Here is a 115,343-nt window from a genome sequence, read left to right on the forward strand (position 1 = left end):
TAGGGCAAATCGTCGCTAGTGGATATCCACTAGCGACGATTTGCCCTAGATCGACGAAAAGGGGGCGGGTGGCGGAGGGTCAGCTGGTGACGTCCTTGCGGGTGAAGCGCCAGAACGCCAGCGCCCAGAAGAACGTGGCGTACGAGATGGCCGAGATGCAGCCCTTCACCACGTCGTCGGTCTGGATCGGGGTCGAGAGCAGCCCCAGCCACGCCGAGCTGTAGTGCGTCGGCAGGAAGTCGCGGAGCACCCCGAGCGCGGTGATCTGGTCCAGGATGCTGGAGAGGATCCAGAGCAGCACGGCACCGCCGACCGCGCCCAGTGCCGCGTCCGTCGTCACCGACAGCAGGAACGCCAGGCCGGCCACGACCAGCAGGACGACCGCGAGGTAGCCGAGCACGCCGAGCAGCCGCAGCAGGCCGGTACCGGGGTCGAGCTGGGCGGCGACCGTGCTCTGCAACGGGTGCCAGCCGTACCGGAGCGTGCCGGCGAGCAGCGCGGTCCCGGCGAGCAGCAGCAGGGCCAGCCCCGAGTACGCCAGCGCGACGACCAGCTTCACGGCCAGCAGCCGCGCCCGGGGCACCGGTACGGCCAGCAGGTAGCGCAGGCTCCCCCAGCTCGCCTCGCTCGCCACCGTGTCCCCGCAGAACAGCGCCACCACCACGACCAGCAGGAACGAGGCGGAGACGAAGATGCTGAAGAGCATGAAGTTGAGCCCGCCGGCGGTGGCGAGGTCGATCAGGCTGGAGAACTGCCCGCCGCCGTCGCCGTCGTCGCCGCCCCGGTCGAACTGGAACGCGATCAGGATGATCACCGGCAGCAGCACCATGAAACCCAGCGCGAGCTGGGTACGCCGCCGCGACGCCTGCCGGCGCCACTCCGAGCCGATGGAGAGGGTGGCCCGGGGCCGGTAGCCGGGCGCCGCGCCCGCCCGCTCCAGCGCACTGGCCGCGCTCGACACCCGCGTGCTCGCCATCACCGGTCCCCGCTTCCCCGAGAGTTCTCGCCGACCAGGGCGAGGAACGCGTCCTCCAGGCGGCGCCGGGGCACCACCCGGTCCACCCCGATGCCGGCCCGGACCAGCTCCGCCACCACCTCGCTGCGGGCGGTGCCGTCGACGTCCACGACCAGCCCGCCGTTCTCGCCGGACGGCAGGACCCGTACGCCGGCCAGCCGGCCGAGCACCTCGCGCGCGGCGGTCGGGTCGGAGACGTCGAACTGCACGCTCGGGGACTCGCCCACGATCTCGCCCACCTCGCCGGCGGCGACGATCCGGCCCTTGTTCACCACCACCGCGTGGGTGCAGGTCTGTTCCACCTCGGCCAGCAGGTGGCTGGAGACCAGCACGGCCCGCCCGTCTGTGGCGTACCGCTTGAGCACCCGGCGCATCTCGGCGATCTGGGGCGGGTCGAGCCCGTCCGTCGGCTCGTCGAGCACCAGCAGCTCGGGCAGGCCGAGCATGGCCTGCGCGATCGCCAGCCGCTGCCGCATGCCGTGCGAGTACTTGCGCGTCCTCCGGTGCACCGAGTCGCCCAGACCGGCGATCTCCAGCGCCTCCTCGAAGTGCGCGTCCTCCTCGGGGCGGCCGGTCGCCCGCCAGTACGCGCGCAGGTTCTCCAGCCCGGAGAGGTGCGGCAGGAACCCGGGCCCCTCGACCAGCGCACCGATCCGGGAGAGCACCGGCGAGCCCGGTACCAGCCGGTGCCCGAAGACGTAGATCTCGCCCGCGCTGGGCTGGGTCAGCCCCATCAGCACCCGCAGCGTCGTGGTCTTGCCGGCGCCGTTCGGCCCGAGCAGGCCCACCACCTGGCCGCGGTGCACCTCGAAGTCCACGTTGGAGACCGCGACGAAGCCGTCCGCGTACTCCTTGCGCAGCTGGCGCACGACCAGCGGCGTCTGGGCGTACGCCTCGGTCACCGAGGTGTCGTGCCGGCGCTGCCGGCGGCGCACCACCGCGACGACGACCACCAGCCCGAGCACGATGGCGGCGAGCAGCCCGGCGAGCACCCAGCGCCAGATCGCGGCGGCGGTGGGGATCGGGGCGCCCGCCACCAGCGGCAGCGTCACCGCGTCCGAGCCGAGCGCCACGGCGTAGACGGTCGGCTCGACCGGCGTGCTGAACGCCTGGTCGGAGCTGGCCACCACGATCCGCACCCGGTGCCCCGGCTCGATCCGGCGCACGATCGCCGGCAGGGTGACCCGTACCGGGGTGGCGGCGGCGAGGTCGGCCGGCAGGCCGGTGAGGCGTACCGGGGCGACCAGGCCGTTGGTGAGCGTGGCCGCACCCTGCGGGTCGACGTCGTAGAGCTTGACGAAGAGCACGGCCTCGCCGGTCGGGGAGGCGGCCCGGATCTCCACGGCCGGCGCGCCGACCACGTCCACCGCGCCGGTCAGCGGCGCGGAGTCGAAGCGGGCGGCCTGACCGGGTACGTCGCCGGCGACGCCGAGCGCGCCGCTCGCGCCCGCGACCGCGCCGAGCGCCCCGGCCAGCGGTACCGACGAGATGGCCGCGGGGTTGCCGGCCGGCGGGTTGGCGATCCGCTGCGGCGGCCCGGCGACCGGCACCGTACGGGTCGTCGTGCCGCCCAGCCCGGGGTAGTCGGCGCGCTGGTAGCCGGTGGCGACGAGGCCCCGTTCGAGCGCGTCGATGCCGGCGATCCGGGACCAGGTGAAGCTGCGCTCCGGCGCGTTGCCGTTGCCCTTGACGTAGTGGTCGAGCCACTGGGCGGTGAGGAACCGCGTCCGATCCTGGTCGCTGGCCGGTCCGCTGCCGCCGTCGTGCCCGCCGGTGAACCAGGCGACCCGCACCGGCGTGCCGGTCGCCGCGATCCCCCGGGCGTTGGCGTCGGCCTCGGAGAGCGGGAAGAGGGTGTCCGCCTCGCCCTGGATCAGCAGCGTCGGCGCCATGATCTTGTCGAGCACCCCGGCCGGGCTGGACCGGCGCAACAGCGCCACCGCCTCCTCGGTGCCCCGCCCGCCGGTGGCCAGCCGCAGGTACGCGTCGCAGAGGTCGGCGGCGAAGCGCCCGCAGGCCGGGTCGGGCGGCGCGCCCGGGGCGGCGGCGATCGGCGGGACGGCACCGGGAGCGGCGGAGCCGCCGCTGCCGAAGAAAAGGCCGGCCCAGCCCTTCTTGAAGACCCCGTCCAGCGGCGGCCGGCCGGTCGACTCGGGCAGGAACGACCGGGAGAGGTCGTTCCAGGTGATCATCGGCACGATGGCGTCGACCCGGTGGTCCTGCGCCGCCAGCAGCAACGCCAGGCCACCGCCGTACGAGCCGCCGACGACGCCGACCCGCGGGTCACCGGCGGCGTCGGTACGGATCTCCGGCCGGGCCGCGAGCCAGTCGAGCAGCCGGGACGCGTCACGTACCTCGTAGTCCGGGTTGTCCAGGTGGATCTCCCCGCCGCTGCGCCCGAAGCCGCGGGCCGTGTACGCCAGCACCGCGTACCCGAGCCCGGCCAGCTCCTCGGCGTCGGAGCGGACCGAGTCCTTGGTGCCGCCGAAGCCGTGCGCGAGCAGCACCGCCGGCACCGGTCGGGACGCCGACGCGCCGTCGGGCCGGTAGTACGCGGTGTCCAGGTCGACCGGCTGGTCCCCGGCCGGCCCCGAGCGGACCGTGACGACCTGCTGCTGCACGCGGAAGCCGCGCCGCTCGGGCCAGACCACCCAGACCACGGCCCCGGCGAGCAGGGTGGTCACCACCGCGGCGGTGACGATCCGGCGTCGGGTCATCCGGGGCAGGGCACGGCGAAGCCGCGCCGGCGGCGACGAAGGCATGGACTCACCGTACGGGCCGCATCCTGTGCGATGGCTGAGATCCGCTCACGACGGATCGTCCGTACGGTCGCCCGGCCGGCCCGATCGGCGCGACGGTGGCGGTCGTCCCGTCGATCTTGTCGGAGCTCGGGCCGGATGCGTTCGCATCCTGAGTAAACCGATCTTCCGTCCCATACCGCCTAATAGACATATCTCCCTCCCCACTCAAATACCCACAGTGGCTACTCAATCGACGCCACGTCGTGATCGCGTAACTGACGTGAAACTGACCGCTCGTAATGGATTGCCCAGCGCAGCGGTCCGATAGTTTTCCGGTCCGGTGCACGGGAGCGCCGCCGCCCGGGGGCGGACGTGCTCCCCCGCCCCGACCCGAGGAGATGATCGATGACGATCCCCGCGCAGCGGGCCCGCCGCTGGCCGGACACGCTGGGCCTCGCCCTGCCCCTACTGCTCGCGGTGGCCCTGCTGGTGCCGGTGGCGGTCCTCTTCCTCCAGGCCAGACAGACGACGGACGCGGACCGCGCCTTCGCGCAGCGGGAACGGCACGGCGTGGAGTACCTGCGCGCGCTCGGTCCGGTCACCGTCGCCCTGGTGGACGCCGAGTCGGCCACCGTGGCCGGCCGCACCGTGCCGGGCGAGGAGCTGAGCCGCGCGGTGGCGGAGATGACCACGGTGGACACCCGCCTCGGTGGCGAGCTGCGGGCCCGGGACCGCTGGGCCGGGCTCCGGGCGAAGATCGAGGCGCTGCCCCAGCGCGGGCCCGGCACGCCGGATGCCGCGCTGACCGCGTACAGCGAGGTCACCGACCTGCTGCTGGAGCTCTACGGCAAGGTACGGGAATTCTCCGGACTGGCCCGCGACCCGGTCGCCGACTCGTACTACCTCCAGGACAGCGCGGGCGAGGAGCTGCCCGAGTCGCTGGTCGCCATCGGCCGCCTCGCCGACCTCGCCGTACTCGCGTCGCACCGGCGCGACGCCGAGCGCGACCGCACCATAGCCGACCTCGGCGCGGCCCGCTCCGCCGCGCTCTCGCCCGCCGACGACCTGGTCGACGACCTGCTCGCGGCGGTGGAGCAGACGGAGGCCGGCAACCTGGGCAGCAACCTGCTCAGCCAGGTCGACGCCTTCCAGCGGGCCATGGAGACGCTCGGCGCGGCCACCGTCGTCACCGCGCCGGCCGGCGGCGGGCCCACCGGCGGCGGCAGCGGAAAGCCGGCCGGCTCCGACGACGATCCGGCCGGTTCGGGGAACGGGACCGACGACGCCGGGCCGGTGGTGGACGTCGCCAAGATCGGCGAGGCCCGCACCAGCGCGCAGACCGCGGCCGTCGCGCTCTCCTCGCTGGTCTTCGCCGAGCTGGACGTGCGGCTCACCGCCCGCGTCGCGGACCTGGACGGCAAGCAGCGGCTCGCGCTCGGCATCACGGCGCTGGCGGTACTGCTCGCGCTCGCCGCGGTCTCCGTCGCGCTGCTGGGTACCCGGCGCCGCGCGCCGCGCGCGGGTCACGGCGGCACGGGCCCGGGCACCGGGATCACGGGCCTGAGCGACGGCGGCGTGGGCCCGGCCGGCGGCGGCACGGCGACGGTGGCCGAGGATCCGGTGGGAGGCGCGAACCGGCCGTTCGTCGAACCGGCCGGCCGGGGTAGCCGCCCCGAGCCGTCGACGGCCGGTGCCGGCACGCCGGGCGGCTCCGGGCACTGGGGACGGTCAGATGCTGCTCGGTAGGCTGCGCATCCGCGGCAAGCTCGCCGTCCTCATCATCATCCCGCTGCTCAGCACGGCCGCGCTCGCCGTGCCCGTGGTGGCCGAGCGGATCGACGCCGCCAGCCGGGCGGACCGCACCGCCGCCGCCGTACGCACGGCGGGGTTGGTCGGCACCGTGGTGCAGGAGATGCAGGAGGAACGCCTCCTCTCGGTCGGCTACCTGCTCGGCGTCGCCGACCGCCCGGCCCTGGTACGCCAGACCGCGACCGTGACGGACCGGATCGGCGACCTGCGCGCGGAGCTGGGCGCCGCCCTGCCCACCCCGGTCGCGGAGGCGCTCGACGGCGTACAGGCCCTCACCGACGTACGGGCCGGGGTGCTCGCCCGCAAGGCCACCCCCGACCAGGTCATGGCCGCCTTCGAGCCGGTCGTCGGCGCGCTCCTCGACTCACCCCGGCTGCTGGACTCCGCGGACACGGCCACCCGGGCCGGGCGGCAGCTCGTCGCGCTCGACGCGGTGCTGCACACCGACGAGCAGATCAGCGTCAGCGGTACGTTGATCGTGCTGGTGGTCGCCACCCGCAGCCAGCCGGCCAGCATGCGCTTCATCGCCAGCATGGCGCAGCTGCGGGTGGTGCTCGACCGGTTCAGCGCCTTCGCCACCGACGAGCAGAACGCCCTCTACACGCTGGTCAACGAGGCGGTCATCGCCCGGACCAACAAGAACTTCCTGGAGGTCGGCGAGGTCAACCCGGCCGCCGCCGTCGCCGGGCTCTCGGTCGCCTCGCTCTTCCCGGCCGTCTCCTCCCTCGGCACGCTCGGCCAGTTCGTGGAGAAGAAGGTCATCTCCGACATCCTCCGGGACGTCACCGAGCAGCAGCGGCGGGCGCTCGGCACCGCCTACACGGTCGGGGCGCTGGTGCTGCTGGTGCTGCTCGTGGTCGTCGCGCTCAGCGTCGCGGTGGCCCGTACGGTGGCCCGCCCGCTGACCCGGCTGACCGGCTCCGCCGACCGGGTGGCCCGGCTCACCGAGGCGGAGCTGGTACGCGTCGCCGACGACGAGACCGAGTCGCCGAACCCGATCCGCCTGGACCCGGTCGACGTGGCGGCCCGGGACGAAATCGGCGATCTCGCCCGCGCCTTCGACCGGGTGCAGAGCACGGCGGGACGGCTGGTCGAGCGGCAGGCCGCCAGCCGGCGCAACGTGGCGCAGATGTTCGGCCACGTCGGCCGGCGTACCCAGAACCTGGTCGGCCGGCAGATCGCGCTGATCGACCGGCTGGAGCAGCGGGAGACCGATCCGAGCCGGTTGCAGCACCTGTACCGGTTGGACCACGTCTCCAGCCGGCTGCGCCGCAACGCCAGCAGCCTGGTCGTCCTCTCCGGCTCGGCCGGCTCCGACGGGCACGTGGCCCCGCTGCCGCTCGGCGACGTGGTCCGGCTCGCGCTCGGCGAGATCGAGGACTACACCCGGGTGGACGTCCAGGTCCAGACCGACGTCTCGGTGGTACCCGCCGTCATCGGCGACCTCGTGCTCGCCCTCGCCGAGCTGATGGAGAACGGGACCAGCTTCTCGCCCCCGCACACCCGCGTCACGGTCTCCTCGCGCAGCGTCCCGGAGGGGGTACGCGTGCTGCTGGTGGATCACGGCATCGGCATGTCGCCCGAGCGGCTGGCCGAGGAGAACGCCCGACTGACCCGGCGCGAGCGGCTCGATCTCGCCCCGACGGAACTGCTCGGACTCTTCGTCGTGGGCCGGCTGGCCCGGCGGCACGGCTGGCGGGTCGCCCTCTCGGCGACCCCGGGCGGCGGCGTCACCGCGCACCTGGAACTCGACTCGCGGCTGCTGGTCAGCACGCCGGCCGGGCCGCCGGCGGCGGCGCGGACCGCGCCCGCCCCGCTGCCCGTCGAACCGGTCGGGCCGGGCGAACCGAAGGGCGGCGGGCGCGCCCCGACCGGGCTGACCCCGGACGAGGTGGCGGTCGACCCGAAGCTGCTCAACCGCGCGAAGCGCTCGGTGGCCTCCGGTCCGCAGTGGAACGCCTTCGCACCGCAGCCCGGCCCGGCCGGTCCCAGCGGGCCGGGTGGCGGCTCGGCCGCTCCCGCCGGCCCGGCCGGTCCCAGCGGGCCGGGTGGCGGCTCGGCCGCTCTCTCCGGCACCGCCGGGAACGTCCGGCCGATCCGGCAGCGGGTACCGGGCGCGCAACTGCCGCTGACCGCCCAGCCCGGCCCCGGCGCTCCCGGCGCGGATCCGGGTACCGGCCCGGGCGCCGACGTCGCCCCCGGGCCCGGTGATCCGGACGCGGTACGCGCCCTGGTCGAGGCGTTCGAGTCCGGCGTGCGGCGGGCCGCGGGCGGGCCGGTCGCGCCGACCTCGCCCGCCGCGCCGACGCCTGACGCCCCGGTGCCGGCGCCGCCCGCGCCGCCGCCGGCCCCTGCCCCGTCCGTCCTCGCCCCGCCGGTGCCCACCGCACCGGCCCCTACCGGAACGACGTCGGCCCCGGCCGGCACACTGGCGACGTCCACCGGAGCGCCGTCGAACCCCACCGGGAGAGCGGCGGTGCGGACCGGAACACCGCCGGCGTCCCTCGGGATCGCGGTGGCACCCGCCGGGTCGGCCAGACCCCCGCTGACCCGGCGAGTACCGGGCGCCAACCTCAGCGTCCCCGCCGCAGCCCCGCCGCCCGACCGCACGGGGCAGCGACCCGAGGACCCGGACGAGGTCCGTCGCCAGATCACGCAGTTCGAGGCGGGCATCGAGCGCGCCCTGCGTGAGGCAAGTCCGAATCACGGCCACGAAGAGGGATCACCACGATGAGCAGCCCCTTCCTCCACGACAACACCGAGCAGAACCCGAACGGGGGTGGCGCCGACGGTCTCAGCCCGGAGGCCAGGACCTTCAACTGGCTGCTCGACGCGTTCACGACGAACACCGCCGGGGTGCTGGAGGCGATCGCGGTCTCGTCGGACGGCCTGCTGATGGCCATGTCGGCGATCAAGGACCGGTCGAACGCGGAACGGCTGGCCGCCGTCGTCTCCGGCATGACCAGCCTGGCCGGCGGTGCCGCCAACTGGTACTCGCTGGGGGCGCTGAACCGGGTGGTCATCGACATGACCGACGGCTACCTCCTGATCACCTCGATCAGCAGTGGCTCCGTGCTCGGCGTGGTCGCCGACCGGTCGGCCAACCTCGGCACGGTCGCGTACGAGATGACGCTCTTCGCCACCCGCGCCGGCGCCGCCCTCACCCCTCGCCTCATCGTCGAGTTGAAGAACTCCGTCCAGGCCTGACCGAGCCGACCGAGGAGACGCCATGCGCTGGGAGGAGAAGGACGAGGACGAGCCGGAGCCGACCATCCGGATCCGTCCCTACCTGCAGGCGTCGTCCCCGGTCGAGCCCGTCGCCCGGCCGGTGGCGGGCGAGACCGGCCAGCCACCGGCCGCGACTCCCGCCCAGGGGCCGCGCCCGTTCGTACTGACCTCGGGCCGGGTCGCGGGCGTCGATCCGGCGATCACCCTGGAGACGCAGGTGACGGCCCGCCTGATCGGCCTGGACTGGGACTCGCCGGAGCTGGCCCGGCTCTCGCCCGAGTCGCGGAGCATCGTGCTGCTCTGCGCCGAGCCGCTCTCCGTGGCGGAGCTCTCCGCCCGGCTGCGGTTGCACCTCGGGGTGACGAAGGTCCTGGTCGGCGACCTGCGGGCCGCCGGCCACCTGGACGTACACACCCGCGACATCGACGAAACCCCCGACCCCGACCTCATTCTGCGAGTGATCGATGGACTCCGCGCGATCTCCTGAGCGGCCGGTCGGCCCGCTGACCGGCTCGTCCCCCAACAGCGTCCCGGGCCGGTACGGCCAGCCCGGCGGACCCGGTGCCGCCGCCGGCCGGGCCGCGGCTGCCGCCCGCGGCGTGGCCAGCCCCGTCGCGGGGTCCGGCGGCGCGGTGCCGGCCGGGATCGGGCCGATACCCCGGCACGCCGCTCCCGCGCCCGCCGGCACCGGCGGCGCCCCCGGCGGACGCGGCGCCCCCGTCCCCGTGAAGATCCTCGTCGCGGGTGGCTTCGGGGTGGGCAAGACCACCACCGTCGGCTCCATCTCCGACATCGCGCCGCTGACCACGGAGGCGGAGATGACGGACGCCGCCATCGGCATCGACGATCCCGGTGCCGGGTCGACGAAGACCACCACGACCGTGGCGATGGACTTCGGCAGCGTCACCATCGACCAGACCCTCAAGCTCTACCTGTTCGGTACGCCGGGGCAGTCCCGGTTCGGCTTCATGTGGGACGACCTGGCCCGGGGCGCCCTCGGCGCGCTCGTCGTCGTCGACAGCGCCCGGCTCGACGACTGCTACCCGGCGATCGACTACTTCGAGCGCGCCGAGCTGCCCTTCGTCGTCGGCGTCAACGCCTTCCACGGCCAGCTGGCGCACGACCTGCCCTCGATCCGCTGGGCGCTGGCGATCGGCGACCACATCCCGCTGGTGAGGTTCGACGCCCGGGACCGACTCTCCGTACGCGACGCGCTGCTGGCCGTACTGGACAAAGCCCTGAACCGGGCGATCCGGCAACGATCCGGCTAAACCGTTGTGTCGATCATGCCCCGTTCCGTGCAATGGTCAACAATGATCGCTGGAATGGTTCGGCGGGCCCCTGTTATACAGAACGCGACATAGAGGGGTGCCACCGGACGAGCTACACGGTGGCCCCGCGCACGGGTGCGCCGGCGGCCACCGGTCCCCACCGGCACCCGTCTGCCCGACGGGTCGGGCGGAGACTCCGCCCGCGCCCGGCCAGTCCACCGGGAAGGAGGTTCTGTAGTGCGGGAACTCGACGACGCGCTGGCCAAGATGGCCCGGCGCGAGGAGCTGGAGCGACGCCTGTCGGAGCAGGCCGCCGAGGGGCAGAACGGCACCGAGGAAGTGATCGAGGCCATCCGCCGAGTAGTCGCGCAGCATCCCGCGCTGGCTGTCCGGGTCTGGGTACAGGAGGGACCGGCCGCCACCGAGGGCCGGATCATCTGGTCCGGCGGCACGGTCAGTAGCAGTGTGCAGGCCCTGGACACCAGCGGTCCGGGCGAACCCGTCCCGGCCCCCGCCCCGGCCCCCGGCTGGCCCGCCCCGGCGCCCGCGTACCCGTCGGGCGCGGTCCCCGGCACCGGCGACGCGGCGTCGCGCCTGGCCGAGATGATCCGGCGCGACCCGTCGCTGCTCGACACCGACCGGCGCGCCTGACCGGCGGGTCCGACCCTGACGTAGAGAAGGGGCCCTGTCGTCCGAGGCGGCGACGACGGGGCCCCTTCCGCACCCGCCGGGCGGACGGTGGCCGGACGGCTACGCTCGGGCCGTGGCGGATCCGGATCTCACTCTCACCGCGAGCCTGCGACCGGCGGCGCTGGACGCCCGCCGGGGCATCGTCCGGCTGCACCCGGAGGTACTCACCGCGCTGGGGCTGCGCCCCGGTGACCCGGTCCGGCTGACCGGCCGCCGGGTCACCGCCGGCATCGCGGCCCGCGCCGAACCGGCCGCCGGGCGGGGACTGCTCCACGCCGACGACCTCATGCTCGGCAACCTCGGCGTACGCGCCGGCGGGCAGGTGGCGGTGGCGCCCCTGCCCGTGGTCGCCGCGCGGCTGGTGACGCTCGCCGGCCCGCCCGAGGTGGCCGCCGCGGTCACGCCGGAGATGCTCCGCCTCGCGCTGCTCGGCAAGATGGTCACCGCCGGGGACGACGTCTCCCTGCTCCCGCAGGACGTGGTTCCCGACGCGTCGGTACGCAGCCTGGTGGAGGCGGCCCGGCGCAGCCTCTCCAACGCGCTCGGGTACGCCTGGACCAGCGCGCTGCTCACCGTCGCGGACGCCGAACCCGCCGGCTCGGCCCTGGTGACCATGGACACGGTGGTCGGCTGGGAACACGGCCCGGTCACGCACGGCTCCACCGGGGCCGACGTACGCCCGGCCGGCGCCGCCGCCGCGCCGGCCGAACCCGCGCCCAGCCTGGAGGAGCTGCCCGGCCTGCGGGCACAGGCCCAGCAGCTGGCCGAGCTGCTCGACCTCGGCTTCCACCACCGCGAGGTGCTGGACCGGATCGGCACCGACATCTCGCTCGGCGTGCTGGTCAGCGGTCCGCCCGGATCGGGCAAGTCCGCCCTGGTACGCGCCGTGGCGCACGCCGTCGGCGCGCGGGTGGAGTCGCTCTGGGCGCCCGAGATCGCGGCCCTGGCGAACGATCCCGCGGCGCGGCGGCTGCGCGAGGTCGCGGCGTCGGTACGGGCCAGCCCGCCGGCGGTGCTGCTGGTCGGAGACGTCGAGGCGCTGGCGCCGCGCGACCAGCCCGGTCCCCTGGCGACCGTGTTCCGCCAGGTGATCGCCGAGACGGTCCGGGCCGGCGCCGCCGTGGTCTGCACCACCGGCCGGCCCGAGGCGGTCGACCCGGCGCTGCGCGCCCCCGACCTGCTCTCGCTGGAGATCGCGGTACCGCTGCCGGACGCGGCGCTGCGCCGGGAGCAGCTGACCGTACTGACCCGGGAGATGCCGGTCGCCGAGGACGTACGCCTCGACGAGGTGGCCGCCCGTACCCCCGGTTTCGTCGCCGCCGACCTGGCCGCGCTGGTCCGCGAGGCCGGGGTGCGCGCCGCGCTGCGGCAGAAGTCGGCGACCGCGCCGACGGTCGCCATGGCCGATTTCGCGGCGGCGCTGGAGGTGGTCCGGCCGACGTCGATGTCCTCCTCGACGCTGGAGCTGGCGGCGGTGACCCTGGACGACGTCGGCGACCTGGTCGAGGTCAAGCAGGTGCTGACCGAGTCGGTGCTCTGGCCGCTCAGCTACCCGGACACCTTCGCCCGCCTCGGGGTGCAGCCGCCGCGCGGGGTGCTCCTCTACGGACCGCCCGGCTGCGGCAAGACGTACCTGGTCACCGCGCTGGCCGGCACCGGGCGGGCGAACGTGCTCTCGGTAAAGGGCGCCGAGCTGCTGTCGAAGTGGGTGGGCGAGAGCGAACGGGCGGTACGCGAGCTGTTCCGCCGCGCCCGCGAGGCCGCCCCGACGCTGATCTTCCTGGACGAGGTGGACGCGCTCGCCCCGGTACGCGGACAGGCCAGCGACGGGGGCACCACCGACCGGGTGGTGGCCGCGCTGCTGACCGAGCTGGACGGGGTGGAGGCGCTGCGCAACGTCGTGGTCGTCGGCGCGACCAACCGGCCGGACCTGGTGGACCCGGCGCTGCTGCGCCCCGGCCGGCTGGAGCGGCTGGTCTACGTACCGCCGCCGGACGCCGCGGCCCGGGGCGAGATCCTCAAGGCCGCCGCGCGGTCGGTGCCGCTCGCCCCGGACGTGGACCTCGCCGGGCTGGCCGGCTCGCTGGACGGCTTCTCGGCCGCCGACTGCGCCGCCCTGGTGCGCGAGGCGGCGCTGGCGGCGATGCGGGAGTCGCTGGAGGCGTCGACGGTGACGGCCGCGCACGTGGCGACGGCCCGGCGGCGGGTCCGCCCGTCGCTCGACCCGGCCCAGGTGGCGTGGCTGGCGGCGTACGCGGAGTCGCACGCCGTGGGTTGAGCTACCGGGCGGTTCGCGTACGGAGTTGGGCGGCTCCCACACGCCCGCCCGCGCGTGGTCGGGGCGGCATGCCCGCGGGCTGACCGGTGGGTTCGTCCTCCCCGTGGCGGGCCGGAAAGTAAGTCGCTGATTCCCTCTACATCTTCCATGGCGTGATCACAACGAATTCGATGTGGAGAGGAAAGAGCGAACCACTTTCGCCAGGGTCACCCTACGTGTCTGCGCGAAGCGGGCCGGCCTGGACGGCGGGCGCGTAGAACGTCCAGCCCCAACCCTCGGCGACCCGGCCACCGTGGGCAGGTCCCGCATGATCCCGGCATTCGCCGCGTCGCGGGGTCAGGGCAGTAGGCGGATCTCGGCGTGTACGGCCCCGTCGTCGTGGTGCAGCACGGCGCCGCACTTGCGCAGCACCCCGAGGGCGGCCGCGTTGGCCGCGGTGGTCTCCGCGACCACGACGCTGACGCCGTTGCGCTCGGCCTCGACCAGCAGCTCACGCAGGGCGGCCAGGCCGATGCCCTGGCCCCGGGCCGACTGGCCGAGCCACATCCCCGTCTCCACCATGCCCGGCTCGTCCCGGCGGCTCATCCGGATCATGCCGACCACGTCCTCGTCGGCCAGGATCGCGTACATCAGGGTGCGGGTCGGGCCGTCGAGGCCGGCGAAGCTGGCGCGGTAGAACTCGCGGAACGCGTCCCGGCGCGCCTGTGACCAGCCGGCCGGCGCCTCGACCGGCGGCATCACCTCGCCCGGCTCCGCCTCGGCGACCGCCACCGAGAGCAGCGGTTCCAGGACCTGCTCGTCCATCGGCGTCAGCCGCACCCTGCCCGTCACCAGCCGCAGTTTTCCGCGCCCGGGAGGGGTCGTCCACCGGTTTCGCCCGACGGCCACCGTTCGTCCGGCTAATCGGCCCGGCCGTTCGAGGCCGAGGCCCGGACGGTCGGCGACCCGCCGGCGGGCGCGCGCATCGAGGACGGTGCCGGCGTGGCGCGGGCCGGAGGTGGCCTGATCGAGTGTCGCGCCTCACGATGATCCGGCCCGCGCGGCGCGCATGATCGGGACGGGGTCAAGCTTTGCGGGACGTGACACCGCTGCTCAGGGCCGTGAGATCCCGGCTGGGCCCCGGTGCCGCGCGCCCGAGACCAGCGGCTGATCGCCGCTGCCCACAGGCACGGAGTCCGGCCCGCGATCCGGGTCGGGCTCCGCGCCCCGCGGGCCGGGCCGACTCCGGTACGGGAGCGCCCGTTCAGCGCCCCCGTACCGGCCCCCCTGATCACCGGCGGCGCCCGTCGGCAGCCCTCCGGTGGTCGGCCCCCCGACCGACCGGGCATCGCGACCCGCCCCCGTGCCGGGTCACGACCCGCGGCCGGGTCAGGACACCTTGGCGATGCAGAGCACGAAGTCGCGCGAGGTGCCGGCCTGGTCCTGGGTGAGGATGTCGGTGGCCTCGGTCGAGTCGCAGGCGCTGTCGGCCAGCGTGCCGTTGCGGCGCAGCAGCACCTTGTAGGCCCCCGGCGCCGAGCACTTCGCGTCGTCGATCTCGTTGTCCTCGCTCATCGTGAGGCAGTCGCCCTTCTGGAACTGGTCCAGGTCGCCCTCGACCTCCTCCTGGGATGGGCTGGCGCCGGGCGCCGCGGCACCGCTCGCGCGCGGGGCCGGAGCGCTGCCGGTCGCCAGCGCGGCGGGCGGGTCGGCCTCGGTCGAGGAGTCGTCGCCGCCGACCAGCACCAGCACGGTCCCGAGCCCGCAGATCAGCAGCACCGCGCCGGCGACCAGGCCGAGCACGAGCGGCAGCCGGCTGCGCCGGGCGGGCGGGGGCGGCGGGGCGTACTGCGGTGACGGCGCGCCGGCGTACTCGGGCGTGCCGTACTCCGGTGGCTGACCGTACTGCGGCGCGCCGCCGTACTGGGGGGTGGGCGGCTGGTGCCCGCCGTACGCCGGCGGGTGGGCCGGCGAGCCGGGTGCCGGCGGGTACGGCGGTCGCCCGCCGGGATCGGCCGGGGTACCGGACTGCGGGGCGGGCCACTGGCCGCCGGGCGCCGGTTCCCCGGGTGCGGGATACATGAATTCTTGCCCTCTCACATGGGATGTGCTGGTCCTGGCCGGCGGCCGGGCGGCTCTGCACCGTACGGCGGATCCTCGCCGGCGGGGTACAGGCAGACGCGACGGGCAGACGCGAGCCGCGTCCGCGACCGGTCGCACCCGCCCACGAGCCATCGCAGTCTTCCGGTGCCGGCCACATGGCCACCACACACGGAGCACACAGCCAGCGACCGCCGGCTTGACGCGTAGTACGTTCACTTGTCGGCATCCCTGGGGAGGACGCGTGAGGTTCGAGGTGCTCGGCCCGCTCCGGGTGCTGACCCGGGCCGGAACCGAGGTACCCATCCGCAGCCGGCACGAGCGCACCCTGCTGGCGATCCTGCTGCTGCGGCTCAACGAGCCGGTGACCGTCGACCAGCTGGTGGCCGCGCTCTGGCCGGAGCGGGCGCCGGCCTCCCACATCTCCAACCTGCATACCTACCTGTCCCGGCTGCGCGCCCGGCTTCAGTCGGAAATCGAGCAGGTCAACGGCGTCTACCGGCTGCGGGTACCGGACGACGACGTCGACGTGGCGGTCTTCCGCCGGGAGATCGCCGCGGCCCGGGCGGCGCTGGCCCGGGGCGACGCGGACGAGGCGGTGCGCGGCTTCCGGCGCGGGCTGGCGCGGTGGCGGGGCGAGCCGCTGGCCGGCCTCGCCGCCGAACCGCTGGCCGCGCAGGTCGCGCAGCTGGAGGTGGAGCGGCTCGCCGCGATCGAGGAGTGCGTGGACGCCGAACTCGCCCTGGGCGGTGCGGACCTGCCCAGCGAGGTGCTGACCCGGCTGCACGGGCTGGTGGCCGAGCATCCGCTGCGGGAGCGGCTGCACGGGCAGCTGATGGTGGCGCTCTGCCTGACGGGCCGGCGGGCGGACGCGCTCGCGGCGTACCAGCGGGCCCGCGACATCCTGGTGGCGGAGCTGGGCGTGGAGCCGGGGCCGCCCCTGCGCCGGCTGCACCAGGCGATCCTGCGCGGCGAGGAGATCACCCCGCCGGTGCCGGTACGGCCGCCGGAGCCGGCGCCCGGTTCGGGGCCGGTCTTCCCGGTCTGCCAGCTTCCCCCGGCGCTGGCCGGCTTCGTCGGCCGGGAGGAGAGCATCGAGCGCGCCTGCGCGCTGGTCGCGCCCCGGGAGACGGCGGTACCGCTGCTGATCGTCTCCGGTCCGCCAGGAGTGGGCAAGAGCGCGCTGGTCACCCGGGTGGCACACCGGCTGCGCGAGTCCTTCCCGGACGGTCAGCTCTTCGCCCACCTCGCCGGCTCCGCGGCGCCCCGCGACACCGCCGGCGTCCTCGCCGACCTGCTCCGCTCCCTCGGCGTGCCCGCCTCGGCCGTACCGCAGGAGCTGCCCGCGCTGACGAACGCCTACCGGGCGGCGCTGGCCGACCGGCGGGTGCTGGTGGTGCTCGACGACGCCGCCGACCCGGCCCAGGTGCGCGACCTGCTGCCCGGTACGCCCGGCAGCGCCGTGCTGGTGACCGGACGCAGCCGGCTCTCCGGCCTCACCGACGCCGCGCACCTGCAGCTCGGGCCGTTGAGCGACACCGAGGCGCGGCAGCTGCTGATGCAGGTGGCCGGCCCGGACCGGGTCGCGGACGAGCCGGGCGCGGCCGGGCGGATCGCGGCGGCGTGCGGGAATCTGCCGCTGGCGCTGCGCATCGCCGGTACCCGGCTGGCCACCCGGGTCTCCAGCGTCTCGACCCTGGCCGACCGGCTGGACGACCAGCGCCGGCGGCTCACCGAGCTGGCCGCGAGCGACCAGCAGGTACGGGCCAGCCTGGCGCTGAGCGTGCAGGCGCTGTCGGAGCCGGCGCGGGCCGCCTTCGCCCTGCTGCACCTGATCGGGCCGGTCGACTTCGCGGGCTGGCCGGTGGCCGCCCTGCTCGGCCGCCCGGACGCCGAGGACGTGCTCGGCGAGCTGGTCGAGGCCAGCCTGCTCGAACCGGTGCACCCGGACCGCGGCGAGATCCGGTACCGGCTGCACGACCTGCTCCGCGTCTACAGCGCCGAGCTGGGCGGCGAGGCGGTGCCGTCCGGCCCGGCACCGGCCGGCGCGGTGACGCCGGCATCGGCACCGGACGGCGCGGTGACGCCGATATCGGCACCGGGCAGTGCGGAGGCGCCGGCGGAGGCGGTCCGCCGGCTGATGGTCGCGACCGTCTTCCTGGCCGGGACCGCCGCGAGCCGGCTGCCGCGTACGCTGCCGTGGGCCCGCCGGACCGGGACGGTGCCGGCCGTACCGCTGCCGGCGGCGGTGGTCGAGCGGGCCCGTACCGCCGCCGCCGACTGGCTGGGCGAGGAGCGGTCGTACCTGGTCGCGGTCGCCGCCGCCGGGCAGGCGGCCGGGGCGGACCGGGAGGCGCTGCTGCTCGCCGAGCGGATCGCCCCGTACCTCTGGGTCAACGGCTACTGGGCCGACCTGCGTACGGTGCAGCGGCTGGCCCGGCGCGCGGCGGAGGCGACCGGCGACGCGCCGGCGGGCGCCCGGATGGAGCACATCGCCGGCGTGCTGCACCTGGTGGGCGGCGACCCGCTCGCCGCCGACGCGGCCTTCGCGGCCAGCCGCGCCACCTTCGAACGGCTCGGCGACCGGCACGGGCTCGCCTGCGTCCTCGCCGACCAGGCGGTGGTGCGCGGCACGTACCGGCAGGGGGCCGAGGAGTCGGTCCGGCTCGCCGAGCGCGCCCTCGAACTCTTCGAGGCCGAGGGCGACCAGCTCGCCGCCATCCTGACCGCGCCGGCGCTCTCGGCCGCGCTGCGCCGGCTGGGCCGGTTCGCGGCGGCGCTGGAGATCGACGAGTCGGCCACGGTACGGGCCTGCCGGATCGACGCCGCGCCGATCGTGGTGGCCCGCTGCCTGACCGCGCTGGCGCTGACCCGGCTGTTGCGCGACCGCCTCGCCGGGGCGTACTCGGCCGCGCGCGGCGCGACGGAGCTGCTCCGGGCCGCCGGGGAGCGGTACGTGCTGGTCGCCGCGCTGCACCACCTGGCCCTGGCCGCCACCGGGCTGGGTCGCCGCGCGGAGGCGGTCCGGCTGCTCGCCGAGGGGCACGGGCTCGCGGTGCAGCTCGGGGACCGGTTCCGGGCGGCGCGCCTGGAACGCGACCTCGCCGCCGCCCGGGTGGGCGACGGCGACGCGGCGGCGGCCGTACCGGTCCTGCGCCGGTGCCTGCGCATTTTCGAGGAGACGGGGTACCGGCCGGCGCAGGCGGAGACGTGGGGCGTGCTGGCCCGCGCCCACGAGGCGCTGGGCGAGCCGGCCGAGGCCACGGCGGCACGCCGGCGGGCCGCGCTGCTGGCCGATCCGCACGACCGCCGTACCCCGATCCTCACCGCCATCGTGCTCCGGCTGACCGAGCCGGCGGGCGCCCGGGACGCCGGACCCGGTCGCGCCGGCCCGCGGGTGCTGGCCGGCGCCGCCACGTGGACCGGCCGAAACGTCGTACCCCAGGGCTAATGTCCTGTCGTGAACCGGACAGATCGCCTCTACGCCCTGGTCGAGGAGCTGCGCGCGGTCTCGCCCCGCGCCCGGAGCGCCCGGTGGCTCGCCGAGCGCTTCACCGTCGGCGAGCGCACGATCCGGCGGGACGTCGACGCCCTGCAACAGACCGGGGTACCGATCTACGCCGAGCCGGGCCGCTACGGCGGCTACGCGCTGGACAAGACGCACACGCTGCCGCCGGTCAACTTCACCCCGCGCGAGGCGATCGGCACCGCCGTGGCGCTGCACTCGCTGGCCGGCACCCCGTTCCTGGAGGCGGCCCGCTCGACCCTGCGCAAGCTCGTCGCGGTGATGCCGAAGCGCGACGTGGAGCGGGCCCGGGAGATCGCGTCCCGGGTGCATCTGCGCGCCACCGAACCCGACGATCCGCCGCCGCCGCGACGACCGGTGCTGGCCGCCGCCGAGCAGGCGCTGCTGCGCCGCACCGTACTGGTCATCGACTACGTCGACCAGCACGGCATCGCCTCGCGGCGGGTGGTCGAGCCGTTGGGGCTGATCGGCCTCGGCCAGCGGTGGTACTTGATCGGCTGGTGCCGGCTGCGCGCGGGGGTACGCGAGTTCCGGCTCGACCGGATCACGAGCGCGACCGCCACGGCCGAGATCGCGCCGCCGCGGCCGATCGGGCCCGGCCGCGCCGGCCGCGCGCTCGGGCTCGACCCGCTCGGCGAGCTCGACCCCGGCCTCGACGCGCCCGCGCCACGGCCCGCCGGTCCGGTGCGGTAACGCGGACCAATCCGGTCCGACAACGCGGACGTCGGGCTGTCCTGATTACCCGGAAGCATGGTCAGCAGGCATGGCACGCCGCCGGTACGGCAGCGCGGTCCGGCCCGGCGGCTCCGCATCCGACGAAGGGACCTGTGACATGACGGTCAACCCCGACCACGTCGCCTCCCGTCCGGTCGACACCCTGCGGGCGGTTCTCGGCCGGTGGGCGGTGCTGCGGCGGAACGCCCGCCGCCCGCGCACGCGGTCGTTCGCGCGGCGGCGGCCCGCCTGATCCTCGCCGACTCCCGGGGCCGGCCGGCGCGTGTGGGCGACGCCGCCGGCCCCGGGTCACTCCCACCGGTCAGGGGGCTTCCTCGAAGTCGCAGAACAGGGCGGTCGCGTCGTCGTACCGCTTGTGCCGCCGGCGGCCCGGTCCCCCGTCGCCCGCCTCGGCCACCCGTACCCGGCGGATCAACTCCGCCGGCCCGTCGCGGCCGAGCAGGTCCAGCAGCCCGCGCCAGTCGAAGAGCCCGAACTGATCCACCGCGCACGAGGCACCGTCGGTGAGCAGCGCCGCCCGGCGCACCCCGTCCGCGCCGCCCAGTGGCAGGCTGCCGGTGAGCGCGTGGAAGGCGGCGTCCGGGTTGGCCGCCGCCACCCAGTAGCCGTGGGTCTGGTTCATCTGCTGCCGTTGCAGCGTCACCGCCCGGCGGAACCGGATGGTCGGATCGGCGCCGGCCCCCGTACCGGCGACGGCGAGGGCGCTCTGGCGCAGCTCGGCCATCGCCGTCTCCAGCCGGTCGTCGGCGATCACCTCGACCCGGTCGCCCCGGTCCACCACCAGCGGACTGTCGCAGAGCACCAGGTAGTCGACGTGGTCGCCGTCGTGCCGCAGCAGGCAGACCGTCGACGAGGGGGTGCCGGGGTGGTCCAGGTCGCACCGGCCCTCGTGGTCGGCGCGTACCGCGAGGATCGCCGCCGCGAGGTTTCCGGCCAGCGCCGCGTACGGGCGCCGCGCGGCGGCCACCCCGATCCGGGCGGCGAGTTGACGGACGTACCAGGCCGGCCCGTGGACGCAACCGGTCTCGAAACCCTCCGGTACGGTCGCGCCGTCGAGCACCCCGACGAGCTGCCCGTACTGGAGGAGATGGTCCTCGTTCTCCAGCCGGTCCGGTGCCGGTTCGGAGGCCGCCCAGACCCGCATCAGCGGCCCGGCGCCCGCACCGGGCCCCCGGAAAGTCGACTGCGTCATGACTGCCTTCCGGTCGGCGGCTGGCTGCGGATCCTTTCTACAACGCCACCACCACCGACGTGAGCCAACTTCGCATCTTCCCGGTCGGACCCGGCGGGTCGCCCCCCGAATGCGACCGGGGGCGGGTCGGACCCCGCCGGCCGGCCGCGTCGGGCGGTACCGGCCCGGCCGTCACCGGCCCGGGTGTGATCCGGCCCGATCGCGGCAACCCCGAGCACAACGGTCGCTACCAGCGGTAACGTCAGGGCAGGTCGGGACAGAGGGGGCAGACCATGATGCTGAAGAAACTGCACGACTCGGGCGTGAAGGCCGAGTACATGTATATGGCCGGCTTCGCCAGCATCGGCCTCGCCTTTCTGAGCTGGATGCTCTCCAAGCAGATGGAGAACGCGGGGATCGACCGGGCGGACCGGTGGGGCATCTTCATCGGCGAGTGGGCGCCCACCTTCATCGCGCTCGGCAACGGGCTGCGCACGTACGAAAAGTAGCCGCCGGCCAGTCGGCGGCCGCGGACAGGCTCGACGGGCGTCGCGCGTGAGCGTAGGGCTCAGCGGCGGCGGCTGCGCGCCCGCGACGAGCGGAGCCGGCGCAACCGGGACACCAGCATCGGCTCGGCGGCCAGCGCGGCCGGGTTGTCCAGCAGCGCGTTGAGCAGCTGGTAGTAGCGCGTGGCGGAGAGGTCGAAGGTGTCCCGGATCGCCTGCTCCTTGGCGCCCGCGTGCTTCCACCAGCGCCGCTCGAAGGCCAGTATCTCCCGCTCCCGCTCGGTCAGCGCCGCCCCGCGCGGGGCCTCCCCCTTCGCCTCGTCGACCGCGTCCTCATCGGGGTCTTCCTCGTCGAGCGCGGTCTCGGCAGCCTCGGTGTCGGCGGGCAGCGCCTCGGTCCGAGGCGCGGGTATCAGCGCGGAGGGCGCCGGGTGGGGGTGGGGCCCGCCGTCCCCGGCGGATCCCGTCAGGCTTGATGTCTCCGCCGCGGACGGCGGGCCCCACGCCGGGTCGGCCGCCGCGGCCGACCCACCCTCCGCGTCGCGCCCGACGGCGGCGTCCGAGTCGACGTCCGAGTCGGGCTCCGCGCCGGCGTCGGGATGTACGCGCTGCCCCGGCGGGCGTCGCTCCGGACGAGCACCCGCGCGCGAGACGGCGGATCCGCTGCTGTCGATGTCGACGGAGCCGCCGCCCGGAGCGTCGGCGGGTGGCTTCATGGCGCTCCTCCGGGCATCGGTCGTGCGCTGGCAGCGGGTTCACCAGCCTATCCGGGCCAGGTCAAGACCGCATCCGCCCGGCGGGCGCGGAGCGGGACCGACCCGCGGACGCCGCGCCGGAGGCGGGGCCGCCGTGCCCGGCGGAGACATCACGCGTGACGGGATTCGCCGGGTACGGCGGCCCCCGCCCCACCGAAGAGCCCACCAGCCAAGCGGCCCCCGCCTCTCCGAAGAGCCCGCCGCCGAGCCGGGTCAGGTGATGTCCCGCCGGCGCATCGCCCACATGGCGGCCACGAGCACCAGCACGGTACCGGCCCCGAAGAGCAGCCCGGACTGCTGCCAGGTGACGATCAGCTCGTCGGGGCGGCACTCGCCCACCGAGAAGTTGCAGGACCGCCAGTCGGGCAGCGACAGCCGCTTCTGGAACCAGGCCAGCGCATAGGTCGAGAGCAGGTACCGTTCCCCGAACCGGACCCCGGCGACCTCCACGGCGATCCGCAGCCCCACCTCGCTGAGGGCGCCGACGCCGATCGCGGCACCGAGCGCCATCGCGGTGTGGCGGCCGAGCGAGGCGAGCCCGAAGGCCACGGCACCGACCGCGAGCACCAGGCCCAGTCCCCGGGCGCCGCTGAGCGCGAACGACGTCCAGACACCCGGGGTCAACCGGCCCGTGACGCCGTCGTACCGGCCGATGAGCCAGAACGCGAGGGTCCAGAGTGCGCCCAGCACCAGGCCGAGCCCGAGCAGCGTACCGAGGAGGACGCCCAGCTTGGTGAGGAGCACCGACAGCCGGCGCGGGCGCCAGAGCAGGAGGTTCATCATGCCGCCGGTGTGCCACTCGGCCCCGACGAAGGAGGCGCCGACGATGAACGCGACGAGCGCCAACAGGCCCGAGAAGATCGCGATGAAGACGTCGAACTGGCCGCGGAAGTCGAACTGGTACGGCAGGTACCACTCGGCGCGGAAGTTCTCCCGCGTCGGGCCGTTCTCGCGGTCGCAGTCCGGCGGGTACCGGTTGGTGATGTCCTCGCCGCGGGCCTTGGCCGCCTCGCACTCGCTCACCCACTGCTGGTGGTAGCGGAGCTGCTGCTGGAACTCCGTGTCGGCGCGGGCCTCGGCGGCGGCCAGCTGGGCCGGGCCGATGCGGTGGCTGGCGACGCTGAAGGTGACGGCGATGGCGGCGAGCCCCAGCACCAGCAGGACCAGCAGGAGGCGTACCAGCCGGCGCTTGAAGAGCCGGCGCAGCTCGGTCTTGACCAGGCTCACGATCCCCAACCTCCCCGGGTCTCCGGGGCCGCGCCCGGTTCCCCCACCACGACGGACTGGTCGACCTGCCGGTGCTGTCCCGGGACGGGGGCGGTGGCGGTCAGCTCCAGGAAGACGCTCTCCAGGTCCGCGGTGACCGGCGACAGCTCGGTGACGAAGAGGTCGTGGCCGGCGAGCGTACGGGTGATCAGCGCCGGCTTGGCGGCGTCGCGTACCAGCAGGTGGTCCGGGAGGGCGGTGACCCGGAGTCCGGCGCGGGTGAGCAGGTCGGCGGCGAGCGGCAGGTCCGTGACCGCCTCCAGGCGTACCCGCACGCCGCCGGCGGAGTGCTGGGCGAGCACCTCGTCCACCGGACCGGCGGCGACCCGGCGGCCCAGCGAGATGATGGTGACCGAGTCGCAGATGAGCTGGACCTCGCCCAGGATGTGGCTGGAGAGCACCACCGTCATGCCCGACGCGGCGAGGTCGCGCATGAGCGTACGCATCTCCCGGATGCCGCCCGGGTCGAGGCCGTTCGCGGGCTCGTCGAGGATGAGCAGCTTCGGCCGCTTCAGTACGGCGGACGCCACGGCGAGCCGCTGCTTCATGCCGAGCGAGTAGGTCTTCACCCGTTCGCCGGCCCGCTCGCGCAGGCCGACCAGCTCCAGCACCTCGGTGACGCGCCCCTGCGGTACGTCGCCCGCCCCGGCCAGCAGGGAGAGCGTGTCGCGGGCCGAGAAGTGCGGGAAGAACTGGGGACTCTCCACGATGGCGCCGACCTGGCCGGCCACTTCGGGCAGTGCGGCGGGCACCTCCCGGCCGAGCAGCGCCATCCGGCCGCCGTTCGGGCGGATCAGCCCGAGCAGGGTACGCAGGGTGGTCGTCTTGCCGGAGCCGTTCGGGCCGAGGAAGCCGTGCACCTGCCCCGCCTCGACGAGCATGTCGAAGCCGTCCAGGGCCTGCCGTACACCTCGACGCCGGCTGCGGTACGTCTTGCGTAAGCCCTCGATCTCCAGGATCGCCGCCAAGTTCGTCTCCCCCGCGCGTGCCGCCGCTGTGACTGCGGTCACCATACTCGGTATGCAGCCCGGGCGACGGCCCGGCACGGCGACGGCGACGGTCCCGACCGAGGAGCGGAGGGTCGACGGGTCAGGCGCAGACGACGTTGACGCCGGCCGCGCGGAACGCCTCGACGGTGGCGGCGTCGGCACCCGAGTCGGTGACCAGGGTCTCCACCCGCTCCACCGGGCAGATCCGGGCGAACGCGTGACCGCCCAGCTTGGACGAGTCGGCGATGATGACGACCCGCTTGGCCCGGGCCACCATGAGGTTGTTCATGGCGGCCTCACCCTCGTGGTGGGCGGCGGCGCCGAGCTGCGGGTCGATCGCGTCCACCCCGAGCAGCGCCACGTCGAGGGTGACCTCGCGCAGCAGCGCCCCGCCGAGCGGCCCGACCAGCTCGAACGACTGCGGCCGGACCACGCCGCCGGCGACCACGACCTTCATCCGGGAGCGGACCAGCAGCTCGTTGGCGATGTTCAGGGCGTTGGTCACCACGGTGAGCTGGGCGCCGTCGGCGTTGGTGTTGAGGTCCGGCCGGACGGCGAGCGCGCGGGCCACCTCGGTGGTGGTGGTACCGCCGTTGAGGCCGACCACCATGCCGGGCGCGACCAGCGCGGCGGCGGCCGAGCCGATGCGCTGCTTCTCGGCCGAGTGCTTGGCGGTCTTGTACCGCAGCGGCAGGTCGTACGAGACTCCGTTGGCGACCGCCCCACCCCGGGTACGCGTGATCATCTGCTGCTGGGCGAGCTGGTCGAAGTCGCGCCGGATCGTGGCCTGCGAGACGTCGAGCCGAGCGGCGGCGTCCTCCACGCTCACCCGGCCGCTCTCGGTGAGCAGTTCGAGCAGGGCGTTCCATCGGGCGTACCGGTCCACCGCTGCCCTCCTGCGCGTACCGTGATTGATTGCCTGCACAGTAATGCGCGAAACTATCCCCGCGCAAACCGTTGAGCTGCGCACTTTGGCCAAGTATTGCGACGCGTCGACAGTTTCGCGCAGAATGACGCGCAAAAGACCGCCGATCCGAGCCGTATCGCGCACCAACCGGTGTCGCGCAACATAGCCGTAACGTGCAGCAGAGCCACGCCGCGCGGTACGGCCGTACTCCGCAGTGGAGCCGCGCCGCGCCGGTTGTCCCACCTTCCGAGGAGTTCCGATGGCGTACGTCGACACGGAGATCGCCAGCCAGCCCGACTGCTGGCGCCGGGCCGCCGAACTCGTCGCCGGGCACGCCGCCGCGCTGCCGCGCGAGGGCGAGCGGGTCGCCGTGATCGGGTGCGGCACCTCCTGGTTCGTCGCCATGGCCTACGCCGGCCTGCGGGAACACGCCGGCCAGGGCGAGACCGACGCCTTCCAGGCCTCGGAGTTCCCGACCGGCCGGCGGTACGACCGGCTGCTCGCGGTCACCCGCTCCGGTACCACCAGCGAGGTGCTCGACGTGCTGCGCGCCGTACGCGGACGGATCCCCAGCACCATCGTGGTGGGTGATCCGGAGACGCCGGCCGTCGAGGCGGCCGACGAGGTGGTCGCCCTCCCCTTCGCCGACGAGCGGTCCGTGGTGCAGACCCGCTTCGCCACCAGCGCGCTCGCGCTGCTCCGGGGCCACCTCGGCGAGGACGTCCCGGCCCTCGCCGCCGACGCCGAGGTGGCGGTGCGCGCCCCGCTGCCGATCGAACCGGCCCGCGTCGAGCAGGTCACCTTCCTCGGGCGGGGCTGGACCGTCGGGCTGGCCCACGAGGCGGCGCTGAAGTGCCGCGAGGCCGCCGCCTTCTGGTCCGAGGCGTACCCGGCGATGGACTACCGGCACGGCCCGATCGCGATCGCCGGGCCCGGCCGGCTGGTCTGGGCGTTCGGGGAGGTGCCCGCCGGGCTGGCCGAGGAGGTCGCCGCCACCGGCGCCGCCTTCGCGCACAGCCGCAGCCACGGCTGCCACACCCCGCTCGACCGCTGGGCGCGCGGGCGTACGCCGCTCGACCCGATGGCCGACCTGATCCTGGCCCAGCGCTTCGCCGTCGCCCTCGCCACCACGCGCGGCCAGGACCCCGACGCGCCCCGGCACCTCACCCGCTCCGTGGTGCTCACGTGACCCCCACCGGAGACCCCGTCGCCGCCGGCGAGGTCGTGGTCGCGCTCGACGTCGGCGGTACCGGGATCAAGTGCGCCCTGGTCGCCCCGGACGGCACGGCACGGCACGTGGAGCGGCACCCGACCGGCGCGGCGCGCGGCCCCCGGGCTGTCGTCGAGACCATCCTGACCGTCGCCGAGGGGCTCGCGGGCAAGGCGCGCGCCGACGGGCTCACCCCGGTCGCGGTGGGCGTGGCCGTACCTGGCGTCATCGACGAGGCCGCCGGGATCGCCGCCTGGTCGGCCAACGTCGGCTTCCGCGACGTACCGCTGCGGGACCTGGTCACCGCGCGGCTCGGCCTGCCCGCGGCGCTCGGCCACGACGTACGCGCCGGCGGCGTCGCCGAGGCGCGGCTCGGCGCCGGCCGCGAGAGCCGGCACGTCCTCTTCGTCGCCATCGGTACCGGCATCGCCGCCGCGCACGTGGTCGACGGGGTGGCCGCCACGGGCGCGCACGGCGCCGCCGGCGAACTCGGTCACGTGGTGGTACGCCCCGGCGGCGCCCCCTGCGGCTGCGGCAGCGCCGGCTGCCTGGAGACGGTCGCGTCGGCCGCCGCGGTCGGGCGGCGCTACAGCGAGTTGGCCGGCGTACCGGCGACGGCCGCCGAGGTCGCGGCGCTGGCGCGGACCGGTGACGCCCTCGCCGGGCAGGTGTGGCGGGAGACGGTCGACGCGCTCGCCGACGGGCTGCTCACCGCGCAGTCGCTCTACGACGTCGAGCTGATCGTGCTCGGCGGCGGGCTGGCCGAGGCGGACGCCGCCCTGCTCGACCCGCTGCGGCCGGCGCTGCGCTCCCGGCTCACCTTCCGGCGCGAGCCGCGCCTGGTCCGCGCGGCGCTCGGCGACGAGGCCGGTTGCCTCGGTGCCGCGCTACTCGCCCTTGACCGGCTGGGACGGGTCCCCTAGCTAGGGTCGGCGCACCGTCTCGCCCGTCGAGACACGGCACCTACCGCGCCGGGCGCGTCCCGGTCCGGCACACACCGATACGGAGGATTTTTCGTGACGTTGCGGGTAACCGGCAGGGTGGTGACCCCGACCGGGGTCATCCGGCAGGGCTGCGTCGAGATCGACGGCGAGCGGATCACCGCCGTCGCCGAGTACCCGTCCATCCGGGACGGCAACTGGATCGTGCCGGGCTTCGTCGACATCCACACCCACGGCGGCGGCGGCCACACCTTCACCACGGGGGACGCCGACTCGGCCCGGGGCGCCGCCGAGTTCCACCTCGCCCACGGCACCACCACGCTGCTGGCGAGCCTGGTCAGCTCGCCGTACGAGCTGATGCGCGACGCGACGGCCGCGTACGCCCCGCTGGTCGAGCGGGGCCTGATCGCCGGGTTGCACTTCGAGGGGCCGTACCTGTCGACCCTGCGCTGCGGCGCACAGAACCCGGCGTACCTGCGGGATCCCTCCCTGGACGAGCTCTCCGGGCTGGTCGAGCAGGGCGCCGGCGCGATCCGGATGGTCACCATCGCCCCCGAGCGTGACGGCGCGCTCGCCGCGATCAAATACCTGACGTCGCAGGGGATCGTCGCGGCGGTCGGGCACACCGACGCCACGTACGACCAGACCCAGGCCGCCATCGCCGCGGGCGCGAGCGTCGGCACGCACGTCTTCAACGGCATGCGTACGCCGCACCACCGCGAGCCCGGGCCGGTCTTCGCGCTGCTCGGCGCCGCGAATGTGATCTGCGAGCTGGTCGCCGACGGCATCCACCTGCACGACGGGACCCTGGCGTTCGCCACCTCCGCCGCCGGGCCCGACCGGATCGCGTTGATCACCGACGCGATGGCCGCGGCCGGGATGCCGGACGGCGGCTACGAGCTGGGCGGGCAGGCGGTCACGGTGAGCGGCGGCGCGGCCCGGCTGACGACCGAGGACGGCTCGCCCGGCGCCATCGCCGGCAGCACGCTGACCATGGACGCGGCGCTGCGGCGGGCGGTCGGGGCGGGTATCTCCCTGCCGGACGCCTGCCGGATGCTCGCCACCACGCCCGCGCGCGCGATCGGTTTCGGCGACCGGGTCGGTTCGCTGACCGCCGGCTGGCGGGCGGACCTGGTGGAGCTGGACGATGAGCTGCGGGTGGTCCGGGTGATGCGGGCCGGCAACTGGGTTGAGTGACGCCGCCGCCACGCCGCCCTACACGTCGATCTTGGACTTGTGGTCGCGCTTATGCGCCCGTACGCGGCTTTTGCGACGGCCACAACTCCTTGATCGCCGAGCTTGGTGGCGGCGGGGCGAGCGCCCCGGGGCGGTCGAGCCCGTTCGGCAGGGCCGGCAGCGGGATCTCGTCCCAGGGGACCCGGGCGAGCAGCCGGTCCAGGAAGAGCCCGAGCAGCACCCCGGCGATCGAGTCCGTCAGCCAGTGGAAGTTCGTGTAGATCGTGGTGCAGAAGAGGATGGCCGGCGGCACGATCCGGATCGCCCGCGCCAGCGCGGGCGACGGCGCGGGGCGGCCCAGCGTACGCAGGAGGGCGACCAGGAGCAGCGCGATCACGCCGTACCAGACGATGCCGTTGGCCAGGTGGCCGGACGGGTAGGACATGTCGTATTCGAGCGGCTGGTCGTTGAAGATCTTCACGGCCTGCTCGGGCGGCAGCGCCGAGCTGGGCGCGTCGCGGTCGGTCCAGAGCTTGAACGGCCCGATCGTGAGGTAGGTCAGCACCTCGGCGGCCACCACCACCAGCAGCGGCCGGACCGACCGGACCCGTACCGCGACCGCGACCGCGAGCAGCACCGACAGGGGGGTGAGCAACCAACCGCCCTGGCCGAGCAGGTTCAGGGTGCGGGCGAGCCAGTCGGCGTACTCGGGGCGGTGTGTCTCGGACCACTCGCGTACCGCCAGGTCGAGGCCGAGCAGCTGGCCCTTGGCCAGGGCCAGGGTGATCCCGGCCAGGGCGGCGAGCAGCAGCAGGTCGAACCACCAGCCCGCCGGCCGGACCGGCCGCGGCCGCAGCCGTCGCCGTACCGTCTGGGTCGTCTCTCGCACGCGACCACGCTACCGGCTCCGAGCCGATGACCTCGGCCCACGCCGGGGCGGGACCACCGTCCGCCGGGTTCCGAGCGGCGCGGCCCGGCCGGCGGACATGTGTGCCGAACCACGCTGACGAGCACTCGACGGGCGGATTGGGCATGCTTGATACCCGTGCGGATCACTTCGGCCCTCGTGGACCCGGCGCTGCTCGACCTGCCCTGGTCGACCCCGCTGGAGGAGTGGCCTGCCGACCACCTGGTGGCGCTGCCGCAGGGTATTTCCCGGCACGTCGTCCGGTTCGTACGACTCGCCGGCACGGTCTACGCGGTCAAGGAGACCGGTGAGCGGGTCGCCGAACGGGAGTACGACCTGCTCCGCAGCCTCGAACGGATCGACTTCCCGGCGGTGGAGGCGGTGGCCATCGTCGCCGACCGGCAGACCGACGACGGGGAGCCGCTGGACCCGGTACTGATCACCCGGCACCTGCAGTTCTCCCTGCCGTACCGGGCGCTCTTCTCGCACACGCTGCGCCCCGAGACGATGACCCGGTTGCTCGACGCGCTCGCCGCGCTGATCGTACGGATGCACCTCACCGGCTTCTTCTGGGGTGACTGCTCGCTGTCGAACACGCTCTTCCGGCGCGACGCGGGCGCCTTCGCCGCGTACCTGGTCGACGCCGAGACCGGCGCCCTGCACAGTCGGCTCTCCAACGGCCAGCGCAGCGAGGACCTGGAGATCGCCCGGGTCAACATCTTCGGCGAGGCGCTGGACCTGCAGGCCGCGGGGCTGCTCCACGAGTCGATCGATCCCGAGGTGGTCTGCGAGGAGGTCGTCACCCGGTACGAGCGGCTCTGGCACGAGATCACCTACGAGCAGCAGATCCCCCGGGAGGCCCGGCACGACATCGAGGGGCGGATCCGCCGTCTCAACGAACTCGGCTTCGACGTGGCCGAGGTGGCGATGTCCATGGTGGACAACGGCGGCGGCTACCTGGTCCGCCCGAAGGTGGTCGACGCCGGTTACCACACCCGGCGCCTGCTGCGGCTGACCGGGCTGGACGCCGAGGAGAACCAGGCCCGGCGACTGCTCAACGACCTCGACACGTACCGGGCCGAGAGCGACCTCACCGACGAACAGCAGGCCGCCCACCGCTGGCTCACCGAGGTCTTCGAGCCCGTGGTCCGGGCGGTACCGGCGCACCTGCGCAAGAAGCTGGAGCCGGCGGAGCTCTTCGTGCAGATCATCGAGCACCGGTGGCGGCTGTCGGAGCAGGCCGGCCGGGACGTCGGGCTCGCCCCGGCGGTGCAGTCCTTCCTCGCCGACGTGCTGGTGCACCGCCCCGACGAGCAGGCCGTACTCGGCGTCGAGGTCCCCACCGGCTGAGCCCGTACTTTCGGTGATCTCGACCGGGCCGGACTCGGCAACGGGTGGTCGCCACCAGGGCGCGCCCTGACGGCGCGTCCTGATGGCGGTCGGGTCTGGCGGGGGCGGGGTTGGTACCCGGTGTCGCCACCCGCCGCAGGTCCCGGCCCGTTACTTCGGGTCGTTCACCTTGAGCGGGTCTCCGGTGGCGGAGACGAAGACGACCAGGAGCCTGGCCGGCTCGGTCCGGCTGGCGTTCTCGGTGAGGACGTGGTGGGCGCCCGGCTGCTCGACCCAGTTCTCGCCCTGGTGGAAGCTGGTCACGGGCTTGTCGTCGAGCTTGCTGCGCACGGTGCCTTCGAGGACGTATGCGTAGAGGAACGCCTGGCCGTGGGTGTGCGGCGCCGCGCTCGCGCCGGGCGGAAGTTCGACGATCGCCGAGGTGAACGTCTTGCCCGCCACGTTCGGAAGGGCCTGCTGGACGAGCGGTTTGAGGGATTCGGTGGGGGCCGTCGATGCCGCGGCAGTGGTCGGCGCCTGGGCGTGGGCGGGCCGGTCGGAGGTCGAGCAGGCCGTGGCCGAGGCCAGCGTGGCGACGGTCAGGAGGCCGGCGGCGATCCGCGTTCCGATCACGATGGGTCTCCTGCCTCAGTCTCCGGTGACGCGGATGATCGTCTTGCCGGGGGTGCGCTCGCCGGGGGCGAACGCGGCGGGCGCCTCGGCGAGCGGCCGCACCGCACCGACGACCGGCGTGAGCCGGCCGTCCCTCAGCCGCGTGGCGAGGTCGACGAGGCGGGCGCGGTCGGGTTCGACGACGAAGAAGACCGCCCGCCCGTCCTTCGGCTTGACCCTGGGCGGCATGACGACGCTGACGAGTGTGCCGCCGGCCCGGACCAGTGCGGCCGAGCGGTCGAGGATGTCGCCGCCGATCACGTCGAGCACGACGTCGACCTCGCCGGCGTCCTCGATCTTCTCGGTCCGCAGGTCGATGAAGGTGTCGACGCCGAGGGCGAGCGCCCGGTCCCGGCCGGAGGCCCGGCCGGTGCCGATGACGCGGGCGCCGGCCTCGTGGGCCAACTGCACCGCGATCGAGCCGACGGCGCCCGCGGCACCGTGGATCAGGACGGTCTGGCCCGTGGTGAGGCGGCCGTGGTCGAAAAGCCCCTGCCAGGCGGTCAGCCCGGAGATGGGCAGCGCGGCGGCCACGGTGTGGTCGATGTCCGCGGGCAGCGGGGCGAGGTTGCGGGCCTCCACCGCGGCGTACTCGGCGAGCGTGCCGTTGCGGGTCCAGTCGGCCAGGCCGAACACCCGCTGGCCGACGCTCGGACCGGCGGTGCCGGGCCCCAGCTCCACGACGACACCGGACAGCTCGTGCCCGGGCACGCTCGGCGTCCGGTCGCGGCCCGCCCGATCGGTCCAGGTGGAGGGCCAGTCCAGCTCGCCGGGGGTGAATCCCGCGGCGTGTACCCGCACGATGACGTCGCCCGGGGCCGCGTGGGGGTAGGGCATGTCGGTCAGGGAGATCCCGGCGGGACCGGCGTCACGGTCCCGCACAGTGATGGCTTGCATACAGATCCTTACTGGGAGGGGCGACTCGATCGCACGGCCCGCTCACGCGCGGGGCGCACCGCGGCCGCGGGTCCGGACCTGCCGTTCCCGCACGGATCGGTCCGACCCGCTCGTGCGTGTTCCTCCGTCGCCCGTTTTGCGTTCTCACCAGGGAGACGAGGTGACCCCTCCGGGTGTGACAGCTCGGACGCGCACCAGTTTGTCGGGGTTGACGACCCTGCGGTACGCGGTGATCAGGCCGTCCGTGATCTGGACCGTGTCGACGGAGTAGACCCGGCCCTCCCGGTGGAACACGAGGGCGAGTTCGCCGCCGACCTCGACGAACCCGACGCGATCCAGCCGCCACTGGCGCCCCACGCGCAGCATGACCTCGGCGATGCGCGCGCCGCCGTGGATGAACTTGCGTGCCGCCGAGACCTCGCCGCCGCCGTCGGTGACGTAGACGGCGCCCGGGTGCAGGAGCCGGACCAGGCCGGCCAGGTCCCCGGCCTCGTAGGCGGCGCGGAAGATCGTGAGGACGCGTTCGCGCTCCGCCTTCGACGCCGACGGCGTGGACCGCTTCGCTCCGGCCACCCGCCGTCGGGCCCGGGAGGCGAGCTGCCGGGCACTCGGCACGGAGACGTCCAGCACCTCGGCGATCCGGCCGAACTCCAGACCGAAGACGTCGTGCAGGACGAAGGCCACCCGCTCCGGCGGGCTCAGCTCTTCCATGACCAACAGCATCGCCGAAGTGACGGACTCGTCGACGAGTACCGGCTGCGACGCGTCCGGCCCGGTCAGCAGCGGCTCCGGCAGCCACGGCCCGACATAGGTCTCCCGGCGGAAACGGGCGCTCTTGAGCAGGTCGTACGACAGTCGCGCGGCCACCGTCACCAGCCAGGCCCGCAGGTCGACGATCTCCCGCAGGTCCGCCCTGGCCGCCCGCAGCCACGTCTCCTGGGTCACGTCCTCGGCATCGGTCACGCTGCCCAGCAGCCGGTAGGCCGCACCGAAGACCGCGGGCCGGTGGTTCTCCCACTCGGCTCCGAGCGGGTCGTCCCGCTCGGACCGCCGGGGCCCGTGCCCGTCACCCATGCAGATCGCAACCTCCTCCGGCTTGCGGATCCAGCGTAGCCAGTACCCCAGCCGTAGCTGTTTCCGCTGGTAGCGGCCGGCGGCGGGCCACCCTTGGCACAGCAGCGCCGACGCGGTCGCCGGCGTGATCCGCGACACCTTCCCGGCCGGTCGCCGGGCGAACGGCCGCTGGGGCACGATCAGCCGTTTCGGCGAGTCGAGGGGCCCGTGACCCGGCCGCAGCGCGGGAACTACCCGAGGTACGGCACGTCGCGCCGCTCGGCGTGATGGCGCAGGCGCACGGTGGTCACGGTCTGCCACACCTGTTCAAACTGATCAGCGTAGGCGGCGAGGACACCGTGCGGCGAGAGTTCCCGCAGGTGCAGAGCCGGACTGGGATCATCCGGCCGGTGGCGGCGGCTCGGTCGGTACGTCCGGGTCCGGTACGGCCACCGGGGTGCTCGCCTGCTTGAGCAGCCAACTGAGCCCGGCCCGGCGTACCACCACGGTCAGCCGGTCGCCCACCTGCACCCGGTCCTCCGGTGACGGGGACCAGTCGGTGCGGCTCTGGCCGGCGGGCACGCGCGCGAGCACCCGTACCCCCTGGGGCTGGCTCACGACGCGCAGTTCGCTGCCGATGATCGGCGCGTCGGGCGCCACCTGGACCTCCGCGACCAGCAGCACGTGCCGGTCGATCGGGATGGTCGCGATCACCGCGCGGTCGACGAGCGCGGCGGCGAAGGAGGGCGCGGCCAGGTACGACACGCTGCGGGAGATGTTGATGTTGAACGCCTTCTGGATCCGGCTGGCGAAGTCGCCGTCGAAGAGCCGGAGCACGACCCGCAGCCCGCCGCCGTGCGCGGCCCGCCCGTTCAGCGCCGCCTGGAGGTTGCTGACGTCGTCGGTCGAGACGATCACCAGCGCCTGGGAGGTGCCGATCGACGCGGCCTGGAGGGTCTCCTCCAGGGCGGCGTCTCCGACGATCAGCGGGATGTTGAGCCGGCGGGCGATGGCGGCGCCCCGCGCGTCGGGGTGCTTGTCGATGGCGACCACCTCGACGCCGAGGTCGTGCAGCTGCGCCATCACCCGGGTACCGACGTTGCCCAGCCCGACCACCACGACGTGCCCGCTGCGCCGGCTCTGGAGCCGGCCGGCGTTCAGGGCCAGTCGGGCGTTGACCATGCCGTCCACCACGGCCGCGGTGATCAGCGGGATCAGGGCCAGCCCGGCGAGGTTGAGCACGACCTGCATGACCTCCTCGGCCGTACCCTTGCCGGGGTCCGCGTCGGCGCCGCTGATCGTGGTGACGAGCGCGACGTAGAGCGCCTCCCCGATGCTGATGTCCTGCGCCCGGGAGAGCAGCGCGCCGAAGACCACGACGACGCCGATGACCACCATCGTCGCGATACCGATCTTGCGGGTGGCGAACGAGCGGAGCGCGCGCAGCATCCCGAGGTACGGGCGGCGCCGCCGCTTGCGCGCCAGCTTCCGCGCGATCGCCTCCGGCCCGATCGGCTGGCCCGTCGCCTCGGCCAGCACCAGATCGGCGTCGGCCTGGTCGGCCGGCAGGATCCGTACGTTGTTGCGGTCCCGGGTGTCGGCCAGCCCGCAGACCAGCCGCTCCGGCGCCACCTGCGAGCGCCGCGCGACGTACAGCGTCCGGCCGCCGTGCCGGAAGTGGGTGGGCGCGACCTCGCCGAGCGCGGCGGCGACGAAGGCGGGCGCGGCCATCGACGCGTCCGAGAGTACGGCGCAGTCCGGGAAGAGCTGGCGGACGCCGTTCGCCAGGCTGGTGTTGAACATCCGCATCACCACGCGCAGGTGCGGCTCGACCTCCTGGGCGCAGAGCGCGGCGTGCAGGTTCCCCACGTCGTCCTGGTGCAGCAGCGCGAGCCCGCTGGCGCCCGTCAGGCCGGCCGCCCGGAACGTCTCCTCGTCGAGCCGCTCGGCCCGTACCACCCGGATTCCCCGCAGCTTGCGGATGTCCGGCCCGTCCGAGCGGGGCCGCGGTGGCACGACGACGGTGACCCGTACCGATCCGGCCTGGACCTCGTTGCTGAGCAACGCCGTGACGACGTGCAGGGCCAGCGCGTCCTGCCCACAGACCACGTAGTGCGGCCGGGGATCGCCGACCGCCCACAGGCCGTCGCGGAGCCTCGTCTCGACCGCGCGCCGCGCCCGGTTGCGCCAGGGGTCCGTCATGCCCGGGATCGTAGTTCCGGCAATCTTGTCCCCGCAGCCCGCGAAGATCACCGACTAGGTCCGGCGCCCGCACCCGGGGTCGGGGCCGGAGTCGGGGCCGGGGCAGGAGTCGGGGCCGGGGCCGGGGTCAGGGCCCGGGTCGGCGTCGCGCGGGCATGGGTCGGTCCGGGCGGGGTAGCACGGGGTATGCAGACGTTCCTGCCGTACCCGGACTTTCTCGGCACCGCCCGCGTGCTGGACCAGCGGCGGCTCGGCAAGCAGCGGGTCGAGGCGCTCCAGGTGCTCCGCGGGCTGACCTGGCCACGGTACGGCTGGCGGCACCATCCGGCGGTGAAGATGTGGGCCGGCTACGAGGAGGCGCTGGTCCGGTACGGGCTGGACATCTGCTCGGTGTGGATCGAGACCGGCCGGGCAGACACCTGTGCCCTGACCATGACCGTGGACCTCGCCAACGCCTGCGGCATCGAGCGGGCCCGCACCCAGGAGGAGCTGGCGGAGGCGGGCCAGCTGCCGCCCTGGCTGGGCCGGGAGGATCTGCACCTGAGCCACCGGTCGGCCCTGCTGCGCAAGGATCCCGCACACTATCGGCCGATCTTCGGCGATCTGCCGGTCGACCTGCCGTACGTCTGGCCACCGTCGGACCGGAATCCGACCTGCCGGCCGCTCCTGGCCGAGCCGGAGTGATCGGCCGGGCCGGGGCCGCAACGGCAGCCGGGCCCCGACCAGCGGTCGGGGCCCGGCGGGACGAGCCAGGAGCGTGACTGCTCAGCGATCCGGTCGCCGTCGGCTCAGAGGCCCAGCGTCCAGCCGTTCAGCTGGCCGCTGTCCAGGCGCGAGGCGTCCTGGACCCGGAGCCGCCAGGTGCCGTCGGCCACCTCGCCCGAGAGGTTCACGGTGAACGTCTCGTCGATGTTGTCGGCCGAGCCGCCGTCCCGGTTCTGCAGCACGTAGACCGTGCCGTCGGGCGCGATCAGGCTGACCACCAGGTCGCCCTTGTACGTGTGCTGCACGTGCACCTCGACGGTGCTGTTCGTACGCGGGGCGCGCGCGCAGCCGGAGATGGTGACCGAACTCTCCGCCGTGGTCAGGTCCGGGATCGCGACCGGGGTGCTGTTGTTCAGCGTGCAGTTGCTCGGGTCGGCGACCTTCAGCAGGAAGGTGGCGATCCGGGTCGCCACGCTGCCGACGCCCGTGACCGTGACGGTGTGCTCGCCCACCGCGGCGTTCGGCGCCGCCGTGAAGGTCAGCGTCGACGACCCGCCCGAGCTGATCGAGCTGGGGCTGAAGCTGGCCGTGACCCCGCTGGGCAGGCCCGCGACGCTCAGGTTCACCGGCTGCGGCTCCCCCGAGAGGTTGGTGGTGCCGACCGCGACCGAGAGCGTGCCACCCCAGTTGACCTGGCCGGTGGTCGGCGTGACGGTCATCTTGAAGTCCTGCGGCGGCGGGGCGATGCTGCCCGTGTAGAGCAGCCGGTTCGGCGAGCCGACGCCCGCGTCGGGCAGCTTGTTCGGGGTCGCGTCGCCGAAGAGCTTGTCCCGCACCTGGGCCGGGGTGAAGGTCGGGTTCGACGCGAGCACCAGCGCCGCCGCGCCGACCACGTGCGGGGTCGCCATCGAGGTACCGCTGATGACGGCCGTGGCCGCGTCCGAGGTGTTGTAGCTGGACGTGATGCCGGTACCCGGGGCGAAGAGGTCCAGGCACGAGCCGATGTTGGAGTAGTCGGCCCGGGTGTCGTTGCTGTTGGACGCCCCGACGGTGATGGCCGCGGCGGTGCTGGCCGGCGAGAGGTTGCAGGCGTCGCGGCCGTAGTCGTTGCCGGCCGCGAGACCGTAGACCACGCCGTCGGCGATGGAGGCGGCCACCGCGTCGTTCAGCGCCTGCGACCGCGGGCCGGAGAGGCTCATGTTCGCCACCGCCAGCTCGCCCGGGTCGTGGTCGCGGGTGACCCAGTCGACACCCGAGATGATCTGGCCGTACGTGCCGGAGCCGCCGTTGTCGAGGACCCGTACGCCGACCAGGGTGACGTTCTTGGCCACGCCGTACGTCCGGCCGCCGATGGTGCCGGCCACGTGGGTGCCGTGACCGTTGCCGTCGTCCGCGGTGCCGCCGTCGATCGCGTCGTAACCGGAGACCGCGCGCCCGCCGCCGAACTCGCTGTGCGAGAAGCGGATGCCCGTGTCCAGCACGTACGCCCGCACGCCGCTGCCCTCGTTCGGGTAGGTGTACGAGTTGTTCAGCGGGAGGTTGCGCTGGTCGATCCGGTCCAGGCCCCAGGAGGGGGTCGGCGACTGGGTGCCGGCGATGCTGACCGTGTGGTTCTGCTCGACGTACTTGACGGCCGGGTCGGCCGCGAGCTGCCGGGCCGACTTCTCCGACATCCGCGCCTCGAAGCCGCGCAACGCGTCCGAGTAGGTCTGTCCCGCCTTCCCGCCGTGACGTTCGGCCAGGTCACGGGCGAGGGTGGGGACGCGGCTCCGCGACACCGCGGTGTCCTTGAAGACCACGATGTACGAGCCGGCGACGGCGGTGGCGCCGCCCGCCCGGAGGATCTGTCCCTCGGCCGGCATGGCGTGGGCCGGCGTGCCGAACCCGACCGCGGCGACGGTCGCCGCCGCCGCGACGCCGAGACGCCAGGGGCGTACGGCGGACGGTACGAATGTCATACCCCGTGCTTCCTTTCGGTACCTGCTCGGGCGTGCCCGCGGTGCGGGCGCGATGCCGCCCGGCGCGACCGAAAACCGAGGTGCCGGTCGGTCGAACCGGGCGGTGGAGACCTGGAGGTTTTCCCACCGATGTCGACTGCCGCGCCACCCGATTTCCGGCAGGTCCCTCCCGGCGGAATGGCATAGCGGCTCAGGAGTGTATCGAACAATGGAGCGGCCACAGTTCCCCCGTGAGTCGGTGATTGGTGGCCACCTCGCCGGTCCGCACGGGACGAATAGCGAGCGCGGCGGCGCATACCGGCGCCAAGCCGTCCAATCCGGCAAGCCGCTCGGACGGCTCGCGGCCACGGGTCGGGGGCCGGCTTCCGGTGCGGCCGGTGGTGGCCCGGACCGCCGCCGAACCGAGCGGGCGGCAACGGGTCGGCGGACGAGGGGCGGTTGCCGTCACCACTGTGGACTGTCGGAAATGCGTTGCCCGCCCCGTTGGCCCGGCCTACCGTGAGATCGCAAGGTCATCCGCCGCTTCGGAATCCCGCCTTAATTCAAGGTCCCCGAAATGCTCGGGCCGGCACCGCGACATCGAATTTTCCGACCACCAGCATCATTCGACACCAACAATTCACGACTATTTGGCACGCCGGTGGGGGCGCGAAAGCGCGTTTCCCCGACCGGCGCAGGAACCCGTACCGCGACGACGTGATCGCGCGCGAGGTGGAGGGAGGACCCGGTGGAAGCCGTACTCGTCGTCAACGCCGACCTCGGCCCGCTGCATCGGGTGAGCGTCCAGCACGCGATCCGGATGCTGTGCCGCAGGGTCGCCGAGATCCATGAGGCCGAGCCCGACCGGAGCATCGGCGGCTACCCGCTCCCCCGGGTCGTCCGGCTGATCCGGTACGTGGTGACGCGCTGGCGTTTCGGTTCGGGGCCGGTCTGGTCGCGCTCCGGCGTACTGGCCCGCGACCAGCACCGCTGCGCGTACTGCGGTCGCTTCGCCACCACGGTCGACCACGTCCTGCCCCGCTCCCGCGGCGGGCGCAACACCTGGCGCAACACGGTCGCCGCCTGCTACGGCTGCAACCAGCGCAAGGGCGACCGGACGCCGGCGGAGGCGGACATGCCGCTGCGGTACGAGCCGGTGGCGCCCTCGTGGGCCATGCTCGCCGGACGGTGACGGGGTAGCCGACCGGCGCTCGCCGCACCGGCGGGACGTCGTCCAGCTCGGGGGCGCCATGGAGCTCGCCGGATGCCGCTTCGGCGTCCGGCGCGGGTCGGCCGGCGGGAACGGGGGTTCCGGTGTACGCCGGGGTCCCGCCGGCCCCACCCGGCCCTAGCCCGCGCCCTCGCGGTCGGATACCTCAGGCCCTACGGAACGGGCCTCAGTGTCCGCCGCCGCTGAGCGCGGCCCAGCCGACGGCGGCGATGCAGAGCAGCAGGATCACACCGCCACGGGTGGTGGCGACCCGGGTCAACGTCCACGCGGTCCGCCGCATGCCCGGAACCAGTTCCCTGGTTTTCCGGTAATCCACCCACGCTCTCCAGGCGACCGCGAATGCGATCCCGGCGGAGAGTCCGAGCACCACCCCGAGCATGAGGGCGGCCACGGAAAGGGGCCGTTCCATCAGGCCAGTGTGGCTGGTCGGAGGCCATGAACGCCATGGCCAATTGCCGAGAAAAAGCGCGAGACATATTCGCGAACAACGTACCCTGTGCGTACCACCGCCAGGCGCGGCGCAACGTGTTCCGCGACCGCGACTCCGGCGAGCCGAGGAAAGTTGTGCCAATGAATGGGAACGACGGCGAGGTCGGGCGCAAATACCCGCGCACCCGCCACCTGCCCGACTCTCCCGGCGCCACGGACGACGACAAGATCCTGCCGGACCTCGACGGGTTCGCGGGCGAGTTGGTGGTGACCGAGAAGATGGACGGCGGGAACGTCACCTTCACCCGCGACACCATGTACGCCCGCTCGCTGGACTCCGGCACTCAGGCGTGGGACCGCGCCTGCAAGGCGGTGTGGGGGCGGGTCGCCCACGACATCCCGCCCGGCTGGCGGATCTCCGGCGAGTCCATGTGGGCCCGCCGCAGCGTCGGCTACCGGGACCTACCCGGCGTCTACCTGGTCTTCGGCGTCTGGGACGCCGGGCACACCCTGCTCGGGTGGGACGACACGGTCGAGTGGGCGGCCCTGCTCGGCCTGCCGCTGGTGCCCCTCCTCTACCGGGGCGGCGACCTGACCGCGGCCCGGTCCGCCTGGTCGCACCAGCGCGACGAGGAGTGCTCGGAGGGGTTCGTGCTGCGCAGCGCCGGGCCGGTACCGGAGTCGGAGTTCGGCCGCCGGGTCGGGAAGTGGGTACGCGCCGGCCACGTGCGTACCGCCGCGACCTGGCGTCAGCGGGACGACTTCGCGCTCAACGGCTTCGTTGACATCGCCGGAAGCCGGCCGGAGGCGTGAGGCCCGCGGGCGGCGCGCGGACCGCGAGAACCCGCTCGGACGCTCAGGCCGCGCGGGTCCGGCGGGCGGCGCGTCGGCCGCGAGAACCCGCCCGGATGCTCAGGCGCTCTCCTCGGGTTCGTCCCTGTTGCCCTGCTCGCAGGCGACGCCGTCGCCGTCCCGGTCCAACCGGGGGGAGTAGCCGGGATCGGTCGAGCGCAGGGGCGTCACCCCGGCCTTGTGGGCCTGCGCGCAGTTCCTGTAGTACGGCGGGCTGCCCTGACCACCGGACGGCTGCTCGGACCGCTCGCCGGGGCTGGTGCCCGGTCGCGTCGTACGGGTGGGTGTCGACGGCGGCCTCCCGTAGGTCTCCGCGGCCGGCCGTACCGGTTGCCGCTGGTCCGGCGCGTCCCAGGCGGGCGGGCGCTTCTCGGGGGCGACCCCCGGCGGGCCTCCGGAGACGATCGGCGCGGGCGTCTGCCACGGCGTCGCCCCGCCCGGCCCGGTCGCCGTCGGGCGCGAAGCGCCACCGAGAAACACGCTCAGCACGGCGACGCCGAGCGCGAGCGTCAGCACGAAACCGGCGGCGACCAGCCAGCGGGACGCCGGTACGCCGGACCGGGTCGGCGCGGGGTCGGGTGGCGTGGCGTCGGACGGCGTGGCCGTCGACTCGACCGCGACCCGCCGCTTCCCGCTCGACCGTCGTACGGTCCAGGACCTGACGCCGGGCTGGTCTGTGTCGGGCTGGTCAGTGTCGGGCTGGTCGGCGTCGGGACGCTCGTCGGTGGGCGACGTCCCGGCGGTCACGGCACCGCTGCCCGGCGTCTGCCCGGTTCGCCGGTACCGCCCGGCGCTCTGATTGCCGCGCCCGTACGACGCGGCCCGTGCCGGGGGTGGCGGGTCGCCGAAGGGTGGTTGGCTCACCACGGCAGGCTATCGGGTACGGACGTGCCCGGGTGGGACGCCCGCGGCGGCGCGGCGCTTCTCAGGCGCCCGCGACCGGACCCGCGGCCCGGTCGGCACCGTCGGCGGTGCCGCTCTCGGCCGTGGTCCCGCCGACGCTGGGGTGCAGGGCGACGACCAGCCGGTGTGCGCGGCCACCGGTCGCCCGCTCGTCGTGGTACCGGCTCACCAGCCCGGTCACCGCGGCGGTCAGCTCCTCCGCGAACGCGGCCCGGTCGGCGGCCGAGGCGAACCGCACCTCGCCGTCGATGGCGAACGTGGCCACCCGCTTGCCGGCCCGGTCGGCACCCGTGATCAGCGCGCCGACGTCCCGGACCAGCCGAGCGGCGAGCGCCAGCAACCAGCGCGCCGACAGCCGGTCCGGCGCGCGGGCCGGGTCGGGCTGCACCGGGGCGAGCGCGGTCGGCGAGATGACGTAGGAGGCGGCGGTGGCCTGGAGCATCCGCTCGGTGACGTTTCCCTTCCGGCGCTCCTCGACCAGTTCGACGAGGCCGTGCTGCTCCAGCGTCTTGAGGTGGTAGTTCACCTTCTGCCGGGCCAGTCCGACCCGCGCGGCGAGCATGGTGGCCGAGCCGGGCTCCGCCAGCTCCGCCAGCAGGCGGGCACGCACCGGGTCGAGCGAGACCTCGGCAGCCGCCGGATCCTCTATGACCGCCACGTCGAACATGGGCCCACTGTTTCACCGACAACATTTCTTGTCAAGCCGCCGACGCTGCCAGCCCGCACTCGATTACCTCAGCCCCGCCGACTACGAACAGACCGCGGCGTACAACCTGTGAGTACGGATGGATATACGACCACCTCGGCGGGTGCGGCCCTCGGGTGACCAGCGCCGGTTGCCGCCGACGTCGGGCTCTGGCCGCACCCCACCCCACTGGGCGTACCCGAGCCCACGGGGGAGGCCCGGGTACGCCCGGCTGAGGGGACGCAGCGGCCGCCAGCGGTGCCGGTGCTGATGAGAGATGCAGTCGCGCGCCCGTACTCCGGACGCTACTGACCAGCACTGCAGGTAGTGGAACGCTTACGCACCACTCAGTTCGTGATGCCCATCCGCTCCCACAGCCCGCGGAGTTCCGACCCACCGGCCCCAGCACGCAGCAGGGTCCGCGCCGTCTCCCGGGCGGAGGTCGAGGACCGGGCATGCTGCGGGCCGATCCGTTCCGCCGTCAGGAGCATTCGCACCGCATCCCGCTCACGGTGCACGTCGACCATGCCCCGGGCCAGATCCATGTAGAAGTACACCTGGCGCACGCCGGGAAGCCCCGCCACCTGGACGCCCTGAGCTGTCTCCAGGGCCCCTCCGGCGCGGCCCGTGTCGAGCTGAAACGCCATTTTCCACAGGTCCACGTTCCGGGGGCCCCACGCCATGTCCCAGCTGTCTGTCTCGCCGGTACGTTCGGCGATCCGCGACGCTTCGGAGATGTGCTGCTCGGCTGAGTCGACGGTCCGCAGGCCGGCCGAGTGGTGCGCGCGGGCGAGATGCAGGAAGCCCAGGAGGTCCAGCGCGGCCGGCGCCGACAGGTGGCGTTGCAGCTCGTCATCCGCGCGGTCGCAGACCGAGCGTGCTGGTCCGTACGCCCCGGAGTAGGCGAGAACGCGAGCACGATTCGCCGCCGCGACGGCTGCCGCGACCGGGTCGTCCAGCAGCCCGGCGGCCTCCGCGCATTGCTCGGCGGCGAGCAGCGCATGGGCCGGGTAGCCGACGTTGAGCAGGCATCCCATCGCCACCCCGTAGACGGCCACCATCATCTCCAGCGCCTCCCGGCGCCCTTTGTTGCTGTGCAAGGCAGGGATCAGGTCGATGAGGCGGTGCAGCGCGCCGGCGTAGTCACACTGGCTGTAGAGGTCACGGACGAGCGCGGATTCCTGGGCGAGCTGGCCGGCCGGGGCGGATGCCCGCGACGTGGGTTCGCTGAGCGGGTGGTTGATGAGCGCCCGCCACACCCGCTCGGCGTCGATGCGGGCCGACTCAAGCCGCCGGTCGGCTGGGGTGTAGGGCTGGCCAGTCAGCTCAGCTACCGAGCACTCAAGCGCAGCAGCGAGGTCGACGACCATGTACCGGTCGGTGCGCTGTGCTCCGCGCTCGATCCTGGACCAGGATGTGTGGGAGATGCCGGCGCGGCTGGCCGCGTGGCGGATGCTCCATCCGCGCAGCTCGCGGCGGGCGCGGATGCGCTCCCCGATGGACGGGTCGGCGGGTACGGCACGGCGGGCCATGGTGGACCTTCCCAGGTAGCGGTCTGGGCGGCGGGCCGCCGGCCGCTACTCCGGCGCCCGCCACTTCGGACGGTACACCGGCCATAACGGCGCGCGTCGTCGCAACGCAGCGGCGATGGCCGGGGGCACCGTGCCGCGGACGTGATGTGTGGTGGGCATGGGGGTTCCTTTCTGAGATGGAGAACTGCTGGAGGGCCCGGCCGAGGTTGTTGATGTACGCCTTGCCGTAGCCGTCGCACGGCGACCTCTGCCCGTTGGTTGGCGGGGCGTCCTCGCCCGCTCGTTGCGCGGGTGGGAGCCAGTGCGGGCAAGGCTGGCCATCCTTCGACTTCTCCCGCATCCAGACGAAGAAGCCGCGTACGTGGTCCCTGTCGACCTGCTCCCACTCTACGGAGTTGTCCTGCTGGAGGAGCCAGCCCGCGTAGAGGGTGACGGCGTCGGTGTAGATCGTGACGGTGCGGTCGCTGCTGCCGGCGGCACGGAGGCTGAGTCCGAAGCTGTCGATCATGGGCTTGAGGCGGCCGGGGTCGGGTCGGCGCTGCTTGGGGTGTTGGCGGGCCATGTGGATCACCATCCCCCGCAGGGACGACCGGCCGGCATCTGGCGATTGGCGTTAAGCGAGTTCTCCATGAACCTCGTAGCATTCCCATACCAGGACGCTCACGGAGCGAAACCGCTTGTAGAACTGCGGTGGAGCCCCCGGCCGGGATCGAACCGACGACATCTCGCTTACAAGGCGAGTGCTCTGCCAACTGAGCTACAGGGGCGCGTGTTCGTGGTCAGCATAGCGACTGACGTCCGGTTATCACTGCCGGCAGGCAAGCCGACTACCAGGATCGTCGGGTACCCGACCCGCCCCTTACGGTCGAGTAACAACAGCCTCGACGCACCGCTATTACGGCGACGGCGGTTGATGTCTCTCCGTGCCCGGATGACCGGAATGCGGGTTTATTGCGGCTCGGGTGGCGAAGCCGACCTTGGCAGGTTGCGGAAAGCGGATTACCGTGTCGTCCACGCGGACGACAACCCGAACCTGCCGTGGCAGCGAACGGGGCGGCGCCCAAGGGCCGGCGCAGCAGTGTGCCGGTCGCTCCTTCACTCGGATCGTCCGGCACGTTCCTGCCGGTGAAAGGAAGCGCTTCACCATGGCCACCGTGACCTACTCCAAGGCCACCCGCATCTACGCGGGTACGGACCGCCCCGCGGTCGACCACCTCGACCTCGAGATCGGCGACGGCGAGTTCCTCGTCCTCGTCGGCCCCTCCGGCTGCGGAAAGTCGACCAGCCTGCGGATGCTCGCCGGTCTCGAAGACGTCGACGACGGCTCGATCTTCATCGACACCCGCGACGTCACGAACCTTCCCCCCAAGGCCCGCGACATCGCGATGGTCTTCCAGAACTACGCCCTGTACCCGCACATGACGGTGTACGAGAACATGGCGTTCGCGCTCAAGCTCCGCAAGACCTCGAAGTCGGAGATCGACCGGCGGGTCAAGGAGGCGGCGGCGCTGCTCCAGCTTGAGGAGTACCTCGGCCGCAAGCCCAAGGCGCTCTCCGGTGGTCAGCGCCAGCGGGTCGCGATGGGCCGCGCGATCGTCCGCGAGCCGCAGGTCTTCCTCATGGACGAGCCGCTGTCGAACCTCGACGCCAAGCTCCGCGTCCAGACCCGTACGCAGATCGCGACGCTCCAGGCCAAGCTCGGCATCACCACCGTCTACGTGACCCACGACCAGGTCGAGGCCATGACGATGGGTCACCGGGTGGCCGTCATGAACGCCGGCCTGCTGCAGCAGGTCGACACCCCGCGGGCGCTCTACGACACCCCGGCGAACGTCTTCGTCGCCGGCTTCATGGGCTCCCCGGCCATGAACATCAAGACCGTGCCGCTGACCGAGACGGGCGCCGCCTTCGGCGAGCTGGCCGTTCCGCTCACCCGGGAGCAGATCGCCGCGGCCAAGGCCGACGGCGGCGACGGCAAGGTGACCATCGGCTTCCGGCCGGAGGACACCGACCTGGTCGGCGCGGGCGACGGCGGCCTTCCGGTCGTCGTCGAGCTGGTCGAGGACCTCGGCTCGGACGCCAACGTCTACGGCCACGCCGCGCTCGAGGGCGCCTCGGAGCGGTTCGTGGTCCGTACCGACCGGCGGACCATGCCGAACATGGGCGACACGGTCTTCGTGAAGCCGCGTACCGACAAGACCCACGTCTTCCACTCCACCACCGGCAACCGGCTCTGAGCCGCCGGCCGGCGGACGGCTGACAGGAACGCCGGAAGGGGGCAGGACCGCTCGCGCGGTTCCGCCCCCTTCCGCGTACCGGTGGTGCCTCAGATCCGGCCGGTGCCGGCGCCGGCCGTCACGATCGACTTGACGTTGCTGGCGGTGTCGAGCTGGTACGAGTACGGGATGCCGGCGACGCTGCCACCGGTCTGCCCCGTGCCCGAGTTGACGAAGTGGTTGTTCCGGGCCACCAGCGTGCCCGGCCCCGAGTCGGCCTCGCCCAGGTGGTACGGGTCGTCGACGTTCTCGAAGTAGTTGCCCTCGACCAGCACCCCGGCGTTCTCGGTGGAGGCGACGCCGTAGCCGGTGTTGTTGTAGTAGTAGTTGTTGTAGACGTGCACCGGGTTGCCGAAGCGGACCCGGGGGTTGCGCTGGGTCGAGCCGTCGAACCAGTTGTGGTGGTAGGTCACCCGCAGGTGGCCGGTGTCCTGGCTGCCGTTGTCGTCGCTGTGTCCGAGCAGCATGTTCTTGTCGTGGTTGAAGACCCGGTTCCACGAGACGGTGACGAAGTCGGAGCCGCGCTTGATGTCGACCGCGCCGTCGTACCCGTTGGTGAAGCTGTTGTGGTCGACCCAGACGTTGGTCGCCGACTCCTGGACGTTGACGGCGTCGTCGTCCCAGTCCCGGAAGTTGATGTTGCGGATGATCACGTTCCGGTCACCGTTGATGTTCAGGCCGCAACCGGCGATCGTGGCGTTCGAGCCGACCCCGATGATCGTCTTGTTGGACCGTACCCGCAGCATGCCGGAGCAGGAGATGGTGCCGGAGACCCGGATCACGGCGGCGCTCGACGAGCCGACCGCGGTGGTCAGCGCCTCGGCGGTGGTGACGGTGGTCGCGGGCGTGCTGCCGCCGCCGGTGGTACCGCCGTTCTGGGTCGCCCAGCCGACCAGCCCCGTCTGCGGCGGCGAGGGCGGACCGGTGGTGGGCGGCGGCCCGGTGGTCGGGCCGGTCGTGGGCGGCGTGGTCGGCGGCGTCGAGCCGAGCGTCTCGACCTGTACGTCGTCGAAGCTGGCGCTCGCGTAGGCGGTGACCAACGCGATCCGCCCGGCGCTCTGCGCGCTGTTGGTGCCGCTGCCGATCTGGGTGCCGTTGACGAAGCCGCGGATGGTGCTACCGCTCGCCTCGATCCGCAGCGTGTACCAGGTCCCGGTCGCCACGGTCAGCGACGCCGCGCCGATCACCGTGATCGAGCTGCCGTTGACCGCCTGCAACTCGGCGCGGTTGCTGTTGAGCAGCGCCAGCCGGTACATCCGGGTGGCGCTGTTGGACCGGGCCGCGACGCCGACGAGCCGGCCGCTGCCGTTGAAGGCCAGCGGCTTGACCCGCGCCTGCACCTGGTAGTCGGTCCAGCTCGTGCTGCCCGCGAAGGCCCGGGCCAGTTCGCTGCCGGAGTTCGACTGCCGGTACGCCGCCGAGCCGTCGGTGACCACCGACCAGTCACCGCCCGACTTCGACCAGCCGTCGGCGTTGCCGTCGGAGAAGTCGTCGGAGTAGAGGGGCGCGGCCTGGGCCGCCGTGGTGGTGTACCCGATGGTCAGCACGGCGGCGATCAGGCCCGCGCCGAGCGCGGCCAGCAGGGCACGCAGCCCCTTGCGTCTCTGCATTCCAGCTCCAATCCGCGCGGTGGCGGGGCGACGACCGGGCGCCGCCGCCCCCACCACCGGGCTCAGGGGTTGATGCGTCCGGCACCCGCACCGGACGTCACGATCGACTTGATGTCGTTGGCACCGTCGAGCCGGTAGCCGTACGGGATGGCGGCGACGTCCCCGGCACTCTCGGGCGTACCGGAGTTGACGAAGACGTTGTCGCGCTGCACCAGGTCACCCGGGCCGGACTCGGCGTAGCCGACCGCGGTCGGGCGGGTGACGTTCTCGAAGTAGTTCCCCTCGACCAGCACGCCGGCGCCCATGGTGGAGGCGACGCCGTAGTCCGCGCCGAAGTAGTAGTTGTTGTAGACGTGCACCGGGTCGCCGAAGCGGACCCGGGGGTGCCGCTCCTTGCTGCCGTCGAACCAGTTGTGGTGGTACGTCACCCGCAGGTGCCCGATGTCGGCGGTGTGCCCGTCGTCGTGGCCGAGCAGCATGCTCTTGGTGTGGTTCCGCACCCGGTTCCAGGAGACCGTGACGAAGTCCGACTCGCGCTTGACGTCGACCGCGCCGTCGTAGCCGCCGTCGAAGGTGTTGTGGTCGATCCAGACGTTCGTCGAGTTCTGGACGTTGATCGCGTCGTCGTCCCAGCCCCGGAAGGTGAGGTTGCGGACGATGACGTTGCGCGCCCCGCTGATGTTGAGCCCGTTGTCCAGGGTCGCGCCGCCGACGCCGAGCACCGTCTTGTTGGAGCGGACGTCGTTCATCTTGTCCGGCATGCTCAGCGTCCCCTGTACCCGGATCACCAGCGGCGAGGCGGACTCCAGGGCGTCCGCCAGCGCCTGTCCGTCGGTGACGGTGACGGTCTGGCCGCCGGCCCCGCCGGTGGTGCCGCCGTTCTGCGTCGCCCAGCCGACCAGCTCGCCCGTGGGCGGGTTGGTCGCCGGCGGCGTGGTGGGCGGGGCCGTGGTCACCGGCGGGGTGGTCGGCGGGGCCGTGGTGGGACCGCCGCCGCCGGGCAATCCCACCTTGCCGACGCCGGCCTGCGCCGAGACGACGGCCTTCATGTCGCAGGCGGTCTGGACGGTGTACGGGTACGGCGGGTTGCCCACGCTGCCGCCGGTCTCGCCGGTACCGGAGTTGACCAGACAGTTGTTCCGGGCGACCAGGCGACCGGGTCCGGAGGACGCCTCGGCGAGGTGGTACGGGTCGTCAACGTTCTCGAAGTAGTTGCCCTCGACGACGACGCCGGAGTCCTCGGTCGCGGCCACCCCGTAGTTGCCGGTGTTCAGGTAGTAGTTGTTGTAGACGTGCACCTGGTCGCCGAAGCGGACCCGCGGGTTGCGCTGGTTGGTGTTGTCGAAGAAGTTGTGGTGGTAGGTGACCTTCAGCCGGCCGGTGTCCTGGGCGGCGTTGCCGTCGTCGTGGCCGAGCAGCATGTTCTTGTCGGTGCCGTCGGCGTGGTTGTAGGAGACCGTCACGTACGACGAGCCCCGCTTGATGTCGACGCCGCCGTCCGCGCCGGTGGTCCAGGTGTTGTGGTCGATCCAGACGTGGTGCGAGAACATCTGGACGTTGACCGCGTCGTCGGCCCAGTTCCGGAAGTTCAGGTTGCGGATGATGACGTTGTTGACCGCGTTCGCCGGGGGCGAGGTGACGTCGTCGTCGATCGGCAGCCCGATGTTGAGGCCGCCGCCGGTGAAGCCGGAGTTGGCCCCGATCCCGACGATGGTCTTGTCCGAGCTGACCTCGTGCATCGGACCGGGCAGCGCGATCATGCCCGACACCTGGATGACCTTCGGTCCGGTCGAGGCCGCCTCGGCGATGAACTGGGCCGCGCTGGTGACGGTCACCGTCGGCCCGCCGGCACCGCCGGTGGTGCCGTTCTGGCCCCAGGCGTCGACCGAGGCCCAGCCGTCGGCCACGTTGGGGCCCGGGTCGCCGCCCGGGGGCGGCGTGGTCGGGCCGCCGGTGGGTGAACCGGTCGGGTCGCCGCCGCCGGTGGAGGTGACCTGTACGTTGTCGAAGTTGGCGGCGCCGTAGAAGGTGGCCACGCCGATCCGCCCGGTGCCGAACTGGCCGTCCGACGCCTCGGTCACCAGGGACCCGTTGACGTAGCCGCGCAGCGACGTGCCGGCGACGTCGAGCCGCAGGGTGTACGCCGTACCGGTGCTCACCGGCTGGGTTGCGGTGTCGAGGGTGGTGGAGGAGCCGCCCACCAGCTTCTTCAGTTCGACGGTGTTGTTGCTGCGCAGCGCCAGGTAGTAGTAACTGGTGTTGCTCTGCGCCCGGGCGAGCAGCGCGACGAACCGGTTGCTGCCGCTGAACGCGGTGGGCTTCACCGTGGCCTGTACGGAGTAGTTGGACCAGCTCGCCGTGCCCGCGAGGGCGCGCGCGTCGCTGCTGGTGCCGGACTGGCGGTACACCCGCGAGCCGTCGGTGGTGACCGACCAGCTGCCGCCCGAGGTGGACCAGCCGGTCGAGTTGCCGTCCTCGAAGTCGTCCGAGAACAGCGTGTCGGCGTAGGCGGCGGCGCCCATGCCGAGCGCGAGCGTCACCGCGGCGAGCGCGGCGCCCATCGCGATCAGGAGACCTCGGCGGCGGTTCCGCCGGGTACCGATGACTTTCACGTGACCTCCTCGGTGCTTCGCCAGCATCGTGACCAGCGAAGATTGACTAAGATCGATATCTTGGGGTGCACTTCTCCCGAGATCGCGGCGGCGGTGCCGGACCGGACCGGGCGCGCCGGCGAACCGCCGTGGCGTGGAGTGGGGTGCGGTGGACCGGGATGGAATGGAATGGAGTCCGGTGCGGTGGACCGGCTCGGCCGGGGCCGGATCGGACCGACCGGTCAGAAACCGAGCTTTCCGGTGCCCGCGCCGGCCGTCACCGCGGCCTTGACGGTGTTCGGGTCGGCCAGCGTGTAGCGGTAGTAGGCGCTCGGCTCCTGCACGGTGCCGCCGGAGTCGCCCGGCTCGCTCTCGCCGACGAGCACGTTGTTACGCGCCACCAGCCGTCCCCGCGCCCCGGCGTAGCTGATCGACCAGGGCACCTCGACGTCCTCGAAGTAGTTGCCCTCCACCACGCAGCCCGAGTTCATCTGGCAGGCCACGCCGACGTCGGTGTTGTAGACGAAGTAGTTGTTGAAGACGTGCACCGGCTCGCCGAAGCGGACCCGCGGGTTGCGCTGCGGCGTCCGGTCGAACCAGTTGTTGTGGTACGTCACCTTCAGGTAGCCGGTGTCCTGCGCGGCGTTGCCGTCGTCGTGGCCGAGCAGCATGTTCTTGGTGTGGTGGTGGGTGTGGTTCCAGGAGACCGTGACGTAGCTGGCGCCCCGCTTGATGTCGACCAGCCCGTCGTAGCCGTACGAGAGGTCGTTGTGGTCGATCCAGACGTGGTGCGAGTACATCTGCACGTTGATCGCGTCGTCCACCGTGTTGCGGAAGACCAGGTTGCGGACGATGACGTTCTGCACCGGGTTCGCCGGCGGCGTGGTGACGTCGCTGGTGGGCAGCCCGATGTTCAGGCCGCCGCCGGTGATCCCCGAGCTGGCGCCGACGCCGACGATGGTCTTGTGCGAGGTGACGTCGTGCATCGGCCCGGGTAGCGCGATCATGCCGCTGACCCGGATGTTCAACGGTCCGGGCTGCGCGATCGCGGCGAGCAGCTCCGCGGCGCTGTCGACCGTGACCGTCGGACCGCCGGCGCCGCCGGTGGTGCCGTTGCGGCCCAGGGCGTTGACCGAGGCGAAGCCGATCGGCGGGGCGCCCGGGTCCAGCGGCGGTTCGGTCGGCGGCAGGGTCGGACCGCCGGTCGGGCCGCCCGTCGGCGGGGCACCCGTCACCGTCGCCACCGCGACGTCGTCGAAGGAGGCGCTGGCGTAGGAGGCGGCCAGCCCCGCCCGGCCCGCCGGGTAGCTCGCGTCGGTCGCCTGGACGACCAGCGCGCCGTTGACGTACCCGCGCAGCGACGTGCCGACGGCGTCCAGCCGCAGCGTCGCCCAGTTGCCGGTCACCACCCCGCCGGCGGCGGAGGCGAGCACGACCGGCTCCCCGCCGGCCCGCTTGAGCAGCTGCACGCCGCCGGCGCCGGTCGCCACCAGCGCGTAGTAGCCGCTGCTGCCCTGGGCCCGGGCGACGACGCCGACGTACCGGTTGGTGGCGCCGAACGCGGTCGGGCGTACCCGGGCCTGCACACCGTAGTCGGCCCAGGTGCTCGCGCCGGTCAGCGAGCGGCCGTCGCTGCTGGTGCCGGACTGGCGGTACACCCGCGAGCCGTCGGTGGTGACCGACCAGCTGCCGCCCGAGGCGGACCAGCCGGTCGAGTTGCCGTCCTCGAAGTCGTCCGAGAGGAGCGTGTCCGCGTACGCGCCGGTCGGCCAGGCGAGGGCGAGACCGGTCGCGGCGAGCGCGCCGGCCAGGGTGGCGGCGGCGAGCGGGCGCCAGCACGGCCTGCCCCGGGGTTGGTGCTGTTCCATCGGGAACCTCCTGTGGTGGGGATGGGTGGTGGGGTGGGTTGGTGGATTGGTGTGGTGGGTTGACGCGGCGGCTTGGCGCGGTGGGGCGCGCCGGGGTCAGCGCGCCAGGCGGCCCGCGCCGGCCAGGAGCGGCACGGTGAGCGCCACCAGCGGCGCGGGCTGCGGGCGGGCCGCCCGCAGCGTCGGGGTCCAGCCGACGTCCGGCCCGAGGTCCGGATCGTGCGCCGCGTTGTACGCGTCGAGCAGGCCGACCGGCCGGGGCAGCTCGCCCGGGGTACGGACCCAGTTGCCGCGCTCGGTGATCGCGGTACCGCCCCAGTCGTAGACGAGGTCGCCGGCGGCGACACCCGGGCCGAGGGCGAAGTAGTTGTTCTCGGCGTAGAGGGCGGACTGGACGCCGACGCCGAGCGCGTAGCCGAAGCCCTCACCGGCGAGCCGGTAGACGTTGTTGTACGCGTCCACCTGCCCGAACCGCACCCGCGGCAGGCGCTGGAGGGTGCCGTCGAAGAGGTTGTGATGCAGAGTGACCCGCAGCCGGCCGACGTCCGGGCCGACCGTGTTGGAGGAGCCGATCAGCATCACCTTGTCCCGCCCGACGAAGCGGTTGTACGAGGCGGTGACGAGGCTGGCGGTGTGGGTGACGTCGAGCGCGCCGTCGTGCACCTGGTACGGCCGGCCGAAGTGGATCGGCTGGTCCCGGTCGGGGTTGTCGCCGTCGGAGAAGGTGTTGTGGTCGACCCAGACGTTCTCGCTGCGGCGTACCGAGATCAGGTCGAACTGGGAGTTCCAGTTGCCGTTCTCGCCGTCCGTGGGTGACCAGGCCGGGAAGCAGTCCCGGGCGTCGACGAGGTCGAGGTTGCGGACGATCACGTTGCTGGCGGTGTCCAGCATCAGCGTCAGCCCGGTCAGCCGCGCGCCCGGCAGCCCGACGATGGTGGTGTTCGGGCCGACGTTGATCTGTGTCTGCCGGGTCTGGTTGGCCACCGACCGGACCCGCGCCTCCTCCAGCGGCCCGCTCGGGTTCACCCGGCCCCAGACCGCCGGGTCGTAAGCCGCCAGGTAGGCGTCCAGCGAGTATGCCGGGTCGGCCAGGTCGGCACAGTCGAGCAGCCGCCCGTCGGCGCCCTCGAATCCGTCGACGACCCCGCGCACGTAAATGATTTTGGGTGTGGCGTTGTTCCGGTTGGTGGCGTTGTCGCCGCCGAGCGCGGCGATCAGTTCGGCCCGGCTCCGCACCACGTGGACCTGGTCGGCGCCGGCCGCCGAACCGCCGGTGGTACCGGGTCCGGCCGCCGCCCAGCCGTCGTTCGCGGGCAGCACCGCGTGCCCCGCCGCACGGCCGGTCGAGAACGCCTCCGCACCGGCGTGGGCGGCGGGGACGTCACCGCCGGCGGCCGAGGCCGTCGTCGTGGGCAGCACCACGAGCGCGCTTCCCAGCAGGGCGGCGGCCATCGTGCACGAACGCAGTCGCAGTCGCATCGCACTCTCCGTACGCCAACTCGTTTGCCGAGATCTCGTAACGCGTACGAAATCTTCCCGATAACAAACGGTAGGTATTTACAGTCAAGAGAGTCAATGCGATTCATTTGCAGATATGTTGCACCGAATCACGGCAATAGCCATTGCCCCGGCCGCCCGTCGCCGAGAATAGGGGTGTTGGGTCCGATTCCTACCGCACGATCGTCTCCGCGATTTGCAGCCCGTTTTCCGTCGGCCCGCCGAAACGCGTGCGGTGCGGCGGCACCGCCCACGGCACGTCCAGCTCCGACAGCAGCGCCAGCCGCTCGGCGGCCTGCCGCAGCGCGGCGTTGACCCCCCGGATCGACAGCACCCGCTCGGGCGGGTCGCCGGCCGGGACCACCCGGTCACCGGCGACCAACGCCGGCTCGGGCGCGGCGCCGATCGCGTCCAGCACGGCGGTGAAGCCCGCCGTCCGGGCCAGCGGCGCGATCAGCGGTACGCCCGCCGGGTCGGCCCGGTGGTCGAGCAGGTTCGCCAGCAGGCTCACCCGGCCCGGTACCTCGCGCAGCTCCGGATCGCCGGGCAGCCGCAGCCGGTCGGTCGGGTACTCCAGCACCGCTCGGCCCAGCGTGCCGTGCACGACGACCTCGCCCGCGACGAACTCCTCACCGGCGAGCGTCACCGCCGCCACCACGGGCAGCCCCGAGCCGAGCGTCACCCGCAGCGTCGCCGTGTCGTCCACCTCGATCGGCCGGGTCCGGTACCGCTCCAGCTCGACCAGCTCGGGCCGGACCGGGTCCCGTCCCTCGGCCACCGCGGCCAGGGCGAGGCACTGCATCACCGCGTGCGCCAGCGGATTCGCCAGCGCGCCGTCGAGCACCGGGCGGCCGTCGAGGGTACGCCGGCCGGCCCAGGGCGAGCGCGCGTAGTAGGAGTCGCTCCGCTGCCAGCAGGCCAGCGTCGAGATGCCGGTGACCGTCCCGAGCCGGCCCTCGGTCATCGCCGCGGCCAGCTCGGCCAACGCGGCCGAGGCGAGCGCCTGGAACCCGACCTGGCAGGCCCGGCCGCTGGCGGTCAGCGCGTCGGCCAGCGTCCGGTGCTCGGCGAGCGAGAGCACCGGCGGCTTCTCCAGCAGCAGGTCCGCGCCGGACGCCAGCGCGTCGAGCGCGATCGGCAGGTGCGTGTGCGGCGGGGTGCAGATCACCACCACGTCCGGGCGGGCGGACCGGAGCATCTCCCGGTGGTCGGCGTAGACCTCCGCCGTGACGGGCGCGTCCGGCTCCGGGCGTACGGGCGCCACGTCGACCAGGGCGACCAGTTCGAGCCGGCCGGCCGCGCGCAGCGACTCGATCAGCCGGCGGTGCCAGCGGCCGTGGCCGTTGGCACCCACCAGCGCGACCCGCGCCGGCGCGGCGACCGGCGCGCTCACGCCGCACCCGCCGGCGTCGCCGTGATCCGGCCGCCCGCACCCGCCAACCGGCCGCTCACGCCGCACCTGCCAGCGTCGCGGCCACGCCGTGCCGCTCCAGCGCGGTGAGCCACTCCACCACCAGCGCCCGCACCTCGTCGTCCTCGGCCAGCGCCGGCGGGAAGACCTCGGCGAGGCCCAGCAGGGCGTCCACCACGCCGGCCGGGCTCGGCGTACCGGCCGCCAGGGCGGCCCGGATCCGCGGCGCGAGCGGGTCGTCCAGCGGCAGCTCGGTGCCGTCGTCGGCGCGCCCCTGCACGAACCGCATCCAGGCCGCGACGACCAGCGCCGCCCAGCGCGGCCGCTCCCCCGCCGCCCGCAGGTCGGCGATGGTGTGCAGGACCCGCTGCGGCAGCTTCTGCGAGCCGTCCATGGCGACCTGGATGGTCCGGTGCCGGATCACCGGGTTCTCGAACCGGGAGAGCACCGACTCGCCGTACTCGACGACGGAGACCCCCGCCGGCGGCGCGAAGCTCCGCGCGATGTCCTCGGCGATGAACCGGGCCAGTACCGGCCGCAGGTGCGGGATCCGCAGCGCCTCGGCGATCGTCTCGTGCCCGGCCAGCGCGCCCAGGTAGGCGATGGCCGAGTGCACCCCGTTGAGGGCGCGCAGCTTGAGCCGCTCCCACGGGCCCGCGTCGTCGGTGAGCACCGCACCCGCCCGCTCCCAGGCCGGCCGCCCGCCCGGGAAGCGGTCCTCGATCACCCACTGCCGGTACGGCTCGGCCGCCACCGCGGCCAGGTCCACCACCCCGAGCGCCCGCTCGGCGGCGGCGAGCGTCTCGTCCGTGCTCGCCGGCACGATCCGGTCGACCATCGTGCCCGGGTAGGTGACGTTGGCGTGCAACCAGTCGGCGATCCGCTCGGAGCGCCCGCCGGTGGCGTCCCCGACCAGCCGGAGCGCCTGGCCGACCAGGCTGTGCAGCCGCTTCCCGTTCGACGGCAGGTTGTCGCAGCTGACCAGCGCGATCGGCCCGGCGTCGGCGTACGCGCGGGCCAGCAGGCCCCGGACCAGCAGCCCCGGTACGGTCACCGGCGGCCGGTCGGTGGTCAGGTCGGCGGCGACCTCGTCGTCCGGTCGCAGCCGCCCCGACGCCGGGTCGAGCTGGTACGCCTTCTCGGTGACGGTGAGCGTCACCACCCGGATCGCGGGATCGGCCAGCAGCGCCACGATCGCGGCCGGGTCGCTGGCGGCGTGTCGCACCCCGGCGAGCGCCCCGACGACCCGGGTCTCGTTGCCGGCCCCCGACATGCTCGTGACGCTGAACAGGTTGTCCTGCGCGGCGAGCCGGTCCACCACGTCGGTGCTGCGCGGCGCGACGCCGATGATGCCCCAGTCGCCGCCCGCCTCGGCCAGCGCCGCCTCGGTGTAGACGGCCTGGTGGGCGCGGTGGAACGCGCCGAGGCCGAGGTGGACGACGCCGGCGGCGACGGTACCGGGGCGCACCAGCGGACGGGCCTCGACCGGTAGCCGCCGCAGCGCGCCGAGACCGAGCCGCGACGCGCCCACGCTCACCGCCATGCCGGTCCGTCCGGGAAGGAGAACTCGGCGATCGAGGCGGGCTTCATGGTGGCGCTGTAGCCGGGTGCCTCGGGAAGCAGGTAGCGGCCCCCGCGGGTGCGTACCGGGTCGACGAAGTGCTCGTGCAGGTGGTCGACGTACTCGACCATGCGCCCGTCCAGCGAGGTACCGACGCGCAGGTAGTCGAAGATCGCCAGGTGTTGGACGTACTCGCAGAGGCCGACGCCACCGGCGTGCGGGCAGATCGGCACCCCGAACTTCGCGGCCATCAGGATCACCGAGAGGACCTCGTTGACCCCGCCGATCCGGCAGGCGTCGATCTGGCAGACCCGGATCGCCTCGGCCTGGAGCAGCTGCTTGAAGATGACCCGGTTCGCGGCGACCTCGCCGGTCGCCACCCGGCAGCGCCCGCCCGTCAGGTCGGTGACGGCCTGCGCGATCCGGGCGTGCCCGAGCACGTCGTCCGCGTGGGTGGGCTCCTCGATCCAGTACGGGTCCGCCTCGGCCAGCCGGGCCATGTTGGTGATCGCCTCGTCGACGTCCCAGACCTGGTTCGCGTCCATCATCAGCAGCGCGTCCGGGCCGATCTCGGAGCGGATGATCCGCGCCCGCCGCACGTCGTCCTCGATCGGGCCGCCGACCTTCATCTTCATGGCCCGCCACCCCTGCTGGTACGCCTCGCGGGTCAGCGCGCGGACCTTGTCGTCCGGGTAGCCGAGCCACCCGACCGAGGTGGTGTACGAGGGAAAACCGTCGCGCTCCAGCTCCGCGAGCCGGTCCGGCAGGCCGACGAGCCCCTTCTCCAGGATCGCCGCCGCCTCAGCCGGGGTGATCGCGTCGCTGATGTGGTGGAAGTCGACGGCGGCCACCAGCTCCTCGGTCGGCAGCTCCGCGAGCAGCCGCCACATCGGCTTGCCGGCGAGCTTGGCGCGCAGGTCCCAGACCGCGTTGACCAGCGCCCCGGTGGCCATGTGGATGACGCCCTTCTCCGGGCCGAGCCAGCGCAGCTGCACGTCCGCGGTCAACGACCGCCAGAACCGCACCGGCGCCGCGAAGATCTCCTCGACGGTGCGGCCCACCACGTGGTGCGCCAGGGCCCGCACGGCGGCGCAGGTGAGCTCGTTGCCGCGCCCGTTGGTGAAGGTGAAACCGGCACCGACCGCGTCACCGTCGGTGCGAAGCTCGACGTAGGTGGCCGAGTAGTCGCCCCGGTTGATGGCGTCGGAGCCGTCCCCGGCGGCGGCGGTGGGGAAGCGTACGTCGTGTACGTCGACCCCGGTAATGGTCACCATCAGGACGGGTCCTCTCCCAACTTGAAGATGCGTTTGGGCAGGCGGTACGCGAGATCGACGATGGTCTCGGCCGCCTCGTCCAGCGGAAGCCGGTCCTCGGCCACCAACCGGGCCAGGAACCCGGCGTCGATGCGGCGGGCGACGTCGTGGCGTACCGGGATCGAGCAGAACGCCCGGGTGTCGTCGACGAAGCCGGCGGTGTTGTAGAACCCGGCGGTCTCGGTGACGGCCTCCCGGAACCGGCGCAGCACCTCGGGCGAGTCCAGGAACCACCAGGGCGCGCCGAGGTAGAGCGCGGCGTAGCCACCGGCCAGCGGCGCCAGCTCGCGGGTGAAGGTGTACTCGTCCAGGGTGTAGACGACCACCCGCAGCCGCGGGTCGTTGCCGTACGCGTCGAGCAGCGGGGCCAGCGCGTGCACGTACTCGGTGGCCTGCGGGACGTCCCCGCCGACGTCCCGGCCGTGCCGGGCGTAGAGCCACCGGTTGTGGTTGCGCACCGCGCCCGGGTGCAGCTGCATCACCAGGCCGTCCTCGATCGACATCCGGGCGAACTCGACCAGCATGTGCGCCCGGAACGCCTCGGCGTCCGCCGGGGTGGCGTCGCCGCGCAGGCCGCGGTCGTAGAGGGTGGCCGCCTCCGCCTCGCTCAGCCGCAGCGTCAACGCGGTCGGGTGGCCGTGGTCGGAGGAGGTCGCGCCGGCCGCGATGAACGCCTGCCGGCGCTGGCGCAGGGCGGCCAGGTAGCCGGCGTACGTGCCGATGTCCTCGCCGGCGACCACGCCGAGCCGCTCGACGTTCTCGGCCCAGCCGTCGAACTCCATGTCCACCACGTTGTCCGGCCGGAACGTGGTGATCACCCGACCGCCCGGGCCACCCCACCCGTCGGCCGCGAGCTTGGCGTGCCGGCCGAGGTCGTCCAGGGGCGACTCGGTCGTCGCGAGGACCTCGATGTTGAACCGCTCGAACAGCGCCCGGGGGCGGAACGCGGGTTCGGCGAGCCTCGCCGCGATCTCGTCGTACACCTCGTCGGCGGTGGCCGGGGAGAACGCCTTCGTCACCCCGAAGACCTCGGCGAAGGTCTGCTCCAGCCAGAGCCGCGACGGGGTGCCCCGGAACAGGTGCCAGTGCGCGGCGAAGCGCCGCCAGATGGTCCGCCCGTCGCGCTCCACCGGCGTACCGTCACCGCTCGGCACGCCGAGGTCGGCCGGCGGCACGCCCTGGCTGAGCAGCATCCGGGTCACGTAGTGGTCGGGCACGATGAGCAGCCGGGCCGGGTCCGGGAAGGGCACGTCGTCGGCGAGGATGGCCGGGTCGACGTGACCGTGGGGGGAGATCAGCGGCTGGTCCCGGACCAGCGCGTACAGCTCCCGGGCGATGGCCCGCTGACCGGGCTCGGCGGGGAAGAGCAGGTCGGGGCGGGCACCGGCCTGGTGCCGGGCGGCGCGGCTCGGGTCGGATGATCCAGACACGGAAGCTGGCTCCTCGGTTTTCGGGCTGTTCCTCGGGTTCGGGCGGGTCCTCGGGTCAGTCGATGGTGAGCAGGTCGGCGACGCGTACCGGCGCCCCCGTCTCGAAGGACCGGTTGGCGGCCAGGCCGGTGAGCAGGGCCAGCGCGCCGTCCCGGGCGGTGGCGGCCCGTCCCATCGGGTCGGTCTGGCCGCCGAAGAGCACCCCGGTCATCCGGGCGTCCGCCCCGCCGTGGCCCTCGCGGGTGTGCCCGGGGACCGGCACCTCCCGGGGACGCTCCCAGAACGGGTGGACCGTGATCCGGGCCCAGCCGTCCTCGGCGGCGGCCTCCACCCCGTGCAGGGCGGCGCCCTTCACCTCGCCCGCGGTACGCCGGCTCACGTAGTCGTTCTCCACGACCTCCAGTTCGAGCCGGCCGTGGCTGCCGTTGAACATCACCCGGTAGCCCTCCCAGGGCGAGTACGCGGTGAGGTGGTACGTCATCGTGGCACCGCTGGAGTAGCGGGCCAGCACCGACATGTCGTCCTCGATCGTCACGCCCGGCGCGAAGACGTTCTGGTCCCGGTGGTACCCGTCCTCGGCCTCGGCGGCGAGGTAGAGCGCGCGCAGCTGCGGGTTGGCGTCCAGGTGCAGCGCGAACGGGTCGTCCGCCGCCTCCGGGGCGCCGTGCACCCGGTCGTAGTCGCGGGCGTACCCGTGCCGGCGGCCCGCCTCGTCGCCGTAGAAGAAGAGCTTGCCGGCGGCGTAGACCTGCTCCGGTCGCGCGTCGAGCCACCAGTTGACGAGGTCGAAGTGGTGGCTCGCCTTGTGCACCATCAGACCGCCGGAGTTGGCCTTGTCCCGGTGCCAGCGGCGGAAGTAGTCCGCGCCGTGCCGCACGTCGAGCAGCCACTCGAAGTGCACGGAGCCGATCTCGCCGATCTCGCCGGCGGCGAGCACCTCGCGGACCTTCTCGTGCAGCGGGTTGTAGCGGTAGTTGAAGGCGACCGAGAGGTTGCGGCCGGTCTCGGCGACAGTGTCGAGGATGCGCTGGCAGCGCGGCACGTCGATGGTCATCGGCTTCTCGGTGATCACGTCACGACCGGCGCGCAGCGCGGCGACGATGTACTCGTCGTGGGTGCGGTCGACGGTGGTCACCAGCACCACGTCGACCCGCTCCTTGTCGAGCATGGTGGTGAAGTCGGCCGCGGCGTAGGTCGGTACCGGCGCGGCGCCCAGGTCGGCGAGCCAGGCGTTGTGGGTACGCATCCGGGTCTGGTTGACGTCGGCGAAGGCGACGAGCTCGGCGGTCGCCGAGTGGTCGAGCACCAGGGCCCGGACGAACATCTCGGCTCGCGCGCCGGTACCGATCACCGCGTACCGGGTTCGCTCTCCGGAGCTTCCAGCCATCCCGCTTCCTCCGAGTCACTGCAAAGGTTTGCAGCCGAAGTAACCATGCGAGGAGCTATCGCGTCAACGACCGGAGCCAATCCTGCGGTATTCATCCGCTAATGCCAGAGTTTGGTGACCATGGAAGCTGCCGACCGCAATCATCTCGTAACTACCGTCCATTGACACCCGAGCAACCGTTTGCATTAATTGCTGCACCGGTCACCCGATCGGGCAGTGAAGATCACTTAGAGTCAGACCCCGGTCGGCGAAGTGGAGCGCACGCCACGACGCCGGCCGGCGTGGGTTTCCGGCCACACCCGTCGCGGCGGATGGGCGGGCGTCGAAGAGGAAGGGGCTCGCGTGCCAGCCACGATTCGGGACGTCGCGCGGGCGTCGGGGGTACACATCTCCACGGTGTCGCGCACGTTCTCGGCCCCGCACCTGGTCAACCCGGAGACCCGCAGCCGGGTCATGGCCTGCGCGGAGACCCTCGGCTATCGGCCCAACCGCGCGGCCCGCGCCCTCATCACCGGCCGTACGCACAACATCGGGCTGATCGTCGCCGACATCGCCAACCCCTTCTTCCCGCCGCTGATCAAGGCGGCCGAGAGTCAGGCCCGGCACCGCGACTACCACATCTTCGTGGCCGACACGAACGAGGACGCGGGCGCCGAGGAGGAGCTGGTGCACGCCCTGGCGAAGCAGGTCGACGGGGTGCTGCTCTGCAGCCCGCGGATGAGCAACAGCCTGATCGAGCAGCTCAGCCGCGAGGTCCCGCTGGTCGTCATCAACCGGCAGGTCACCGGCCTGCCGGCGGTGGTGATGGACGTCGGTCAGGGCGCCCGGCTCGCGGTGGAGCACCTCACCGCGCTGGGGCACCGCGACCTCGCCCTGCTCGGCGGGCCCCGCGGCTCCTGGACCAGCCGCGAGATCCGCCGCGCCGCGACGGCCGCGGCCCGCTCCGCCGAGGCGACGCTGACCGTACTCGGGCCGAACCCGCCCACCGAGGGCGGCGGTACGGCCATGGCCGAACAGGTCCGCCGGGCCGGCGTCACCGCCGTGCTGGCCTACAACGACCTGATGGCGATCGGCCTCATCGAGGGGCTCGACTCCCTCGGCGTCCGGGTGCCCCAGGACGTGAGCGTCGTCGGCATCGACGACATCGCGCTGAGCCGGCTCACCCGGCCCAAATTGACGACGGTGGCCACGCCAACCGCAGCCGCCGGCCGGACGGCCGTCGACATGCTCCTGCAGTACGACCCCGACCACCCCGCCGCGAGCCGCACCGGACGCGGCGGCGGGCGCACCACCGCAGGTGACGACCGTCGCACCACCGCACAGGTAATGCTCCAGACCGAGCTGGTCATCCGCGACTCGACGGGCCCCGGCCCCGCGGCCGGCAGCGGTCGCACCGGCACCGCGACCACGGAAACCGGCCCGGGTCCGCACCACGGTGCGGCTCCGGAGCCCCAGGTAGCGGATCCGCCCGAAGCTGTCGCCTCCTAACGCCCCAAGGAGTGAGCGCACATGCACGGCACCACACCATTCCCCCGTCCCGCGCTTCCGGCGCGCGGACGGCGTACCTCCACCCGGCCCCGCCGGCTGCTGCGCGGCCTGGTCGCCGCGGCGGTCGCCCTTCCGCTGGCCCTCGGCGCCGCCGCCTGCGGCGGGGACGACGCCGGCAGCGGCGACCCGAACGCCCCCGTGAAACTGTCGATCTTCTGGTGGGGGGCCGAGGCCCGCGCCAAGCTCACCGAGGACGCGCTGGCCCTCTACACCCAGAAACACCCGAACGTGACGTTCGAGAAGACCTGGCAGGCCAACCAGGGCTACTTCGACAAGCTCGCCACCCTCACCGCCGGCGGCAGCCCGCCCGACATCTTCCAGATCGACGACAACTACCTGACCGAGTACGCGTCCCGCAACACCACGCTCGACCTCACGAAGTACAAGGACAGCGGCAAGCTCGACGTCTCCAAGTTCCCGGAGAGCCTCTGGCAGTACGGCGTGGTCGACGGCAAGCTCGCGGGGCTCGCCTTCGGCGAGAACACCCAGGGCCTGGTCTACAACAAGACGCTGCTGGACAAGCACGGCCTGCCGGCGCCGACCACCGGGATGAGCTGGGCGGACTTCATCAGCTGGGCCGAGCAGGTCTCGAAGACCAGCAAGACCCCGGGCACCATGGACCCGAGCGCGGACTACAAGGCGTTCTGGGTCTGGCTGCGCCAGCAGGGCAAGGACCTCTACAAGGGCAAGGAACTGGGCTTCACCGCCGACGACGTGACCAAGTGGTTCGAGCTCTGGAAGGGCGCCCGGGAGCGGGGCGCGACCCCGCCCGCGGACGTGATCCACGAGGGCAACGCCACCGACATCAGCAAGCAGCTGGTCGTCACGGGCAAGGCCGCGACCTCCTTCGTCTGGGCCAACCAGATGCCGGAGCTGAAGAAGAACACCAAGGACGAGCTGGGCGTGGTGGCCTACCCGGGTGACCCGAGCGCGCAGTGGGCCCGGGCCTCGATGTACTTCTCGGTCTTCCGCAACAGCAAGCACAGGGACGTCGCGGTCGACGTGATCAACTTCCTGGCCAACGACGTCGAGGCCGGCAAGATCCTCGGTACCGACCGGGGGCTGCCGTCCAACCTGGACGTACGCAAGGCGGTCAGCGAGAGCGTCACCGACCCGGCCATGAAGCTCTCGATCCAGGTCGAGACCGAGCTGGCGTCGAAGTTCGGCCCGTCGCCGCAGGTGCCGCTCAAGGGCCACAGCAAGGTGCGCTCCGAACTGATCAAGGCTGCGGAGAACGTCCAGTACGGCCGGCAGAGCCCGTCCGAGGCCGCCGCGGCCTTCCTGTCCGTCTGCCAGTCCGCGATCGCCTGACCGCTCGGCGCGTCACCACGCTCGGAGAGGAGCCGGCTCGTGGCTCTGACCACGGCGCCCAACCCGACCCCTCGTGCCACGGACACCGTCCGGGCCCGCGCCGACCGGCGTGGGCCCGGCGGGGCCCGGCGCCGGGAGGGGTTGGCCGGGTACGTCTTCCTGTCGCCCTGGCTCGTCGGACTGATGGCCATCACGGCGATACCCATGCTCTTGTCGCTCTACCTCAGCTTCACCAGCTACGACGTGCTCACCCCCTGGTCGGAGGTGGAGTGGGTCGGGCTGGACAACTACCGGCGGATGTTCACCGACGACCCGTCGTTCTGGCACGCGGTACGGGTGACCCTGTCCTTCGCGCTGATCGCGGTACCGCTCAAGCTCGCCGCCGCGCTCGGCGTGGCCCTGCTGCTCAACCGGACCTGGCGCGGCGTCGGGCTTTTCCGCGGGCTGTTCTACCTGCCCAGCCTGCTCGGCGGCAGCGTCGCGCTGGCCATCGTCTGGGTCAACATGTTCAACCGCGACGGCGCGTTCAACTCGCTGCTGAGCCTGGTCGGCATCGAGGGGCGCCCGTGGGTGAACGACCCGGACTGGGCACTGGAGACGCTGATGGTGCTCGCCATCTGGCAGTTCGGCGCGCCCATGGTCATCTTCCTGGCCGGCCTCAAGCAGGTGCCGACCGAGCTGTACGAGGCCGCCGCGGTCGACGGGGCCGGCCCGGTACGGCAGTTCCTCCGGATCACGCTGCCGATGCTCTCCCCCGTGATCTTCTTCAACCTGGTGCTGGAGACGATCAACGGGTTCCAGGGCTTCACCTCCGCCTTCGTGCTCAGCAACGGCACCGGCGGGCCGGTCGACTCGACCCTGATGTACACGCTGAACCTCTACATCAAGGGCTTCGTGGAGCTGGAGATGGGCTACGCCTCCGCGATGGCCTGGGTCTTCCTGCTCGCCATCGCTTTGATCACGATCGTGCTCTTCCGGACCGGCCGGTTCTGGGTGCACTACTCGGACGAGGAGGACCGCTGATGGTCACCCACACGCCGGCGCTCGGCCGGCGGCGCGGCGTACCCGGACGGCAGGCCGTACGGCTGCTCGTCCTGGTCGCCATCCTCGCCGTGGTGCTCTATCCGCTGTTCTGGATGCTCGGCACCTCGGTGAAGTCCCAGGAGGAGATCGTCAGCAACATCGGGCTGCTGCCGAAGGAGTTCACCCCCGGCAACTACACCGACGGCTGGCGCAACTTCGACGTCAGCTTCGGCCGGTTCTTCCTCAACAGCATCCTGGTGAGCCTGCTGACCGTGCTCGGCAACGCCGTCTCCTGCCTGCTGGCGGCGTACGCCTTCGCCCGGCTGCGGTTCCGGCTGCGCGGCTTCTGGTTCGCCATCATGATCGGGACGCTGCTGCTCCCCGGGCACGTGCTGATCGTGCCGCAGTACATCCTGTTCCGGACCTTCGACATGGTCGGCGGGCCGTGGCCGTACCTGCCGCTGGTCGTCCCGCAGTTCCTGGCGACCGAGGCGTTCTTCGTCTTTCTCATGGTGCAGTTCATGCGGGGCATCCCGCGCGAGCTGGACGAGGCCGCGAAGATCGACGGCGCCAGCTCGTACGGCATCTTCCGGCACGTCATCCTGCCGCTGAGCCGGCCGGCGCTGGTGACCACGGCGATCTTCTCGTTCATCTGGACCTGGAACGACTTCTTCCGTCAGCTGGTCTACCTCTCCGACCTGCGGGACTACACGGTACCGGTGGCGTTGACGCTCTTCATCGACTCCACCAGCGAGAGCGCGGTCGGACCCATGTTCGCGATGTCGGTGCTCTCGCTGCTGCCGGTCTTCCTGTTCTTCGTCGCCTTCCAGCGCATGCTCGTCGAGGGCATCAACACCAGCGGCCTCAAGGGATGACCCCCGTCGACGGGCCCAGCCCCGTCGATCTAGGGCAAATCGTGGTGATCGGAGATCAACTCACGGGGATTTGCCCTAGATCGACGGGGAGGGGGCGGATGAGACGGGGAGAGGGTGCGGAAGGGAGGTGGGGACCGTGAGCGCGGAACGGGACGGGAGCACCGGGCCGGGCCGGACGGACTCGGTGGCGGCGCCGAGCTGGCCCGAGGAGCGCGACGAGGGCACGGCCCCGCGGCACGACTGGCGGGACACCCTGCGCAACGCCACCGACCTCGCCCTGCTCGGCGTGCTCGTCACCGTGGCGGCGCTGCCCGTGCTGACGGCCGGAGCCGCCGTCGCCACCGCCAGCTCGGCCGTGCGGCACTGGCTGGCGTACGACCGCTGGCCCGACGCGCGGCGGCTGCTGCGGGACTTCGGCCGGGGCGTACTCCCCGGCGCCGGTGCCACCCTGGCCGCCGGGGCCGCCGCCGCCCTGCTGGGCCTCAACCTGCTCGCCCTCGGCCGCGGGCTGGTGCCGGGCGGGCGGCCGCTGCTGGTGGTCACCGCGGCGCTGGCCGTCGCGGCCGTCGGGCTCGCCGGGTTGACCGTCGTCGAGGTCGGGCGCCGGGGCGGGCGGGGTTGGCTGCTCGCCGTACGGGCGGCGGCGCGGCTCGCCGGGCGCCGGCCCGTGGCGCTGCTCGCCTCGGCCGGCGTACTGGTGCTGGCGGCGGTGCTCGGCGCGATGGTGCTGCCGCTGCTCACCCCGATCCTGGCCGGCTACACCCTCTTCGCCCTGCACGCGGTCGCCCGGCGGGCCGGATGGTAGAGACACCGACGCCCGGATGGCGCGACAGCGGATCGCGCGACAGCGGATGGCCGGCCTCACCGGGCGGTCGTCGGCTCCGCCTGTGCGACCAGGAAGCGGTAACCGTCCACTTCGAAGTGGAACGCCACCTCTCCCCACTCCCGCCTGGCCAGCGGACGGGTAACCACGTTCCCCGCCGCGTGACGTCGATGGACCTCGTCGATTTCGATCGACTCGGGTAGGCGGATGTAGACCTCGACGCCCGCACCACGGTACGGGCGGGCGGCGCCGGGCAGGAACTCCTCCTCTGCCGTACCGAGCATGACCTGCGCGTCACCCAGTTCCACGCACGCCAGCCGATCGTCGGAGTCGGCCGGCGTGGCGAAGACCAGGCGCCAACCGAGCCGCGTGACGAAGATGTCGGCGGTCCGGTACGGATCGTCGCAGGCAAGGATCACCGAGAACACGGCCGCACCGTAGCGCGGAGGTACGACACGACGGGCCCGGCAGCCGGACCCGTCGGCTCAGGCGTGGTAGACCTCGAACTCGACGACGCGGGAGTAGGTGACGCCCTCGTTGCTGGCGAGCGTGACGATCCGGACCGCTCCCGTGGTGACCGGCGTGAAGGTCGAGCTGACCAGTCCGAGCAGGTTGCCGCGTACCTCCGCCACGGTCTGCCAGCCGGTGCCGACCCGCACTTGCACGTCCCAGTCCCGCAGGCCGTACCGGGCGGCCGGGTACTTCGCCGAGTCCAGCGTGTACAGATCGACGCGGCCGACCACCTGCGGCTGGTCGAAGGTGACCTGGAGCCAGTCCGGAAAGCTGCCCTTGGTCGCGTCGTTCCAGCCGGTCGTCGACGCCCAGTGGGTGGAGTCCCGGTCGCCGTCGACCGCGCCGCAGGCCGGGTACGTGGGCAGGTTCTCCGACGAGGCGGAGACCGGCACGTACCGGGCCAGGTTGCCGGTGGTCTCCACCGGGGCGGGCGCCACCTCCACCGGCAGCGCGAGCCGCTGGCTTCCCGCGTGGGCCGTGATGGTGTACCGGCCGGGCGGGGTGGAGCGGGGCGCGCTCACCGAGATCTTCACCTTGAGCGTGTACCCGGCCGGCAGATAGCTGGAGACCAGGTACCGGGAGAGTTGCAGCGGTGCCGGCGCCTCCAGGAACGCGTCGGCGTACACCTCGGTCCGGCCGGTGTTGCCGAACCGCAGCTCGAAGCCCTGGTTCGCACAGGGGACCGGATCGACCCGTACCTGGTCCACGTCGGCGGCGAGGCTCAGCCGGGCGGTGTCGGGGTGACCGGCGGCGGCCGGGACGGCGGCGCCCAGCCCCACCAGCACGAGGGCCGCGACCGCGACGCTCGTCTTCCGTCCCCGGGACAGGCCGGCCAGCCGGCGCCGGAACCTACTCAGCATGGTCATCCCTCACACCGGGTTCAGGCCGGGATTGCCGGCCTCGACGACGAACGACTTGACGGTCTGCACCGGGGCGCCGGTGCGGTCCACGTACGGCACCACCCGGTAGTCGGCGCGCAGCTCGTGCGGGGTGAGCCGGACCACGAGGTACCCACGCCGCTCGTTGACCAGCTTCAGGTGCGGGTTGGCGGCGAGGAAGTTCTGCCCGTTCGCGGAGATGTCGGCGCCGTTTCCGCCACTGCTGATCGACGTCGTCACCAGCTCGACGCCGAACGGCCGGGCGGCCGGGTCGGCGAAGTCGCGCTTCATCTCCAGCGCGTACGCGGCGTGCACGTCCCCCGTCAACACCACCGGGTTGCCCCCGCGCAGGGCGGCGAGCCCGTCCAGCATCTGCCGCTGCTCGGCGGCGTACCCGTCCCAGGCGTCCATGTTGTAGAGCTCCCCGGCCGTCGGGTCGAGGTCCATCCGGCTCATCACCACCTGGTTCGCCAGCAGGTTCCAGGTGGCCCGTGACCGGTCGAGCCCGTCGAAGAGCCACCGCTGCTGCTGGGCACCGGCGAAGGCGCGGGCCGGGTCGCGCCGGGTGGCCGAGTCCACCTTCCAGCCGTCGCCGTCCGCCTGGTCGGCCCGGTACTGACGGGTGTCGAGCACGTTCAGGTCGGCGAGCTGCCCAAAGGCGAAGCGGCGGTAGAGCATGTAGTTCGGGCCGCGCGGCGCGGGCGAGCGCAGCGGCATGTTCTCCCAGTACGCCCGGTAGGCGCTGGCCCGCCGGACCAGGAAGTCCTCGGCCGGGGCGTTGCTCTTCGACGTCAGGTCCGCGTAGTTGTCCTGAACCTCGTGGTCGTCCCAGGTGGGGATCCAGGGCGCGTTCTGGTGCGCCGCCCGCAGGTCCGGGTCGGACTTGTAGAGGGCGTACTGGAGCCGGTACCGGTCCAGCGTGTCGGCCTCGGTACGGAACTGGCTCGGCACCGGGTCGGTGACGAAGCGCAAGCCGCCGGCGGCGGCGATGCCGTACTCGTAGATGTAGTCCCCGAGGAAGAGCACGGCGTCGACGTCCTCGCCGGCGATGTGCCGGTGCGCGGTGTAGTAGCCGTCCGGCCAGGACTGGCAGGAGGCGACCGCGAAGGTGAGCTGGTCGACCCGCTGCCTCGGCGCGGGCGCGGTCCGGGTACGGCCGCTCGGGCTGAGGTACCGGCCCACCCGGAAGCGGTACCAGTAGTGCCGTCCCGGTTCCAGGCCCCGGACGTCCACGTGCACGCTGTAGCCGTACTCGGGTTTCGCGCTGGCGGTGCCGGAGCGGACCACGTGCCGGAAGCGCTCGTCGCTGGCCACCTGCCACTGCACGGTGGTCGCCCGGTACGGCATGCCGCCCAGCGGTTCGTACGGCCGGGGCGCCAGCCGCGTCCAGATCACCACGGCGTCCGGCAGCGGTTCGCCGGAGGCGACGCCGAGGCTGAACGGGTCGTCGGTGACGTTTCCGCCGGTGGCGCCGGCGCTGGATCCGCCCGTCAGGTTCGTCGCGAAGGCGAGCGCCGTCGCGGCTCCGGTGACGGTGAGGAAGCGCCGCCGGGCCAGCCGGGCCGCCGGCCTGAGGTCTCCGTCGTCGATCACCAGCAGGGCTCCTTCCGGGGTCCGCCCGCAGTCTTGATCATTAACGACGGGCCGGGTGACCACCGGGTGGCCGGACACCCACCGGCGATGGGCCGGAGCGTGAACTGGACGGGACCATCCCCCTGGCGGGGCTCAGCCCTTGGCGAAGCGGCGCAGTGCGAAGCCGGAGTCCTGGGCGCAGGCGACGAACCTGCTGTTCCACGAGCAGGTCGCCGAGCGGGAGCCCTTGAGCTGCCCCAGCTCGGTCGGGACCGTCGAACCCAACCCCAGCCCCGCCACGCTCCGGTCGTCGGCGATGGTGGAGAGCCCCTCCGCGAAGAAGAGCACGTTGCCGCCGTCGACGCGTACCGCCGCACCGTCGCGGCGCACCAGCACGCCCTTCTCCGGCGTCAGGATCGTGGCGGTGCGGTCGGTGCCGGAGGCGCCCACCAGGATGTGCTCGCCGACCGGCACGACCAGCTCGGCGTCCGGCACCTTCTCGGACCAGAGCCGCCGGCGCGCCTTCGTGTCGACCAGCTGCAGCTCGGCCGTCTTCGGGTCGAAGCTCACCGTCTCCAGTAGACAGAGCCGCTGCTCGCCGCAGGGCGTCAGCTTCGCCAGGCGCCGCTGGTCGTCGGCGGCGCTGTAGGTGGTCACCGGCTCCCCGAGGGTCGTCAGATCGTACTCGTCGACGTGGTAGCCGCCGTCGTCGTTGGCCACGTAGAGCCGGTCGCCGTACGCCGCCGTCAGGTCCGGGTCGGCGACGGTCCCCCGGGTCTTGAGTACCGTCCCGTCACTCACCGCGACGACCCGTACCGAGTGGTCGCCGCCGAACTGCACGATCCGCCGGTCGTCGCCGTGATACGCCCCCATCGGCGCGCCGCCGGCGTCGGCCGGTCCGCCCAGGTCGTCGGCGGTCCGCACCACGGTCACGAACGACTCCGGCGCGTACTGGTCGTGCTTCGGGTTCGGCTCGCTCCACCGCTGTCGGCCGCTGGCGGCGTCCAGCCCGACCAGCCGGTCCCGGGCCCGGTCGAGCACCACGATCCGGTCGTCGAAGAAGAACACCTGGTCGCCACCGCGATCGCAGCCGCGCAGGTCGTACCGCCACCGCTCGCTCCCGTTGCCGGCCGCGAAGGCGACCAGGTGGCACGGCTCGTCCCTGCCGGTCGCCCGGCTCACGGCGACCAGCACGTCCGGCAGCGCGACGATCGAGAGCCACTCCTTGGCCGAGCCGGAGGTCCGCTCGCGCCACGCCTCCTTGAGCGGCTCGGCTCCCGTGGCGGCCCGATCGGTGTCGACCGCCACCACCTCCAACCGCTCCTGCACGTCGTAGGCGAAGTACACCCGGTCGCCGCCGAAGGCCGTGAGGTAGGTCGACGGATTCGCCCCGTCGGCGAAGGCGACCGTCCCCGCGTCGGCGAAGGGCTGGTAGTCGAGGTCCGGGTACCGGTCGCGGGTGAGGTAGAGCGCCACCGCGCCGACCACGCCGGCCAGCGCGGCGACCGCCGCCGCGACGATCCAGGTGGTACGCCGGCGCGGCCGGCCCCCTGGTCCGGCTGCCGCTGCGGAGTCCGGCGACATCACCCCCGAGACCGGCGCCCCGGGCGAGACGGGCACGCCGGACGACATCGGTGAGACCGGCGCCCCGGGCGCGCCGGGCGAGACCGGCACGCCGGAGACCGGGGCGGCCGTTGCCACCCGCGCCGCGCCCGGCATCGCCGCCTCCGCCACGGCGGCCGGCGCGAACTCCACCACCGCTCCCTCCGCGACCGGCAGCTCCGGCTGCTCCAGCACGGTCGGCGCGATCCCGAGGTCGGCGTGGAGCAGGCGTGCCACCAGCGGCACCCGGGACGAGCCGCCGACGAGGAAGAGGCCGGCGAGCTGGTCCGGGGTCAGCCCACAGCCGGCGATGACCGAGGCGGTCTCGGCCACGCCCCGGCGCAGCAGCGGCGTCGCCAGCCGCTCCAGCTCGGTACGGGTCAGGTGCAGGGCCTGCTCCAGCCCGGGCACCACGACCGGCGCGGTCGACGTACGCGAGAGCATCTCCTTGGCGGCGCGCACCTCGTCCCAGAGCTGCCGCCGCTCGCGCCACCGCGCCGGCGTCTCCGGCCGGGCCAGCCGCTGCCAGGTCTCGGGATCGGTCGCGGCGACCACCGTGCCGATCTGCTCGACCAGCGCGGCGTCCAGGTCCAACCCGCCCAGTTCCGCGATCCCTCCGGAACCGATCACCTCGAAGCGGGCCCGGCCCGCCTGGTCGACGCCCGAGTTGCGGACCACCGCGACGTCGAGGGTGCCGCCGCCGAAGTCGAAGACCGCGATCGCCGCGCCGAGCGGTACCGGACGCCGCAGCGCCTCGGCGAAGTACCGGGCCGCGGCCACGGGCTCGGGCACCAGCCCGGTACCGCCCGATCCGACCGGCGGCCAGCCGGCCCGGCGTACCGCCTCGGCGAGCACCTCGCGGCGGCGCGCGCCCCAGCCGGCCGGATGCGTCAGCACGGCCGGTGGGACGAACCCGACCGCCTCCACCGCCGCCGCGGCGACGGCCCGCAGCGTCGCGGCGAGCAGCTCGGCCGTGGGGATCTCGCGGTCGCCGAGCAGCACCAGCGGCTCGTCGACCCGACGCTTCGGGTTCGGCTCGTAGCGCACCGGATCGGCCTGGGCGAGCCGCTGCGCGTCGCGCCCGACGTGCAGCCGGCCGGCGCCGTCCAGGAGAACCCCCGACGGCATGGTCGGCTGACCGTCGAAGAGGAGCGGGCGGGTACGGCCGTCCGGCCGGCGCAGTACGGCGACGGTGTTGGACGTACCTAGGTCGACGCCGAGCCCGTAGCCGCCGTCCAGCCCTGCCATCTGCCGACTCCTCCGGGGCGAGGGGGATGCCCGGCCCTGCATGTTACGGCCACCCCACAGCCCCGATCGGCAACGCCAACCCCACTGACCGGAGCACCCAACCGTTCGGGACACCCCGTTCAATCGACCCGCGAGCAGCGAAAGGTGGGGCCCACCGTGCCCGGCGAAGACATCAAGCCTGACGGGATTCGCCGGGTACGGTGGGCCCCCACCCAGAAGCGCAACTACTCCCGCGCCCGACGACGGGCGATTTCGGCGAGCGTGACGGCCGCCGCGACGCTGGCGTTGAGCGACTCCACCCCGGAGATCATCGGGATGCTGACCCGCAGGTCGCAGGTGGCTCCGACCAGGCGGGACAGGCCGCGGCCCTCGGAGCCGACCACCACCACGACCGGGCCGACCGCGGCCTCCAGGTCGTACAGGTCGGTCTCGCCGTCCGCGTCGAGCCCGATGACCAGGAAGCCCGCCTGCTGGCAGGCCTTCAGCGACCGGGTCAGGTTGGTCACCTGGCTGACCGGGACCCGGGCCGCCGCACCGGCGCTGGTCCGCCACGCGGTGGCGGTGATGCCGGCCGCCCGGCGCTCGGGTACGAAGACCCCGTTCGCGCCGAACGCGGCCGCCGACCGGATGACCGCGCCCAGGTTACGGGGGTCGGTCACCCCGTCCAGCGCGACCAGCAGGGGCGCGGTCAGCTCGGCGGCCGCCCCGAGCAGGTCCTCGAAGGGCTGGTAGGCGAAGGGGGGCACCTGGAGCCCGATGCCCTGGTGCAGTACGCCCCCGGTCATCCGGTCCAGCTCGGCCCGGGTCACCTCCATGATCGCGATACCCCGGTCGGCGGCGGTACGCACCGACTCGTTGACCCGGTCGTCGATCTCGATGCCCTGCGCGACGTAGAGCGCGGTCGCCGGGACCTGGGCCCGCAGCGATTCGAGCACCGGGTTGCGCCCGACGAGCAGTTCCGGGGCGTCCTTGGCCGGCGCCGACTTGCGGCCGGGGGCGACCCGCGGGCCGCCGCGCGCCGGCGCCTTGCCGCCGCCTCCCGCACGGGACGCGGCACCGCGCCGGGCACCCGGGGCACCCTTGGTCCCCTTGCCCCAGGTGGTGTCCTTGCTGCCGGGCTGGCCGACCTTGGGGGCCCGCCCCTCGGCCGCCGCCGCCCGGCGCTCCTTCTCCTGCTTCCAGGCCGTCCGGTCCGGGAGCTTCTCGGTGCCGGAGTACGCCTTGTGCCAGGGCCGTTCGTCCGCCGGCAGGGTACGGCCGCGACCGGCGAGGCCGGCGCGGTTCTTGCCGCCGGAGCCGATGGTGGCCCCCTTCTTCGAGGTGACCCGCTTGCCGCGTCGGGCTGAGTTGCCGGGCATCAGTGCTGCTCTCCGATCGTCCAACGGGGGCCCTGTGGCGTGTCCTCGACCACCACACCGGCCCGCCTGAGCTGGTCGCGCACCGCGTCCGCGGCGGCCCAGTCCTTGCGCCCACGGGCGTGGGCGCGCTGCTCCAGCGCGAGCGCCACCAGCGCGTCGACGGTGGCGCGCAGGTCCTCGCCCGCGCCACCACCGGTCCAGGCCGGATCGAGGGGATCCAGGCCGAGGATGTCGAGCATGGCTCGTACGGCGGCGAGAGCGGCAACTGTACCCGCGTCGTCCCCGCCGGTCAGGGCGTTGTTGCCGTCCCGGAGCACCTCGTGCAGCACGGCCAGCGCGGCGGAGGTGTTCAGATCGTCGTCCATCGCGGCGGCGAACCCGGGCGGCAGTTCGCCCGGCTCGCCGGCGCCGACCCGCTCGGCCGCCCGCTGGACGAAGTTCTCGATCCGCCGGTACGCCACGGCGGCCTCGCGCAGCGACTCGTCCGAGTAGTCGATCCGGGAGCGGTAGTGCGGGGCGACCATGTAGTAGCGAAGCTCGATCGGGGTCACCCCGATCGACTGCACGTGGTCGAGGTCGATCACGTTCCCCAGCGACTTGCTCATCTTCGCCTCGCCGAGGTTGAGCAGACCGTGGTGCACCCAGTAGCGGGCGAACCCCAACCCGGCCGAGCGGGACTGGGCGATCTCGTTCTCGTGGTGCGGGAAGGTCAGGTCGAGACCGCCGCCGTGGATGTCGAACTCGGCGCCGAGGTAGCGCCAGCACATGGCGGAGCACTCGATGTGCCAGCCGGGCCGTCCGGAGCCCCAGGGCGACGGCCAGTAGGCGTCGGCCGGCTCGTCCGGTTTCGCGCCCTTCCAGAGCGCGAAGTCCTGCGGGTCCCGTTTGCCGAGTTCCAGCGACTCCTCGGTCGTCTTCATCGCGTCGACCCGCTGGCCGGAGAGTTCGCCGTACTCGGGGAAGGAGCGGACGTCGAAGTAGACGTCGCCGGAGCCGTCCCCGGCCGGGTAGGCGTGCCCGCCCGCGATCAGCTTGGCGATCAACTCGTGCATCTCCGGGATGTGCCCGGTCGCCCGCGGCTCGTACGTCGGCGGCAGCACGTTGAGCGCCCGGTACGCCGCCTCCAGGACGCGCTCGTTCTCGTACGCGATGGCCCAGAACGGGCGGCCCTGCTCCAGCGACTTGACGAGGATCTTGTCGTCGATGTCGGTGAGGTTGCGGATGAAGGTGATGTCGTGACCGCTGTGCCGCAGCCACCGGCGCAGCACGTCGTAGTTGACGCCGGAACGGAGATGGCCGATGTGGGGCGGCGACTGGAGGGTGAGACCACACAGGTAGATCCCCACCTTGCCGGCTTCCCGCGGAACGAAGTCCCGCACCGATCGGGTGGCGGTGTCATACAGGCGTAGCGTCACCGTACCAGGGTAGCCGTCGCCACTGTCGGCGGTCGCCCCGCAGGGAGCCACGGCGGCGGGTGGCGGCCGTACGCTGCCGGGTGTGGAGAGCGGCGCGCGACCGGGCGAGACGGCACAGACCCTGGACCGGGGCCTGCGCCTGCTGCACCTGGTCGCGGACGCGCCCAGCGGGCTCACCGTCACCGAGGCGGCCCACCGGCTGGGGGTCGGCCGGGCGGTCGTCTACCGGCTGGTCGGCGCGCTGGTCGAGCACGGGATGGTCCGCCGCGACGGGGCCGGGCGGCTGCGCGTCGGCGCGGGCGTGCTGCACCTGGCCCGGCGGGCCCAACCGCTGCTCGCCGAGGGAGCCCTGCCCGCGCTGCGGCGCCTGGCCGAGCAGGTCGGCGCGACGGCGCACCTCACGGTCGTGGAGGGCGGCGAGGGGGTGGCGCTCGCCGTGGTCGAGCCGACCTGGACCTCGTTCCACGTGGCGTACCGGACCGGTTCCCGCCACCCGCTGGAACGGGGCGCCGCCGGCCAGGCGATCCTGGCCGGCCGCCGGGGGCAGGCGCAGCCGGTCGCCACGAGCGGGGAGTTGCAGCCCGGGGCGTACGGCGTCGCCGCGCCCGTGCTCGGCGTGCCGGGCCTGGAGGCGAGCGTCGGCGTGGTCGCGCTGGCCCCGCTGGACATCGCCCTGGTGGGCGCGGAGGTGCTGGCCACCGCGGCGGCCGTGGGCCGGGCCCTCGCCTGACCCTTGCCTGATTTGGGCCCGCGCCTGACCCGGCGTGCGCCTGACCCGGGCCGCCGTCGGCGGTCAGGCCGCCCGGTAGCAGCGCCAGGCGTACGGGTCGCGGCTGTTCGAGGTCTGGGCGAACGCGTCCGACCCGTACCGGTCCCGGCAGGCGACGTTCATGTCGACCGTCTTCGACGAGAGCAGCCGCTCGCACCGCCACCGGCCACCGTCGGTGTCCACCCAGCTCCCGCCGTAGTGCCGGTCGCAGTACTGCCCGACCATGGACTCCAGTTGGCCGTTGCCGCCGGGGCCCAGCAGGACCGGTTGCGCGGGCGGCGGCGGGGCCGCCGGGCTGGCCGGCGGCGCGGTCGGCGTGGCCGTCACCGACGCGGCCCCGGCCGTGGGGGACGCCCCGGAGGGGGTGACGCTCGGCGAGCCCGTGGGGGTCGCGGTCGCCCCGCCGGCCGTGGCGGCCGGGGTGAGGGAGTTGACCCAGTCGGTGGAATCGGGCGTCGGGGCCGGCACCGAGACCGCCACCCCGACCTCCGGCGCCGCCTCGCCCTGCGGGGGCGTGGTCCCCGGCGCGCCCCGTCCGAGCAGCGCGGCGACGAAGAGGACCACCCCGCCGACGAGCGCGACCACCGGGAGGAGCCAGAGGATGCGGCGCCCCCGGGACGGCCCGGCCTCCTCGGGTTCGCGCGCGTGGGCGGCCCGGTGCCGACCGTTCGACTCCCGGTCCTCCGTCGCGGCCGGCCGTACGCCGCCGCGCGAGCGGGACTGCGGGGAAAGACTCGGCGATCGCGTCACCGCGGGAACTCCACCGTCGGCGCGTCACCTTCAGCCACGAAAGCCTGCCTCCCTGCCGTTGCGCGTCCGCGGACAGTTCGGCCACTTCGCTTCACCGAAAAACGACCGCTGCCACCCCGCGCCGGATGGATTCACTCACCCCGGTGTCGGCCGATACTCCGCCGGCCCCGGCGTGATCGACCGTCATCATGGCCGGCCGAAGCCGCGAACGCAACGCGAGAAGGGTACGGGGCCCGGCCGTTCACCCGACCGGGCCCCGCGGCGTCCGCCTGCGTGACGGTGTGGATCCGCCTGCGTTACGGCCGGGCTCCGGGGTGCAACGGCGTGGTCACCGCGGCGTACGCGTCGACGATGCCGTACCCGTAGAACCCGTTGAAGTTGGTGCCCCCGGCGCAGTACGCGTCGAAGGTCTCGTCCCGGCCCTCGTCGCGGTACTGCTGCAGCCGCGGCGTCGGGCAGGCGTGCTCGGCCGCCGTGCGGTAGAGCTGGTTCTCCACCAGGTCCGGCGCGAGCGTCAGGCCACCGGTGCGGTGGTCCCGCCGGCCGAACTTGCTGACGATCAGCGCCGCCACCCCCGCGGCGTGCGGCGAGGCCATCGAGGTGCCCTGCAGGTAGGTGTAGTAACCGCACTCCCCCTGCGCCGGGCAGTCCTTGTAGACCAGGTCCTCGTTGCCGGGCACGACGTTGCCGTCGGCGTCGACCGTCCCCTCCTCCTGCAGCACCTTCTTCGGGTACGACGAGAGGATCATGTTGGCGTTGGTCCGGAAGCTCGGGGTGCCGAAGCCGTCGCGGAACCAGCCGCCCGGCGCCGCGACCTCGGTCTGCTCCGTGCCGTAGTTCGAGAAGTCGGACTTCTTGCCGGACGGGCCGAGGGAGGAGACCGCGATCACGTGCGGGCCCTCGGTCGGCAGGTTCAGGCAGGTCTTGTTGTCGATCGGCCGCTCGTACGGCGTGCCGCCGTAGTCGGGGCTGGTGACGTCGTTGCGCGGCGAGCCGAGGTCGTCGTTCTCGTTGCCCATCGCGGCGACCAGCGTCACCCCGTGGGCGTACGCGAAGTTGAGCGCCCGGTTCATCGCCTTGATGATGGCCCGCTGCTCGGCCTGCGCCTCCGGCGAGTCGGCCGGGTTGTTGGCGCAGTTGAACAGCCACGGGTCGACGTAGAAGGACATGTTCACCACGTCCAGCCCGGCCTTGCCGGCGTAGACCAGCGCGTTGACGACCGGGTTCACGAAGAAGTACCCCGAGTCCTGGCCGCCCTTGAGCTCGACCAGGGTGACGTCCGGGGCGACGCCGGTGAGGCCGACGCCGTTGGCCGCGGCGCCGATGATGCCCGCCACGTGCGTACCGTGCCCGCCGTCGTCGGTACCGACCGGGTCGAGGCAGCTCGCCACCTCGCACGGGCCGTCCACATCGGTCTTGTCGGGCGCGAAGTTGCGCGACAGCGACCGGCTGAAGTGCGGCGCGAGGTCGGGGTTGCTGGCGTCCAGGCCGGTGTCGAGCACCCCGACGGTCACCCCGCGGTCGCCCGGCTCGGCGGCGTGGGCCCGGTCCGCCCGGATCATCCGCTGGCCCCAGAGCTTGTCGTCCAGCGGGTCGGCCTTCGGCCCGTGCTGCCCGCCCGTGGCGCCGCCCTTGCCGGCCGCGCGCGCACGCTGCGTCAGGTTCTCCCGCTCGACCGCGTCGCGCTTGAGCTTCGGCGCGTACCCGATCGCACGCTGCTCGGACGCGCCGATCAGCTCGCCGGCCGCGGTGGCCCGCTTGGCGAAGTCGGTCCGGTCGCTGGTCACCTCGAAGACGCCGACGTCGTCGGTGCGCGAGACGACCGTACCGCCGGCCGCCCGGATCGCGGCGACGGCCGATTCGGCGGAGACTCCGTCCTCGGCCACGACGGTGTAGCGGGTCGTGCCGGCCGGCGCGGCGGCGACGGATCCGGCCGGTACGGTCAGCGCGAGCGCCGCCGTCGTCGCGGTCGCGACGGCTGCGGCGGTGAAGCGTCTACTCACCACATCCAGGTCCTTCCTTGAGGGATGTGGAGTCATCTCACCCGATCACCAGGAGCATCGCCAGAGGACCGCCCGGAATCGACGGATTCGTCGACACTCCTGGTCGGCGGTCGCGCGGGCAAGAGCGGGTGGGTCGTCCGGCGCTCGTCAGCCGGACACCGGCGTTCCCTCGCCGGTGGGACCGGGCTCCGGCGCGTAGAAGCCGGTGGTGTTCCGGATCGCGGTGGCCACCACCTCGGAGCTGGCGCCCGCCGCCCCGTACGCCGCACCCCACGCCTCGCTGCTGCTCGTCGCGAACCCCCGGCCCTCGGGCGAGACGGCCCACTCGTCCGGGTTGCCGATCGACGTGCCGCCCAGGTGCAGGCCCAGGCCGAGCAGCGTCAGGTCCCAGCCGACCCCGACCGCGCCCGGGCCGTACCGGTCCCACATGGCGGGGTCGACCGCCGCGACGTGTTCGAGTTCCAGCGTGGTCCGCTCGGGCGCGTCCGACCGCAGCCGGACCTCCACCTCGGAGCCGCCCGCCTCGGCGTGCTCACCGAAGATCCAGGTCACCCGCAGCAGCCGGGGCGGCTCGCAGCGCAGGATCCGGCCGCCGGCGTTGCCGGTGAACTGGTACGTCCCGCCGGGGCGCAGGTCACCGCTGACCGGCAGGAACCAGCGGGTGAGCCGTTCCGGGGTGGTGATGGCGTCCCAGACGTCCTCGATCGCCGCGTCGTAGCCGCGCTCGGCGACGACCACCCGGGCGTCGCTCTCGCCGAGGGTTGTCTGGCCGACCCGCCGCCGGATGGCGTTGATCTCGTCGATGATGTCGATCATTTCTCGTCCCTTTACGGGGAGGCGCCCGCCCTCGCCGGAACGGGTCGCCCCCTAACGGTCGGCGTCGGTCGCGGCCTCCCCACCCGCCGGCTCCGCCCCGCCGGGGCGCCCCCGGCGCTCCCGCTTTCCCCGGGCCAGCTCCGTGGCCAGCGCGTCGAGCCGCTGGTTCCAGAACCCCCGGAACCGGTCGAGCCAGAGGTCCACCTCGCGCAGCGGCGCCGAGTCCACGGCGTACAGCCGGCGGGTGCCCTCGGCCCGGACCGTGGCGAAGCCGTTGTCCCGCAGCACCCGGAGGTGCTGCGAGACCGCGGGCTGGGAGATGCCGAATTCACGCTGAACAGCGGCGCTGATCGCACCCGAGGTCTGTTCGCCGTCGGCGAGCAGCTCCAGGATCCGGCGCCGTACCGGATCACCGAGTACGTCGAACGCGTGCACGACCGCGATAATCCCAGCTACGGCTTATATAAGTCAACTCTGAAACAGTGGGCAGGTCAGGGACGAGTCATCCGCAGCACGTCGAGCGCCTCGTCGAGCTGCTGCTCGGTCAGCCTGCCCGCCTCGACGTGCCCCCGGGAGAGCACGACCTCCCGGATGGTGGACGAGGTGGCGAGCGCCTCCTTGGCGATGGAGGCCGCCTCCTCGTACCCGAGGTAGCGGTTCAGCGGCGTGACGATGGCGGGCGAGCCCTCCGCGTACGCCAGGGCGACCTCGGCGTTCGCGACCAGCCCGACCACGCAGCGGTCGGCGAGCAACCGGCTGGCGTTGGCCAGCAGGGTGATCGACTCCAGCAGGTTGCGCCCCATCACCGGCAGCATGACGTTGAGTTCGAAGTCCCCCTGCGAGCCGGCGAACCCGACGGCGGCGTCGTTGCCGATCACCTGCGCGCAGACCTGCCGGACCGCCTCGCAGACCACCGGATTGACCTTGCCAGGCATGATCGACGAGCCGGGCTGCAGGTCCGGGATACGCAGCTCCTTCAGGCCGGCCGCCGGACCGGAGCCCATCCACCGGATGTCGTTGACGATCTTGTAAAGCCCGACGGCGACGGTACGGAGCTGGCCCGACGCCTCGACCAGCCCGTCCCGGGCGCCCTGCGCCTCGAAGTGGTTGCGCGCCTCGGTCAACGGCAGGCCGGTCAGCTCGCGCAGCTTCTCGACCACCTTCCCGCCGAAGCCGGCCGGCGTGTTGATCCCCGTGCCGACCGCCGTACCGCCCAGCGGCAGCTCGGCGAGGCGGGGCAGCACGCCCTCCAGCCGCTCGACGCCGTACCGGACCTGGCTGGCGTACCCGGAGAACTCCTGCCCGAGCGTGACCGGCGTGGCGTCCATCAGGTGCGTACGGCCGGCCTTCACCACCGTGGCGAACTCCTCCACCTTGGACTCCAGCGCGGCGGCCAGGTGGTTGAGCGCGGGCAGCAGGTCGTGCACGACCGCCTGCGTGGCGGCCAGGTGGATCGACGAGGGGAAGACGTCGTTGCTGGACTGGGAGGCGTTGACGTCGTCGTTCGCGTGCACCGACCGGCCCAGCTCCCGCGCGGCCAGGGTGGCGATCACCTCGTTCGCGTTCATGTTGGACGAGGTCCCCGAGCCGGTCTGGAAGACGTCGATCGGGAACTGGTCGTCGTAGCCGCCCTCGGCCACGTGCGCCGCCGCCGTGGCTATCGCCCGGGCGACCTCCGAATCCAGCACGCCGAGGTCGGCGTTGACCAGGGCCGCCGCGCCCTTGATCTGCGCCAGGGCGCGGATGTGCGCCGGCTCCAGCCCGCGGCCCGAGATCGGGAAGTTCTGCACGGCACGCTGCGTCTGGGCCCGCCACAGCGCGTCGGCGGGCACCTCCACCTCGCCCATCGTGTCGCGTTCGATGCGGTAGCCCGTTGCCTCTGGTGTGGTCACGACATCCATCCTGCCGCGCCGCCGACCAGCCCGCAGATGATCCTGGCCACCACCGCCCGCTTACCGAACAATGCCGGGGCGCCGTTCATCAGTGAGATCCAACTGCACGTCCCCGGGCCACCGGAAAGGAGGCCGATCGGCGGGCCCACTGAGGAGATCCTGGAGATGTTGGAACAGACGGCGCTCGTTCGTTGACGATTTAAGCGTCAACGGCTCCGGTGTCCCCGGGCTCCGGCTCGGGCCTGACGAATGTGCCGCGCCCGGTAAACGTCACCACCCGGCCCTCGTCGCGTAACAGATCGAGCGCAGTCCGCACGGTGCCGCGCGCTACGTCGTACGTCTGCGCCAACGTCACCTCACCGGGGAGCTTGTGCCCGGGTGGCCACTCGCCGCTGTCGATCTTCGCCCGTAGCGCGTCGGCCACCTGTTCAGCGAAGGAGCGCGGTGACCACGGGTCGATCATGCCCACAGGCTTTCACCTGTCCAGCCACGCCAGCCTGTCTATGGTGTTCTCTTTATGGACAGGCTGGACAGGTTGGGTCTACGGTGGGGTGAAAGTCGGCCCGAGCAGCGCGGACACGCAACCCGGGGCCTTGATCGGACACGGGAGGTCCGACCCGATGAACAGTCTCTCTTGTTCTGTCCCGTCAGCGCCGCGCGGAAGGCGCGTCTCATGACGATCCTGGCGGTCGGCGCGCGTCAACTGCCGAGAAGCGAGCTGGTCGAGGTGTGGATGGACGCCGGCTCCAGCTGCACGGGACAGCGCGTCACGGTTCCCGTGAAGTGTCTGACCCTCTCCGGCCTCGACCGGGGCGAGGGCCGAACGGCGCTGTACGAGTACGACTCGGGCGACCGCCGGGAGTGACACCTGCGGCGCGACGATTGTGGCCGCAATCTTGGTACGGGGCGGCCCCTATAGGGGCCGCCCCGTACCAAGATTGGTTCTGTATTCCCTGGAAGGAGCGAATACAGTGACGAGGTACGCCCCGGTGCCGCCTCTGCCAGGCATGCTGCCCGGGGCATTGCCATCTCCGCCGGCAGCGCCGTGCTGTCTCCGCCGGCAGCGCCGTCAGCGGCGGCCGACGGTGAGGACGGGCTTGGTCACCTCGGCGAAGAAGTCGTTGCCCTTGTCGTCGACGACGATGAAGGCCGGGAAGTCCTCCACCTCGATCTTCCAGACCGCCTCCATGCCGAGTTCCGGGTACTCCAGCACCTCGACGTGCTTGATGCAGTCCTGGGCGAGCCGGGCGGCCGGGCCGCCGATCGAGCCGAGGTAGAAGCCGCCGTGCTCGGCGCAGGAGCGGGTGACCTGGGCCGAGCGGTTGCCCTTGGCCAGCATCACGTACGAGCCGCCGGCCGCCTGGAACTTCTCCACGTACGCGTCCATCCGGCCGGCGGTGGTCGGCCCGAAGGAGCCGGACGCGAAGCCCTCCGGCGTCTTGGCCGGCCCGGCGTAGTAGACCGCGTGGTCCCGCAGGTACTGCGGCATCGGCTCGCCGGCGTCGAGCCGCTCGGCGATCTTCGCGTGGGCGATGTCCCGCGCCACCACCAGCGGCCCGCTGAGCGAGAGCCGCGTCTTCACCGGGTACTTGGCGAGTTCGGCCCGGATCTCGTCCATCGGCCGGTTGAGGTCGACCCGCACCACGTCGGCGCCGACGTCCAGCTGCGCGTCGGTGACGTCCGGCAGGAACCGCGCGGGGTCGGTCTCCAGCCGCTCCAGCCACACCCCGGACGGGGTGATCTTGGCGACGGCCTGGCGGTCGGCGGAGCAGGAGACCGCGATCGCCACCGGGCAGGAGGCGCCGTGCCGGGGCAGCCGGACCACCCGCACGTCGTGGCAGAAGTACCGGCCGCCGAACTGGGCACCGATGCCGAACTGGCGGGTCAGCTCCAGCACCTCGGCCTCCAGCTCCAGGTCCCGGAAGCCGTGCGCCAGCATCGAGCCTGAGGTCGGCAGGTTGTCGAGGTACTTCGCGCTCGCGTACTTTGCGGTCTTGAGCGCGTACTCGGCGGAAGTGCCGCCGATGACGATCGCCAGGTGGTACGGCGGGCAGGCCGCGGTACCGATCAGCCGCAGCTTCTCCTCCAGGAACTGCATCATCCGGGTCGGATTGAGCAGCGCCTTCGTCTCCTGGTAGAGGTACGACTTGTTGGCCGACCCGCCGCCCTTGGCCATGAAGAGAAACTTGTACGCGTCCGGGTGCCCGTCCGGGTCCTCCGCGTAGAGCTCGATCTGCGCGGGCAGGTTCGAGCCGGTGTTCCGCTCCTCCCACATGGTGAGCGGGGCGAGCTGCGAGTAGCGCAGGTTGAGCTTGGTGTACGCCTGGTAGACGCCGCGGGAGATGGCCTCCTCGTCGCCGCCGTCGGTCAGTACGTGCCGGCCGCGCTTGCCCATCACGATCGCCGTACCGGTGTCCTGGCACATCGGCAGCACGCCGCCCGCCGCGATGTTGGCGTTGCGCAGCAGGTCGAGCGCGACGAACCGGTCGTTCGGCGAGGCGGCGGGATCGTCGATGATCGACCGCAGCTGAGCCAGGTGGGCCGGGCGCAGGAAGTGCGCGATGTCGTGCATCGCCTCGGCGGTCAACGCGGTCAGCGCCGAGGGCTCGACGGTGAGGAACCGTCGGCCGCCCGGCCCGTGCACCACGTCGACGCCTTCGTCGGTGACCAGGCGATATTCGGTCTGGTCCGCACCGAGGGGCAGCAGGGGGGCGTAGGCGAACTCGGCGGCACTGCTCATGACCGGCAAGCCTAAGCCAGCCGGGCCGGTCCGTCGCACCCGCCGGGTCGGTCGTGGGACGGCGCTCTCATCCGTCCTTCCCGCCGCCCGGTGCCGGGCACACCTCGTCCTTCGGGCCGGCACAGGTGGGGCCCCCGGAACCGGGCTCGTCGCCCCGTCCCGGGCCGGATCCGGGGCCTGCCCCCGGGCGGTCCGGACCCGCCGGCGCCGACCCCGCTCCGGCGAAGCGGACGTACCCGATGTCCCGGCCGTCGCCGATCACCATCCCGGCCGGACCGACCGCGAGTACCTTCGCCGACGAGCGGAGCGTGGCCAGCTCCCGCCCGGTACGCGGGTCGAGGGCGACGATCCGGTCCGGCCGGTGGTCCACAATCACCGCCGCGTACGGGGTGAGCGCGGCGCCGCCCTTCGGGTCGATCGGGCGGGTCCAGCGGGCGGCCGACGCGGTCAGCTCGTAACCGCCGAGCGTCCGCTTGTCGGCGGAGCGGGCCAGCGTGTACCGGTCGTCGACGGCGAGCAGCTTCTCGCCCTCCTTGCCGACCCAGAGCAGCCGCCCGTCGTAGCCGTCGAGGATCGCCTCCCGGCCGTCCGGGCCGACGCCGACCAGCACGTTGCGCCCGCCCTGCGGGCCCTGCCGCTGGGCGCAGCCCGCGCCGTCGGCGGTACGCAGGTTCACCCCGGCCCGGCGCCAGACCTCCTGTCCCGTGACCGGGTCCCGCGCCACGACCGTGAAGTAGCAGGTGCCGTCGGCGGAGCGGGCCCCGATCCGCAGCAGCCGCCCACCGGCCACGACCAGCTTGTCGTTCTCCCCCGGTTCGGACTCCTGCACCATCCGCCCGGTGGCCGTGTCGACAATCTGGACCCGGCCGTCCACCGGCAGGCCGAGCAGGGAGGGCATCTGTTCCGGACCGGCGGCGCCCGGGTCGACCTGCTCGGTGGCGAGCCGGCGGGTGCCGAGCGTCTCCGGGTTGTCGGCGAGCCAGCCCACCTTGACGCCCTCCAGGAACGTGGTCCAGAGCGGCTTCGCGCCGCGCGGCTCCCAGGCGGTCAGGGTGCAGTCCTTGGCGTCGTCACAGTGGACGTCGAGCAGCGCGTTGCGGTAGCTCCAGACCCCGATCGCGTCGCCGTCGTGGCGCCGCACCGCGCCGCTCGCGGGGTCGACCAGGTCGTACCCCTTCACCAGGAGCTTGCCCACGGCGACCACGGCGTCCCGGTCGCCGCCGGCCACCGCGACCCAGTCGGCCTTGCGCTCCCAGAGCCGTACGCCGGTGCTGAGGCTGCGCGCCTCGACGCTGGTGCGCTGCTGCACGATCACGGTGTCCCCGGCGATGGTGACGCTCTTGGGGCTGCCACCCACCCGCTGCTGCCAGACCACGTCCGGCTCGGATAGGGGCTGGCTGCGGTTGACCCAGCTCCACAGGTTCGGGAACGGGTTCCAGACGTTGGTGGCGGCGAGCACGATCACGACGATCAGCGCGAAGGCGAGGAAACCCTTCACGTGCAGGCGACCGCTGCCTCTCGCCACGGGATCACGGTAACCAGGGCCGGCGGCCGGACGCGCTAAGGCGCTGACCGTGTCGTCCCGGTATTTACCCTTGGTGCTGATCTTCCACGGGCAACCCCACGGTCGAGCGGACCAACGGCAGCGTCCGGTACGGGATCTGCTCGGTCAGCGCGATGAGGGTCGAGGCCCGGGTGATCGCCTCCGACGAGAGGATCTGGTCCAGCACCCGTTGCAGGTCCGTGTTGGAGCGGGCGACCACCCGGCAGAGCATGTCGCTCGCCCCGGTGCTGGTGTACGCCTCCAGCACCTCGGGGATCCGGGACAGGTGCGCGGTCACCCGGTCGTGCCCGTGCCGCTGACTGATCTCCAGGGTCACGAACGAGGTCACCCCGAACCCGATCGCCGCCGGCGAGATCTCCGGCCCGAAGCCGCGGATGATCCCCCGCGCCAGCAGCTTGTCGAGCCGGGCCTGGACCGTGCCGCGGGCCACCCCCAGCCGGCGGGAGCACTCCAGCACGCCGATCCGCGGCTCGGCGGCGAGCAGTTCGATCAGGCGCACGTCGAGTCGATCAAGCTGGGCATCGTGTACAGCGGTCACGGGAGTTGACCATACCGAATGCACAAGCTGACCAGATTCCTACTGAACTGTTGCACAGTTCCGGCGCTGCCCGGGATGCTCGCCCCAACACCGGTACCACCGCCCACCGGTACCAGCGCGGCAGCCCACCGGCCGCCGCCACACGGAAGGAGCCCGACGTGACTCAGGCGATCGACCGGCCGCCCCTCGGCGACGACGCGGACATCGACGGTCTCGTGGGCGCGGTCGCCCACGACATCTCCGCCGACCCGTTCCCCGTGAAGGGCATGGACCACATCCAGTTCCTGGTGGGCAACGCCAAGCAGGCCGCCCACTACTACTCCACCGCCTTCGGCATGACCTGCGTGGCGTACCGGGGCCCGGAACAGGGCTTCCGCGACCACGCCGAGTACGTGCTGACCAGCGGCTCGGCCCGGTTCGTGCTGACCGGTGCCGTCCGCCCCGACGCGCCGGGCGCCGAGCACGTCAGCCGGCACAGCGACGGGGTGGTGGACATCGCCCTGGAGGTGCCCGACGTGGACGCCGCGTACGCGTACGCCACCGCGCAGGGTGCCACCGGGCTCACCGCCCCGCACGACCTGACCGACGAGCACGGCACGGTCCGGGTGGCCGCCATCGCCACGTACGGCGACACCCGCCACTCGCTGATCGACCGCTCCCGCTACGAGGGCCCGTTCCTGCCCGGCTTCGTCGCCCGCGGTCCGATCGTCGACCGGCAGCCGATGATCGAGGCCGGGGTGCAGCCCAAGCGCTTCTTCCAGGCGGTCGACCACGTCGTCGGCAACGTGGAACTGGGCCGGATGGACGAGTGGGTGGAGTTCTACCGCCGGGTCATGGGTTTCACCAACATGGCGGAGTTCATCGGCGACGACATCGCCACCGACTACTCGGCACTGATGTCGAAGGTGGTCGCCAACGGCACCCGGAAGGTGAAGTTCCCGCTCAACGAGCCGGCGGCGGCCCGCAAGAAGTCCCAGATCGACGAGTACCTGGAGTTCTACGGCGGCCCGGGCGCCCAGCACATCGCGGTCGCCACCAACGACATCCTGGCCAGCGTCGACGCGATGCGCGCCGCCGGGGTGGAGTTCCTCGACACGCCCGACTCCTACTACGAGGACCCGGAGCTGCGGGCCCGTATCGGCCAGGTCCGGGCCCCGATCGAGGAGTTGCAGGCCCGCCGGATCCTGGTCGACCGGGACGAGGACGGATACCTGTTGCAGATCTTCACAAAGCCGGTGCAGGACCGGCCGACCGTCTTCTTCGAGTTGATCGAGCGGCACGGCTCGCTCGGCTTCGGCAAGGGCAACTTCAAGGCGCTCTTCCAGGCCATCGAGCGGGAACAGGAACGTCGCGGAAATTTGTAAGACTGTCGGGCGTGACTCAGCCCCCCGCTCGTGAGCCGTGGCCGCCGGCCGCCACACCGCCGCCCCCGCCGGGCCCCGCCCCGGCGGGGCCCGGCATCCCCCACCAGCCCGGACCCGGCGCGGTACCGCTCTGGGACCCGGCCGCGCCGGGCTACGGCCCGCCCGGCCGGTACCACTTCACCCCGCCGCCACCGCCGCTCAGCCCGGCCGGGCAGCCGCTGGCCAGCTTCGCCGACCGGCTCCTGGCGCACCTGATCGACGGTGCGGTCTTCACCGTGGTCGGGATGCTGCTCGCGATACCGGCGTTCATCTTCTTCTTTCTCAAGATCCAGTCGGACCTCCAGGTGCAGCCCGACGGGACGCTGGCCGAACCGGACTTCGTGGGTCTCTTCGGGCCGCTGCTGCTGATCGAACTCGGCCTCGTGGTCGCGATGCTGGTCGTCGCCTACGTCTACTACGTGGAGCTGATGTTCCGCAGCGGCCAGACCCTCGGGAAGCGGGTCATGAAGATCAAGGTGGTGCCGCTCTCCCCGGCCGCCTCGCTCGACCGCGCCGGCGCCGCCCGGCGGTACCTCGTGCAGTTCGTGGCGGCGATGTTCGTGCCGGGGGCGAGCTACGTCGACGGGTTGTGGCAGCTCTGGGACAAGCCCTACCAGCAGTGCCTCCACGACAAGTTCGCCCGTACGGTGGTCGTTAAGGTTCCAGGATGACCAGATTGAGGTCGGCGGCATGAGCGTGCAACCCGGCTGGTACGCCGATCCGGCCGAACCGACCACCCAGCGCTACTGGGACGGCGAGGGCTGGATCGGCGCGCCGCTGCCCGCCGACGCCACCCCGCCCCCCGGCCCGCCGCCGGTGGAGCCCGAGGAACCCGAGGTGCCCGCGGCACCCACGACCGGCGCCGCCCCGGCGGACTCCGGTGTTCCGGCGACCCCGACCGCCGGCGCCGGCCATCCGGCCCCGACCAGCGGCGCGGGGACGGCCTACCCGCCGGCCGGGCCGCCCGGCTCGGCGCCGCCGTGGGTCAACGGCACCCCGCCGCCCGGTACGCCGCCCTTCCCGCCCGGCCAGCTCCCGCCCGGTACGCCGCCCTTCCCGCCCGGCCAGCTCCCGCCCGGTACGCCGCCCTTCCCGCCCGGCCAGCTCCCGCCCGGGGCGACGCCCCCCGGTTGGCCGTACCCGCCGTACGGGTACCAGCTCCCGCCGCAGCCGCGACCGCACGGGCTCGCCCTGGCCCAGTTCGGTACCCGACTGGTCGCCCGGTTGATCGACATCGTGCTGGTATTCCTGCTCGCCGCCGCGGTGAACGCCTATCTCGTCCTGCGGTACGTGGAGGAGATCTCGCCGTTCTACCGGGAGGTGTTCCGCCGCTCGCTGGCCGGCGACACGTCGACCTCGGGCCTGCCCCAGGTGAGTTCGCAGGCCGACGGGCTCCAGGTGGCGATCCTGCTGCTCACCATCGCGTGCTGGTTCGCCTACGAGGTACCCGCGATGGCGAACAGCGGGCAGACCGTCGGCAAGCGGCTGATGGGCATCAAGGTGGTGCCGCTCGCCGAGGAGGCGCCGCTCGGTTTGGGCCGCGCGTTCCGGCGCTGGAACACCCTGGGCGGGCTGCCGAGCCTGCTCTGGTACTGCTGCGGGATCGGCTTCCTGCTACAGCTCTTCGACTGCGTCTCCGCGCTGTTCGACCGGCCGCTGCGCCAGGCGCTGCACGACAAGCGCGCGCAGACCGTCGTGGTGCAGGTGCCCCGGGCACCCGGCGACCGGGGCACCGGCGAGCGCGCCACCGACGACCGTACCGACCCCCCTGGAGGATCCGCATGACCGAGTCCGGTCCCCGTGCCCCGCGGCTGCGCCTCACCCGTGCCGATCTGGCGGCGCTGCCCAGCTACGTACCGGGGCGCAACCCCGCCGACCTGGCCCGTGAACTCGGGCTGCCCGAGGCAGTGAAGCTCGCCAGCAACGAGGTGCCGTACGGCCCGCTGCCCGGGGTGGTCGAGGCGGTCGCCACCGCGGCGGCGACCGCGCACCGGTACCCGGACATGGGCGTCCTCGCCCTGCGCGCCGCCCTGGCCGAGCGGTTCGACGTGGACCCGGAGCGGATCGCCACCGGCTGCGGTTCGGTGGCGCTCGCCGAACACCTGGTCCGCACCACCTGCCTCCCCGGCGACGAGGTCGTCTACTCGTGGCGCTCCTTCGAGGCGTACCCGATCATGACGATCACCAACGGCGCGACCAGCGTGCAGGTACCGAACACGCCCGGGCACGGGCACGACCTGACCGCGATGGCCGAGGCGATCACCGACCGGACCCGGCTCGCGCTGGTCTGCAACCCGAACAACCCGACCGGCACGAGCGTGCGGCGCGAGGAGCTGGACCGCTTCCTCGCGGCGGTACCGGAGGACGTGCTGGTGGTGCTCGACGAGGCGTACCGCGAGTTCGTCACCGACCCGGAGGTGCCCGACGGCCTGGCCGGCTACGGCGACCGCCCCAACGTGGTGGTGCTGCGCACGCTGTCGAAGGCGTGGGGGCTGGCGGGGCTGCGGATCGGCTTCCTGGTCGGCCACCCCGACGTCGCGGCGGCGATCCGCAAGGTGGTCACCCCCTTCTCCACCAGCGCCGTCGCGCAGGCCGCGGCGCTCGCCGCGCTCCAGCAGGAGGACGAGGTACGCCGCCGCTGCGCGCTGGTGGTGGCCGAGCGGGACCGCGTGCTCGAGGCGGTACGCAAGCTGGTGCCGGACGTACCGGAGAGCCAGGCCAACTTCGTCTGGCTGCCGCTCGGCGAGCGGGCGGTGGAGTTCGGCCGGGCCTGTGAGGCGCGGGGCGTGATCGTCCGCCCCTTCGCCGGCGACGGGGTCCGGGTCACCATCGGCACGCCGGCCGAGAACGACGCCTTCCTCGCGGCCGCCGAGGCGGCCCTCTAGGACCTATATACCGCCAAAATCCTCCCTCGCCAGATGACAGTCGGTAACTTCCCAATTGCCCGCATTGCGCGGAATCAGGCTGAATCATCGGTTGATGGAGGTTCCACCATATGAAAGCATTAGCGAATCCCTCGCCGGCGGCCGGCGACTTCGCGAACGGGGCGGCGCCACGCCCCGGCCCGCCCGCGTCGGCGGCGTCCTGCTCGGCGCCGCCACGCTGGCGGCGTCGTTGGTCGTCGCCTCGCCGGCCCAGGCGCAGACCACCACCTGCGATGCGGGCGACCCCTGCCCGACCACGGTGACGTTCGAGGTCCAGGCGGGCGCGTTGACGATCACCGTGCCCGACGCGTCGACCCTCGGTACCGCCACCCCGGCCGGTGGCACGATCACCGACAACCTCGGCACGGTCACGGTCAACGACCAGCGGGCCTCGCCCACACCGACCTGGACCGCCACGGTTCTCGGCACGAACTTCACCACCGGGGGCGGCGACGACCCCGGTGAGGTCGTGCCGATCGGCAGCGTCACCTACACGACGGGCACGATGACGCCGGGAGCCGGCCAGACCGGCACCTGCAACGCGCTTCTCACGACGACGGCGCTGACCGTCACGGCGCAGGACGCGGCGACGCACACCGGCGGTACCGGCAACAACAGTTGCAGTTGGGACCCCTCGTTGGTGGTCACCCTGGCGACCACCAACGTGGCGGGCACCTACACCGGTACGATCACCCACTCGGTGACGCCGGGTGTGGCCTAGCCGATCCGGCCGGTTGGCCTGCCGGGTATTTCTCTCTCTGCTGTGCCTCGCTGGTCCGGGCCTACCCGCCCGGGCCGGCGGGGCCGCTCCGCCACCCGACGCCGGCAGCTTCGGCATGCAGTTGCTGGAGGCGCCGGTCAACCGGCGCAACGACCCCCGTGCGCAGCGATCGATCGTGGACCATCTGCCGCCGGGCACGACCATCAACCGAAGGGTGCTGGTCAAGAACGAGTCCGGGCGACCGTTGAAGGTCGACCTCTACCCCGAGGCGGCGACGATCGACCACGGGGCGTTCCAGTACGGGGGAGAGCAGGCCGACAACGAGCTGACCTCCTGGATATCGCTCGACCGACGCACGGTCGAGCTTCCACCGCAGAGCGAGACCCGGGCCCGGGTGACGATCCAGGTGCCGATGACCGCCCCGGCTGGCGAGCGCTACGGGGTGGTGTGGGCGGCGGTCGCCACCGGCACGGACCCGTCCGCCAGCGTGCACAAGGTCCACCGCGTCGGCGTACGCGTCTACCTCGACATCGGCCCCGGCGGCGAGCCACGCTCCGACTTCACCATCGGCGACATCGTCCCGTCCCGGGACGTGCAGGGCGTCCCGTCCGTCAGCATCGGGGTACGGAACACCGGCGGGCGGGCACTGGACATGACCGGATCCGTCAACCTCTCCGACGGCCCAGCGGGGATGCGAGCCGGACCGTTTCAGGTGGCGAGCGGGACCACTCTCGCGCCAGGCCAGGCCGGCCAGGTGCTCGCCCGGCTGCCCGCCGAGATCTCCAACGGACCCTGGAAGATCGAGATCAATCTCCGGAGCGGAACGGTGACGCGCTCCGTGACGGCGACGATCTCCTTCCCGGACCCCGGCAAGCTGGGCAAGCCGGGCCGGCTCTCCCGCCTCACCGGGTTGTGGGGCATCATCGGCACCTCGTTGGGCATCGGGCTGGTGGTCATCGTGGGTCTGGTCCTCGTGATTCGCAGCAGGGGGAGGCGCGATCGTACGGGCGTGTGACCACTTCAGCCGTCGCCGCCCGCTCGTCCGGCGAGCCGACGGTTGGCCAGCACCAGGGCCACGATCAGGAGCGCGCCGACGACAACCAACAGCCCGCCCAGGGCCGCCAGCCAGCCGGGCCCACCATTGGAATCGGTTTTGGGGAGGGCGCCGCCGCTCGGCTCGGGGGTCGGACCGGGCGAGCCGGTCGGAGTGGCCGTCGGCACCGCCGGTAACACCTCGAACGTGACCTGCCCGCTGTCCGAGGTCTGACCGGGCCGAGCCCGCTCCGTCTCGGCAGGCCAGGCCCGATCCGTCTCGGCAGGCCAGGCCCGATCCGTCTCGGCGGGTCGCGCCGGTCCCGCCTCGACCGGTCGCGCCCGCCCCGTGGAGGCGGCGGCAGGAGGCGCGCCGGGCAATGCCAGCGCCACAGCCGTCACCACGAACGTCGTCGACAGGCCGAAGGCCCGACGTCTCACGCACAACCGGAAGCTCACCGGATTCACCCCCGTGGTGGCAGCGGAACCACGAGATCTCAGCCGCAGCGTAACCAGCCGCCGAGCCGGCGATGTCCGCCTTGCTCGGGTACCCGCCCGCTAGGGGCGAAGTCGTCCGAGAACGTGGGGCGCGGCTCAGCCGGCTGCGAGGATGACGGGCTGGGCCGCCAGGTAGTAGCGGTCGTCGGCCGCCCGCGGGTCGACCGGCTCGGCCAGCCGCTCCACCGCGAGCAGGCCACCGCCCGCGTACGCGAAGCCGGGCTCCCAGGACCTGGAGTCGCCGCCGTACGTCAGCGGGTAGCGGGACAGCTCCGCGCCGGTCGTCGGATCCAGGTTCACCAGGTCACCGGCGTCGGTGAACAGGTGCACCCGACCGGGCTGCGCCGCGAGGATCCGCGCCGGTCCGAGGCCGGCACGGCGCCACAGCTCGACGCCGGTACCGGCCGCGCGGGCGACCACCCCGCCGTCCTCGACCGCCACCGCGGCCGACCCCACCAGTACCGTGCCGGCTCGGTCCAGTTCCGGCGCGGGTACCGGAGCCGGCTGGCCGGGTTCGAAGCGCCAGCCCCGGTCGGTGCCTCCGCCACCGGTCCGGACGCCCCCGCAGGCGGAGCCCTCGGTCGTACAACCCAGGCCGGTCAGGGCCAGTTTCGGGCCGGCGCCCTCGGGCCGCCAGCGGGTCGCCGGGGCGCCGGTGGCGGCGTCCCGGACCTCGACCACCTGCGGCGTGGCGCAGGTGTCCACGGCGACCAGGGCACCCGTGGCGGTGGTGAACCCGTCCGTCCGGCAGGAACCGTCGACCGGTACCCGCCACAGCCGCTCGCCACTGTCCAGGTCGATGCCGCGCAGCTCCGACCGGCCCCCGACCACCAGCACCCGGCGGCCGTCGCGGGCGGTCGCGGTACGCAGTCCTTCGGGCGCGTACACGGTGGCGGCGCCGGTACGGCGGCCCGCGTACCCTCCCTCCGGCTCGGGGCCGGCGGCGTGCCACCGTACCCGGCCGGTCTGCGCGTCCAGCGCCACCACCTCCCCGTCCGACCAGCGCGTGACCACCGTCTCGCCGCTGGCCAGCACCCCGGTCACCTGGGCCGGCCAGCGCCGGTAGGACCAGTACGGGGTGCGGCGCGTCTTGGCGTCCACCGGCTCGTCCGCCCAGACCTGGCGGGTGGTGGCGAAGACCCGTACCCGGTCGTCGACGACGAGCGGGGCCGCGTTGAGAGTGCCGATCACGCCGGGCGGCACCTGCTCGGCCACGGGCACCGGCCCCCGCGCCGGGGTGAGCACCTCGGCCGGGGCGAGCACCCGGTGGACGATGGCGGCGGCGGCCACGAGGCCCAGCAGCACCGCGACCGTGACGACAGTAGTTCGCGGCCAGCTCCGCGCGCCGGTCGGCCTTCCCATACCCCGCACCTCCGCCGGGCACCCTACCCAGCGCGAGCGGCCGCGTACCTGTCAGGTTCGGCCCCGGGAGTCCGGCGGGGTGGCTCAGGCGGCCACGGCCGGCCCCCGGCCGACGGGCCGCACCGCCGCGGTCAGGTCGGCCAGTTCCCGGTGCAGCGCCCACTCGGCGCTGCGGGCGGCGAGGCCGCCGAAGAGGAGCGCCAGCACCCTGCCGTAGGGGGCGGTGGAGACGGCCTCCTGGACCACGGTCACGGTGGTGCGCTCGCGGGACGGGCGCGGCCTGCCCCGGCCGAAGCGGTGGGCGACCGGGTCGAAGTGGTAGGTGGTGCGGTAGTCGACCCCGATCCCGGGCGAGACGACGGTGAAGCTCCGGGGCTCGCTCGCCTCGACGACCTCGAACTCCTCGACCACTACGCCGCCGTCCGGCAGGGACCTCGTCTCCCGCCAGCGGGTGCCGGCGTCGAAGCGCCCCTCGGTCAGCGCCTCGACGGCATCGACGGTGGAGAGCCAGCGCGCGCGGGCCGGCAGGTCCGTGCAGACCCGCCAGATCTCCGCCACGGACGCATCGATCGACCTGCGAGCCGTAACCGTCGACATCGCGCCTCCCACCCTCCGCTGTCAACGGTACGGCGGGCCACCGACAACGCGAAGCGAAATCGGCCCTTGGTGTCGGTTGGCTGACAGGACCCTGTGGGGTCGGTCGACTGGCCGGCCCCGTTGCGCTGGGTCGGTCGGCTGACCGGACGTCGTCCAGGTCTGTCCCGTGGTCGCCGGTGTCCCGTGACTCCCCCGCTGCCCCGTGACTCCCGGCGCCCGTGACTCCCGGCGCCCCGTGGCCCCCGGCGCCCCGTGGCCCCCGGTGCCCCGCGGGAACGGAGCACCGGGTCGGCGCCGTCAGCGGCCAGGCGCCGGGTACGCCGGTTAGGCGAGCGTCCCGGACCGGGTCGCCGCGACGAACGCGGACCAGCCGGCCGGGCTGATCGTCAGCACCGGCCCGTCCGGGTCCTTGGAGTCGCGTACCCCGACCACGCCGGCCGTGGCCACCAGGTTGTCGGCCACTTCGACGCAGAGCCCCTGGTCGTTGGAGCGGCTGCTCTTGCGCCACACGGCACCCGAGAAGTCAGTCATGTCGTTCCCCTTGAAGATGCAAACTGCGCGTCCGACCCGGTTGGTCGTGCGCCCTCTCCGCGCCCGCGCCGGGGCGCGTCCGGGTAGAGAAACGAGCCGGACGGCGCCTTGATCGCACTCGCTGTGCGAAGGCGCGTACGGCGCGGGAACCTCCGGCCGCGGAATCGAGACAGATCTTTCGCCGTGCGCTGATCCGGAGGGTGGGGGTGTTCAACCGATGGCACGGGTCGGTCATTCGTATCTATCTCTGTCGCATCTTTGGGTAAGCGTTGTGTCGCTCAGCGCGAGCGACCAGACTCGGGTACGACCGGGCGGACGGCGACCGGCGAGCCGTCCACCGAGCAGCAAGCGGAACGGACACGAAGCGGAACGGAAGGTACCCGAGCGGAAGGCGGCGACTGGGATGCGGCAACGCGGGGGCGGCGGCATTTCACCGGACCGGCAGGCGGCGCGAGCCCCGAGCAACAGTTGGTGGGACAACCCGGGACGACCCACCCCGTACCTGTTGTGGGGCCTGATTTGGTGCGGCTGCGGCACGACCATGGTGCCGCTCGACCGGCGCCACGGCGGCGCCGAGCGCTTCTACCGCTGCGACGCGGGATGCGGCCGTCCGCCGATACCGGCGACCGGGCTGGAGCGCGAGGTGCTCCGCGCGGTCATCGACGTCGCGCTCACCCACCTGCCCCGCTACACGTGGCGGCGGTTCTGCGTCCGGCGGGCGACCTGGCTGCGCTGCGGCCCGGACCGGCGGCGGGATCTGATCCGCCGGTGGATCGAGCGGGTCGTCGCCGACGACGGGAGCCCGCCCCGGCTGCACTGGCTCGCCGGCACACCGGCCGCGGTCTGACCACCGATCACCGCCGACCACGGGCGGCCGCCGGCTGCCGGGCCGGTCAGTCCGGCTCGGCCGGCAGCACCGTGCCGGCGACCTCGCCGAGTCCGACCGTGGTGCCGTCCGGCCCGGCCGCGGTGGCGCTGATGACGACCGTGTCTCCGTCGACGAGGAAGGTGCGGGTCGTACCGTCCGCCAGCGTCACCGGTTCGGTGCCGCCCCAGGTCAGTTCGAGGAACGAGCCGACCTGTCCCCGGGCCGGGCCGGAGACGGTACCGGAGGCGTAGAGGTCGCCGGTACGCAGCGCCGCACCGTTCACGGTCAGGTGCGCGAGCTGCTGCGCCGGGGTCCAGTACATCGACGCGAACGGCGGTTCGCTCACCCGGGTGCCGTTCCAGTCCACCGCGAGCCGCAGGTCCAGCCCCAGGTGCGGTACGTCGCGCAGGTAGTCGAGCACCGGCGGGTCCTGCGGCGGGGCCGGCACCCACGCGCCCGCGAGGGCGTCCAGCGGCACCACCCAGGGCGAGACCGAGGTGGCGAAGGACTTGCCCAGGAACGGTCCGAGCGGCTGGTACTCCCACGCCTGGATGTCCCGCGCGGACCAGTCGTTGACCAGCACGACGCCGAAGACGTACTGCGCCAGCTTCGCGACCGGTACCCGGGCGCCCAGCGGCGACGGGATCCCGACGACGAAGCCCACCTCGGCCTCGATGTCGAGCCGCGCCGACGGGCCGAAGACCGGCCCGTCGGAGCCGCGTCGCTGCCCGCGGGGCCGGGCCACCGGGGTACCGGAGACCACGACGGTGCCGGCCCGGCCGTGGTACCCGATCGGCAAGTGACGCCAGTTCGGCAGCAGCGGCGGCTGGCCGGGGCGCAGGATCTGTCCCACGTTCGAGGCGTGGTGCTCGGACGAGTAGAAGTCGACGTAGTCGCCGACCTCGAACGGCAGGACCAGCTCGACCTCGGCGAGCGGCACCAGCAGCGGCTCCACCGCCGCCCGGTGCCCGGGATCGGTCAGCAGCACGACGATCCGCTCCCGGACCGCCGCCCACTGGGCCCGCCCGAGGGCCATGAACTCGTTGAGCACCGGGCGGCGCAGGGCACCGCCGGCCAGGATCAGTTCGGCCGCCTCGGCGCCGTCCAGGTCGAGCACGAAGTCTGCCACCCGTACGCCGATGCGGGGCGCCCGCCCGGCGTGCCGGAAGACCCCGTACGGCAGGTTGTGCGTGCCGTACGGCGAACCCGCGGCCCCCTCGACCCAGCTCATCCGACTCCCCTCGATCCGTCCGGCCCGCTCGCTCCGGGCTGCCCGCACGACCCGCCCGGCCGGCTCAACTCGGCGCCTCGGCGTTGACCAGGCCCAGCCGGATCAGGTCGGTCAGCGGTTCCAGCATGCTGCACGAGCCGAATCCGACCCAGAGCGGCCGGGCCAGGTTCCGCTGGCTCCGGGCCGGCTCGACCAGCCGCAACGGGTCGGTCGTGGCGAGCAGCTCGGCGACCTGGGCGACCTCGGCACCCTCGACGGCGAGCATGGTCGCCGCCAGCACGTTGACGAAGCCGTGGTGCGTGAAGCCGGTCTCCGGGTCGGTGTGTCGCAGCGCGTGGTGCAGCCCGGCGGTGAGCTTGAACGGCAGTTGCCGGTCCCGGCAGGCGCAGATGACGGCGGCCAGCTCCACCGGGGTCGGGAAGAGTTCGGCGGCCAGGCCGCCGGTGCGGAATTTCGCCGCGATCCGGGTCCCGGCCGCCCGCCGGGCGGCCAGGGTGTCGAGCGCCCCGAGCAGGCCCCAGGTCAGTGGGATCTCCGCGTAGACGTCGGCGTCCTCCAGGTGGGCGGTGAGTCCGACCAGCTCGGCCAGGCCGGGCTGCGGATCCTCGCCGCGCTTGGCCACCGCCGCCTCGACCTGCCGGATCCGCAGCCGGGGATCGACGCGGTCGCGCAGGGCGTAGAGGCGCGGGAGCGGCACGTCCCCGATCACCCCGACGTCGACGCGCTCGTCGGGTCCGAGCAGCCCCGCCAGCTCGTCCAGCGCCGAGGCGGGGACGAGCAGGGGGCCCACGAGCGGGGCGTACCAGGCGGTCCGGTGCAGCCGGTGCGCGGCGACGGCCTCGGCCAGCGGCGCGCTTCCCGGCGGGAAGACGGCGGCGTCGTCGACCAGACGGTCGAAGAGCCGGGGCACCTGCGTTGACACGAACAGAGAACTTACGGGACGCTACGAGTAACGGACAACAGCGTCCGATTATCGGACGATCTCGGCCGCTGACTGGGACAAAACGAGCGTTCCGGCGCGACTGCCGGTGGCAGGTCGCCGGCCGGTACGCGAGCAGGAGGTGTGCACATGCCGTACTACCGCAGCGTCGGCGAGGTACCCCGCAAGCGCCACACCCAGTTCCGCCAGCCCGACGGCAGCCTCTACGCCGAGGAGCTGATGGGGCAGGAGGGCTTCTCGTCCGACTCGTCCCTGCTCTACCACCGGCACCTGCCCACGGCGATCGTGGCCGCGGAGGAGTTCGACGGGCCCGGCTGGATCCGTACCGCGAACCGGCCGCTGAAACCGCGCCACCTGCGCACCCACAAGCTGGACAGCCCGGACGCCGACGCGGTGCTCGGCCGGCAGTACCTGCTCGCCAACGACGACGTACGGATCTCCTACGTGGTCGCCGACCGGCCGTCGCCGCTCTACCGGAACGCGACCGGCGACGAGTGCCTCTACGTCGAGTCCGGCGCGGCCCGGATCGAGTCGACCTTCGGGGTGCTCGGGGTGACCGCGGGCGACTACGTCGTCATCCCGACCTCGGTGGTGTACCGGGTGGTGCCGATCGCCCCGGTCCCGCTGCGCGTGCTCGCCATCGAGTCCACCGGCCACATCGGACCGCCCAAGCGCTACCTCTCGGTACGCGGACAGTTCCTGGAGCACTCGCCGTACTGCGAACGGGACATCCGCGGACCGGCGGAGCCGCTGCTGGTCGAGGGCGAGGACGTCGAGGTGTACGTCCGCCACCGGGCCGGCTGGACCCGGCACGTCTACGCCCACCACCCCTTCGACGTGGTCGGCTGGGACGGGCACCTCTACCCCTGGGCCTTCTCCATCCACGACTTCGAACCGATCACCGGCCGGGTGCACCAGCCGCCGCCGGTGCACCAGACCTTCCAGGGGCCCAACTTCGTCATCTGCTCCTTCGTCCCCCGCAAGGTCGACTACCACCCGCTGGCGATCCCGGTGCCGTACAACCACCACAACGTCGACTCCGACGAGATGCTCTTCTACACCGGCGGCAACTACGAGGCGCGGCGCGGTTCCGGCATCGAGCAGGGCTCCATCTCGCTGCACCCGTCCGGCTTCACCCACGGCCCGCAGCCGGGCGCGGCGGAGCGGGCCATCGGGGTCGACTACTTCGACGAGCTGGCCGTCATGGTCGACACCTTCCGCCCGCTGGACCTCTGCGAGTCGGCGCTCTCCTGCGAGGACACCGGCTACGCCTGGACCTGGTCCCGCCGCGCCCCCACCGACTGACCGGCCGGTTCGGCCGGCGGATCCCCGCCGCGTGCCGCGGCAGCCCCACGCTCCGGGTCACCCGCGCCGGTCGCGGCAGCCCCACGCTCCGGGTCACCCGCGCCGGTCGCGGGAGCCCACGCTCCGGGTCACCCGCGCCGGTCGCGGCAGAATCGCATTCCCGGTCAGCGCGCCGGGCTCGGCGGGCCCGCGTTCCCGGTCAGCGCGCCGGCCGCACCACCCGCCGCAGCGCCGCGAACTCGGCCAGCGACGTCGCACCGATCGCCAGCGCCAGCGGCCACGGCCCACCGACGAGGGCGTAGAGCAGGATCAGGCAGGGCGCCGCCGCGACCGCGCAGAGCGAGAGGGCCAGGGCCCGGTCGGTCCGGAGCAGTTCGGGCAGGACCGCCCGGGTGAGGTTCGGCACCCGGGCGGCGAAGCCCCAGACGACCACCACCCCGCCGAGCGCGACGAGCACCGCCCAGAGCCGTGACATCGCCGCGTTCTCGGCCGCCAGCAGGGCGATCAGCACCACGGCCACCAGGGTGTATCCGGCGCCGTACAGCACCAGGCGGCGCAGCGCCTCCCCGACGCTCCGGCGGGCCGGTACCGGCGCCGGCCCGCTCCCGGCCAGCTCGGCCAGTTGCTCCAGCGCCTCGGCGTAGCGCCGCTGCTCCAGCCGGACCACGCCCACGTCGTGCCGCGCCTCGGTCAGCGCCGGATCGAGCCGGAGCGCCTCCGCGTACGCCCGCTCGGCCAGGTCGAACAGCTCCAACCGGGCCGCCACCAGGCCCAGGACCAGGTGCGCCTGGGGCTCCTCGGGCGTCAGCTCGACCCCGCGCCAGGCGGCGTTCAGCGCCGGCTGCCCGTTGCGCGCTCCGGCCAGGATCGCCGCCGCGCTGCGCTGGGCGTACCCGTCCGCCGGGCCGAGGGCGAGGATCCGGTCCGCGACGGCGGCGGCCTCGCCGAACCGGCGCAGGTCGGTCAGGGCCAGCCCGCGGAGCACGAGCGCCGGCACCGGCGGTTCCGTCGCCGGCTCCGCCCCGACCAGCGGATCCGTGGCGGCCAGCGCCTCGGCCGGCCGGGCCGCGGCCAGCTGCACGCGGGCGAGCAGGGTCAGCAGCCCGGGTTCGCCCGGGGTCAGCGCGAGCCCGTCGCCCAGCTCGGACGCGGCCTCGTCGTACCGGCCGAGGTCGGCCAGGAGCGCGGCCCGCTGACGGTACCCGTCGGCGGAGGCGTACGGCTCGGATGTCGCGTCACTGGACACGCGCCGAGCGTAGCCAACCCATCGAAGCCCGACGGGTCGGACCCCGCCACCGCCGGCAGCGCCCGGCGGGTCGGTGCGCCGACCGGCCGCACGGCCCGGACGCGACCAGCGCCGCTGCCGGCCGGCGTCGGTGCCGGGCAGCGCGGCTGCCGACCAGCGCGGGTGCTGGGCCTCAGACCCGGTGGACGAGGGCCACGGCGATGCCGGCCAGCCCTTCGGCCCGCCCGGTCAGCCCGAGCCCGTCGGTGGTGGTACCGGAGACCGTGACCGGGGCGCCGACGGCCTCGCCCAGGGCCCGCTGCGCCTCGTCGCGGCGCGTACCGATCTTGGGCCGTACGCCGATCACCTGGATCGACACGTTGCCGATCTCGAAGCCGGCGGCGCGGACCCGCCGGGCGGCCTCCGCGAGCAGCGCCACCCCGGCCGCACCCGCCCACTCGGGCTCCGCGACGCCGAAGTTCGACCCCAGGTCGCCCAGGCCGGCGGCGGAGAAGAGCGCGTCGCAGGCGGCGTGGGCGGCCACGTCACCGTCGGAGTGGCCGGCCAGCCCGTCGACGCCGGGCCAGTGCAGCCCGGCCACCCAGCAGGGCCGCCCCGCCTCGAACGCGTGCACGTCGGTACCGACCCCGACCAGCGGAAGGATCACGCCGGGCAGCATAGGCGATCGACGGGGCGGCCAGCGCCGGTCCGGGCCGGTGGCGGACCGGCCCGCGCGATCAGGGTGCGGTACCGAGCAGGTGCTCGGCGAGCGCCAGGTCGAACGGCCGAGTGATCTTCAAGGCGTACTCGGAGCCCGGCACGCAGTGCACCGGTACGCCCCGCTTCTCGACCAGACCGGCATCGTCGGTGAGCGGGTCGACGGCCTCGGCGTGCGCGGCGGCGAGCACGGCCCGGCGGAACCCCTGCGGGGTCTGCACGGCCCGTAGCGCGGAGCGGTCGACGGTGCCGACCACGAGCTCACCGTCGGTGACCTGCTTCACGGTGTCGACGACCGGCAACACCGGGATCACCGCGTCCCGGCCGGACCGCACCGCCGCGGCGACCGACTCGACCAGTGCGGACGGGGCCAGCGCCCGCGCCGCGTCGTGCACCAGGATGATCTCCGGTCCGGCCGGTACCGCCGCCAGCGCCGCGGCCACCGACTCCTGCCGGGTCGCGCCCCCGACCACCACGGTGACCTCGGTGATCGGGGCGAGCAGCGCGGCGGCGCCGGCGGCCTCGGCGGCGGGTGCCGCCACCACGATGGTCCGTACGGACGGCGCGGCGGCGATCCGGCGCACCGCGTGCACCAGCAACGGCTCGCCGGCGAGCGGTCGCAGGGCCTTCGGACGCCCGGGCCCGAGCCGTACGCCGGCGCCGGCCGCAGGAACAAGGACCGCGACGTCACCGCGCGGATTGAGCTGCGCGGTCACGTCGCGGTCCTCGAATTCCTGATTGGGTGGGGGTGTATCGGCGTGAGTGAGGTTGTGCCCTACGCCTCGGTGAGCACCTTGTCGAGCAGCGTTTCCGCCTCGTCCTTCGTGCTCTTCTCGGCCAGCGCGACCTCGCCGACCAGGATGTCCCGCGCCTTGGCGAGCATCCGCTTCTCGCCCGCCGACAGGCCTCGCTCCCGCTCCCGGCGCCACAGGTCGCGGACGACCTCGGCCACCTTGAGGGGGTTGCCGGACGCCAGCTTCTCCAGATTCGCCTTGTAACGCCGCGACCAGTTGGTCGGTTCTTCGGTGTGGGGAGCGCGCAGGACGTCGAAGACCTTGCCCAGGCCCTCTTCGCCGACCACTTCGCGCACACCGACGATCTCGGCGTTCTCGGCGGGCACCCGCACCGTCAGGTCACCCTGAGCGACCCTAAGGACGAGGTACTGCTTCTCCTCGCCCCTGACGACCCGAGTCTCGATTGCCTCGATGAGTGCGGCCCCGTGGTGGGGGTAAACAACGGTCTCGCCGACACTGAAAACCATAGGTTCGAAACCCCTTTCGCTGTGTCTAGGGTAACACGCTCAGGCACCGATGTCTCACCGCAGTCCTGACCGTTAGCGCAGCTCAGAGGCCCTGTGAGAGGTCTTTCTTAGGCTTGACAGCCGGTCGATCCGATGATTTCGCCACGCTGCGTGACGTCGGGGTCACCGGTCCGCGAGCGTGGTCGGGAAAATCGGATGTAAGGCGTTGTGGTCCTTCAATCGTATCCCTCCCCTTACGGGGCGGAACCCCTACTGGCGATAAGACGGTCGGTGCGGGACGCTGGAGGGGGCGCGCGATCCACTTTTCCGGCCATCGGCGAGGGGACGCTTATGGGCACTTCGGGCAACAGCGACGGCCGGCCGGACAACGGCGGTCCGCACGACGAGCTGTCCGGCCTGCCGCCGGAGTGGGGATCGATCGTCATCCCCGACGACCCCTCCGAACTGGCCGCCGAGGCCGCGCTGGTCCGGCGCGAACTGCGCCAGTTGCACCGGCGCCGGGTCTGGCGGCGGCGGCTCGGGCTGGCGCCCGCCGCGGGCGGTCCCGCCCGCCCCGCCCTGCGCCTCCCGCTGCTGATCATGGCCGTCGCCCTGCTGGCGACGCTGACCAGCCTCTTCGCCGTCATCTGGCCGGGCCAGCAGCGCCAGCCCGCGGTGCCCCGGACGGCCAGCAGCGGCACCCAGGGGCGGACCCTGCCCACGCTCAACCTGGTGGGCGAGAACGGCGAACCCGTACCCCTGCGCACCCTGCTGCCCGCAGTGATCATCTTCGTGGACAGCTGCACCTGCGCCGACCAGGTGGCGGCCGCCGTGCGGGCCGTACCGACCGGGGTACGCGTCGTCACCGTCGTCACGGGGGTCTCGGCGCCCCCGAAACCCGGAGAGTCGGGCGCCGCCCAGTCACCCGGCGCCACACCGGGCACGGGCCCGGTGGCCGGCCCGGCGGTCCCGCGACCGGGCATCTCGGACGCGGCCGGCGTCCGGCGCTCGCTCGCCGACCCGGCCTCCGGGCTGCGGGGCTTCTTCCCCGCCGTACCACGCCCCGGCACGGCGCCCGCGGTGCTGGCCGCGCGGTCGGGTCGGGTCCTGCGGCTGGTGCCGACCGCCGGGGACGTCGCGGAGTACCCCAGCGAACTCTCCCAACTGGCGTCCCGTTGAGCACGTCGGCCCCACCGCGAGCAGGGCTCACGGCGGCACCGGGGGCGCGCCGGGACCGAGCGCACCGCCGGCACCGGGCGCACCGGGACCGAGCGCACCGCCGGCACCGGGCGCACCGGGCGCATGCGCTTGGATCCGGCTTACCGAGGCGCTCAGCGGGGCGGGCCGACGCTGCCGCTGCCGTTCCGGGGCCGCCCGAGCAGTTGGAAACCGACCATGACGGGCGGGCCCGGATCCCGCTCCACCTGGATCAGCAGGTCGCCCCAGGCCGTCACCGTCACGTCGAGCCGGGTCCCGTCGCAACGACGCGACCAGGTCTGTTCCAGCCGGCCGCTGTAGACCCGCAGCCGCGCGCCGGCCGGCCCGGCGCAGGCGTACTGGAGCCGGTAGCGCTGCCCCCAGCCGGCGGAGACCCGCCAGCTGGCCGAGCGGCCCTGGTCCAGCGGGAGCAGCTCCCGGCGTAGCGTCCTGGGCGCCCGCGGCAGCGCGGACTCGACCAGCAGGCCGCGCAGCTGAAGCGCCGGCCCGCTCTGCAGCACCGCCCCGGTCGCGACGTCGAGCGTCACCGCCTGCCCGGCCGCCGGTCCCGGCAACCCGTCCGCGCCCGCCCCGTACAACGGCGCGGCGTCCGGAGCGGAGTCCGGGGCGGCGAGGCGCGCCGGGACCGCCGGGTCGGCCGCCACCCACCAGGCGCCACCGGCGACCAGTACGGCCAGCGCGCCGAACGCGAGCACCACTCCGCGAAGCCGGTCGGCGCGCGCGGGGTCCACGTCGGAGATTCTATTCGGGAACGCGCCCACCCGCCCCCGTCGCGACGACGGCCTCTCCGGCCGGCGAGCGCCGCAGCAGGGTGGCGTAGAGCGTCAACCCCGGCCCGAAGGCGAGCATCACGATCCAGTCCGGCGGTCGCGGACCGCGGCGCAACCGGTCCAGGATCAGCAGCGACGTGGGGGAGGAGCAGTTGCCGTGCTCGGCCAGGGTCTCCCGGGAGGGGGCCAGCGCCTCCGACGGCAGCCCCAGCCCCTTCTCCACCGCGGTCAGGATGCTCGGCCCGCCGGGGTGCACCGCCCAGCCCTCGACGTCGGACCGGACCAGCCCGTGCCGGGCCAGCAGCCCGTCCACCAGTCCGCCCACGTGCGTGGTCAGCACCTGCGGCACCCGTGGCGAGAGCCCCATCCGGAAGCCCGTGTCGGTGACCTCCCAGGTCATGTGGTCCGCGGTCGAGGTGTCCGTCACCGCGGCGACCTCGCAGCAGGCGTACCCCGGATAGGAGCCCGGCGCGACGACCGCCGCGACGGCCGCGTCCGAGAAGAGCGCGTGGGAGACGATCTGCTGGGTGTCCAGCCGGGTCGTGGTGGGCTGGATGTGCAGGCTGGTCAGCTCGGCGCAGAGCAGCAGCGCCGGCCGTCCCCGGGTGGCCACGAAGTCGCTGGCGGCGCCGAGCCCCGGCAGCGCGGCGTAGCAGCCCATGTGGCCGACGAAGAGTCGCTGGGTGTCCGGGGCCATGCCGATGTCCCGGGCCAGGAGGATGTCCAGCCCCGGCGTCGCGTAGCCGGTGCACGAGCAGACCGCGAAGAGCCCGATCTCGTCGGCGGCGAGCCCGGCGTCGGCCAGCGCCCGGTCCACCGCCTCCTTGCCCAGCGGCAGCGCCTCGGTGAGGTACCGGCTCATCCGCCGTTCCGTCGGCCAGTCCGAGACGTCCTCCAGCAGCGGGTTCACCGCCGCGTGCCGGGTGGTGACCCCCGAGTGCTCGAAGATCCGCTGGGCGAGCGCGCGGGTCGTACCGGCGAAGTACTTGGCGAAGAACCCGTCCCAGAGCTCGTCCTGGCCGGCCTGCGGCGGCAGCGCGGTACCCATGCCGGTGATCACCGGCACGCCGATCCCCCTCGCGCTCACCATCGCCGCCCTCCGTTCGCGACTGCAGTCTCTTCGCTCGCGACTGCGGGGCTCGCAAACCCGGCTCGCTCCTCGCGCTCGCCCATGGGGCTCGCAAGCTCGCTCCTCGCGCTCACCATCGTGGGACCGATCCGTCCCGGTCCGGGTCCCCGCCGAGGGCGGCGATGCCGAGCCAGTCGGCGCAGACGTCGGAGGTCGCCGGGTGCAGCGACCCGCAGCGGGCGTCCCGGTAGAGCCGCTCCAGCGCGTGTCCCCGCCGGGTCGCGGAGGTCCCCGCCGCCTCCAGCATCGAGGCGGCGACCTCGGCAGCGGTCGTACCGGCCAGCAGCTTCGCCCGCCACACCCACCGGTTGGTCTCGGCGTCACCGGGTGCCGCGTCGACCCGCCGCGCCGCCTCGGCCACCGACAGCCGGGCGGCGGAGACCGCCGCGTCGGCGCGCCCGACCCGGGCCCGTACCGCCGGCAGGGTGGCGAGTCCGCGGGCGTTCAGGTGCTCCACCGCGGCGTCGATCGCCGCCTGGGCCACCCCGACGTAGACGGCCGCGTAGCTGGCCACCAGCCAGTGCGGCATCAGCTGCGCCACCACCAGCGCGAGCCCCTCCACCCCGCCGAGCAGCCGGTCGGCCGGCACGGTCACGTCCAGGTGCAGGTCGTGCGAGGCGGTGGCCCGCATCCCCAGCGCGTCCCAGGTCGGCTCCACCACGAGACCGTCCAGCTTGCCGGGTACCAGGAACTGGGAGACCACCGACTGGTCGCTGACGCTGCGCGCCGCCACGAGGTAGCCGTCGGCGTGCCCCGCGCCGGAGCAGAAGGTCTTGCGGCCCTTGATGCGGAAGCCGCCCGGCACCGGCTCGTAGACGGTACTGAGCTGGGAGAGGCGGGCGCCGGCGCCGCGCTCGCTCATGGCCACGGCGTACCACGCGCCCGCGGCCGCCTCGGCGAGCAGCCGGTCCCGGGCGGCGAGCGCCTCGTCGGGCAGCCCGAGCGCCTCGGCCAACTCTCCCGTGACCGCGCCGAGCGCGCCGGTCACCGAGGCGTGCATGTTGAACACCAGGGCCGTCGCCCCGTTGCCCCGGGCCAGTTCGGTGGCGACCTCCGCGTACTGCGCGAAGCCCGCGCCGAGCCCGCCCTGCGCCGCGGGCACCATCAGTCCGAACAGGCCCGCCGTACGGAGGTCCGCGAAGTCCTCGACCGGGAAGCTGCCATCCCGGTCATGTTCGGCCGCCCGAGCGGCGAGCCGCGGCGTCAACCGGCGCGCAGCCGCAAGCGCATCCACCGCCATTCCTGCCCCCTTCCGCCGTCCCCTCCCTGGCCGCGGCTACCCTTCCTTCACACCCCACCCCTGGTAGAGCACCGCGGCCGACCAGGTCGGCACGATTCGCGGCGCGCGACGCGCGCCGGCCTCACCTCGATTCAACCCCGGCACGGCCCGCCTGAGCAGCCACCACGCCAGGCCCGACAGCTGCGGACGTACGCCACGGACGTGAAGTCGTACCCCGTGCCGGGCGCAGACGGCGGTCAACTCCCGCGCGTCGACGAAGAGCCGCGGGTCGTGGATCCCGCGCGGTACGGTCGGCAGCCGCTCGGCCAGCCGTACCGCCACCAGCCGGCTGAGCGCGGTGGCGTTGAGCGTGTCCAGCACCAGCGTTCCGCCCGGGCGCAGCACCCGGCACGCCTCCCGTACCGCCGCCGGCCAGTCCGGTACGTGTTCGAGGATCTCGCCCGCGGAGACCACCTCGGCGCAGCCGTCGGCCAGCGGTACGGCCGTGACGTCGCCGTTGACCGGACTGACCCCGTGCCCGGCCGCCTGGGCCAGGGCCGAGCGGACCAGATCGACCCCGACGTGCCGGTACCCCTTGCCCGCCAGGTGTGGGGCGAGCAGGCCGGCCCCGCAGCCCAGGTCCACCAGGATCGCGTCCGGATCGGACGCCGGCGGGATCAGCCGGGCGCGGGCCTCGGCGATCCAGTGCAGCATCGCGAACGCGCCGTCGGGCCGCCACCACTCGGCGGCGAGATCGTCGTACTGAAGTGGATCATTAGGTGGCCGGATGTGGAGCCGGGCCGCTCCCGCCCCCTCTTTCCGCATGGGGTCGAGCGTGACACGAGTCACGGACAACGGCCAGACTGGCGGTATGTCGCAAATGGTGTTAGGGCTGGTCCGGGCGAGTCACCCCGAGCCCGCGCTCGCCGTCACCGCCGTCTCGGCCCTGCTCGCCTGGGGCATCGGGCATCGGCCCGCCGGGGTCGCCGCGGTGGCCGGCACGGTGCTGGCCAGCCAGCTCGCCATCGGCTGGGTCAACGACCGGCTCGACGCCGACCGCGACGCCGCGGTGGGGCGTACCGACAAGCCCGTCGCCAGCGGCCTGCTCAGCCGCCGCACCGTCGGCGTGGCCGGGTTCTGCGCCGCCGCCGCCACGCCGGTGCTCGGGCTGACCCTCGGCCCGACGGCGGCGCTGCTGGCGACCGTCGCGCTGGTCTCCGCGCTGCTCTACAACTGGCCGCTGAAGTTCACCCCGGCCTCCGTGCTGCCGTACGCGGTCTCGTTCGGGGCGCTGCCGGCCTTCGTGGTCCTCGCGCTGCCCGACCACTCGCCCCCGCCCGCCTGGCTGGTCCTGGCCGGCGCGCTGCTCGGCGCCGGCGCGCACTTCGCCAACGTGCTGCCGGACCTGGCCGACGACGCCTCCACCGGGGTACGCGGGCTGCCGCACCGGCTCGGACCCGCCGGTTCCCGGCTGGCGGCGGCCGGCCTGCTGCTCGCGGCGACCGCCGTGCTGGTCCTCGGGCCGCCCGGACGGCCGTCGTGGGCCGGCCTGACCGCGGCCGGGGCCGCCGCCGTGGTCCTGCCGCTCGGCTGGTACGCGGGGCGCGCGACCGCCGGCCGGGGCGGCCGCCCGGTGGCCGCGTTCCGGGCGGTGATGGTGGTGGCCCTGATCGACGTGGTGCTGCTGGTGGCGAGCGGCCGGGTGATCTGAGCGCCGTGCAGCGGTGAGCCGGGGCCCGGCGCGGCGACCGTCCTCCGGTCCGCCGCCGGTGATCACCCGGCCCGGGCGACATTTGTGGGTCGCCGTACGCCGGCTGATCGCCCCCAACTACCCTGGAGCCCGGCCTGCGTGGGCTTCGCGAACGCGAGGGGCGATCCGAGTTCGCGAGCGCCCCCGCAGTCGCCGAGCGACAACTCATGGCCGCCGCACCAGGTGCCGCTGGGCGGGATCGCAACGAGGAGGACCGACGTGACGCGCTCGATCAGGGGATCCCGGCGGGCCACGGTGCTGCTGGCCGGCGCCGCCGCCGTGAGCACCCTGCTGGTGTCCGGGTGCGGGGCGGGCCAGATCGCCGAGACCGCCGGCATCACGCCGGCCATCAACGGGATCGACGTCCAGACGGCGGACAACGCCTTCAAGATCCGGAACCTCACGGTCAGCTACCCGGGCACGAAGGGCTACGCGGCCGGTGCGAACGCGCCGCTGGAGATGGTGATCTACAACGACTCGGGCAAGCCGGTCACCGTCACCGTCACCACCGACAGCGGCCGCTCCGTGGTGCTCACGGGCGCCGGCGCCGCCGCCTCGGCCAGCGCCAGCCCGGCGGCGAGCGGTTCGGCGGCCCCCAGCGGCTCCGCCAGCCCCAGCGGATCGGCCTCGCCGAGCGGCTCGGTCAGCCCCAGCGGCTCGGCCAGCCCCAACGGCTCGGCCAGCCCCAACGGCTCCGCCTCGCCGAGCGACGCCGCCTCGCCGAGCGCCTCGCCCACCCCGGCGGAGGTACCGGCCCGGCTGGAGATCCCGACCAGCGGCTTCGTCGTGCTCACCCCGACCTCCGGCCGCCAGTTGCAGATCAACGGTCTGCGCTCCGCGCTGCGGCCCGGCGAGTCCGTCAACCTGGTCTTCGACTTCGGCGGCACCCAGCTCAGCACGGCCGCCATGGTCACCGTCCCGCTGACCCCGGCCCCGGTGGCCACCCCGGTCGTCGGTGGCGAGGGCCACGAGGGCTGAGCGGAGACGCGACCCGACCCGAAGCGCCGTCGGCGTGGCTACGGCTACGCCGACGGCGCTTTCGTCGTAGGGGTTGGCTAGCGTTGCCCGGGTGACCTCCCGACCGGTACCTCGCGGCGCCGCCAACCGCAGCCGCGCCGCCGCCCGCGAGCCCCGTCCCGCCTACGAGTGCGACGCCTGCGGCTACCAGCCGCCCAAGTGGGTCGGCCGGTGCCCCGAGTGCGGCGAGTGGGGCTCCGTCGTCGAGTCGACCGTCACCGGTCCGGTGGTCTCGGGCCGGGTGGTCAGCTCCCGGATGCCGGGTGAGCCGGCCCGCCCCATCGCCACCATCAGCGCCGCTCCGGCCAAGGCCCGCCCCACCGGCGTACCCGAGCTGGACCGGGTCCTCGGCGGCGGTCTGGTGCCCGGCGCGGTGGTCCTGCTCGCCGGCGAGCCCGGGGTGGGCAAGTCGACCCTCCTGCTCGACGTGGCGCAGCAGTGGGCGGCCGGCGCGGGCAGCCCGTCCCTGGTGATCAGCGGCGAGGAGTCGGTCAGCCAGGTACGGCTCCGCGCCGAGCGGATGGGCACCCTGCACGAGCAGCTCTACCTCGCCGCCGAGAGCGACCTGGCGGCCGTACTCGGCCATCTCGACGCGGTCAAGCCGGGCCTGCTGGTGCTCGACTCCGTGCAGACCATCTCGACCGCCAACAGCGAGGGGGTGCCGGGCGGCGTCACCCAGGTCCGGGCCGTCACCGCCGCGCTGGTGTCGGTCGCCAAGGAACGCGGCATCGCGACGGTCCTGGTCGGGCACGTGACCAAGGACGGCCAGGTCGCCGGCCCTCGGGTGCTGGAGCACCTGGTCGACGTCGTACTGCACTTCGAGGGGGACAAGCACTCGTCGCTGCGGATGGTGCGCGGCGTGAAGAACCGCTTCGGGGCCGCGGACGAGGTCGGCTGCTTCGAGATGCACGAGGGCGGCATCAGCAGCCTCGCCGACCCGTCCGGGCTCTTCCTGACCCGCTACTCCGAGGCGGTCCCCGGCACCTGCGTGACCGTGGCGATGGAGGGGCGCCGGGCACTGGTCACCGAGGTGCAGGCGCTGATCGGCGCCACGGTGGCCGGCTCTCCCCGCCGTACCGTCTCCGGCCTCGACGGCGCCCGGCTCGCGATGGTGCTCGCGGTGCTGCAACGCCGTACCGAGCGGCTCACCCTGCAGGACCGGGAGGTCTTCGCCGCCACGGTGGGCGGGATCCGGGTGGTCGAGCCCGCCGCCGACCTCGCCGTGGCCCTCGCCGTCGCCTCGGGCGGGCTCAACCTGGCCATCTCGCCCCGGCTGGTGGCGATCGGCGAGGTGGGGCTGACCGGCGAGGTGCGCCGGGTCGGCGCGGTGCCCCGCCGGCTGGCCGAGGCGGCCCGGCTGGGCTTCCGGACCGCCCTGGTACCGGTCGGCTGCGGCCCGGACTCGACCGGGGTGACGCCGGAGAACATGCGGGTGATGGAGGTCACCGATGTACGCTCGGCTCTGCAGTGCGCCGCGCGGGCGTCGGCCGAGTGACCGCGCGGCGACCAGGGGTGACACCGCCGGACCGGCGAGCCGGGCCAGGCACTGCCCACCCGGAGGGCTCGTCGAGGAGCTGCCGCCGGGAAACCGGCGCCGCCCCGGCGGAGAAAGCGGGCACAGTGGCACATCACAGTAACCACGGCAGCACCCAACGCATGCCGGTCCGTAGACTGTTCGGGTGCCGATCGACCGCGATGCCAACAAAACCGCTGGCGCGAGCGCCCCTGCCCCTCGCGGCGGGGTGGGCTCACCGGCGCGACCCATCGCCGTGGGCGTGACGATGAGTGGTCCCGGTGCCACCGGCGATCCGCTCCGGGCGAACCTCGCGTTGATGGCACCGGGCACGGCGCTGCGCGACGGGCTCGAACGCATCCTGCGGGGTCGTACCGGCGCGCTGATCGTGCTCGGTTACGACAAGGTGGTCGAGACGCTCTGTACCGGCGGCTTCCCGCTCGACGTCGAGTTCTCCGCCACCCGGGTGCGGGAACTGTGCAAGATGGACGGGGCCGTGGTGCTCTCCAGCGACGGTACGCGGATCGTCCGGGCCGCCGTACACCTGATGCCGGACCCGTCGATCCCGACGGAGGAGTCCGGCACCCGCCACCGCACCGCCGAGCGGGTGGCCCGGCAGACCGGCTATCCGGTCATCTCGGTCAGCCAGTCGATGCGGATCATCAGCCTGTACGTGAACGGCCAGCGGCACGTCCTCGACGACTCGGCCGCCATCCTCTCCCGCGCCAACCAGGCGCTCGCCACCCTGGAGCGGTACAAGCTGCGGCTGGACGAGGTCTCCGGCACGCTCTCCGCGCTCGAGATCGAGGACCTCGTCACCGTACGGGACGCCGTGGCCGTGGTGCAGCGGCTGGAGATGGTCCGGCGGATCGCCGACGAGATCGCCGGCTACGTGGTGGAGCTCGGCACCGACGGCCGCCTGCTCGCGTTGCAGCTCGACGAGCTGATGGCCGGCGTGGACGCGGACCGCACCCTGGTGATCCGCGACTACCTGCCGACCGGACGCAAGGCCCGCACCCTCGACGAGGCGCTGGTCGAACTCGACCTGCTCAGCGCGACGGACCTCATCGACCTGGTCGCCGTGGCCAAGGCGATCGGCTACCCCGGTGCCTCGGACGCGCTCGACGCCGCGGTGAGCCCGCGTGGCTTCCGCCTGCTGGCCAAGGTGCCGCGCCTCCCGGCCGCCGTGGTCGACCGGCTGGTCGGGCACTTCGGCAGCCTCCAGCGGCTGCTCGGGGCGACGGTCGAGGACCTGCAGGCGGTCGAGGGGGTGGGCGACGCCCGGGCGCGGGGCGTACGCGAGGGCCTGTCCCGGCTCGCCGAGGCGTCCATCCTGGAGCGGTACGTCTGACTTCGGCGCTGGGGCTCGGCCTCGGTGGGGAATGGCGCCGACCAGGCCCGACGAGTCCCGTCAGGCTTGGTGTCCTCGCCGGGCACGGTCGGCCCCATCAACCGCACTTGCGTTCGCCGCGCGGAAAGAGGCCGGCCCGTCACGCGACGGGAACATCGGCTCAGCCGGTGATCTTCAAGGTCACCGGGTCGCTGCGCTTGGTGCCGAGGCGCCCGAAGAGCTGGTAGTCACCCGGGCCCGGCGGGTCCCCGGCGGCGAGGCCGCCGGCGCACTTGCTGGCGTCCCTGCCGTTCCAGGTCACCGTGTACTCGTGCTCCACGTTCGGCGTGAGCGACTTGACCTCGTGGCCTCGGGCGGTGCCGCAGGTGTCGGAGGACCAGACGACGGTCGCGCCGAGCCGCAGGTAGATCTCCTGGAGGTCGGCGCCCAGGTCCCGGCTGCAGGTACGCTCGGAGACGTTCTTGATCTTGAGGTGCAGGTCGACCGCAGTGCCGCTCCTGACCGAGGTCCGGGCGGGCACCGGGACCACGGAGACCTCCGCGTCCGTGCAGGAACCGTCCGGCGGGGGCGCGACCGACGGCACCGTCCCGCCGGCGCTCGGCGTCGCCGCCGTCGAGGCGTCGTTCCCGGGCTGGTTCACCTCCGGCGGCGGGGGCGACTCCGTCTCCGGTGTCAGGACCGCCGTGGGCTTGGACCCCACCGAGGAACTGGCTGACGGGTCCCCCTTCGGGGACGCGCCGGAGTTGGGATCGCCGCAGGAGTAGAGGACGACCAGCAGGAAGAGGAGTCCTGCCCCGAGCACAACGGCCCGGCGCCGCCAATAGACGGCGGGTGGCAGGGGGCCAACCGTCAGACGCATGATGCCCTCACCGTATCGGCACGGACCACATTGACTCCGGCGACGCGCCGAGCACCGCCGGCACTCCCACCCACCGCGCGCCGGCCCGGGCGAAACGGGTCGGGCCGGGCGCCACCGGCGCTCCCGGCGGCGGGTCGCGTGGATCGCGGCCCGGACGTACGCCGGGGGGCGCGGCCGTCACCGGTAGACCTTGCGTTGGTAGATCGCGTGCGCACCGGCGACCCGGTCCAGGAAGAGCAGCCCGGCGCAGTGGTCGATCTCGTGCTGCACCGCGCGCGCCTCGAAACCGTCCGTGCTGAGCCGCACCGGCGCTCCCGTACCGGGCAGTACCGCCTCCACCACCAGCCGCCCGGCGCGCTTGACGTCGCCCGTGAGGTGCGGCACCGACATGCACCCCTCCCGCCCCGGGCGCCACCGGCTCGCCTCGACGACCCGCGCGTTGCAGAGCACGAAGGTGCCGTGCACGGTCAGCGCCTTCGGATGGCCCGTGACGTCGACCGCGAACACCCGCGCGCCGACCCCGACCTGCGGCGCCGCCAGCCCGACACAGCCGGGCGAGACGCGCATGGTGGCGACCAGGTCGGCGGCGAGCCGTACCGTCTCGGCGGCGGTCGGGTCCACCTCGGCGCCGGCGCGGGAGAGCACCGGATGCGGGGCCTCGACGACCGGACGTACCTGCCCCGGCTTCCCCAGCACCTCCAGCGACCAGTCCCCCAGGTCGGGGTGCTCGCCGGTCACAGTAGGTCCGACTCGGCGGGGCGCAGTGTCACCTCGACGTCGAGGCCGGCGGCGACCTCCGCGAGCCGTCCCGCGAGAGCGTCGGCGGCGCCCGGCGGCAGGTCGACCTCGGCGACCACCACGTAGAGCGGACCGGTGAGGCGGGTCGTCAGGTCGGTCACGTTGCCGCCGGCCTCCGCGACGACCCGGGTCACCGCGGCGACGATGCCGAGCCGGTCGGCGCCGTGGACGGCGAGCAGGTACGGCTCCCCGGCCGGCGCCGACTCCGCCTCCCCGTCGATCCGCCGTACGGTCGCCAGCAGTTGGCCGTCCGCGGTGAGCGGCTCCAGCACCGCCTCGGCCTCGGCGGCGGACGGGCCGGTACAGACCAGCGTCATGGCGAAGTGACCACGCAGCCGCGTCATCGTCGAGTCGGTCAGGTTGGCGCCGACGCGCGCGAGCACCTCCGCGACATCCGCCACGATGCCGGGCCGGTCCGGTCCGATGACGGTGATCGCGAGTTCGTTCATCCACGCAGTTTGCCCGACGCGGCGGCGATGCGGGGGGCCACCGGCGGCACGGTCCACGCTGCGGGAAACGCCGGTCCGGGCCCGGCGATGTGCCGGCGCGGCGCCCGGCATGACATCATCGGCGGCGCCATGCCCGAGAAGACGACGCTCGCCGCCGACGCCATCCGGTGGTACGACGAGAACGCCCGCGACCTGCCGTGGCGCGAGCCCGGCGTCGGCGCCTGGGCGATCCTGGTCAGCGAGATCATGCTCCAGCAGACGCCCGTGGTGCGGGTGCTGCCCGCCTGGCGGTCGTGGATGACGCGCTGGCCCACGCCGGCGGCGCTGGCCGCGGACACCCCCGCCGAGGCGATCCGGATGTGGGGCCGGTTGGGCTACCCGCGCCGGGCGCTACGGCTGCGGGAGTGCGCCGTCGCGCTGGTGGAGCGGCACGGCGGCGCGGTGCCGGACCGGCTCGAACAGTTGCTCGCCCTGCCGGGGGTGGGCGACTACACGGCCCGGGCCGTCGCCGCCTTCGCCTTCGGCCAACGGCACCCGGTGGTGGACACGAACGTACGGCGGCTGGTGGCGCGGGCGGTCGAGGGCGAGGCCGACGCCGGCCCGGCGACCCGCCCCTCGGACCTGGTCGCCACCGAGCGGCTGCTGCCCGAGCGGCCCGCCGAGGCGGCCCGGGCCAGCGCCGCGTTCATGGAGCTCGGGGCGCTGATCTGCACGGCCCGCACCCCGCGCTGTGCCGACTGCCCGCTGGCGTACCGCTGCGCCTGGCGCGCCTCCGGCCGGCCGGCGCCGGTCGGGCCGACCCGGCGCCCGCAGCGCTACGCCGGCACCGATCGGCAGGTACGGGGTCTGCTGCTCGCGGTGCTGCGC

101 protein-coding genes and 1 tRNA gene (1 of these 102 running past the window's edge) are annotated in these 115,343 nt (G+C 73.4%); 41 read left to right on the top strand and 61 right to left on the bottom strand.

Annotation, left to right across the window (positions count from 1 at the left end):
- Positions 1-79 precede the first annotated feature (79 nt).
- Entirely contained in the window at positions 80-976 is an 897-nt protein-coding gene (locus tag AB0J86_RS11010) for an ABC transporter permease subunit (protein ID WP_363855816.1), read from the bottom strand.
- A complete protein-coding gene (locus AB0J86_RS11015) occupies positions 976-3,777 on the bottom strand; it encodes an alpha/beta fold hydrolase (RefSeq protein ID WP_363855818.1) in 2,802 nt (933 codons plus the stop codon). The genes AB0J86_RS11010 and AB0J86_RS11015 overlap by 1 nt, the downstream gene beginning before the upstream one ends.
- Before the next feature lie 384 nt (positions 3,778-4,161).
- Between AB0J86_RS11015 and AB0J86_RS11020 the strand changes: the two genes are divergently transcribed.
- The 7 genes from AB0J86_RS11020 to AB0J86_RS11050 all read left to right on the top strand — a co-directional run bounded on the left by AB0J86_RS11020 (position 4,162) and on the right by AB0J86_RS11050 (position 13,032).
- Complete coding sequence (locus AB0J86_RS11020) at positions 4,162-5,502, top strand: hypothetical protein (protein WP_363855820.1); 1,341 nt, start codon at positions 4,162-4,164, stop codon at positions 5,500-5,502.
- A complete protein-coding gene (locus tag AB0J86_RS11025) occupies positions 5,489-8,299 on the top strand; it encodes a nitrate- and nitrite sensing domain-containing protein (protein WP_363855822.1) in 2,811 nt (936 codons plus the stop codon). The genes AB0J86_RS11020 and AB0J86_RS11025 overlap by 14 nt, the downstream gene beginning before the upstream one ends.
- A complete protein-coding gene (locus AB0J86_RS11030; protein ID WP_363855824.1) occupies positions 8,296-8,772 on the top strand; it encodes a roadblock/LC7 domain-containing protein in 477 nt (158 codons plus the stop codon). The genes AB0J86_RS11025 and AB0J86_RS11030 overlap by 4 nt, the downstream gene beginning before the upstream one ends.
- A 22-nt stretch (positions 8,773-8,794) precedes the next feature.
- Positions 8,795-9,280 (top strand): DUF742 domain-containing protein, encoded by a 486-nt coding sequence (locus AB0J86_RS11035; RefSeq protein ID WP_363855826.1) that lies wholly within the window; start codon positions 8,795-8,797, stop codon positions 9,278-9,280.
- The gene (locus tag AB0J86_RS11040) at positions 9,258-10,064 is read left to right on the top strand and encodes an ATP/GTP-binding protein (RefSeq protein ID WP_363855828.1); all 807 of its coding nucleotides are present in this window, start codon (positions 9,258-9,260) and stop codon (positions 10,062-10,064) included. Before AB0J86_RS11035 ends, AB0J86_RS11040 begins: the two co-directional genes overlap by 23 nt.
- A 237-nt stretch (positions 10,065-10,301) precedes the next feature.
- Entirely contained in the window at positions 10,302-10,715 is a 414-nt protein-coding gene (locus AB0J86_RS11045; protein ID WP_363855830.1) for a hypothetical protein, read from the top strand.
- A gap of 112 nt (positions 10,716-10,827) precedes the next feature.
- A complete protein-coding gene (locus tag AB0J86_RS11050) occupies positions 10,828-13,032 on the top strand; it encodes an AAA family ATPase (RefSeq protein ID WP_363855832.1) in 2,205 nt (734 codons plus the stop codon).
- 336 nt (positions 13,033-13,368) lie between these two features.
- Here AB0J86_RS11050 and AB0J86_RS11055 read toward each other — a convergent pair whose 3' ends face one another.
- Complete coding sequence (locus tag AB0J86_RS11055; RefSeq protein ID WP_363855834.1) at positions 13,369-13,863, bottom strand: GNAT family N-acetyltransferase; 495 nt, start codon at positions 13,861-13,863, stop codon at positions 13,369-13,371.
- A gap of 537 nt (positions 13,864-14,400) precedes the next feature.
- Complete coding sequence (locus AB0J86_RS11060) at positions 14,401-15,093, bottom strand: hypothetical protein (protein WP_363855835.1); 693 nt, start codon at positions 15,091-15,093, stop codon at positions 14,401-14,403.
- A gap of 262 nt (positions 15,094-15,355) precedes the next feature.
- Between AB0J86_RS11060 and AB0J86_RS11065 the strand changes: the two genes are divergently transcribed.
- The 3 genes from AB0J86_RS11065 to AB0J86_RS11075 all read left to right on the top strand — a co-directional run bounded on the left by AB0J86_RS11065 (position 15,356) and on the right by AB0J86_RS11075 (position 19,604).
- Complete coding sequence (locus AB0J86_RS11065; RefSeq protein ID WP_363855837.1) at positions 15,356-18,562, top strand: BTAD domain-containing putative transcriptional regulator; 3,207 nt, start codon at positions 15,356-15,358, stop codon at positions 18,560-18,562.
- A gap of 9 nt (positions 18,563-18,571) precedes the next feature.
- Entirely contained in the window at positions 18,572-19,330 is a 759-nt protein-coding gene (locus AB0J86_RS11070; RefSeq protein ID WP_363855839.1) for a YafY family protein, read from the top strand.
- A gap of 139 nt (positions 19,331-19,469) precedes the next feature.
- Entirely contained in the window at positions 19,470-19,604 is a 135-nt protein-coding gene (locus AB0J86_RS11075) for a hypothetical protein (RefSeq protein ID WP_363855841.1), read from the top strand.
- A 69-nt stretch (positions 19,605-19,673) separates the two neighbouring features.
- Here AB0J86_RS11075 and AB0J86_RS11080 read toward each other — a convergent pair whose 3' ends face one another.
- Positions 19,674-20,564, bottom strand: a complete 891-nt coding sequence (locus AB0J86_RS11080; protein ID WP_363855842.1) for a hypothetical protein — start codon at positions 20,562-20,564, stop codon at positions 19,674-19,676.
- Between the two features lie 275 nt (positions 20,565-20,839).
- Here AB0J86_RS11080 and AB0J86_RS11085 point away from each other — a divergent pair, with 275 nt between their 5' ends.
- Positions 20,840-21,052, top strand: coding sequence for a hypothetical protein (locus AB0J86_RS11085; RefSeq protein ID WP_363856152.1), 213 nt, complete (start codon positions 20,840-20,842; stop codon positions 21,050-21,052).
- Positions 21,053-21,111: 59 nt separating this feature from the next.
- Here the strand turns inward: AB0J86_RS11085 and AB0J86_RS11090 are convergent, their stop codons facing one another.
- The 4 genes from AB0J86_RS11090 to AB0J86_RS11105 form a co-directional block, all read right to left on the bottom strand.
- Complete coding sequence (locus AB0J86_RS11090; RefSeq protein ID WP_363856154.1) at positions 21,112-21,519, bottom strand: DUF3263 domain-containing protein; 408 nt, start codon at positions 21,517-21,519, stop codon at positions 21,112-21,114.
- A 498-nt stretch (positions 21,520-22,017) separates the two neighbouring features.
- Positions 22,018-23,031 carry an ABC transporter permease subunit gene (locus tag AB0J86_RS11095; RefSeq protein WP_363855843.1) on the bottom strand — a complete coding sequence of 338 codons (1,014 nt, stop codon included), beginning with the start codon at positions 23,029-23,031 and terminating at the stop codon, positions 22,018-22,020.
- Positions 23,028-24,038 (bottom strand): ATP-binding cassette domain-containing protein, encoded by a 1,011-nt coding sequence (locus AB0J86_RS11100; RefSeq protein ID WP_363855845.1) that lies wholly within the window; start codon positions 24,036-24,038, stop codon positions 23,028-23,030. The genes AB0J86_RS11095 and AB0J86_RS11100 overlap by 4 nt, the downstream gene beginning before the upstream one ends.
- A 121-nt stretch (positions 24,039-24,159) precedes the next feature.
- Positions 24,160-24,945 (bottom strand): DeoR/GlpR family DNA-binding transcription regulator, encoded by a 786-nt coding sequence (locus tag AB0J86_RS11105; protein ID WP_363855847.1) that lies wholly within the window; start codon positions 24,943-24,945, stop codon positions 24,160-24,162.
- A gap of 280 nt (positions 24,946-25,225) precedes the next feature.
- On the opposite strand from AB0J86_RS11105, the gene AB0J86_RS11110 reads away from it, so the two are divergent.
- From AB0J86_RS11110 to nagA, 3 genes are all read left to right on the top strand, one after another.
- Positions 25,226-26,155: a sugar isomerase gene (locus tag AB0J86_RS11110; RefSeq protein ID WP_363855849.1), complete on the top strand. Its 930-nt coding sequence runs from the start codon at positions 25,226-25,228 to the stop codon at positions 26,153-26,155.
- Positions 26,152-27,099 carry an ROK family protein gene (locus tag AB0J86_RS11115; RefSeq protein ID WP_363855851.1) on the top strand — a complete coding sequence of 316 codons (948 nt, stop codon included), beginning with the start codon at positions 26,152-26,154 and terminating at the stop codon, positions 27,097-27,099. The genes AB0J86_RS11110 and AB0J86_RS11115 overlap by 4 nt, the downstream gene beginning before the upstream one ends.
- Positions 27,100-27,192: 93 nt before the next feature.
- A complete protein-coding gene (gene nagA, locus AB0J86_RS11120; RefSeq protein ID WP_363855852.1) occupies positions 27,193-28,314 on the top strand; it encodes an N-acetylglucosamine-6-phosphate deacetylase in 1,122 nt (373 codons plus the stop codon).
- A 49-nt stretch (positions 28,315-28,363) separates the two neighbouring features.
- Here the strand turns inward: nagA and AB0J86_RS11125 are convergent, their stop codons facing one another.
- Positions 28,364-29,182 (bottom strand): phosphatase PAP2 family protein, encoded by an 819-nt coding sequence (locus AB0J86_RS11125; protein WP_363855854.1) that lies wholly within the window; start codon positions 29,180-29,182, stop codon positions 28,364-28,366.
- Positions 29,183-29,338: 156 nt separating this feature from the next.
- On the opposite strand from AB0J86_RS11125, the gene AB0J86_RS11130 reads away from it, so the two are divergent.
- Positions 29,339-30,550, top strand: a complete 1,212-nt coding sequence (locus tag AB0J86_RS11130) for a DUF4032 domain-containing protein (protein ID WP_363855856.1) — start codon at positions 29,339-29,341, stop codon at positions 30,548-30,550.
- Between the two features lie 150 nt (positions 30,551-30,700).
- On the opposite strand, the gene AB0J86_RS11135 is transcribed toward AB0J86_RS11130, so the two are convergent.
- The 4 genes from AB0J86_RS11135 to AB0J86_RS11150 all read right to left on the bottom strand — a co-directional run bounded on the left by AB0J86_RS11135 (position 30,701) and on the right by AB0J86_RS11150 (position 35,353).
- Positions 30,701-31,162, bottom strand: coding sequence for a cupin domain-containing protein (locus AB0J86_RS11135; protein WP_363855858.1), 462 nt, complete (start codon positions 31,160-31,162; stop codon positions 30,701-30,703).
- A gap of 15 nt (positions 31,163-31,177) precedes the next feature.
- Positions 31,178-32,098 carry an NADP-dependent oxidoreductase gene (locus AB0J86_RS11140; protein ID WP_363855860.1) on the bottom strand — a complete coding sequence of 307 codons (921 nt, stop codon included), beginning with the start codon at positions 32,096-32,098 and terminating at the stop codon, positions 31,178-31,180.
- 144 nt (positions 32,099-32,242) lie between these two features.
- Positions 32,243-33,349, bottom strand: coding sequence for an RNA polymerase sigma factor SigJ (sigJ, locus tag AB0J86_RS11145; RefSeq protein WP_363855861.1), 1,107 nt, complete (start codon positions 33,347-33,349; stop codon positions 32,243-32,245).
- Positions 33,350-33,550: 201 nt separating this feature from the next.
- The gene (locus tag AB0J86_RS11150) at positions 33,551-35,353 is read right to left on the bottom strand and encodes an NAD-binding protein (RefSeq protein WP_363855863.1); all 1,803 of its coding nucleotides are present in this window, start codon (positions 35,351-35,353) and stop codon (positions 33,551-33,553) included.
- A gap of 186 nt (positions 35,354-35,539) precedes the next feature.
- Between AB0J86_RS11150 and AB0J86_RS11155 the strand changes: the two genes are divergently transcribed.
- A complete protein-coding gene (locus AB0J86_RS11155) occupies positions 35,540-36,037 on the top strand; it encodes an MSMEG_6728 family protein (RefSeq protein WP_363855865.1) in 498 nt (165 codons plus the stop codon).
- Between the two features lie 104 nt (positions 36,038-36,141).
- On the opposite strand, the gene AB0J86_RS11160 is transcribed toward AB0J86_RS11155, so the two are convergent.
- Positions 36,142-38,016, bottom strand: a complete 1,875-nt coding sequence (locus tag AB0J86_RS11160) for a S8 family peptidase (RefSeq protein WP_363855867.1) — start codon at positions 38,014-38,016, stop codon at positions 36,142-36,144.
- A 727-nt stretch (positions 38,017-38,743) separates the two neighbouring features.
- Between AB0J86_RS11160 and AB0J86_RS11165 the strand changes: the two genes are divergently transcribed.
- Positions 38,744-39,187, top strand: a complete 444-nt coding sequence (locus AB0J86_RS11165) for an HNH endonuclease (RefSeq protein WP_363855869.1) — start codon at positions 38,744-38,746, stop codon at positions 39,185-39,187.
- A 205-nt stretch (positions 39,188-39,392) separates the two neighbouring features.
- On the opposite strand, the gene AB0J86_RS11170 is transcribed toward AB0J86_RS11165, so the two are convergent.
- The gene (locus tag AB0J86_RS11170) at positions 39,393-39,635 is read right to left on the bottom strand and encodes a hypothetical protein (protein WP_363855871.1); all 243 of its coding nucleotides are present in this window, start codon (positions 39,633-39,635) and stop codon (positions 39,393-39,395) included.
- A gap of 161 nt (positions 39,636-39,796) precedes the next feature.
- Between AB0J86_RS11170 and AB0J86_RS11175 the strand changes: the two genes are divergently transcribed.
- Positions 39,797-40,468 carry an RNA ligase family protein gene (locus AB0J86_RS11175; protein ID WP_363855873.1) on the top strand — a complete coding sequence of 224 codons (672 nt, stop codon included), beginning with the start codon at positions 39,797-39,799 and terminating at the stop codon, positions 40,466-40,468.
- A gap of 99 nt (positions 40,469-40,567) precedes the next feature.
- On the opposite strand, the gene AB0J86_RS11180 is transcribed toward AB0J86_RS11175, so the two are convergent.
- From AB0J86_RS11180 to AB0J86_RS11195, 4 genes are all read right to left on the bottom strand, one after another.
- Complete coding sequence (locus tag AB0J86_RS11180) at positions 40,568-41,371, bottom strand: excalibur calcium-binding domain-containing protein (RefSeq protein WP_363855875.1); 804 nt, start codon at positions 41,369-41,371, stop codon at positions 40,568-40,570.
- Positions 41,372-41,432: 61 nt separating this feature from the next.
- A complete protein-coding gene (locus AB0J86_RS11185; RefSeq protein WP_363855877.1) occupies positions 41,433-42,077 on the bottom strand; it encodes a helix-turn-helix domain-containing protein in 645 nt (214 codons plus the stop codon).
- Between the two features lie 365 nt (positions 42,078-42,442).
- Entirely contained in the window at positions 42,443-43,594 is a 1,152-nt protein-coding gene (locus tag AB0J86_RS11190) for a helix-turn-helix transcriptional regulator (RefSeq protein WP_363856156.1), read from the bottom strand.
- Positions 43,595-44,318: 724 nt separating this feature from the next.
- Positions 44,319-44,394, bottom strand: a tRNA-Thr gene (locus tag AB0J86_RS11195).
- A 378-nt stretch (positions 44,395-44,772) separates the two neighbouring features.
- Between AB0J86_RS11195 and ugpC the strand changes: the two genes are divergently transcribed.
- Positions 44,773-45,864: a sn-glycerol-3-phosphate ABC transporter ATP-binding protein UgpC gene (gene ugpC / locus AB0J86_RS11200; protein ID WP_363855879.1), complete on the top strand. Its 1,092-nt coding sequence runs from the start codon at positions 44,773-44,775 to the stop codon at positions 45,862-45,864.
- Positions 45,865-45,953: 89 nt separating this feature from the next.
- Here the strand turns inward: ugpC and AB0J86_RS11205 are convergent, their stop codons facing one another.
- From AB0J86_RS11205 to AB0J86_RS11245, 9 genes are all read right to left on the bottom strand, one after another.
- A complete protein-coding gene (locus AB0J86_RS11205; RefSeq protein ID WP_363855881.1) occupies positions 45,954-47,513 on the bottom strand; it encodes a family 16 glycoside hydrolase in 1,560 nt (519 codons plus the stop codon).
- Positions 47,514-47,575: 62 nt separating this feature from the next.
- Positions 47,576-50,125 (bottom strand): right-handed parallel beta-helix repeat-containing protein, encoded by a 2,550-nt coding sequence (locus AB0J86_RS11210; RefSeq protein WP_363855883.1) that lies wholly within the window; start codon positions 50,123-50,125, stop codon positions 47,576-47,578.
- Between the two features lie 221 nt (positions 50,126-50,346).
- Positions 50,347-51,972, bottom strand: coding sequence for a pectate lyase (locus AB0J86_RS11215; RefSeq protein ID WP_363855885.1), 1,626 nt, complete (start codon positions 51,970-51,972; stop codon positions 50,347-50,349).
- A gap of 96 nt (positions 51,973-52,068) precedes the next feature.
- Entirely contained in the window at positions 52,069-53,439 is a 1,371-nt protein-coding gene (locus tag AB0J86_RS11220; protein WP_363856157.1) for a pectate lyase, read from the bottom strand.
- A gap of 202 nt (positions 53,440-53,641) precedes the next feature.
- A complete protein-coding gene (locus AB0J86_RS11225; RefSeq protein WP_363855887.1) occupies positions 53,642-54,862 on the bottom strand; it encodes a Gfo/Idh/MocA family oxidoreductase in 1,221 nt (406 codons plus the stop codon).
- A 55-nt stretch (positions 54,863-54,917) separates the two neighbouring features.
- Positions 54,918-56,423 (bottom strand): mannitol dehydrogenase family protein, encoded by a 1,506-nt coding sequence (locus tag AB0J86_RS11230; protein WP_363855888.1) that lies wholly within the window; start codon positions 56,421-56,423, stop codon positions 54,918-54,920.
- Positions 56,414-57,715, bottom strand: a complete 1,302-nt coding sequence (locus tag AB0J86_RS11235; protein WP_363855890.1) for an enolase C-terminal domain-like protein — start codon at positions 57,713-57,715, stop codon at positions 56,414-56,416. Before AB0J86_RS11235 ends, AB0J86_RS11230 begins: the two co-directional genes overlap by 10 nt.
- Positions 57,715-59,184 carry a glucuronate isomerase gene (gene uxaC, locus AB0J86_RS11240; protein WP_363855892.1) on the bottom strand — a complete coding sequence of 490 codons (1,470 nt, stop codon included), beginning with the start codon at positions 59,182-59,184 and terminating at the stop codon, positions 57,715-57,717. The genes AB0J86_RS11235 and uxaC overlap by 1 nt, the downstream gene beginning before the upstream one ends.
- Before the next feature lie 55 nt (positions 59,185-59,239).
- A complete protein-coding gene (locus tag AB0J86_RS11245; protein WP_363855894.1) occupies positions 59,240-60,571 on the bottom strand; it encodes a Gfo/Idh/MocA family oxidoreductase in 1,332 nt (443 codons plus the stop codon).
- 342 nt (positions 60,572-60,913) lie between these two features.
- Here AB0J86_RS11245 and AB0J86_RS11250 point away from each other — a divergent pair, with 342 nt between their 5' ends.
- The 5 genes from AB0J86_RS11250 to AB0J86_RS11270 all read left to right on the top strand — a co-directional run bounded on the left by AB0J86_RS11250 (position 60,914) and on the right by AB0J86_RS11270 (position 66,133).
- The gene (locus AB0J86_RS11250; protein WP_363855896.1) at positions 60,914-62,059 is read left to right on the top strand and encodes a LacI family DNA-binding transcriptional regulator; all 1,146 of its coding nucleotides are present in this window, start codon (positions 60,914-60,916) and stop codon (positions 62,057-62,059) included.
- Between the two features lie 21 nt (positions 62,060-62,080).
- Positions 62,081-63,430: an extracellular solute-binding protein gene (locus tag AB0J86_RS11255; RefSeq protein ID WP_363855898.1), complete on the top strand. Its 1,350-nt coding sequence runs from the start codon at positions 62,081-62,083 to the stop codon at positions 63,428-63,430.
- Between the two features lie 39 nt (positions 63,431-63,469).
- On the top strand, positions 63,470-64,453 hold the full coding sequence (locus tag AB0J86_RS11260) for a sugar ABC transporter permease (RefSeq protein WP_363855900.1): 984 nt from the start codon (positions 63,470-63,472) through the stop codon (positions 64,451-64,453).
- Entirely contained in the window at positions 64,453-65,328 is an 876-nt protein-coding gene (locus AB0J86_RS11265) for a carbohydrate ABC transporter permease (RefSeq protein ID WP_363855902.1), read from the top strand. Before AB0J86_RS11260 ends, AB0J86_RS11265 begins: the two co-directional genes overlap by 1 nt.
- 136 nt (positions 65,329-65,464) lie before the next feature.
- Complete coding sequence (locus AB0J86_RS11270) at positions 65,465-66,133, top strand: hypothetical protein (RefSeq protein ID WP_363855904.1); 669 nt, start codon at positions 65,465-65,467, stop codon at positions 66,131-66,133.
- Positions 66,134-66,189: 56 nt separating this feature from the next.
- On the opposite strand, the gene AB0J86_RS11275 is transcribed toward AB0J86_RS11270, so the two are convergent.
- The 6 genes from AB0J86_RS11275 to cysS form a co-directional block, all read right to left on the bottom strand.
- Entirely contained in the window at positions 66,190-66,579 is a 390-nt protein-coding gene (locus tag AB0J86_RS11275) for a hypothetical protein (RefSeq protein ID WP_363855906.1), read from the bottom strand.
- Positions 66,580-66,636: 57 nt separating this feature from the next.
- Positions 66,637-67,524, bottom strand: coding sequence for a discoidin domain-containing protein (locus tag AB0J86_RS11280; protein ID WP_363855908.1), 888 nt, complete (start codon positions 67,522-67,524; stop codon positions 66,637-66,639).
- Positions 67,525-67,533: 9 nt separating this feature from the next.
- The gene (locus AB0J86_RS11285; RefSeq protein WP_363855910.1) at positions 67,534-69,135 is read right to left on the bottom strand and encodes an alkaline phosphatase D family protein; all 1,602 of its coding nucleotides are present in this window, start codon (positions 69,133-69,135) and stop codon (positions 67,534-67,536) included.
- 132 nt (positions 69,136-69,267) lie between these two features.
- Positions 69,268-71,964 carry a hsp70 family protein gene (locus AB0J86_RS11290; protein ID WP_363855912.1) on the bottom strand — a complete coding sequence of 899 codons (2,697 nt, stop codon included), beginning with the start codon at positions 71,962-71,964 and terminating at the stop codon, positions 69,268-69,270.
- A 224-nt stretch (positions 71,965-72,188) separates the two neighbouring features.
- Positions 72,189-73,322, bottom strand: coding sequence for a 23S rRNA (guanosine(2251)-2'-O)-methyltransferase RlmB (gene rlmB / locus AB0J86_RS11295; RefSeq protein WP_363855914.1), 1,134 nt, complete (start codon positions 73,320-73,322; stop codon positions 72,189-72,191).
- Complete coding sequence (gene cysS / locus AB0J86_RS11300) at positions 73,322-74,737, bottom strand: cysteine--tRNA ligase (protein ID WP_363855916.1); 1,416 nt, start codon at positions 74,735-74,737, stop codon at positions 73,322-73,324. The genes rlmB and cysS overlap by 1 nt, the downstream gene beginning before the upstream one ends.
- An 82-nt stretch (positions 74,738-74,819) precedes the next feature.
- Here cysS and AB0J86_RS11305 point away from each other — a divergent pair, with 82 nt between their 5' ends.
- Positions 74,820-75,467: a helix-turn-helix domain-containing protein gene (locus AB0J86_RS11305; RefSeq protein ID WP_363855918.1), complete on the top strand. Its 648-nt coding sequence runs from the start codon at positions 74,820-74,822 to the stop codon at positions 75,465-75,467.
- A gap of 63 nt (positions 75,468-75,530) precedes the next feature.
- On the opposite strand, the gene AB0J86_RS11310 is transcribed toward AB0J86_RS11305, so the two are convergent.
- The 5 genes from AB0J86_RS11310 to AB0J86_RS11330 all read right to left on the bottom strand — a co-directional run bounded on the left by AB0J86_RS11310 (position 75,531) and on the right by AB0J86_RS11330 (position 80,976).
- Positions 75,531-76,256, bottom strand: coding sequence for a hypothetical protein (locus tag AB0J86_RS11310; protein WP_363855919.1), 726 nt, complete (start codon positions 76,254-76,256; stop codon positions 75,531-75,533).
- 296 nt (positions 76,257-76,552) lie between these two features.
- Positions 76,553-78,259 carry a S8 family serine peptidase gene (locus AB0J86_RS11315; RefSeq protein ID WP_363855921.1) on the bottom strand — a complete coding sequence of 569 codons (1,707 nt, stop codon included), beginning with the start codon at positions 78,257-78,259 and terminating at the stop codon, positions 76,553-76,555.
- A gap of 147 nt (positions 78,260-78,406) precedes the next feature.
- Complete coding sequence (locus tag AB0J86_RS11320; RefSeq protein ID WP_363855923.1) at positions 78,407-79,075, bottom strand: SRPBCC family protein; 669 nt, start codon at positions 79,073-79,075, stop codon at positions 78,407-78,409.
- A 51-nt stretch (positions 79,076-79,126) separates the two neighbouring features.
- A complete protein-coding gene (locus tag AB0J86_RS11325; protein ID WP_363855925.1) occupies positions 79,127-79,510 on the bottom strand; it encodes a metalloregulator ArsR/SmtB family transcription factor in 384 nt (127 codons plus the stop codon).
- Between the two features lie 56 nt (positions 79,511-79,566).
- The gene (locus tag AB0J86_RS11330) at positions 79,567-80,976 is read right to left on the bottom strand and encodes a class II fumarate hydratase (RefSeq protein WP_363855926.1); all 1,410 of its coding nucleotides are present in this window, start codon (positions 80,974-80,976) and stop codon (positions 79,567-79,569) included.
- A gap of 27 nt (positions 80,977-81,003) precedes the next feature.
- Between AB0J86_RS11330 and AB0J86_RS11335 the strand changes: the two genes are divergently transcribed.
- Positions 81,004-81,162 carry a hypothetical protein gene (locus tag AB0J86_RS11335; protein ID WP_363855928.1) on the top strand — a complete coding sequence of 53 codons (159 nt, stop codon included), beginning with the start codon at positions 81,004-81,006 and terminating at the stop codon, positions 81,160-81,162.
- A gap of 4 nt (positions 81,163-81,166) precedes the next feature.
- Here the strand turns inward: AB0J86_RS11335 and AB0J86_RS11340 are convergent, their stop codons facing one another.
- Positions 81,167-81,430, bottom strand: coding sequence for a winged helix-turn-helix domain-containing protein (locus AB0J86_RS11340; protein ID WP_363855930.1), 264 nt, complete (start codon positions 81,428-81,430; stop codon positions 81,167-81,169).
- Positions 81,431-81,640: 210 nt separating this feature from the next.
- Here AB0J86_RS11340 and AB0J86_RS11345 point away from each other — a divergent pair, with 210 nt between their 5' ends.
- Positions 81,641-81,832 (top strand): hypothetical protein, encoded by a 192-nt coding sequence (locus AB0J86_RS11345; protein WP_363855932.1) that lies wholly within the window; start codon positions 81,641-81,643, stop codon positions 81,830-81,832.
- 204 nt (positions 81,833-82,036) lie between these two features.
- On the opposite strand, the gene AB0J86_RS11350 is transcribed toward AB0J86_RS11345, so the two are convergent.
- The 3 genes from AB0J86_RS11350 to AB0J86_RS11360 all read right to left on the bottom strand — a co-directional run bounded on the left by AB0J86_RS11350 (position 82,037) and on the right by AB0J86_RS11360 (position 85,809).
- A complete protein-coding gene (locus tag AB0J86_RS11350; protein WP_363855933.1) occupies positions 82,037-83,707 on the bottom strand; it encodes a fumarate hydratase in 1,671 nt (556 codons plus the stop codon).
- Positions 83,708-83,774: 67 nt separating this feature from the next.
- Positions 83,775-85,232: a PQQ-binding-like beta-propeller repeat protein gene (locus AB0J86_RS11355; RefSeq protein ID WP_363855934.1), complete on the bottom strand. Its 1,458-nt coding sequence runs from the start codon at positions 85,230-85,232 to the stop codon at positions 83,775-83,777.
- Between the two features lie 64 nt (positions 85,233-85,296).
- Positions 85,297-85,809, bottom strand: a complete 513-nt coding sequence (locus tag AB0J86_RS11360) for an Lrp/AsnC family transcriptional regulator (RefSeq protein WP_363855938.1) — start codon at positions 85,807-85,809, stop codon at positions 85,297-85,299.
- A gap of 158 nt (positions 85,810-85,967) precedes the next feature.
- Here AB0J86_RS11360 and hppD point away from each other — a divergent pair, with 158 nt between their 5' ends.
- The 6 genes from hppD (at position 85,968) to AB0J86_RS11390 (ending at position 91,872) form a co-directional block, all read left to right on the top strand.
- Positions 85,968-87,173, top strand: coding sequence for a 4-hydroxyphenylpyruvate dioxygenase (gene hppD / locus AB0J86_RS11365; RefSeq protein ID WP_363855940.1), 1,206 nt, complete (start codon positions 85,968-85,970; stop codon positions 87,171-87,173).
- An 11-nt stretch (positions 87,174-87,184) separates the two neighbouring features.
- Complete coding sequence (locus tag AB0J86_RS11370; RefSeq protein WP_363855942.1) at positions 87,185-87,883, top strand: RDD family protein; 699 nt, start codon at positions 87,185-87,187, stop codon at positions 87,881-87,883.
- 19 nt (positions 87,884-87,902) lie between these two features.
- Complete coding sequence (locus tag AB0J86_RS11375; protein ID WP_363855944.1) at positions 87,903-88,997, top strand: RDD family protein; 1,095 nt, start codon at positions 87,903-87,905, stop codon at positions 88,995-88,997.
- Complete coding sequence (hisC, locus tag AB0J86_RS11380) at positions 88,994-90,097, top strand: histidinol-phosphate transaminase (protein WP_363855946.1); 1,104 nt, start codon at positions 88,994-88,996, stop codon at positions 90,095-90,097. Before AB0J86_RS11375 ends, hisC begins: the two co-directional genes overlap by 4 nt.
- A 94-nt stretch (positions 90,098-90,191) precedes the next feature.
- Positions 90,192-90,857 carry a hypothetical protein gene (locus AB0J86_RS11385; RefSeq protein ID WP_363855948.1) on the top strand — a complete coding sequence of 222 codons (666 nt, stop codon included), beginning with the start codon at positions 90,192-90,194 and terminating at the stop codon, positions 90,855-90,857.
- A 115-nt stretch (positions 90,858-90,972) separates the two neighbouring features.
- Positions 90,973-91,872, top strand: a complete 900-nt coding sequence (locus AB0J86_RS11390) for a hypothetical protein (protein WP_363855950.1) — start codon at positions 90,973-90,975, stop codon at positions 91,870-91,872.
- 5 nt (positions 91,873-91,877) lie between these two features.
- On the opposite strand, the gene AB0J86_RS11395 is transcribed toward AB0J86_RS11390, so the two are convergent.
- The 4 genes from AB0J86_RS11395 to AB0J86_RS11410 all read right to left on the bottom strand — a co-directional run bounded on the left by AB0J86_RS11395 (position 91,878) and on the right by AB0J86_RS11410 (position 94,877).
- Positions 91,878-92,348, bottom strand: a complete 471-nt coding sequence (locus AB0J86_RS11395; RefSeq protein WP_363855952.1) for a hypothetical protein — start codon at positions 92,346-92,348, stop codon at positions 91,878-91,880.
- A 135-nt stretch (positions 92,349-92,483) separates the two neighbouring features.
- Complete coding sequence (locus tag AB0J86_RS11400; RefSeq protein ID WP_363855953.1) at positions 92,484-93,749, bottom strand: PQQ-binding-like beta-propeller repeat protein; 1,266 nt, start codon at positions 93,747-93,749, stop codon at positions 92,484-92,486.
- Between the two features lie 84 nt (positions 93,750-93,833).
- Positions 93,834-94,346 carry an SRPBCC family protein gene (locus AB0J86_RS11405; RefSeq protein ID WP_363855955.1) on the bottom strand — a complete coding sequence of 171 codons (513 nt, stop codon included), beginning with the start codon at positions 94,344-94,346 and terminating at the stop codon, positions 93,834-93,836.
- Positions 94,347-94,670: 324 nt separating this feature from the next.
- Positions 94,671-94,877 carry a DUF397 domain-containing protein gene (locus AB0J86_RS11410; protein WP_363855957.1) on the bottom strand — a complete coding sequence of 69 codons (207 nt, stop codon included), beginning with the start codon at positions 94,875-94,877 and terminating at the stop codon, positions 94,671-94,673.
- A gap of 403 nt (positions 94,878-95,280) precedes the next feature.
- Here AB0J86_RS11410 and AB0J86_RS11415 point away from each other — a divergent pair, with 403 nt between their 5' ends.
- Positions 95,281-95,724 carry a zinc ribbon domain-containing protein gene (locus AB0J86_RS11415; RefSeq protein ID WP_363855959.1) on the top strand — a complete coding sequence of 148 codons (444 nt, stop codon included), beginning with the start codon at positions 95,281-95,283 and terminating at the stop codon, positions 95,722-95,724.
- Positions 95,725-95,770: 46 nt separating this feature from the next.
- On the opposite strand, the gene fahA is transcribed toward AB0J86_RS11415, so the two are convergent.
- Entirely contained in the window at positions 95,771-96,976 is a 1,206-nt protein-coding gene (gene fahA, locus AB0J86_RS11420) for a fumarylacetoacetase (protein ID WP_363855961.1), read from the bottom strand.
- A 64-nt stretch (positions 96,977-97,040) separates the two neighbouring features.
- Positions 97,041-97,898, bottom strand: coding sequence for a hypothetical protein (locus AB0J86_RS11425; RefSeq protein ID WP_363855963.1), 858 nt, complete (start codon positions 97,896-97,898; stop codon positions 97,041-97,043).
- 147 nt (positions 97,899-98,045) lie between these two features.
- Between AB0J86_RS11425 and AB0J86_RS11430 the strand changes: the two genes are divergently transcribed.
- Positions 98,046-99,221: a homogentisate 1,2-dioxygenase domain-containing protein gene (locus tag AB0J86_RS11430; protein WP_363855965.1), complete on the top strand. Its 1,176-nt coding sequence runs from the start codon at positions 98,046-98,048 to the stop codon at positions 99,219-99,221.
- A gap of 199 nt (positions 99,222-99,420) precedes the next feature.
- Here AB0J86_RS11430 and AB0J86_RS11435 read toward each other — a convergent pair whose 3' ends face one another.
- The 4 genes from AB0J86_RS11435 to AB0J86_RS11450 all read right to left on the bottom strand — a co-directional run bounded on the left by AB0J86_RS11435 (position 99,421) and on the right by AB0J86_RS11450 (position 102,424).
- Complete coding sequence (locus tag AB0J86_RS11435; RefSeq protein ID WP_363855967.1) at positions 99,421-100,467, bottom strand: tetratricopeptide repeat protein; 1,047 nt, start codon at positions 100,465-100,467, stop codon at positions 99,421-99,423.
- A gap of 172 nt (positions 100,468-100,639) precedes the next feature.
- Positions 100,640-101,125 (bottom strand): 2-C-methyl-D-erythritol 2,4-cyclodiphosphate synthase, encoded by a 486-nt coding sequence (ispF, locus tag AB0J86_RS11440; protein ID WP_363855969.1) that lies wholly within the window; start codon positions 101,123-101,125, stop codon positions 100,640-100,642.
- Between the two features lie 58 nt (positions 101,126-101,183).
- Complete coding sequence (gene ispD, locus AB0J86_RS11445) at positions 101,184-101,879, bottom strand: 2-C-methyl-D-erythritol 4-phosphate cytidylyltransferase (RefSeq protein ID WP_363855971.1); 696 nt, start codon at positions 101,877-101,879, stop codon at positions 101,184-101,186.
- A 59-nt stretch (positions 101,880-101,938) separates the two neighbouring features.
- Positions 101,939-102,424: a CarD family transcriptional regulator gene (locus AB0J86_RS11450; RefSeq protein WP_363855973.1), complete on the bottom strand. Its 486-nt coding sequence runs from the start codon at positions 102,422-102,424 to the stop codon at positions 101,939-101,941.
- Between the two features lie 330 nt (positions 102,425-102,754).
- Between AB0J86_RS11450 and AB0J86_RS11455 the strand changes: the two genes are divergently transcribed.
- Positions 102,755-103,582 carry a hypothetical protein gene (locus AB0J86_RS11455; RefSeq protein ID WP_363855974.1) on the top strand — a complete coding sequence of 276 codons (828 nt, stop codon included), beginning with the start codon at positions 102,755-102,757 and terminating at the stop codon, positions 103,580-103,582.
- 152 nt (positions 103,583-103,734) lie between these two features.
- On the opposite strand, the gene AB0J86_RS11460 is transcribed toward AB0J86_RS11455, so the two are convergent.
- The 4 genes from AB0J86_RS11460 to AB0J86_RS11475 form a co-directional block, all read right to left on the bottom strand.
- Entirely contained in the window at positions 103,735-104,352 is a 618-nt protein-coding gene (locus AB0J86_RS11460; RefSeq protein ID WP_363855976.1) for a hypothetical protein, read from the bottom strand.
- Between the two features lie 10 nt (positions 104,353-104,362).
- On the bottom strand, positions 104,363-105,481 hold the full coding sequence (locus tag AB0J86_RS11465; protein ID WP_363855978.1) for a type III polyketide synthase: 1,119 nt from the start codon (positions 105,479-105,481) through the stop codon (positions 104,363-104,365).
- A 109-nt stretch (positions 105,482-105,590) separates the two neighbouring features.
- Entirely contained in the window at positions 105,591-106,760 is a 1,170-nt protein-coding gene (locus AB0J86_RS11470) for an acyl-CoA dehydrogenase family protein (RefSeq protein ID WP_363855980.1), read from the bottom strand.
- Between the two features lie 36 nt (positions 106,761-106,796).
- Complete coding sequence (locus tag AB0J86_RS11475; RefSeq protein ID WP_363855982.1) at positions 106,797-107,564, bottom strand: methyltransferase domain-containing protein; 768 nt, start codon at positions 107,562-107,564, stop codon at positions 106,797-106,799.
- 46 nt (positions 107,565-107,610) lie between these two features.
- Between AB0J86_RS11475 and AB0J86_RS11480 the strand changes: the two genes are divergently transcribed.
- From AB0J86_RS11480 to disA, 4 genes are all read left to right on the top strand, one after another.
- Entirely contained in the window at positions 107,611-108,450 is an 840-nt protein-coding gene (locus AB0J86_RS11480; RefSeq protein WP_363855984.1) for a UbiA family prenyltransferase, read from the top strand.
- A gap of 258 nt (positions 108,451-108,708) precedes the next feature.
- Positions 108,709-109,467, top strand: a complete 759-nt coding sequence (locus AB0J86_RS11485) for a hypothetical protein (RefSeq protein ID WP_363855986.1) — start codon at positions 108,709-108,711, stop codon at positions 109,465-109,467.
- A gap of 91 nt (positions 109,468-109,558) precedes the next feature.
- Positions 109,559-111,001 carry a DNA repair protein RadA gene (gene radA / locus AB0J86_RS11490; RefSeq protein ID WP_363855988.1) on the top strand — a complete coding sequence of 481 codons (1,443 nt, stop codon included), beginning with the start codon at positions 109,559-109,561 and terminating at the stop codon, positions 110,999-111,001.
- 184 nt (positions 111,002-111,185) lie between these two features.
- A complete protein-coding gene (disA, locus tag AB0J86_RS11495; RefSeq protein WP_363855990.1) occupies positions 111,186-112,370 on the top strand; it encodes a DNA integrity scanning diadenylate cyclase DisA in 1,185 nt (394 codons plus the stop codon).
- Between the two features lie 160 nt (positions 112,371-112,530).
- Here disA and AB0J86_RS11500 read toward each other — a convergent pair whose 3' ends face one another.
- The 3 genes from AB0J86_RS11500 to AB0J86_RS11510 all read right to left on the bottom strand — a co-directional run bounded on the left by AB0J86_RS11500 (position 112,531) and on the right by AB0J86_RS11510 (position 114,476).
- On the bottom strand, positions 112,531-113,229 hold the full coding sequence (locus AB0J86_RS11500; protein WP_363855992.1) for a hypothetical protein: 699 nt from the start codon (positions 113,227-113,229) through the stop codon (positions 112,531-112,533).
- Positions 113,230-113,406: 177 nt separating this feature from the next.
- A complete protein-coding gene (locus tag AB0J86_RS11505; RefSeq protein WP_363855994.1) occupies positions 113,407-113,967 on the bottom strand; it encodes a peptide deformylase in 561 nt (186 codons plus the stop codon).
- Positions 113,964-114,476: an ACT domain-containing protein gene (locus tag AB0J86_RS11510; protein WP_363855996.1), complete on the bottom strand. Its 513-nt coding sequence runs from the start codon at positions 114,474-114,476 to the stop codon at positions 113,964-113,966. The genes AB0J86_RS11505 and AB0J86_RS11510 overlap by 4 nt, the downstream gene beginning before the upstream one ends.
- A 129-nt stretch (positions 114,477-114,605) precedes the next feature.
- Here AB0J86_RS11510 and AB0J86_RS11515 point away from each other — a divergent pair, with 129 nt between their 5' ends.
- On the top strand, positions 114,606-115,343 hold the 5' portion of the coding sequence (locus tag AB0J86_RS11515) for an A/G-specific adenine glycosylase (protein WP_363855998.1). The gene runs 231 nt beyond the window's last position; 738 of the gene's 969 nt are visible here — the first part of the coding sequence; its start codon is at positions 114,606-114,608; its stop codon lies beyond the right edge, outside the window.

The sequence above is a fragment of the Micromonospora sp. NPDC049559 genome, from assembly GCF_040676675.1.
In the GTDB taxonomy this organism is placed as follows: Bacteria; Actinomycetota; Actinomycetes; order Mycobacteriales; family Micromonosporaceae; genus JBFAPK01.

Coding starts and splice junctions, on each gene's coding strand:
- AB0J86_RS11390 (WP_363855950.1), top strand. CDS start 90,973: ATGCAGTTGCTGGAGGCGCCGGTCAACCGGCGCAACGACCCCCGTGCG.
- AB0J86_RS11015 (WP_363855818.1), bottom strand. CDS start 3,777: ATGCCTTCGTCGCCGCCGGCGCGGCTTCGCCGTGCCCTGCCCCGGATG.
- AB0J86_RS11405 (WP_363855955.1), bottom strand. CDS start 94,346: ATGTCGACGGTTACGGCTCGCAGGTCGATCGATGCGTCCGTGGCGGAG.
- AB0J86_RS11110 (WP_363855849.1), top strand. CDS start 25,226: ATGGCGTACGTCGACACGGAGATCGCCAGCCAGCCCGACTGCTGGCGC.
- AB0J86_RS11025 (WP_363855822.1), top strand. CDS start 5,489: ATGCTGCTCGGTAGGCTGCGCATCCGCGGCAAGCTCGCCGTCCTCATC.
- AB0J86_RS11030 (WP_363855824.1), top strand. CDS start 8,296: ATGAGCAGCCCCTTCCTCCACGACAACACCGAGCAGAACCCGAACGGG.
- AB0J86_RS11465 (WP_363855978.1), bottom strand. CDS start 105,481: ATGGTGAGCGCGAGGGGGATCGGCGTGCCGGTGATCACCGGCATGGGT.
- AB0J86_RS11040 (WP_363855828.1), top strand. CDS start 9,258: ATGGACTCCGCGCGATCTCCTGAGCGGCCGGTCGGCCCGCTGACCGGC.
- AB0J86_RS11140 (WP_363855860.1), bottom strand. CDS start 32,098: ATGCAAGCCATCACTGTGCGGGACCGTGACGCCGGTCCCGCCGGGATC.
- AB0J86_RS11265 (WP_363855902.1), top strand. CDS start 64,453: ATGGTCACCCACACGCCGGCGCTCGGCCGGCGGCGCGGCGTACCCGGA.
- AB0J86_RS11235 (WP_363855890.1), bottom strand. CDS start 57,715: ATGGTGACCATTACCGGGGTCGACGTACACGACGTACGCTTCCCCACC.
- AB0J86_RS11175 (WP_363855873.1), top strand. CDS start 39,797: ATGAATGGGAACGACGGCGAGGTCGGGCGCAAATACCCGCGCACCCGC.
- AB0J86_RS11480 (WP_363855984.1), top strand. CDS start 107,611: ATGTCGCAAATGGTGTTAGGGCTGGTCCGGGCGAGTCACCCCGAGCCC.
- AB0J86_RS11060 (WP_363855835.1), bottom strand. CDS start 15,093: ATGTATCCCGCACCCGGGGAACCGGCGCCCGGCGGCCAGTGGCCCGCC.
- AB0J86_RS11500 (WP_363855992.1), bottom strand. CDS start 113,229: ATGCGTCTGACGGTTGGCCCCCTGCCACCCGCCGTCTATTGGCGGCGC.
- AB0J86_RS11340 (WP_363855930.1), bottom strand. CDS start 81,430: ATGATCGACCCGTGGTCACCGCGCTCCTTCGCTGAACAGGTGGCCGAC.
- AB0J86_RS11470 (WP_363855980.1), bottom strand. CDS start 106,760: ATGGCGGTGGATGCGCTTGCGGCTGCGCGCCGGTTGACGCCGCGGCTC.
- ugpC (WP_363855879.1), top strand. CDS start 44,773: ATGGCCACCGTGACCTACTCCAAGGCCACCCGCATCTACGCGGGTACG.
- AB0J86_RS11385 (WP_363855948.1), top strand. CDS start 90,192: ATGGAGGTTCCACCATATGAAAGCATTAGCGAATCCCTCGCCGGCGGC.
- AB0J86_RS11375 (WP_363855944.1), top strand. CDS start 87,903: ATGAGCGTGCAACCCGGCTGGTACGCCGATCCGGCCGAACCGACCACC.
- AB0J86_RS11215 (WP_363855885.1), bottom strand. CDS start 51,972: ATGGAACAGCACCAACCCCGGGGCAGGCCGTGCTGGCGCCCGCTCGCC.
- ispF (WP_363855969.1), bottom strand. CDS start 101,125: ATGCTGCCCGGCGTGATCCTTCCGCTGGTCGGGGTCGGTACCGACGTG.
- AB0J86_RS11400 (WP_363855953.1), bottom strand. CDS start 93,749: ATGGGAAGGCCGACCGGCGCGCGGAGCTGGCCGCGAACTACTGTCGTC.
- AB0J86_RS11345 (WP_363855932.1), top strand. CDS start 81,641: ATGACGATCCTGGCGGTCGGCGCGCGTCAACTGCCGAGAAGCGAGCTG.
- AB0J86_RS11450 (WP_363855973.1), bottom strand. CDS start 102,424: ATGGTTTTCAGTGTCGGCGAGACCGTTGTTTACCCCCACCACGGGGCC.
- AB0J86_RS11020 (WP_363855820.1), top strand. CDS start 4,162: ATGACGATCCCCGCGCAGCGGGCCCGCCGCTGGCCGGACACGCTGGGC.
- AB0J86_RS11205 (WP_363855881.1), bottom strand. CDS start 47,513: ATGCAGAGACGCAAGGGGCTGCGTGCCCTGCTGGCCGCGCTCGGCGCG.
- AB0J86_RS11245 (WP_363855894.1), bottom strand. CDS start 60,571: ATGGCTGGAAGCTCCGGAGAGCGAACCCGGTACGCGGTGATCGGTACC.
- AB0J86_RS11255 (WP_363855898.1), top strand. CDS start 62,081: ATGCACGGCACCACACCATTCCCCCGTCCCGCGCTTCCGGCGCGCGGA.
- AB0J86_RS11170 (WP_363855871.1), bottom strand. CDS start 39,635: ATGGAACGGCCCCTTTCCGTGGCCGCCCTCATGCTCGGGGTGGTGCTC.
- AB0J86_RS11230 (WP_363855888.1), bottom strand. CDS start 56,423: ATGGCGGTGAGCGTGGGCGCGTCGCGGCTCGGTCTCGGCGCGCTGCGG.
- AB0J86_RS11475 (WP_363855982.1), bottom strand. CDS start 107,564: ATGCGGAAAGAGGGGGCGGGAGCGGCCCGGCTCCACATCCGGCCACCT.
- AB0J86_RS11280 (WP_363855908.1), bottom strand. CDS start 67,524: ATGCTGAGTAGGTTCCGGCGCCGGCTGGCCGGCCTGTCCCGGGGACGG.
- AB0J86_RS11410 (WP_363855957.1), bottom strand. CDS start 94,877: ATGACTGACTTCTCGGGTGCCGTGTGGCGCAAGAGCAGCCGCTCCAAC.
- hisC (WP_363855946.1), top strand. CDS start 88,994: ATGACCGAGTCCGGTCCCCGTGCCCCGCGGCTGCGCCTCACCCGTGCC.
- AB0J86_RS11185 (WP_363855877.1), bottom strand. CDS start 42,077: ATGTTCGACGTGGCGGTCATAGAGGATCCGGCGGCTGCCGAGGTCTCG.
- AB0J86_RS11455 (WP_363855974.1), top strand. CDS start 102,755: ATGGGCACTTCGGGCAACAGCGACGGCCGGCCGGACAACGGCGGTCCG.
- AB0J86_RS11155 (WP_363855865.1), top strand. CDS start 35,540: ATGCAGACGTTCCTGCCGTACCCGGACTTTCTCGGCACCGCCCGCGTG.
- AB0J86_RS11080 (WP_363855842.1), bottom strand. CDS start 20,564: ATGACGCAGTCGACTTTCCGGGGGCCCGGTGCGGGCGCCGGGCCGCTG.
- AB0J86_RS11150 (WP_363855863.1), bottom strand. CDS start 35,353: ATGACGGACCCCTGGCGCAACCGGGCGCGGCGCGCGGTCGAGACGAGG.
- AB0J86_RS11290 (WP_363855912.1), bottom strand. CDS start 71,964: ATGGCAGGGCTGGACGGCGGCTACGGGCTCGGCGTCGACCTAGGTACG.
- AB0J86_RS11035 (WP_363855826.1), top strand. CDS start 8,795: ATGCGCTGGGAGGAGAAGGACGAGGACGAGCCGGAGCCGACCATCCGG.
- AB0J86_RS11330 (WP_363855926.1), bottom strand. CDS start 80,976: ATGGATGTCGTGACCACACCAGAGGCAACGGGCTACCGCATCGAACGC.
- AB0J86_RS11075 (WP_363855841.1), top strand. CDS start 19,470: ATGACGGTCAACCCCGACCACGTCGCCTCCCGTCCGGTCGACACCCTG.
- fahA (WP_363855961.1), bottom strand. CDS start 96,976: ATGAGCTGGGTCGAGGGGGCCGCGGGTTCGCCGTACGGCACGCACAAC.
- AB0J86_RS11085 (WP_363856152.1), top strand. CDS start 20,840: ATGCTGAAGAAACTGCACGACTCGGGCGTGAAGGCCGAGTACATGTAT.
- AB0J86_RS11010 (WP_363855816.1), bottom strand. CDS start 976: ATGGCGAGCACGCGGGTGTCGAGCGCGGCCAGTGCGCTGGAGCGGGCG.
- AB0J86_RS11350 (WP_363855933.1), bottom strand. CDS start 83,707: ATGAGCAGTGCCGCCGAGTTCGCCTACGCCCCCCTGCTGCCCCTCGGT.
- rlmB (WP_363855914.1), bottom strand. CDS start 73,322: ATGCCCGGCAACTCAGCCCGACGCGGCAAGCGGGTCACCTCGAAGAAG.
- AB0J86_RS11415 (WP_363855959.1), top strand. CDS start 95,281: ATGCGGCAACGCGGGGGCGGCGGCATTTCACCGGACCGGCAGGCGGCG.
- AB0J86_RS11335 (WP_363855928.1), top strand. CDS start 81,004: ATGATCCTGGCCACCACCGCCCGCTTACCGAACAATGCCGGGGCGCCG.
- AB0J86_RS11320 (WP_363855923.1), bottom strand. CDS start 79,075: ATGATCGACATCATCGACGAGATCAACGCCATCCGGCGGCGGGTCGGC.
- AB0J86_RS11430 (WP_363855965.1), top strand. CDS start 98,046: ATGCCGTACTACCGCAGCGTCGGCGAGGTACCCCGCAAGCGCCACACC.
- AB0J86_RS11510 (WP_363855996.1), bottom strand. CDS start 114,476: ATGAACGAACTCGCGATCACCGTCATCGGACCGGACCGGCCCGGCATC.
- AB0J86_RS11160 (WP_363855867.1), bottom strand. CDS start 38,016: ATGACATTCGTACCGTCCGCCGTACGCCCCTGGCGTCTCGGCGTCGCG.